Source organism: Shewanella sp. SR43-8, assembly GCF_014163775.1.
Classification (GTDB): Bacteria; Pseudomonadota; Gammaproteobacteria; order Enterobacterales; family Shewanellaceae; genus Shewanella; species Shewanella vesiculosa.
The window spans coordinates 57,672-173,014 of record NZ_JACJDX010000003.1 but is presented as its reverse complement, the minus strand read 5'-3'; the positions used below and the strand labels follow the sequence as shown (position 1 = coordinate 173,014).

Below are 115,343 nucleotides of genomic sequence, written 5' to 3'. Positions count from 1 at the left end.
GTGCAGAATGGTCGCTTTGGTGCGTGTTTAATGGCCGAGCCTGAGTTAGTTGCGCAATGTGTTGATGCCATGAAGCAAGTCACCGATATTCCGATCACGGTAAAAACCCGTATTGGAATTGACGAGCAAGACAGTTATCAGTTTTTAACTGATTTTATTGAAATTGTCAGCGCACGAGGCTGTAGTGCATTTACGATTCATGCGCGTAAAGCCTGGTTACAAGGGTTAAGCCCGAAAGAAAACCGTGAAATTCCGCCGTTAGATTATGAACGGGTTTATCAGTTAAAGCGTGATTATCCACACTTGAACATTAGCATTAACGGTGGCATTAAAACCCTTAAAGAATCTAAGCTGCATTTAGTCCAGCTAGATGGAGTGATGGTGGGGCGTGAAGCTTATCAAAATCCTTATATATTGGCGCAAGTGGATCAGCAGTTGTGTGGACTCGATACACCAGTGATTACTCGTCAGCAAGTGATTGAGCAAATGTTGCCGTATATTGAGGCTCATTTAGCCCAGGGCGGTCGTTTAAACCATATTACCCGTCACATGATTGGTTTATTCCAAGGGTTACCGGGTTCCCGTGGCTGGCGTCGTCATTTAAGTGAGAATGCCCATAAACCTAATGCTGATATTGGGGTTGTGTTAACCGCTGCTGAGTTTGTTGATGCAGAAGCCCTTAGCAGTGACCAAGCTATTTGATATCGCTTTGGTTATTTTACTAGAATATGTGGTGAAATAAACGCCCAAACGTACATGTTGAAAACTGCTATTGTCAGAGAAAAAGCGCCTATTGTTAGGCGCTTTTTCGTTTGTTCCTTTAAGTAACATCGTGGCAATAAACCCTTCACTTAAGGTGATGATTATTAGTGCTATTTTTAGCATAACTCTCAACAATCCTCCTACCCTTAAGCGGCCATCACTCATTAATTAATGGATTGTTACCACAGTAACCCTCGCAGATATCTGAACATTTATTGTCACACGTTATGGCGTGTATCACGGCGAATAAGTATCGGTGGTCATTTTTACTAACTATCTGGTGAATTTTACTACCTGTTGGTTTTTTGCTCACAGATTTAGTTCAGTTGATTAAATAATAATTAATTTATTTGTTTTTAAAATTATATGCTTATGACTATTTTTAAAAGTTGGCACGGCGTTTGTAATACCTATTGTGTAATCAACTAAGCGGGTGTTTAGTTGCAACAAACCAACACAAGAAAGGATGCCATTATGTTTACTTTAACCAACGTGATTCGCCGTAGTGTTCAATTATCAATTGCTGCAGCATTACTTGTCACTGCCAGTGCTTCGGCACAAGCTGATGAAATTTCAATTTCTAACACGGTTGCAGTGCTAGAGCAAAATATGACTCAAGTGAGCCAGGAGATGATTTCAAATGTGAAGCAAGAGTTAATGCTGTCGTTACAAACCCAAATTGCTGAACAAGTTTATGAAATTAATTCGGCATTAGAGTTTGCTAGTTTTGAACAGCCAAAAGTTAGTGCCACTGTTGCTGCTGAGAATAAGTAATGGATTGGCTGATAAATATAGGCTTGGTGCTGCCATTAATGTCGTTATTGTTATTGCCAGTTATCAGTTTTGCACTGTGTGCGACGTTAGTCAGCTGGCTGTTGTGGCCAAGCATTAATGACCAAGCTTAACCGATAAGTCATGACTTACAACAATAAACTTTGTTCAATACGTGAGGATAATATGAACCGTTTAATCAATAGATTACGAGATGAAACCCGAATTGTGTGTGGGGTCTCGGCTAAGTTAGCGAAACAATATGGCTGGTCATTACTTTGGACCCGAGTCGTAACGATAGGATTAGTATTAACAAACCCAAGTATCAGTTTGTTAGCGTACTTTGTGATTGCAGTGGTAATGAGTCAAAAAACATCTCGATTTTAAGGCTTACCCAGTGTTGGGTAAGCGGGGATAGTAGCTTCCCCGCAGAGAGATTATAGTGTCAATGGATTTATTTTTTTAAGAAAGCTTGGAAGCGCTGTTTTGCTTCATCGCTTTGTAGACGCTCTGCAAACTCAACTAATTCTAATTTCATCTGGGCTTTCACTTCAGCCAGGTTATGACGTAAAAGCCGTTTTGATGCTTGCATAGATAAGGGTGGCAGTGCAGCCAATTTTTTTGCCTGGGCTAAACTGAAGCTAATCAGCTCGTCTTGGGCCACCACGCGGTTAATAATATTTAAATCCGCCGCAGTTTGTGCATCGAAGGCTTCGCCAAGTAAAATGAGTTCGGCTGCTTTTTGTTGGCCAACAATTAATGGTAATAATATGCTCGAAGCGGCTTCTGGTACCAAGGCTAAATTAACAAAAGGCATTTGAAATTTAGCATTATTATCGGCGTACACTAAGTCACAATGCAGCAGCAAAGTTGTACCAATTCCCACCGCCGCCCCCGTTACCGCAGCGACCACAGGTTTTTTAAGATCTAATAAACAAAACAAGAATTTAACGGTTGGATGATTATCATCTAAGGCGCCACTTTGGAGGAAATCTACGATATCATTACCAGAGGTAAAACAGTTTTCTGTACCATGAAACATAAAGGCACGAATATCATTGTCTGCTTCACCTTGGATCAGGTATTCTGTAAATTGCTGATACATTTCTAGATTAAAGGCATTGCGCTTTTCTGGACGATTAAAACTGATGATACGTACGCCTTGATCATCTCTTACCTGAATATGATTCATTCGTAGTTTCCTTTAATGAACGCGAGTGGAATTGCATGGAGTTTAAGACATTGAAAGCAATATTCAAACATCTGTTTAACTTTTTAGTGTTATCATCAATATCATTCGCAGCCACAGCTAACGTAATGTTAGTTGATGGGTATGTTAGAGCCATGCCTGCGAGTGTGCCTAACACCGCTGCTTATTTTACCTTAGAAAATCACAACAATAGCGATGTTAAGCTTGTTGGCGTGAAGACAAGTGCGGCAAAAGTGGCACAGTTACACACAATTCTAAAAGAAGATGGCATGATTAAAATGCGCCAAGTTGAAGGGTTTACCATACCGTCTCACGGGGCGTTAACCTTGCAACCTACTGGTGACCATGTGATGTTGTTGTCGTTAATTGCGCCTTTGGCCGTAAATGATAATGTGGCTTTAGAATTAATTTTTGAAGATGGTCAGCAACTTATGATTGAGCTTCCCGTGCTTAAACAAGCCGCGACTCAACATGACGAAACTGCTGAACATCATCACCATCATTAAGGAGTTATATTGATGCAAGTAACAAGGAATAAGATTTTAGCCGTTGTTGGTGTGATTGGTTTAGTACTTTATTTTGTCAGTGTATGGTGGAGTATTGAACCGGATCCGATTAAACCGGCATCGCAGCAAACAGATAGTGGCAAGTTAATTGTGGGCTATGCTACAACAACGTCATTAATTGCCACCATGGAAACCTTGCTGGATAAACCAGGTGGTTGGCTGTCTAATGATATTATGCCTCCGTCGGTAATGATGGATAATATGCCTGCATTTGAATTTGGTGCATTAGAGCAAGTGCGCGATTTAGCGCTCATAATGCGTAAAGAGTTTAGTCGCTCACAGTCGCAGTCTTCTGCAGATAGTGATTTATTAGCGGCACACTCGAAATTAAACATCGATAACACCAGCTGGTTAGTGCCTAGTGCCGAAGGTGAATATCGTGATGCAATCAAATTGCTGAAACTTTATCGCGCTAAAATCAGCGATTCAGATAACAATAATGCCCAGTTTTATGCCCGTGCAGACAACTTGAATGAATGGCTTAAAGAAGTTCAGAAACGCTTAGGCAGCATGTCACAAAATTTATCTGCCAGTGTGGGTCAAGAGCGATTGAATACTGATTTAGCAGGTGATATCTCTGCTCGTCAATCGACTCCTGGTTTAACAAGTAATGAAGTTAAAACCAGTTGGTGGAAAATTGATGACGTATTTTATGAAAGTCGTGGTTCAGCTTGGGCATTATTGAACTTTATGCGTGCCATTGAAGTGGATTTTGCCGACGTATTAGAAAAGAAAAATGCTGAGGTCAGTTTACGTCAAATAATTCGTGAACTTGAAGCAACTCAGCAAACAGTTTGGAGCCCTTTGGTTCTTAATGGAAATGGTTTTGGTTTAGTGGCTAATCACTCGTTGGTGATGGCTAATTATATTTCGCGTGCAAATGCCGCGGTAATTGATTTAACTAACTTACTCTCACAAGGATAATGATGAAAAAGACTCTTCTTGCCACAGCAGTAGTGGGCCTATTAAGTGTGTCATCGGCGCATGCGGCAACTGTATTGGGTTTTAAAGTAGGCGCTGATTACTGGCAGGCTGACACCACAAACACATTTAATGATGATAGTGGTGTTGCTCACAGCTTTAATGATGATTCATCACAAGGTAGCGTGTGGATTGCCGTTGAGCATCCATTACCATTTGTGCCTAATGTTAAAATTCGTGAAAATCGTCTTGAGTCGAGCGCTGGTATTGCCAATGCCAATTTTAACTTTAACGGTCACAATTTTACTGGTGCAACATCGGTTACTAATGACTTAAGTAATACTGACTTTGTGTTGTATTATGAAATTCTTGATAACGATTTAGTGTCTGTTGATTTAGGCGCTGCCTATAAATTAATGAATGGTTCATTACGCATTAGTGATGCTGGCCACCCTGAAGAAGTCAATATCGACAGTGGTATTGTAATGGGATACGCCAGTGCACAAGTCGGTATGATTGGCTTAGGCTTATTTGGCTTTGCTGATGTGATGTTAGGTTTAGATGAATCTAATGTGTATGACTACGGCGCTGGTTTAGGATGGCAGTTTGACGGTTTAGCTGTTGATACTTCTGTTCGTGTTGGTTACCGCGAGTTTAATTTTGATGTGAATAACTTCTCTGGTGTGTCACAAAATACTCAGTTTAGTGGCGCATTTGCTGGTGTAGAATTAGTTTTTTAATTCGACATAGCGTTAAACCGTACTAGGGAATCAGCATAAAATTGATTAACAATATTATGCCAATAAAAAAACCGCCAATAGGCGGTTTTTTTATGTGCGGTTAATGGCTACTGAGCAATCAGTCCGCTGTTAATCGAGATAACATCATCTTCGTTTAACGTACCAGCCGCCTGTTTAAGGGCTAGTATTGAGTTAATGTAGCCATAACGTGCTTGAGATAGTTGGCGCTTTGAATCATATAAGTCACGTGTGCGGTTCAGTACATCAACAATTGTACGAGTACCGACTTCAAAACCCGCTTGAGTCGCTTTCAGTGCACTTTCAGACGAAATCACAGATTGCTCATACGCTTTAATTGAACTGATAGAAGCGGTAACGTTGTTAAAGTTATTACGCACGTTTTTAGTCACGCTGCGATGAGTTTGTTCTAGTTTCTCGCTAGCTTCAACATATCTGAATTGAGCTTGTTTCACTTGCGAAGTCACTTTAAAGCCTTCGAAAAGTGGAATGCTCAAGGTCACACCAATATTAGCATTGTCGTAATCTGGGCCTGGCGTTTGATCAACACCTTTGTTGTAACCAGCATTTAAGTTCAATGACGGCATATGACCTGCTTTGTACAATTTAATGGTTTCGTTGGCGATATCTTTAGCAATACGCTGAGTCATTAAATCGATGCTATTTGTTTCAGCCATTTTTAACCAACCAGCAGATGCTGCTGGGGCAGGAGAACCTGCTGAAAAACGGCTAGTATCAAGAATATTAATTGATTTGTGATCTATACCAGTAATTTCACGTAATGCTTCATAGCTGTTGTCTAAGGTGTTTTGCGCTTGAATCTCCAATGCTGAAGCTAAGTCATATTGTGCTTGTGCTTCATGAACATCAGTAATGGCGGTTAGACCGACGGCAAAGCGTTGTTTAGTTTGCTCAAGTTGACGTTCAATTGCCGCTTTCTCAGCACCTTGGAATTCATAGTTGTCTTTAGCGGTTAAAACATCAAAATACGCTTTCGTGACACGGGTAATGAGTGATTGTAATGTTGATGCATAAGCAGAATCTGCTTGAGATGCTGCCATTTCAGCAAGGTCTAAACCAACCCATGCACTGTGATCGTAGATAACTTGAGTTAAACTAACACCACCGGTTAAACCGTCGGTGTCTTCTAAAGGGTCATTCCACGCTTTAGCATAGCCAACGTTTGCACTTATTTTTGGTAATAACGGTGCACGATTCTCTTGAATGGTTTCGTATAACGCATCACGCTGTGCTTTGGCTTGTAAAACGATAGGGTCGCTAGTAAGTGCTTGCTGATATATTTGAAGTAAATCATCAGCTTGTGCTGCTGGTGCTGCGATAGCAAATGCTAATGCTGCGTATAATGAACCAATTTTGAATTTCATTTGCTGCCCTTTTTAGACAATGCCTCGGTATGCTGAGGTGTTAAGTAACTTATAAATTTGGTCATGCCCTTCATTAAGTGAATGAGTTAACATCATTCATCCTTAACGCGGCAATCTGCGTTAACTGACTTGTTTTATGGTTATGTACAATAATTTGCTAAAGATATCGTGGTTCAATATCGAGATTTATTGCTCATTATTAATGTTCACAATATGTTGTTCGCGATATGCTGATTATCGACATATTGTGCACTAGTTAATAATTGTGCACTACTATGCTCACGACTAATTGTGTACTACTTAATAGTAGTGATTTTTTCATTTTCAAGTCAAATTTGAAGTGTAACAGATTTTATTTTAATTCGGCCTATTTTTGCTTAGGCAAGCTTAAATGCTTAGTTATTAATTATGTTAATTTAAACTGTCAAAATGATAAGACTGTTTACGTTTTGATAGGCAAGGATAAATATGTTCGAGCAACCCGTGGTCCCAAGCTTTGACGCAGAGTCAGGTTTTAGTCTTATATCTAAAAAAGTATTGTATAAAGGTTTTTTTCAGTTAGACGAATACACCTTCAAACATAAGTTGTTTAAAGGTGGTTGGAGCGGTGAAGTTACCCGTGAAGTGTTTGAACGAGGTCATGCGGTGGTGGTACTGCCATATGATCCTGTTCGTGATGAAATTGTACTGATTGAACAAATTAGGGTTCCTGCATTAGCAACCACTAAATCAATCTGGCTTCTTGAGTTAGTGGCAGGTATGATTGAGCCTGGCGAATTACCAGAACAAGTCGCTGAACGTGAATTAGCCGAAGAAGCCGGATTAAGTTTATTAGGGTTAACACCTATAAACAGTTATTTAGTCAGTCCTGGTGGCACTTCTGAGCGTTTTCATTTGTTCTGGGGGCATGTTGATACAACCAAAGCTAGCGGTATACACGGTCTTGAGTGTGAAAATGAAGATATTCGAGTCCATGTTGTCAGTCGCGAACAAGCTTATGAGTGGGTTAATAATGGTCGTATTGACAATGCTTCGACGGTATTAGGTATCCAATGGTTGATGCTCAACTACCAAAGAATTCGTCAGGCACTTTAGTTATTGAACGTGATAATGATCAAGATAGGAACGATCGAGTGGCAGAGTTTAACCTCAAAAAAAAGCAAAAATATCAACCCAACATCAGTGCTTTTTTAGCAGTCTGTGGTCGAAATTATGCGCATATTTTAAAGTGGTTACCTGAACAAATTAACGTCAATGTGCCGTGGCAGGTTGACGGTGAGTTTGGCACTTTATCGATTAATCTTATTGAAAATACTAAGTATACTCAGTTAATCGAAATTTCGCGCCCGATACCAAATGGACATTTTTTTAAATCTCCAAAAGCCATTGTTCGTATCTATCATGATGCGCAATTAGCAGAAGTGTTAACTAGCCAACAGATTTATCGTTTAAAGCCAGTGTATGATTATCCTAATCTACATATGCATCATAGCGATGAAAAATTTCAAGTGAATGCATTCCTTGAGGAGCTGTTGAAGATTGGGTCTAGGAGAGTGAGTTTCCAATCATAGCTTTTTTATTCTTTTTACCATGTTAGGAATCTTTTGTGCTTAAAGACGCAGTGCATTATTCTGTTGCTGAAAATGAGCCTGTGCGATTAGTACAAGTTACTGATCCGCATCTTTTTGCTGATCCTGAAGGTCAATTATTGGGCGTTAACACGGCGCAAAGCCTTCAAGCCGTGTTAAATACCTTTATCGCCACTCAATATCCAGCCCATCTTTTATTGGCTACGGGTGATATTAGCCAAGATTATTCACCTGAATCTTATCAGCATTTTGTGCATAAGATTGAGATGTTAGATCTGCCTTGCCATTATTTACCTGGTAATCATGATGACCCTCGCTTAATGAGCTTGCGCATGCAAGGTGAAAAAGTGTTTGGTCAGCAAAGAATTATCATTGGCAACTGGTTGATACTTATGCTCGACTCCACTGTTTCTGGTAAGCCTGGTGGTTATATGGGCGAGCAGCAGTTTGCTTTAATCGACGCAGCTATCAAGGCTGAACCGAATAAGCATGTACTGTTAGTGATGCATCATAATCCTATTTTAATGCAGTGTGCCTGGTTAGATCAGCATTGCATGATGAATGGAGCAGACTTTTTACAACGAACAAGCCGTTATCCGCAGGTAAAAGGCATTCTGTGGGGACATGTTCATCAGCAAGTCGATAGAACTCATCTTGGGCCTCATGGCCATATTCCATTGATGGCGACACCATCAACGTGTATACAATTTAAGCCATTATCATCCTATTTCGCCTTAGATCATCTTCAACCTGGTTATCGTTTGCTGGAGTTGGCAGGCGATGGTAGCATTCGTACTAACGTATATCGCGTGCCTGGTAATCGTTTTGCGCCAGACAATGAGGCCAGCGGATACTAGTTTACTGCGTCATCTTATGTAAAATAGGAGGCGCTTAGTACTCATTAACCGTCTCGCGAGGGAATATGCTGCTCTATATACATGGTTTTAATAGTTCCCCGCGGTCAGACAAGGCCATGCAAACCGCACTGTATATTCAGCAACATTATCCACAAGTCGATTTTCAGCAACCACAATTACCGTCATCACCCACAGCCGCAATGATGTTACTGTGCAACATCACTGAGCAAGCTAAACAGCAAGGTCAGGTGTTGCGCTTTATTGGCTCGTCGTTAGGTGGCTATTTTGCCAGTTATTTGGCCGAAACCTATGGTGGCAGAGCGGTATTGATTAATCCGGCGGTAAAACCGTTCGAATTATTTGAAGAGTTTATCGGGCCTCAATATAATCCCTACACCAATGAGCATTATCAGGTGTTACCGCAGCATCAAGATGATGTTGCCTTGTATAATACTCACGTGATCCGTCACCCCGATCGTTTCCTGGTGCTGTTGCAAACTGGTGACGAAGTGTTAGATTATCGACAAGCACTGCATAAGTACCATAGCTGTGAATTACATTTAGAGCCTGATGGCGACCACAGTTTTGTCGGCTATGAACAACAATTAGATAAAATATGTAAATTTATTCAGTTGTAACGTAATACCGTTACATACAATGATCAATTTGAGCTAACTTTGGCTCTATTTAACTCCAAATGTGTGGACTATGAGCAACCAATATACTTCTGACGCTATTGAGGTCCTTAATGGACTTGACCCGGTAAAACGCCGTCCAGGTATGTATACCGACACCTCTAGACCTAATCACCTCGGGCAAGAAGTCATTGATAACAGTGTTGATGAAGCTCTGGCGGGGCACGCGACTAAAATTGAAGTTGTACTCCATAACGATAACTCCCTTGAAGTGACCGACGATGGACGTGGTATGCCGGTGGATATTCACCCTGAAGAAGGCATGCCTGGGGTTGAACTCATTCTGACCAAGTTGCACGCAGGTGGTAAGTTTTCCAATAAAAACTACCAGTTTTCGGGTGGTTTACATGGGGTGGGTATCTCTGTTGTTAACGCCTTATCCACTCGAGTTGAAATTAGCGTTCGCCGTGATGCACAGATATATGAAATGGCCTTTGAAAATGGCTTTAAGGTTGAAGAGCTTGTTGTAACCGGTACTTGTGGACGACGCAATACTGGTACTCGAGTCCATTTTTGGCCCGATGTGAGTTATTTTGATTCACCTAATTTTTCGGTCAGCAAGTTAATTTATATACTCAGAGCCAAAGCTGTATTGTGCCCCGGTTTACGTATTAAGTTCACTAATAAACACAATGGTGAAGCGCACGAATGGTTCTACGAAAGTGGCCTAACCGATTACCTCAAAGAAGCGATTAAAGACTCTATTTTACTACCTGAAGAGCCGTTTGTAGGCAGTTTTAAAGGTAAATTAGAGGCTGCTGAGTGGGCCATTACTTGGCTGCCAGAAGGTGGCGACAGTTTAAGTGAAAGTTATGTTAACTTAATTCCTACCCCACTTGGCGGAACCCATGTCAATGGCTTTAGGCAAGGTTTACTTGAGTCAATGCGCGAGTTTTGTGAGTTTCGCAATCTTGTGCCCCGAGGCATTAAGCTGTCGCCCGAAGATATTTGGGATCGTGCCGCATTTATCCTGTCGATAAAAATGCAAGACCCACAATTTGCTGGGCAAACTAAAGAGAAATTATCGAGTCGTCAAAGCTCTGCATTTGTTGCGGGTATCGCTAGAGATGCGTTTTCTTTATGGTTAAATTCCAATACTGAGTTAGCTGAACAACTAGCAGAATTGTGTATTGGTAATGCTCTGCGTCGTTTGAAAGCGGCTAAGAAAGTGGCACGTAAAAAGGTCACGTCTGGTCCAGCACTCCCAGGTAAGTTAACCGATTGCAGTGGTCAAGACCCAATGCGAGGTGAGTTATTTCTTGTCGAAGGTGATTCTGCTGGTGGTAGTGCTAAACAAGCTCGAGACCGTGAATTTCAAGCTATCATGCCGTTAAGAGGCAAGATATTAAATACTTGGGAAGTCGATTCTGGACAAGTGTTAGCGTCGCAAGAGGTTCATAATATTTCGATTGCGATAGGTTGCGATCCCGACAGCGATGATATTTCAGAATTACGTTATGGTAAAATTTGTATTTTAGCGGATGCCGACTCTGATGGACTGCATATTGCCACCTTATTGTGTGCTTTATTTTTAAAGCATTATCGTGTGTTAGTCGATAATGGTCATGTGTACATTGCAATGCCACCGCTATTTCGTATTGATATTGGTAAAGAAGTTTTTTACGCCCTTGATGAGGAAGAAAAAACAGCAATTTTAGACCGTATCGCTGCCGAGAATAAAAAAGGCAAAGTACAAGTCACTCGCTTTAAAGGTCTGGGTGAAATGAACCCGTTGCAACTGCGTGAAACTACGATGGATCCTAATACTAGACGCTTGGTGCAATTAACCATAGATGATGCGGATGAAACCGTGGCATTAATGGACATGTTACTTGCTAAAAAGCGTGCTCCTGATCGAAAGAGCTGGTTAGAAACTAAAGGTGACTTAGCGTTACTTTAGTCGTGTTTCTTAATGCCAATAATAAATAACATAAGGCGAAAGATAATTAACATGCATTATATTAGATTACGCTCTTACTCCAATTTTAGTGGGCGGTTAGCCTTCATTGGGGTGCTATTTTTCACCCTATTTTCTACTGCTGCCTCTGCGGCACAATCGGTAATGATCACAGTCACTAAGGGCTTTGGTTTAAGTCTATATGCTTCTGATTTAGGTGATATTAAACAATTAACTGTCGGCGATGAAGGTACTCTTTTTGTCGGTTCGCAAAAAAGTGGCACCGTGTATGCACTAGTTGATAGTGACCAAAATGGCCAAGTGGATAAACGTTATTTGATTGCCAGAGGTTTGGACTATCCGGAAGCATTAGCCTTTCATGATGGTGCGCTTTATGTCACAGAAGACGATCGCATTATTCGCTTTGAAGAAATTGAATCTCGTTTGCGCCGTCCGAGCCGTGCGCGTGAAGTGTATGCGAATTTGCCAAGCTTAGATAAAAAGTATTCTCGCTCAATGCATTTTGGACCCGATGGACGTTTATATATATCCATTGGTTCGCCATGCAATGTGTGTGAAGCCGCTTCACCCTTTGGCAGTATTTTGGCGATTAATGTCGATACCGGAGCCAGTGAACAAATTGCTTCTGGTCTTCGCAGTGTTATTGGTTTTGATTGGTCACCCGATACCAACAAATTATGGTTTGCCGATTTAGGTCGAGATTGGATGGGTGATAATCTTCCTGCTGATGAGATAAACCGTTTAGACGTTAAAGGCAGCCATTTTGGTTTTCCTTATTTACATGGCTCAGATGTAGTTGAACCCGCCTATGACAAGCCGGAAAATTTAAATATCACCTTGCCAGTATTTGAATTACCCGCTCACGTAGCGGCAACCGGATTAAGTTTTTACCGCGGCAAGCAATTCCCTCCGCGCTATCGTAATCAGCTGTTTGTTGCTGAAAATGGTTCGTGGAATCGGTCAAGTAAAGTCGGTTATCAAATTGTGATGCTTGATATTACAGATGGCAAAGTCAGTAAACGTGAAACCGTGGTGAGTTTTTTGGATGGAGAATTTCCGGTGGCACGTCCATTTGATGTAATTAATGCGCCCGATGGTGCCATGTACATTTCAGATGATCTAAAAGGTAATATTTACCGCTTGTTTTATAACGCACCCGAACAATCACAGGAAATGAAATAATGAGTGATGCGATTGAATTAAGCCTTGATGGTGTAGAGCAGATGCCGCTGAGGCGCTTTACTGAAGGGGCTTATTTAAATTATTCCATGTACGTGATTATGGATCGCGCCTTGCCGCATATTGGTGATGGTCTCAAGCCTGTACAGCGTCGTATTATTTATGCGATGAGCGAATTAGGATTATCAGCGCAATCTAAACACAAAAAATCAGCCCGTACTGTGGGTGACGTTTTAGGTAAGTATCATCCCCATGGTGATAGTGCGTGTTACGAAGCAATGGTGTTAATGGCTCAGCCATTTTCGTATCGATATCCATTGGTTGATGGTCAAGGTAACTGGGGTGCGCCAGATGACCCTAAGTCATTTGCTGCAATGCGTTATACCGAAGCCAGATTATCAAAGTTTTCTGAAGTATTATTGTCGGAGTTAGGTCAAGGTACTGTCGAATGGGGGGCTAACTTTGATGGCACCATGAAAGAGCCATTAACCTTACCAGCTCGATTACCGCATATATTATTAAATGGTATTACCGGTATTGCTGTGGGCATGGCAACCGATATTCCGCCGCACAACGTGCGCGAATTAGTCGCAGCTTGTATTGAGCTTATCGATAACCCTAAAACCGAATTAGCACGGTTAATGGAGTTAGTCCCTGGTCCTGATTATCCAACCGAAGCTGAAATTATCACTCCTAGAGCGGATATTGAGCGGATTTATGACACGGGCCGTGGTTCAATTAGAGCGCGTGCGGTTTACAGTGAAGAGCAGGGCGAGATTGTCATTACTTCATTGCCGCATCAAGCCAGTAGTGGCAAGATTTTAGAACAAATCGCTAATCAAATGCAGGCGAAAAAGTTGCCTATGGTGTCTGATTTGCGTGATGAGTCTGATCATGAAAACCCAGTGCGATTAATTATTGTACCGCGTTCAAATCGTGTCGACTGCGATCAGTTAATGACCCATTTATTTGCGACTACGGATCTGGAGAAAAGCTTCCGAGTTAACTTAAATGTGTTGGGGCTCGATGGCCGTCCTAAAGTGAAAGGGTTAAAAACGCTGTTAACGGAATGGTTAGAGTTCCGTATTACCACAGTTACCCGCCGCTTACAGTATCGTCTCGATAAAGTATTAGCGCGCTTGCACATTTTAGAAGCGTTAATGATTGCGTTTTTAAACATTGACGAAGTGATCGAGATTATTCGTTTTAACGATGAACCTAAAGCTGAGCTGATGTCTCGCTTTAGCTTGTCAGATAAACAAGCCGAATCAATTTTAGAATTAAAGTTACGCCATTTAGCCAAGCTTGAAGAATTTAAAATCACTGCAGAGCAAAACGAACTGGCAGCAGAACGCGATAAGTTAGAGTTATTGCTAAGCTCAGATCGTCGTTTAAAAACCTTAGTGAAAAAAGAGTTAGTTCAAGATGGTGAGACTTATGGTGACAATCGTCGTTCACCAATTATTGAGCGTATTGATGCCAAAGCACTAACTGAACAGGAGTTAACCCCAGCAGAGTCAGTCACTGTTGTCTTGTCTGATAAAGGCTGGGTACGTTGTGCTAAAGGCCATGACGTCGATGTAGAAGGTTTATCGTATAAGTCTGGCGACAGTTACCTGTGTAGTGTGATGGGTAAGAGTAATCAAGCGGCGGTATTTATTGATTCTACCGGTCGCGCATTTGCTACCGACAGTCATACGTTGCCGTCAGCCCGTAGCCAAGGAGAACCGATTACGACGCGCTTTAATATGGCACCGAGTGCGACAATGCGGCATGTATTGATGGGCGAGGATGAACAATTTTTCTTATTAGCAAGTGATGCCGGTTACGGCTTTATTTGCGCCTATCCAGATTTAGTCAGTCGTAATAAGGCCGGTAAGGCACTGCTAAGCCTGCCATCAAATGCGTGCGTTATGCAGCCAAAGTTAATTAATAAATCTGGCGATCAATCTTTGTTAGCGATTACCTCTGAAGGTCGGATGCTGATGTTTAGCTTGGATGCTTTACCGCAGTTATCAAAAGGTAAAGGCAATAAAATTATTGGTATTCCTAGCGATCGTGCTAAAAATCGCGAAGAGTTACTCTTGCATCTTGATGTAGTACCACATGATAAGGCTGTGACCTTATGGGCTGGTAAGCGCAAGCTAACCTTGAAGCCAAGTGATTTAGAGCATTATCGTGGTGAGCGTGGCCGTCGCGGGGCTAAATTACCACGAGGATTACAGCGCGTAGACAGTGTTGAAGTCGAGATGGGACCGCTTGACGAGAGTGCTCAAGACGATAATCTGGGCATATAAGCTTAATCGGGGATGAAAGCATTAAGCCGCTCCCCGGTTAATAAATTACCCCGTTTAAGCATAAAAAAAATGCTGCTCATATGAGCAGCATTTTTTTATACAAAAGTGGACGGGGGATTAGGCCACTTCATAAAAATTAGGTTCGTACTCTAGTTGAGTCTGAATAATTTGAGTTGCCATACGGGCACATTTGCCACATTGGTCTGCAACGCCAAGACGTTTCTTTACGTCAGCCAGTGAACTGTCACCTAAGCTAACGGCAGCTTTAATTTGAGTATCTGTAATGGCATGACAAAGACAAACGTACATAGAGAAAGCCTCTTCATTCAAAATGGACCAGGGCTAAGAAAGTAATCTAATTCTAAATGAAAACAGTTATCATTGGCAATAACTTTTTTCACAAAGAATGATTATTTTTAATACAGTTTGATCTGCTTCACTTTTTTATCAAAATGGCACGCTGTGATGAGATATTGAGATGGCATGAGAAAAATATGCTTGAATATTAATTAAATCAATTATCTAGGGTTTTGATGATTGTTGCTCAAGGTGTATTAATGTCATTATTAAGTGCGATCAAGTGGCGGGAATTTAAGTTACTTAGTCGAACTGGAATGATGATTTGATCTTTGACTCACAGAGCAAAGATCAAATCATGATAACTCGGCTATTTTTAATAGCCTTGATTAGCGTCGACGATATATTGTAATGGTTTAGATTGCTGCCAAAGACAATAATTTTCGGTGAATATTTGTACCACTTGTTGAGGAAAGCTTGGTGCAGCAATATGTGGTGTAATGGTGACGTTATCGCAATGCCACAGGGGATGATTAGCTGGTAAAGGCTCTTGCTCGAATACATCGACAATCGCGCGTCGCTGAGGGCATAGTGTTAACTCAGTTTGCAACGCTGCCAAATCAATTGCGTTGCCTCGGCCAATATTAAATAGCATGGCATCTGGTTTTAATAAACACAGATTAGCAGCATTTAATACATGTGTGGTGTGTGGGGTATTGGGCAATACACTCACAATCACATCAGCGGCAGGTATGTAATCTGCTAATTTATCTATGGTATCGATACGATCAAAGTCATTAACGAGCGCGCCTTGGCGATTGAGGCCGCTGACAATCATACCGAAATGATGAGCGGTTCGAGCAAGGTGTTGAGCGATAGAACCTGTACCAAGTATCAGCAGTTGTAATCCTTGTAAAGTGCGGTATTGAGCTGGCTGCCAAAGTTGCTGATGTTGCTGTTGAGTATACTGGGCGTGCTGTCGATAATGGCTTAATAGGTAACCAAAAACATATTCACTCATTAATGGGCCAAATACACCGCGAATATTAGTAAGTAAATAATCATGTGGTAACGAAGGCTTCATCAAGGCATCGACACCTGCAAAAGTAGATTGTATCCATTTAAGTTTAGTTGCATGCGGCAGCATAGCAGCCGCTAAATGGGGTTCAGCTAACCAAATATCTGCCTGATGAATGTTATCTGAAATACTGTTATCAGGGCGATCACCAATGTGATCTGTTATGTCTTCGACAATCTCTAGATCGAATAATGATTGTTGTGCCAGCAATTGCCGATATTTATCATTCTCTCTGGTGAGCAATAATAGTTTATGTGCCACATTCCCCCCGTTAGCATGCATTGAAGAACAGCTTACTTACTCAAACCATCCAGTGTAATCCATTGTTATCGGCATCATGGTTGCTGCAATGGCTTTGTCTGGGTAATTACTGAAAACACCATCTACTCCCATGGCTTTTAACGCTTGAATATCATTTGGGTTATCCACGGTATAAACAAACACTTTGCCACCACGCTGGTGGGCATCATCAACAATGGCTTGACTAACAAAACTCAGATCTAGGTTGATCGAGTAGGCATTGAGAGTGGTCATTATTTTCGCCAAGTCGAGCGGGATCCCGCCGAGTAATGGCGCGATAATCGCGTGTGGAAAGGCGTGTTTTATCGCCGCTAAATACGGGTGATTAAATGATGAGATTAATAGCTGCTCTGGAGCATACTTCAACTGTTTAAGGAGTTGAGGATATAAGGCAATAAAGGGTTGTACGCAGCCAACACCTTTTAATTCGATGTTAACACTGCACAAGCCATTGCTTTTAACACTGACTCGTTCGAGAACTTGCCATAGGGTGGGAATAGCTTGCCCGCTAACGGTAAACTGAGCCAGTGCTGCTTTTGTTGTTAAGTGGATAAGCCCAGTTCCGGTTGATTTGCCCTCTAAGCGGCGATCATGGAACACGACTAATTCTCCCTCAACGCAATGCACATCTAATTCAATGGCTTTGGCACCCAAGTCGAGTGCTTTATCCATCGCAACTAAGGTGTTTTCAGGTTCATAACCGCTAGCGCCGCGGTGAGCAAAAACGAGCATAGCACTCCTTAATCAATAGCTAGCTTAGCCTTTGTATAATCCAGTAGATTCTTTAGGGGTATGATTAATATGAACTTCCATTTGTGGGTAGGCAAGTTCAACATTGTTTTCTTTGAGCTTTTTATTAATTAGTTTATGCAGGCTATGGCGTAGCGGCCACCGAGCCGACATGTCTTTAGCATAAGAGCGAATTTCGTAATCTTGAGTGTGCTGACCAAAACCGGCAAACCATACTTCTGGTTCTGGCATGGTTAGCGATAATTCACATTCTCGAACCGCTTGATGCAGTAGCATTTCCACTTTGGTTGGGTCGGCATCACGAGATACCGATACCGTGACGATGACGCGAGTTATCGGGTTGGATAGCGACCAGTTAACCAGTTGTTCAGTAATAAAGGCTTTGTTGGGCACAATAATTTCTTTGTGATCCCAGTCGACAATCGTGGTGGCTCGGATTTGAATTTTACTGACCGTTCCAGATAGGTCGCGGATCGTGACGGTATCGCCAATTCGAATGGGTTTTTCAAATAGGATGATCAAACCAGAAATAAAGTTAGCAAAAATTTCTTGCAGGCCAAAACCTAAACCCACTGATAATGCGGCAACTAGCCACTGTAATTTAGACCACTCCATTCCAAGAGTTGAAAAGCCAAACAGTATGCCAAAAAATACCACCAAATAACTGCTCACAGTGGTAATGGCAAAGCCGGTACCTGGCGATAAATCTAATCTTTGCAATAACGTCAGTTCCATTAATCCTGGGAGGTTTTTAGCAATCACCACCGAGAAGCCCACTAACATAATGCCGAATGAAATTGATTTTAATGTGATTGGTACTTGCTGCTCAATACCATTCACATTGCTGTTGGTGGTCCATAAGGTGATGCCATCTAAAAATGAGAATACTGCGGTATGAGTCTGCGACAAAATACCCAATAAACTGGCAAAAAAGGCTAAAAATAAAATCGATCGCACTAAGCCGAGCGACTGACTGGAGATGGTTTCTAAATCAACAATTGGTTCTTCATAGGTTTCTATTGGCTCATTGTTTTGCAACTCGCCTCTTTCACGTTGCGCAAGTCGCTCTGCACGTTTGGCTTTAGCGCGATCGAATGCGATTAAACGGCGCTCAATCAGCATCCAGCGTTTAATGAGCTGGTAAGTTAGTAAAAAGCCTAAGCCTAATAATACTGATATTTGCAGTTGTAACAGAAGCTGGAAAGCCGTGAAGTAGTAGCCGACCGCAGCCAAGATGGCGCTAAAAATAGGCGTAACAATCAAGATGGCCCATAGGGCTTTTTGAATGATCGCCATATTCGTCGCGCTAGGCTTATTTTGGCGATATTGGCCAATCAATAACATGACATCTTTGTACAGGAGAAACAGAACAACACAGAAAACGATAAACGCCCCACGGCCAAGACTGTTACGTACTAATGAAGTATCTAATGCTTCAGTGAAGCCCATTAAGCCAATTAAGGGTGCGGAAATGATCACAAATGAAGCCAAGGTTTGCTGCGCTTGTTTGATTATTTTTTTCGGCCGTCTGAAGTGGCTGATTAAAATACCTTTTTCTACCGTTAATAAGAAAAAGAATTGATAAATCAAATAACTGACACCAATAGCTAAAATACCGACTCCCACGGCATGAACCATGTTTTGCTCAGAACGGGAGAAAATAAAACCGGCCACAATAACCGGTAAAGGCTTTATTAAGGCATACACTAAGCTGATGATGAGGGTTTTGATGGTGTATTTAAATTTATCTTGCGTCACGTTACCAACAAATACCGCATAGCGACTAATTGCGGTATTAAACTTAGGGGTAAGCATGTCATGTGCCATCAAGCAGCATAATAATAAAATGCCCCACCAAGCCCAATAATTGCTGTTTTCAGACCATGATTGTTGTAACGCTTGCCACTGGCTAGGTTGCAGTAACCATACACTACTGTGACTTAAATCGATGAGCCACAATGGACCAATGCTGGGGGCATTAGGTACCCAAAATAAATGTTCGTTAAGGGTGTTTTTTAATGTGTTATGCAGTTGGTTTAGCTGCTCATAACCAATACGTAACTTGGCAAACTCAGCTAAATATTGATCATAACTTTGTAATAGTTGATCTATGAGTACTTGCTGTGACTGTAAGAGTTTTATCTGGGTTTCATTAAACATTTCACTGTCATCAAGTTGTTGACTGTTTAATGCTTGATGTTGCTCTAATTGATAGCGCTCCAGCCGTGCATCAGCTAATTCTGTTTGCAGTTTGTCTAGGTTGGGCGGTTTAGGTAATGATTGCAGCATTTGCAAAAAACGGTCGCCAAATGCCGAGTTGGTTTTTACCCAAGTAATTTGTTCTAGTACGTTTGAAAGCTGTGCATTTTGAGACTGATAGCGTTTCTCAACCCGCTGTTGCTTCTCTATTGCTGATTTAATATTACTGGTGAGCGTTTGTAATTGTTCAGCATATTGTTGGTTTGATCTACTCAGCTCTTGAGATAAAGGATCGGCTAGCTCTTGGGCATCAACTAAGTTATTGGCTATAGTATCAGCGGTTTTTTGCTGACGAGATTCAATATTGTGTTTGTTGATAAGCTCAATAAAGCTTTCTTGTTGGCTTAATAACAAGCGGTTGAGCTGCTGTTGAAGCTGGGTAATCTCGAGTTGTTTCGGACTCGCTAATCGTTCCGCCTGTAAGGTCGCAATATGCTGAGTGAGCAGTTCGGTTTGAAGCTGGTTCCGTTGGCCTAAAGGTGTCTCAATCGGTACTTGTTGGGTTTTATTGTGCTGAGTTAAGGCATTTTCTGCTTGAACAATTAAATCAGGTAGTTGTCTTTGACGTTGTGAAATAGTTCGTAATTGCTCATTGAGGCTCGACTCAGTCTCTTTTAATTCTGATAAATTGAAATAAGCCATTGAAGCCTGCTGATCCAGATCGATATCATCATCAAGGCTTAATGGGATTTGTGCTTCACGAAGTTGTCCTGCCAATGAGAGCTTGGTTTCACTGTTAGAGCGTTCGATATTGGTATAAGTTTGCTGTTCTATTTGCAGTTTTTCAATACTGCTTTGCAGTTCGGCAATTTGCGATGGTATATCAAGTGGCTGATTTTCGGCTTGGCTATTTAGCCCCAATCGTTTATCAAGGGTTAGGGGAGTGCTAGCAAATACAGAATCTGACAGTGTATTAACTATAAGGAAACACAGGAATAAACACGCTAAACGTAACATAATACTTTGCCCAGATTGGAGTCAGGACATGGTAGCAAATTTGAATGATTATAATCTATATTTTTGATGACTTTAGATCTTTTCAAGCAAAGTTGATTCCACAATAATTATTCACCCGCAAGCGGTATGATGTTTATTGATTGATGAGCCGTGCAATGATGATTGCCATGATGAGCTAAGTATAAAAGGGAATACGTCAGTGGCCAATATAAGCAACTATGCTTTGCTATTTGATTAGGCTCAGGCATCTAAAGCAAGTGTGCTGTAATCGTCTTTTCATCATTATTTAACTAGTGGTTAATGGTGATTATGCGAGGTATTTCTGCAACCCCACAAGGTAAAAAGAAAATGGAGAGAGGCAATAAAATAAAGCCGTACTGCTTAAAAACAGTACGGCTTGATGTAGCGATAACACCAGGATACTGGAGTCAGTATCCTGATAATTATATTGATTATGCTTGAGTCAGTTTAGCAAACGGTTGGCCCATACGCGTGGTTTCACCTGGCTCTACCCCATCGGCAAATGTTTCGATGGCGTCTTGTGCAAATAACATCACCACAGTACTGCCTAATTTAAAGCGACCCATTTCAGCGCCCTTTTCTAACGTAACCGCTTCTGGACCTGTAGTGGGATAATCCCAGCTAAACACTTGTTTGCCACCTGGTGGTGTCACTGTACCCGACCATATCGTTTCAATACTAGCAACAATTGTTGCACCGACTAATACCATTGCAAGTGGACCGGCTTCGGTTTCAAAGATGGCAACTACGCGCTCATTGCGAGCAAACAATCCGGGTACATTTTGCGCAGTCAGTGGGTTAACCGAAAATAAGTCGCCTGGCACGTAAGTCATTTTTGATAATGTGCCAGTGATAGGCATGTGGATGCGATGGTAATCTTTGGGCGCCAGATAAATGGTTGCAAAATCGCCACCGTCAAAACGTGCCGCATCAGATTTATCACCACCTAACAATGCTTCAGAGGTATAAGTGTGCCCTTTGGCTTGAAAAATATTGCCAGCTTCAATTGGTCCACATTGACTCACAGCTCCATCAACCGGATGTGCCATAACGCTGTTGTCTTGGTTTATCGGTCTGAGTTCAGGTTTTAATGCTCGGGTAAAAAATGCATTAAAGGTTTTGTAGGCTTCGGGCTCAGGTTGCTGTGCTTCAGACATATCAATTTTATATTGTTTGATAAACCATTTGATCCCTGCCGTGGTAATCATTCCAGCTTCAGCAGCAGCAAATTTACCGACTAAGCGCGACAGAAAGTGTTTTGGCAACATGTATTGCAAGGCAATTTTAATTGAGTCCAATGTTTTTCCCTTTTTTCTAAGCAGGTTGAACTAGGAATAGTATTCCTAAAGGTTACTGACTCTAGGAGTCTAATTCATCAATTGCACGAAAGTGTCGTGCATGACGTTGTTCATCTAAACTGGCAATAATACGCTGATAATTGCTAAAGCGGTCTTGAGTTATTTTTCCATCAGCTAGTGCTTGTTGTAAAGCACATCCTGGGTCGTCACCATGTTTACAATCACGGAACTTGCAGGTGCCTAAAAATTCTCTAAATTCAATAAAGCACCAACCGACCCTGATAGCGTCTAAATGCCATAAGGCAAATTCACGTATACCGGGTGAATCGATTAAATCCCCACCGCTAACAAAATGGAGTAACTTTGCGGTCGTGGTGGTATGTTGGCCTAAACCTGAGTTATCGGATACATCTCCAATTAATAGTTCAGCTTCTGGCATTAATGCATTGATCAAAGATGATTTGCCAACACCAGACTGACCGGCAAAAACACTGACGCTGTCATTGAGTAATGCTTTGAGGTCTTCAACGCCCTCACCAGTGTGACTACTGACACGGAAAACTTGATAACCAATATTTTGGTAACGCGTTAATGCCGTTTCGATTTCATCACGATTAGTGTCATCCAATAAATCAATTTTATTGAGAATGATGATCGGCGTAATATCTGTGTCTTCTGAAGCCACTAGATATCGATCAATAATTTGGGTGGTAAAGCTAGGTAAAACTGAAGACACAATTAAGATTTGATCGATGTTAGCGGCAATAATTTTGACGCCATCGTATAAATCTGGTCGAGTTAAAGAGGATTTTCGCGGGTGAACGGCGACGACAATACCACCAATACTGGAGCCCGATTGAACTTCAGTCGCGAGTCTTACCACGACCTTATCACCGGTGACTAAACTGGTCACTGCTCGGCGAATATTACAGCGCGAGACCATGCCATCTGTAGTTTCAATATCGGCATGCTGACCGAAACGAGAAATCACCACACCGGCTTGTTCAGGACCTAACAAATTATCCTGTAATTCGGCATGTTGACTATTATCGTCATTACGCTTTAATCGTTTAGTCTGATTGGCGCGCATTCGGCGTAATTGGCCCTGACTTAGGGGTTTCTTTTTACTCACAGGCTTATCTTCATTAAATAGGTGTTTTTTTGTGTATCAAAAAAACAGTATGATACACACTCTTTTATAAAAATGCCTGAATTTAGGCTACAGATAATATAAGGCGGCATAAATGGCTGTTGATGCGAATAATCTAATTTGGGTTGATTTGGAAATGACAGGCTTAGAACCCGCTGTTGATCGAGTCATTGAAATTGCAACTTTAGTGACTGACCAAGACCTCAATATCATTGCTCAAGGCCCTGTTCTAGCCATTTATCAGACAGATGATGTGTTAGCTGGGATGGACGATTGGAACCAAAAACATCATGGAGAGTCAGGATTAATTGAGCGTGTTCGTGCCAGTAAATGTTCTGAACAAGATGCGATAACACAAACGATTGATTTTTTATCTCAGTACGTGCCTAAAGGCGCATCACCAATGTGTGGCAATAGCATTGGTCAAGATCGCCGCTTTTTGAATAAATACATGTTAGAGCTTGAAGAGTATTTTCATTATCGCAACATTGATGTGAGCACCATCAAAGAGTTGGTTCGTCGTTGGAGCCCTGAAACAATGAATGGCTTTAGCAAGAAAAATACTCACCAAGCATTAGAAGATATCAAAGAGTCTATTGCCGAAATGCAGTTTTATCGCAGTGAAGTATTTAAAATTTAAGCAATTGAACAATTTTTTTCAAAAAGGGGGTTGCAGCATAGTAAAATTTACCTATAATGCGGCCTCAACTTTCTACAGAGCGCCAAACTCTGAGGTATAGGAAGTTGTCATGAAATTTGAAAGTATGCGACATTAGTTCAGTTGGCATAGGTTGAAAGACGATACCTTGCTAACTTAATAATGAAGCAACAGTACGCGACATTAGCTCAGTTGGCATAGGTTGAAAGACGATACCTTGCTAACTTTATAATGAAGCAAATAGTACGCGACATTAGCTCAGTTGGTAGAGCGATACCTTGCCAAGGTATAGGTCATCGGTTCGAACCCGATATGTCGCTCCAAATTTCTAGATGAAATTTTTGAAATGCGACATTAGCTCAGTTGAGTTAATCGCAAGAGTCGATACCCATCTTGTTACAAGGTATAGGTCATCGGTTCGAACCTCTCTTTATTTATAAAGAAAGGCCGCTCCAAATTTCAGCATGATTTTGTTGTGCGACATTAGCTCAGTTGGTAGAGCGATACCTTGCCAAGGTATAGGTCATCGGTTCGAACCCGATATGTCGCTCCAAATTTCTAGATGAAATTTTTGAAATGCACATTAGCTCAGTTGAGTTAATCGCAAGAGTCGATACCCATCTTGTTCCAAGGTATAGGTCATCGGTTCAAACCTCTCTTTATTTTCAAAGAAAGGTCGCTGTAAATTCTACATGATTTGAAATGCGACATTAGGTAAGTTGGCATAGGTTGAAAGACGATACCTTGCTAACTTTATAATGAAGCAAACAGTACGCGACATTAGCTCAGTTGGTAGAGCGATACCTTGCCAAGGTATAGGTCATCGGTTCGAACCCGATATGTCGCTCCAAATCACTTCGTCTGTCAAAATTCCTATTTTTAGAAAATGCGATACCTTGCCAAGGTACAGGTCATCGGTTCGAACCCCTCTTTGTTTATAAAGAAAAGTCGCTCCAAATCACTTCCTCTGTTAAAAATCCAATTAATTACTAAAATCCAATTAATTACTATTACGACACTATACTCAGTTGCGTTTTCAGAAAATGCGATACCTTGTTAAGATATCGGTCATCTGTTCGAACCTCTCTTTGTTCATAAAGAAAAGTCACTCCAAATTTTGTTTATTCCAAAACTGGTGAAGTGTTTACTTTTGCATAAGGCTTACCAAAGCTAAATTGACATTTTCTTATGCTCACCACTGCAATCTAACTCATCCCGAATATTGTCATTTTAATAAATTTGCATCATCTACGTTTGAGTAAATTGTTTTTGCAATCAACAAACAAGTGATCTAGTACTCACTTCTTCATGGATCTCTAAAGTAAGAGCATATTGGTGAAGTAAAACATGATCTGGTTCAAATCATTTACTGGTGTTATCTCTGATAATCAACTCAAGATAGATTTTCCTAAGAAGTTAGGGCTTTGAACGAGGTGAGTGTTATGCGGATCCAACAACTGAGTGAGCTACTTGATTATGTTGCTAATTGCCATCTCGATATGGAGAAATTATATAAGCGTTTAGATCGTAACGCAGACTCCTCCAGAGTAAAAATGATGCTAACTTATTTTCAACAGCATGAGAGACATATATACGAAACACTTGAAAGTTACATAGAAGATGCGCCTTCAAGAATCTTAAATACTTGGTATAAAGACATTACTTTCGAAGATTTTAGCAAACGTTGTCTTGAAACCTCATTAGCCGCCAATATGCAAGAAGACCAAGTGCTTGAGTTGCATCTTGATTTAGAAAATCGCTTAATCGCGCTGCTAGAAAAAACAGCGATGAGTAGTCCTACTGATGAAATTAAGAGTGCATTAATGGATTTGGTCAGAGTGGCGCAAACTCAACAAAAACGTTTAGTTCACAGCACAATTCGTATGGATGATATCTAAACGACATATTAAATTTTGACATAACTTCCTGAAGTGTTAGTTTGCCAGCTATTCCCAGTAGCTGGCTTTTTTTATTAACAAAAAATAACCACCATAACTGTGGGAGTTCCCCTATAACTTCTGTTATATTTAGCATTCTTGTAACTCTTTTTTATGGAAGCTGACTTTACCCATGACATCGCTGCTTAAAACCCTTGAAAATGAACAAGCTACTGTCGCTCTTGGGCAACAAATTGCGCAGTGGATTGTGCCACCATTAACGATTTATCTTACTGGTGACTTAGGCGCGGGTAAAACAACGTTTAGTCGAGGTATTATCCAAAGTTTGGGTCATCAAGGCGCGGTGAAAAGTCCGACTTATACCTTGGTTGAGCCTTATGAATTTAACGATATGGATGTGTATCATTTTGATCTGTATCGATTAGCTGATCCAGAGGAACTCGAGTATATGGGGATCCGTGATTACTTCACTGATAGAAGTGTGTGTCTAGTTGAATGGCCCGATAATGGTCATGGATTACTTCCTAAGGCTGACATCCATTTGCATTTACGTTATAAAGAATCTCAAAGACAGGTTGAATTACAAGCCATATCCCCTGCAGGGCAGGCAATTTTAAATAAAATTAATATAAATAATAATGACTTTTAAAAAAACTTTTTTTATTCCTTTTATCATCACGCTGTTGTTTTTGCCTAATTTAGTTTGGGCAGCCAATCAACTTGATAGCGTGCGTATTTGGGCTGCTCCTGAATCGACTCGAGTGGTGTTTGATTTAACTCAAGCTCCTAAATACGACAGTTTTACCTTAACGGGGCCAGATCGTTTGGTGGTTGATATTCAGGATACTGGCGCTAAAGTTAATTTAGATAAAATAGCGAATAACAGCAAAATTATCAAAAAGATACGTTTTAGCTCGCCGCCTAAAAAAGGCATATTGCGCTTGGTTATGGATTTAACTAAACCGGTAAAGTCCAGTTTGTTTACTTTGCCTCCGACAGCTCCTTATGGCAACCGTCTGGTAGTCGACTTAGAAAATGTTGACGGTGGCTCCTCTACAGGTCAAACCGTTAGCCGCTCTGCTAATCAGTCATCGCGAGACATTGTGGTTGCCATTGATGCGGGCCACGGCGGCGAAGATCCAGGGTCTATTGGACCTTCTGGCATGCATGAAAAACGGGTAGTGCTTGAAATTGCCAAGCGTTTGGCGCGTAAAGTGGATGCAACTCCGGGCATGCGAGCGGTGATGACGCGTACTGGCGATTATTTTGTTAACTTGAATAAACGCTCTGAACTGGCACGAAACAGTAAAGCTGATTTATTGATATCGATTCATGCTGATGCCTTCACTTCACCGCAGCCAAGTGGCGCGTCTGTTTGGGTGTTATCAATGCGCAGAGCTAATAGTGAAATTGGTCGCTGGTTAGAGCAAAAAGAGAAACACTCAGAGTTGTTAGGTGGTGCAGGCGAGATCATTCAAAATACCGATAGTGAACAATATTTAGCCATGACATTACTCGATATGTCGATGAACAGTTCGATGGCGATAAGTCATTCTATTGCTGGTGATATTCTTCGTGACTTAGATACGATTACTCACCTTCACAAAAGAAATCCAGAATCGGCAAGTTTTGCTGTACTTAAATCTCCAGATATTCCCTCTATTTTAGTTGAAACTGGCTTTATCTCTAATCCAGGTGAAGAACGGTTGTTGTCTAACGGTAATCATCAAGAAAAGCTGGCTAATGCCATTTATAAAGGTGTGCTGCGTTATTTTGAAGGTAATCCGCCCGCTGACTCTTTGATGGCCAAGACGTCAAACGTTAAACACAGTGTAAAGCGTGGCGAGTCGTTATCAATTATTGCGCAGCGTTACAGTGTTTCTGTAAGCAGTATTAAGCAAGCCAATAATTTAAAGAGTGATGTAGTACGTATTGGTCAAAAACTCGTAATACCAAGGGCTTAATATGGCTATTCAACTGTTACCGCCACAACTTGCAAACCAAATCGCAGCAGGCGAGGTGGTTGAGCGACCTGCATCGGTGGTGAAAGAACTGGTTGAAAACAGTCTTGATGCCGGCGCGACTAGAGTTGATATTGATATCGATAAAGGCGGAAGTAAGCTGATTCGTATCCGCGATAACGGTGCGGGTATTCCTAGGGATGAGTTGGCATTAGCACTGTCGCGCCATGCAACATCAAAAGTTCATACGCTCGATGATCTCGAAGCTATTTTAAGCTTCGGTTTTCGTGGTGAGGCGCTAGCCAGTATTAGCTCAGTGTCACGGCTAACATTAACCTCAAAAACAGTTGAACAGTCTGAAGCTTGGCAGGCCTACGCTGAAGGCTCGCAAATGGATGTCAAAGTGACCCCTGCTGCACATCCACAAGGCTCGACCATTGAAGTGGTCGACTTGTTTTTTAATACCCCCGCTAGAAGACGCTTCTTAAAAAGTGATAAAACCGAATTCACTCATATTGATGAGTGGTTAAAGCGGATTGCCATGGTGCGCCGCGATATTCATTTTACCCTGACCCACAATGGTAAATTAGTGCGTCAGTATCGTCCTGCAAATACCGACATTCAAACGCAGCAACGTTTAGCACAAATTTGTGGCCGAGCATTTGCGGAGCAAGCTTTAAGCATTGCTTGTGAACATGAAGGCTTATCTCTAAATGGTTATTTACAGTCACCACAAGATACAGTCATCACCGAGACGAATTTCTTTTATGTCAATGGACGATTAATTAGAGATCGACTGGTTAATCATGCTGTTAAACAAGCTTTTGCTGAGTACGGTATTGAGCATCAACCTGGATATGTGTTGATGTTATCACTTGATCCACACCAGGTTGATGTGAACGTGCACCCAGCCAAGCATGAAGTGCGTTTTCATCAATCTCGCTATGTGCATGATTTTATATTACAAGCAGTGCAATCGGCATTAGTGCAAATGCCTGCGTTGGCCTTATCTGAGCATGAACCTGAATCTAATTCACTAGATAAACATGATAATTGTGCAATGGTGCCCCAAGATCCAACTGTGATGGATGATGCCAATAGCATCGCTAGCATTGAAGACGTATTTTCACTTAACCGTGACTCCACTAAAGCGATTAATAGTGTTAGCGCGTTCGGCTCAATGCATGTTCCGGGAAAGAATAATAGTTTATCTGGGGGGTATTCAGCTGCAATTAAGCCTAGTTATGATAAAAAGCCTACTAGCCTATTATCTGCTGCCCAGACCAAAACTGCCATTGCTAACTATGGACAGTTATTACATACCCCGATGAATAGCGCGATATCATATGTTAATGAAGTCGCGACTGAGTTGGCCATCCCCCCATTGTTAGCGGGTGAGTATTGGGTGATATGCAAAGATGATAAGTTGTCATTGTTGCCTATAAAAAAGGTGCAATTGGCAGTGAGAAAGCAGCAAATTGAAATCAAACTCGCTAATGGCTTAGTGTCACAACCGTTATTAATGCCAGTATCAGTAGCTGCAGATTTAGATTGGCCAGAAACCTTAGCCAAGCGTGATCAATTACTGCGTAAGATGGGTATTGAATTAACAATTCGCTTTCAGCAGTTGATTATTAAAAAAGTGCCCCCATATTTGAGGGAAAGCCAACTTGCTGTTGTGATACCTGAATTATTGCAATGGATACAAATAGAGCAACCTTCAGATAATGCTATTGTCGGTTGGCTTGCACAGCAAAGTTTATCGCAATTTGAGCCAGTACAAGTCTTATGGCAGCAATTTTGTGCACTTGACGATGAAACGAAACAAACTTGTTATGACCAAGAGCACGTATTGCCTTGGCAAAATTGGATGAAAAATAATTAACGTGAACAGTGTCGATAAGCCGAAAATCATTTTTTTAATGGGGCCTACAGCCTCAGGCAAGACGGCATTAGCCATTGAAATGGCGACAAAGCATAATTGCGAGATTATTTCAGTCGATTCAGCGCTTATCTATCGTGGCATGGATATTGGTTCAGCTAAACCGACGGCGAAAGAGCTGCAAATGGCTCCGCACAAGTTAATTGATATACTTGATCCTAGCGAAAGTTATTCAGCGGCAGATTTTCGCCGTGATGCACTATTAGCTATCGAAGACATTATTCGTCGCGGTAAGACCCCTTTACTCGTGGGTGGCACCATGATGTACTTTAAAGCACTGTTAGAAGGTTTATCTCCTCTACCCAGTGCAGATGAAGGTATTCGGCAGCAAATATTGGCGCAAGCGCAAACAGACGGTTGGGACGTATTACACCAACAATTATGTCAAATAGATCCGGTTGCTGGAGCAAGAATTCATCCTAACGATCCACAACGATTATCGCGTGCATTAGAGGTTTATCGGATCAGTGGCAAAACAATGACTGAATTGACTCAAACTAAATCAGTCGCTTTGCCGTATGATGTAGTGCAATTTGCTATTGCACCTAACGATCGAAGTGTATTACATGAATTAATTGCTAAGCGATTTAATATCATGCTTGAGCAAGGCTTTATCGATGAGGTGTCACGCTTAAAAGCGCGTGGTGACTTAGATTTAGACATGCCATCAATGCGTTGTGTAGGTTACAGGCAGTGCTGGCAATACCTTGATAAAGAATTTGATCATGCGACTATGGTCGAAAAAGCTACCGCAGCCACTAGGCAATTGGCCAAACGTCAATTAACATGGTTGAGGAGTTGGCCGGAATTACAGTGGCTTGAAAGTGGTGTCGAAGGGAATTTAGTTACGCTTATGCGACAAAGCCGCTAGCTTATTAGCCGTTGCTGTATAATACTAAAACTAAACAATAAAACTTAATTCAACATATTTTAAAATAAAAAAGGAAATTCAAATGGCTAAGGGGCAATCTTTACAAGACCCATTTTTGAACGCATTGCGTCGTGAGCGTGTACCAGTCTCTATCTATTTAGTGAATGGTATTAAATTACAAGGCCAAGTTGAGTCATTCGATCAATTTGTTATCTTGTTGAAAAATACTGTAAGCCAAATGGTTTACAAACACGCTATTTCAACAGTCGTACCAGCACGCCCATTTAACGTTACTGCTCACCAAGGGACTGCCCATGGTGAAGAAAGCGATGCTGAATAATTTGAAAAGGAATACAATTTTTGTTTGATCGTTATGAAGCGGGTGAAACAGCGGTATTAGTACACATAGATTTTTCCGACGACGAACGTCGAGAGGATCTCACTGAGTTACAGCTATTAGTTGAATCTGCTGGTGCTCGCTCTGTTGGAGTGATTACTGGCAGTAGACGCTCGCCAGATCGTAAATTTTTTATCGGTACCGGTAAAGCTGAAGAACTAGCCGCAATGGTAGCTGCTACAGAGGCCAATGTAGTGATTTTTAATCATGCATTGAGCCCTGCTCAAGAGCGTAATCTTGAATTAGTATGCCAGTGCCGAGTCTTAGACAGAACTACGCTGATTCTTGATATTTTTGCTCAGAGAGCAAGGACTCATGAAGGTAAATTGCAAGTGGAGCTAGCGCAATTGCGCCACATGTCGACGCGCCTTATCCGTGGTTGGACTCATTTAGAGCGACAAAAAGGCGGTATTGGTATGCGAGGGCCGGGTGAGACCCAGCTTGAAACAGACCGACGTTTATTAAGAGGGCGGATTAAGAACATTAATCGTCGACTTGATAAAGTGGATAAACAACGTGAGCAAAGCCGCCGAGCTCGTAAGCGAAGTGATTTAGCAACAGTGTCTTTGGTGGGTTATACCAACGCGGGTAAATCGACATTATTTAATGCGCTAACTTCGTCGGACGTTTATGCTGCAGATCAATTATTTGCAACATTAGATCCAACACTGCGTAAATTATCCTTACCCGACGGTGCGGTAATTTTAGCAGACACAGTTGGTTTCATTCGTCATTTACCTCACGACCTTGTTGCAGCATTTAAAGCCACACTACAAGAAACTCGACAAGCAGAGATCCTTTTACATATCGTTGATTGTGCCGATGACAATATGGCTGAAAATTTTGAACAAGTACAAAGTGTACTTAAAGAAATCGATGCCGATGAAATCCCGCAATTAGTCGTGTGTAATAAGATTGATTTGCTTGAAGATTTCGCGCCTCGTATCGATTACGGTGAAGACGGTAAACCTGAAAGGGTTTGGGTCTCTGCGCAAAAACGCATTGGATTTGATTTGCTGCTTAAAGCGATAACCGAATTAATCGGTCAAGTTATTTGCGAGCTTACATTGAAAATACCTGCATCAGCAGGACATTATCTTGGCCAGTTTTATCGACTGGATGCAATACAGCAGAAAGAGTATGACGATCTGGGGAACTGTATTTTATCTGTTCGTTTATCGGATGCCGATTGGCACCGATTAGCTAAACAGAGTCAAGGGGAATTAGAGACATTTATTTTTGACGATTCAGAAGTAGACATCTCTTGTTAATCTCATTTATTTCATCCAATTATGGAGTGCTAAATGGCTTGGAATGAGCCCGGTAACAAGGGGAACAAAGACCCTTGGGGAAATAAAGGTGGTAACGATAAAGGGCCACCAGATCTTGACGAAGTATTTCGTAACCTATCAAAACGTTTTGGTGGCAAGGGGGGCAATGGCGCCTCTGGTCAGCCATTTAATTCATCTTTATTGATTGTTTTTGCCGTTATTGCCGTCATTATCTGGGCATTGTCTGGTTTATATACAGTTAAGGAAGCTGAGCGTGGTGTGTTACTCCGTTTTGGTCAACACATTGGTGAAGTGAGTTCCGGTTTACATTGGAAAGCCACTTTTATTGATGAGGTGACAATGGTTGACGTGGAAACGTTCCGTTCGATCCCTGCGTCAGGCAGAATGCTGACATCTGACGAAAACATCGTGAATGTTGAGCTTGTGGTTCAATACAGCGTATCAGATGCTTATTCATATCTGTACAGTGCTGTTGATGCCAACTCGAGTTTACGTGAAGCGACTGACAGTGCATTGCGTTATGTCATTGGTCACAATCGTATGGATGACATTTTAACCACCGGGCGTGATGCTATTCGTCGTGATACTTGGACAGAGTTAGAACGTATTATTGAGCCATATAAACTAGGCTTAGAAATTCGTGACGTTAACTTTTTACCCGCTCGTCCTCCAGAAGAAGTAAAAGATGCATTTGATGATGCAATTTCAGCTCAGGAAGATGAACAGCGCTTTATTCGTGAAGCTGAAGCTTATGCCCGCGAAATCGAACCTAAAGCGCGTGGACAAGTTGAACGTATGGCACAACAAGCTAGTGCTTATAAAGAGCGTGAAGTTCTTGAAGCTAGAGGTAAAGTCGCTCGATTTGAGAAGTTATTACCTGAGTATAAAGCTGCGCCAGATGTAACTCGAAATCGTTTATACATAGATGCAATGCAATCTGTGTTGGCGGATACTAATAAAGTACTTGTCGACACCAAAAGTAGCGGTAATCTGATGTACTTACCTTTGGATAAGCTGATGGATTCTTCTAAGAGTCAGCGTAATCAAGTAGAACCTGAGGTAGAACGTCACATCAACTCTGTCTCTAGTAGTGGTGTTGATACGCCGATTACTAGTATGCCGACTGATGGTCGTCTCAGCCGCGAAGATCGTCTTCGCCAAGGGAGGAACTAACAATGGGTAGATTAGCAGTGATCATTCTTGTCATCATTTTAGGGGTGAGTTTTTCCTCTTTAATGGTGGTAAGCGAAGGTGAACGTGCCATCGTTGCACGTTTCGGTAAGGTGCTCAAAGAAGATGACGTAACAACCGTCTTTGCACCAGGCCTTCACTTTAAATTTCCTTTGGTAGATAAAGTTCGATATCTGGATTCTCGTATTCAGACATTGGATGGTGCCGCGGATCGTTTTGTGACTTCTGAAAAGAAAGACTTAATGGTCGACTCTTATGTTAAGTGGCGTATTCGTGATTTTGAAAAGTACTATCTTTCTACCAATGGCGGTATTAAAGCCAATGCAGAAAGCTTATTACAAGCCAAAATCAGCAATGACTTACGTACTGAATTTGGTCGTCGCACTATCAAAGAGATTGTTTCTGGTAAGCGTGATGAGTTGCAAACCGACGCATTACAAAACGCTTCTGAAAGTGCTGAGAATCTTGGTATTGAAGTGGTTGATGTGCGCGTAAAGCAAATTAACTTACCTGCTAATGTCAGTACTAGTATTTACCAACGCATGCGTGCTGAACGTCAAGCTGTGGCAAAAGAGCACCGTGCACAAGGTAAAGAACAAGCTGAAATTATCCGTGCGACTATTGATGCCAATGTGACAGTAAAGGTTGCTGAAGCTGAACGTAAAGCGCTTACCATTCGTGGTGAAGGTGATGCATTGTCGGCAAAAATTTATGCTGATGCCTACAGTAAAGACGCTGAGTTTTATAGCTTTTTACGTAGTCTAGAAGCTTACAAAGCAAGTTTTGCCGGTAAGAATGACATTATGGTGTTAGAGCCTGAAGGTGATTTCTTCAAATACATGAAATCGTCTAGCGGTAAGTAACATTTATATCATTTAGTTCAAAAAGCTCGGTCTTTACCGAGCTTTTTTGTGGCTGAAAGTTAATCTAATTAGTATGAATTCAGTTTTTCTAAAAACGGTCATAAATCATAACGAAGACTTTTTATTGTGTTTTTGATTATTTTTTATTAATAATTGCTTGTTTTAAATGTCTTTATTGCCTCCTTAAACACTAATTAAGGGACGACTAATTGTTATAATCTGGCTGATTTATAAGCGTTTTTGAAAAAAATGTTAATATCCTCACTCTAGATGTATGTTTTCTCTATGATCTAGTTCTAATTTTTCGCTATAATGAGCACCGCCTCAAAGTATGATTTTAGCGCTTCACCCTTTGTGATCGCTAAAGTATTGAAATATAAAAATTCCAACACCCTCTGGGAGATAAGTGGATGAGCAATGCGCCAGTCGATACCGGACGTCGCAGATTCCTGACAGCTGCAACCGCCGTAGTAGGTGGTGCTGGTGCCGTCGCTGTAGCGGTTCCTTTCATCAAGTCATGGAATCCGAGCGCCAAAGCGAAAGCTGCAGGTGCGCCGGTTGAAGTAAATATTAGTAAAGTTGAACCAGGTCAGTTAATTCGTGTCGAATGGCGCGGAAAACCGGTTTGGGTCGTTCGTCGTACAGAAACTGTGCTAAATAATCTTAAAACATTAGACAGTCAATTACGTGATCCTGCTTCCGAAGAAATGCAGCAACCAGAATATGCAACTAATCCTGCACGTTCTATTAAGCCTGAATTTTTCATAGCAGTCGGTATCTGTACCCACTTAGGTTGTTCACCAACTTATCTACCTGATTCATTCGGTGAGCAGGTTGAGGGTGTAACATCTGGGTTCTTCTGTCCTTGTCATGGTTCTAAATTTGACATGGCTGGTCGTGTATTCCAGGGTGTTCCTGCACCATTAAACCTAGTGGTTCCACCGCACAAATATATCGATGACGCTAACGTTATCATCGGTGTAGATACAGGAGCGGCGTAATGGTTAAGAATATTATTGATTGGATTGATGCTCGCATCCCAATGACGGCAACGTATAACCGTCATGTGGGTCAGTATGCCACACCAAAGAATTTCAACTTTTGGTATTTCTTTGGCTCATTAGCATTATTAGTTTTAGTTAACCAGTTACTGACTGGTATTTGGTTAACCATGAATTACGTACCAACAGCAGAAGGTGCATTCGCTTCTGTTGAATACATAATGCGTGATGTTGAATACGGCTGGTTATTACGTTATATGCACTCTACTGGTGCGTCAGCGTTCTTCTTTGTCATTTATATGCACATGTTCCGTGGATTAATTTACGGTTCTTATCAAAAACCAAGAGAGCTTTTATGGCTGTTTGGTATGTTGATATTTTTAGTGTTGATGGCTGAAGCATTTATGGGTTACTTACTGCCTTGGGGACAAATGTCCTATTGGGGCGCACAGGTAATTATCTCTTTGTTTGGTGCTATTCCTGTTATTGGTGATGACCTAACATTGTGGATCCGTGGTGACTACGTTATTTCCGGTGCAACACTAAACCGTTTCTTCGCATTACATGTTATTGCGCTGCCACTTGTATTGGTTGTGTTGGTGTTCTTACATCTAATCGCATTACATGAAGTGGGATCGAACAACCCTGATGGTGTTGAAATTAAAAAGAACAAAGATGAGAACGGATGGCCTATTGATGGTATTCCATTCCACCCTTATTACACTGTAAAAGATATTATGGGTGTAGCAGGCTTCTTAATCGTGTTCTGTTATGTGCTGTTCTTTATGCCTGAAGGTGGTGGATACTTCCTTGAGAAGCCAAACTTTGAAGCGGCTAACCCAATGAAGACTCCTGCGCATATTGCACCGGTTTGGTATTTCACACCATTCTATGCGATTTTACGTGCAATTCCCGACAAGTTAATCGGTGTTGTTGCTATGGGTCTGTCGATTGCAGTGCTATTTGTTCTGCCTTGGCTTGACCGTTGTAAAGTCAAATCTATCCGTTACCGTAGTTTGATTCACAAAATCAACATCGCACAATTTACTGTGTCGTTCATTATTCTTGGCTATTTAGGTGTGGTTCCTGCAACGCCTGAGCTAACTATTGCGGCACGTGTATTCACTTTCACTTACTTTGGTTTCTTCGTAGCCCTATGGGTTTACAGTAAGAATGAGAAAACAAAAGAAGTTCCTACGAGGGTGACACACTAATGAAAAAGTTATTAATTGCATTAGTTACACTACTGCCATCTCTCGCTATGGCTGCAGGTGGAAACGAGGTTCATTTAGAAAGCGCTAACGTTAACTTGCATGATAAAGCGTCATTAGAGCGTGGTCTGGATTTATTCCAGCAATATTGTTCAGGTTGTCACAGCACTAAATACCAACGTTATGAGCGTGTAGCAACTGACTTAGACATCAGTGGCGATGATATGCGTAATAAGTACATGTTCACTGATGCTAAAATCGGTGATTTAATGGAAAACGCTATTCCTCCCGTTGATGCGGCTAAATGGTTTGGTGCTCCGCCTCCAGACTTAACCTTGGTTGCTCGTGTACGTGGAGCTGATTGGGTATTTTCATACTTAAAAGGTTTCTATGCTGATGAAACGCGTCCATTTGGTGTGAACAATACCGTGTTTCCATTAGTGGCTATGCCGCACGTTTTACAAGACTTACAAGGTGTTGCAACTCCTCAATATGAAAAGACTGTCATTGATGGTGTTGAAACTATGACGTTGGTCGGCATGAATCCTCCTACTGGTGGCAAAATGAGTGCAGAAGAGTACGACCAAGCAGTTCGTGATATCACGGGTTTCTTAGTCTATTCGGCTGAACCCGTTCAGTTAGAGCGTGAAGCTTTAGGTTGGTGGGTACTTGGATTCTTGTTTATTTTCTTCATCATTGCTTATTTGTTGAAGAAAGAATACTGGAAAGATGTGCACTAGCCATCAATAACGGTTAATATACATTATCCGCATATTGTAAACGGGGGGCTTAGCCCCTCGTTTGTTTTGTTTTTTCTACATTCTGGAGGGTATCAATGGCTGTTGCTGCCAACAAACGCTCTATCATGACACTTTTTTCTGGTGCCGATGATTTATATAGTCACCAAGTACGTATCGTATTGGCTGAAAAAGGGGTTACCGTTGATGTTTTACAGGTAGACCCAAGTGAGATGCCTGAAGATTTACTTGAAGTAAATCCATACAACTCGGTACCAACTTTAGTTGATCGTGAACTCGTGTTGTACGAATCTCGCATTATTATGGAATATTTGGATGAACGTTTTCCTCATCCTCCACTAATGCCTGTATACCCAGTATCTCGCGGCCAAAGCCGTTTAATGATGCACAGAATCGACACCGATTGGTATGCGCTTGTTGAGCGTATCCGTAAAGGTGAAAAAGCTGATGCTGCGCGTAAAGAGTTAATGGAAAGTCTAATCGCTTTAGCGCCAGTATTTGCTGAAATGCCATACTTCATGAGCGAAGAGTTTGGTTTATCTGATTGCTACCTAGGCCCATTATTATGGCGCTTACCGGTATTAGGTATTCACTTAGACCCGCGTACATCGAAAGATATCAGTGCTTATATGACACGTATTTTTGAACGTGAATCATTTAAAGCATCGTTAACTGAGGCTGAGCGCGAAATGCGCATGGGCATGTGATGAAACCAATAACAGCTAATCGTCCATATTTGTTGCGTGCTTACTATGAGTGGTTGATGGATAACCATTTGACGCCACACGTAGTCGTGGATGCATTTGTTAACGGTACACAGGTTCCGCAGCAATTTGTTAAAGACGGTCAAATTGTCTTGAATATTGCAACTGGAGCTGTGGCAAATCTTCACATGTCGAATGATTCCGTCGAGTTTAATGCCCGTTTTGGTGGTGTTCCACAAAATGTGTATTTACCAATGGCCTCAATTGTGGCCATTTATGCTCGTGAAAACGGTGCCGGCACTGTATTTGATATGGAAGATGCGTATATGATTGAAGGTGAGCAGGATGAGTTGTCATCTGTGCCACCATCAATGAAATCTGTTGATGATACTTCGACATTACCGCCATCGCCTAAATCGACTACTGGTGACAAAGCTAAGCGTAAAAACCATTTAACTGTGGTGAAGTAACGATTCGTTACCATGACATAAAACCAGTCGCAAGGCTGGTTTTTTTTAAGCTAAAATTGCATTATTACCATTTTTTATCACTCAAATGGAACCCCAAATGTTGTTGATGATTGACAATTATGATTCTTTTACGTTCAACTTAGTGCAATATTTCCAAACGCTTGGACAAGAGATCCTCGTTAAGCGTAATGATGAAATCACCATTGAACAAATTGAAGCATTAGCGCCCACTCATTTAATCATTTCTCCTGGTCCATGCACTCCTAACGAAGCAGGGATCTCGCTTGCCGCCATTGAATATTTTGCTGGGAGATTGCCAATTTTAGGTGTCTGTCTCGGCCACCAAGCCATCGCCCAAGTGTTTGGTGTTGATGTTGTACGTGCAAAGCGTGTTATGCACGGTAAAACCAGCTTAATTGAGCACAATCAACAGGGATTATTTTCTCAGTTAGCATTACCTTTGCAAGTGACGCGCTACCATTCATTGTTGATTAATGATGTTCCCAAGAATTTTACGCTGGACGCATGGTTTGATGACCCTGTTCATGGGCGTGAAATTATGGCGATGAGCTATGCTGATTTACGTATATACAGTGTGCAGTTTCATCCTGAGTCTATTTTGACCCAGCAAGGACATGAATTGCTGAATAACTTTTTACAGTTATAAAGTGTAATCAAGGCTACCTATTTAAGTTCATTATCACTTATTCTGTTACAACTTCTGCAACCAATCTGGCTAAATTCTCGCGTATATTTATGCTATAAAGAGCGCTTAAAAATAATAAAAGGGATAACCATGACAAGCTTTATGCGAAACTTTGCGGTGAGCGCAATTTCTTTGGCGATGATCAGTGGCTGTGCTGCGACAGCAAAAAATGACGATACGATGGTTATCGCAAAGCCTACCGCTACATCATTGATGGTGCCATTAGCTCAACCTCCAAAAGCCGATCAGTTATTAACGCTTAATCAAATCATGGCTAATCCGGATTGGATGGGAATATTTGCCCAAGGAGCCTATTGGAGTGATGACAGCCAATCGGTGTATTTTAGTCGCCAAGCACACCAGTCGCCTATTCGTGATTTTTATCAACAAGCCATCGGCCAGTCTGAAGCGAATAAACTAGCATTGGATCAGTTACACCTTGCCGATCAGCGCAATGGTGTGTTGAATCAAGCTAAAACTAAAAAAGCTTACATTTATCAAGGTAACGTATTTGTAAAAGATTTATCAAATGGCGATATTACTCAAATGACTCGCCAAAATGATCCGATTAGCGGCGTTCGCTTTTTGAGCGGCGGCGATCTTGCATTTTGGCAAGGTAATAATATTTTTCGTTTATACCAATCTAGTGGACTTGTGGAGCAAATGGCTGCAATCCTAATGGAAAATGAGCCTAAAAATACGCCAGCCCCCAGTACTTTTATGGCCAAACAGCAGCAAAGATTAATCCAATATGTTGCCATGCAACACGATAACAGTTTGACGCGTGATGAATATAGCGAATCATTGGCTAAAGCTGATCCGACTTTTTCAGCAAAACCTTGGTATTTAGGTGATGCGGAAGTTGTGTCAGAAATGAGTTTATCGCCAGATGGACGTTACGTTCTATTGGCGTTAACGGATAAAAATTATAGTTGGCGTGCAGAACACGACATTATGCCCAATTATTTAGGGCAAGAAGGCTATGTTGATCCCGTGCCTGCTCGTGCTCGTGTGGCAGAAGATGTTTTCCCAGGTCAGCGTTTAGTATTACTCGACCTTACTGAACACAGTAAAAAAGATATTACCATTGAAGGCCTAGCCGGTTTTGATGAGGATGTACTTGCTAGCGTTAAAGCTGAAAATGCAAAAGCCCAAGGTAAAACCTACGAAAGCCACAAAGCGCCGCGTTTAGTGCAGTTAATGCAAGATTGGGAGTGGAGTCAAAGCGCTATTCAGTGGAATGATTCTGGCGATAAATTATTAGTGATGCTTGAAGCGGTTGATAATAAAGATCGCTGGATCGCGAGCGTCGATCTTCAAAAAGGCAAACTCTCTACTGAGCATCGCTTACATGATGATGCTTGGGTTAACTATAATTTTAATCAATTTGGTTGGATAACCGGTACAGATACCATGTACTACTTATCTGAAGAGTCTGGATTCTCTCAGTTATATACCAAAACAGCCGCAGGTAAGGTATCGGCATTAACTAAGGGTAAATTTGTGGTTGATAATGTGACCTTATCTCCAGATGCAAAATACTTTTATTACCGTGCTAATAAGGACCATCCGGGCAGTTATAATGTTTACCGTGTAGAAATTGCCAGCGGAAAATCAGAACAACTGACTCAGTGGTTAGGGACATTGGATTACAGCTTAAGCCCTGATAGCCAATCACTGTTATTAACAGCTTCATCTGCTATTCACCCCGATGAACTCTATATTCAGCCTATTGGTGGCGAGATTAGCCAATTAACCGACTATACCAGCACAGCATTTAAACAATATCCATGGCAAGTACCGCAAGTTGTTGCGTTACCTTCAACCCATGGTGCAGAGCCCATTTATGCGCGGGTTTATTTGCCGCAAGGTTATGATCCTAAACAGGCTGATAAATATCCGGCAGTGATGTTTAATCATGGCGCGGGTTATTTACAGAATGCTCATTATGGATTTTCGGGTTACTTCCGTGAATTTATGTTCAATAACTTGTTAACCCAACAAGGTTACGTGGTAATGGATATGGATTATCGCGGTTCAAAAGGTTATGGACGTGATTGGCGTACGTCGGTTTATCGTAATATGGGCCATCCAGAAGTGGAAGATCTAAAAGATGGTGTGGCTTGGATGGCAAGCAATGCTAATGTGGATCCTCAACGTGTAGGCACCTATGGTGGTTCATACGGCGGCTTCCTTACTTTTATGGCGTTATTTAATGAACCTGATTTATTCCAAGCAGGGGCCGCATTACGTCCTGTAGCCGATTGGGCTCATTATAATGCGCCATATACCTCTAATATTTTAAATACGCCTGACGTTGACCCTATCGCTTATGAGCGTAGTTCGCCGATAGAACATGCTCAAGGTTTACAAAAACCATTACTGATCATGAGTGGTGTCTTAGATGATAACGTATTTTTCCAAGACAGTGTGCGCATGGTGCAACGTCTAATTGAATTAGAAAAACCGATGTTTGAAACGGCAATCTATCCTGTTGAGCCACATGGATTTAAGCAACCTTCTAGTTGGTTAGATCAGTATCGTCGTATTTATAAGTTGTTTGAACAAGAGCTGAAATAGTCAGCGCTAAGTTCAAAAAGACAAATAAATATTTATTAAGGCTTCCTTTGAGAAGCCTTAATTTTTATTATTAAGCGATTAACACAATAAAAGGCAATGTGAGTGGCAATATCAATAGCAGGTGGGGTTAGGCCCGGAAAAGTCATCGAAATTGAGCGCCGACTCTATAAGCAGCTTATTGTGGGTAAGCATAAAGTTAATGCTATGCCAGATGAGATCAGCGAAGACTTAGAAGAAAACGCCAATAAGCTTGATATTGAGCGTCAAGCATTAAAGCTGCGCATTGATAAGCAAGCAAAAGAGAAACAAGTATATCTTGAGGTGTCTGCACTGCTAACCCATACGGTTAATAATGCAATAGAGCATCAGTTAGCTAATCCACAAATGATATTAGAAGCATCAGCAATTGGTGAAGGCCAAATTTTATTGCTTGATTTATTATTAGATCCAGATCTTAATATCAATCGACTACGACCAATTATTGAAAGTATTAGTTGGTTATCGCGTGATTTAATTAATTTAATTAACAGCCCTGCATCTGGCCACCGCCGCCCCAAAAACTCCGATGTCCAAGTGACCGATATCAAGCTGGTACTCAATTACATTGGTATTGAAAATTTACGTTTGTTGATCCCTTATTTTTGTTTACGCCATTGGCTACCTACAGGTAATGCCAATTTATTGTGGATAACCCGCAAGCTTTGGCGATATAGCATGGTGAGTGCCATTGCCGCGCAAACCTTAGCTGAGTTACATAATAAAGAGCCCAGCTTGGCTTATTGTTGTGCCTTAATGTATCAATTTGCTACTTCGATCATTCTCAGTCAAAGCGGGCATATATTTGATAAAACTTGGGGGACATGGCTACGAGAAGCCAGCCTTAGTCGAGAGAAACAAGTTTATGATGCTATTATGGCAACAGATTTTCCTGCTGAGGCCGTTTTAGAACAAGTGTTGCAGCATAGTCATAGCTTAAATTGGCAACTACTCAGTTTACTGCAATTTGATGACTCAGCGATGACTCAAGTGCTAAAAGAACTCGATCACGATTACCACTTTACCGAGTTATCCGTCGACGCTGCAATTGTGGCTAAAGCGAGTTGTTACGCCAAAGTGCTTTTGCTAGAAGAGCAGCAACAAATCGACCCACAAGAAAAAAGAATTATGTTCGATTACTATCAATTTTCAGCTCAAGAATTAATTCGTCTTAAAGGGAAAAATTTCCGTAAACTCAATTTACTTTAACGCTGTTTTTTGTGTTTCGAGCAAATGTTAAATCTGTGTAATTATTCACTTTTGATGAATAGCTACACAAAATGGAGCCAAATAACTTTTTTTATGACTAGTTATGCTTCATAACCTCCAATAAACGCTTTGTTTATTCATATTTTTAATTCTTTATGCATAATGCTGATCTGGCCTGCAGAAGTTAATTGTACTGAACTGGTATTTTGATCACATTTTCGCTAATAATGTCGCATAAATAATACAAACTTCCGCTAATGCACTTACAGAATATAAAGCAAACAGCGGAAACAGCGGCTTTAAAACCGTTTACAACCTGAAGGATAAAATGCAATGAGTGTAGAAATGAACCTAACCCGTGCCCAATTCGATGAAGTTATGGTGCCTAATTATGCGCCTGCGGCCGTTATACCTGTTCGTGGAGCCGGTAGCCGAGTGTGGGATCAAGAAGGTAAGGAATTCATCGATTTCGCTGGTGGTATTGCAGTAAATTGTTTAGGTCATTGTCACCCAGCATTAGTGTCTGCATTAAAAGAGCAGAGCGAAAAAATATGGCACTTATCTAACGTGATGACTAACGAGCCTGCACTTGAATTAGCCACAAAGTTAGTCAATGCCACATTTGCTGAGCGTATTTATTTTGCCAACTCTGGTGCAGAAGCGAACGAAGCCGCACTTAAATTAGCGCGCCGTTATGCTCTAGACAACCATGGTGCAGACAAAGATCAAATTATCGCCTTTGATAAAGCATTCCACGGCCGGACATTCTTTACTGTTACGGTTGGTGGTCAAGCAGCATATTCAGATGGTTTCGGCCCTAAGCCTCAAAGTATTACCCATGTACCTTTTAATGATATCGCTGCACTTGAAGCGGTTATTTCAGACAAAACCTGTGCCATCATGCTTGAACCTCTTCAAGGTGAAGGCGGTATTATCAATGGTGACCCTGAGTTCTTAAAAGCAGTACGTCGCTTAGCCGATAAGCATGACGCATTGGTTATTTTTGATGAAGTACAAACAGGCGTAGGCCGTACTGGTGAGTTATTTGCTTACATGGGTACTGACATAGTGCCTGATATTTTAACTAGCGCTAAAGCGTTAGGCGGTGGCTTCCCGATTGCTGCAATGCTAACCACTGCAAAAATTGCTGCTCACTTAAAAATTGGTACTCATGGTTCTACTTATGGCGGTAACCCACTTGCTTGTGCAGTAGGTAATGCGGTAATGGACGTGGTTAATACCAAAGAAGTACTTGATGGCGTTAAACATCGTGAACAGCTATTCCGTGATGGTTTAGCGGCAATTAATGCTAAATACAACGTATTCAGTGAAATCCGTGGCAAGGGATTATTACTTGGTGCGGTATTAAATGAGCAATATGAAGGCCGTAGTCGTGACTTTTTAGTGGCATCTGTTGCTGAAGGTCTAATGAGTTTGATGGCGGGTGCAAACGTAGTGCGTTTTGCTCCTTCATTGGTTATCCCTGAAGCTGATATCGCTGAAGGTCTATTGCGTTTTGATCGCGCGGTAGCAAAAGTGGTTGCAGGTTAATGAACAAAAAGTGTGAGCCTAGCTTGCACTTTTTTGTTTGGGTACGCCAACAAAGTAAAATTGCGCCGAAAAGTATTTCAGCGCAATTTATTTGTGGCGCAATGAGGAGATTAAGATGTTAATCATACGTCCTATCCGTGCAAGTGATTACGATGCACTTTATGGTATTGCAGTCGAGTCAGGCCACGGTTTTACATCTTTACCAGTTAACGAAGAGTTACTGCGTTCAAAGATTGCTAGGGCAGAAGCATCTTTTACCAAGCATGTTGATAAACCTTTTGACGAAGGTTATTTAATGGTGCTTGAAGACATGAAAACCGGTGAAGTAGTCGGCACTTGTGGTATTGAAGCTGCTGTCGGCATGGAAGATGCTTTTTATCATTACCGTTTAGGTACTGAGGTGTATCACTCTCAACAAATCTCAGTTCGTAATGAAGTTGAAACCCTGACTCTATGCCATGACTATACGGGAGCGGCTGAGCTGTGCACCTTGTTTTTAAAAGACGGTTATCGCAAAGGTAATAACGGGCGCATGTTGTCGCGTTCGCGTTTTTTATTTTTAGCGCAGCATCAACATCGTTTTGGTGAAACTGTTATCGCAGAAATGCGAGGGGTCAGTGACGATCATGGTGAATCACCATTTTACGAATGGCTGCAGCATCATTTTTTAGGTATCGACTTTGTTGAGGCTGATTATTTATCAGGCTTAGGTAAAAAAGCGTTTATGGCTGAAATGATGCCACGTAACCCTGTTTACGTTTGTATGCTGCCTAAAAAAGCCCAAAAAGTGATTGGTGAAGTGCATAAAAACACTAAGCCAGCACTGCGGTTACTGCAAGCGGAAGGATTTAAATTCCGAAATTATGTCGATATTTTTGATGGTGGTCCAACGGTTGAATGTTCAATCGGAGATATTCGCTCGGTAAAAAAGAGCCGTTTACTTACTGTGAGCATTGGTAAAATGCCACATGCCGATCACCATTTTATTATTTCCAACACCTTGCTAGCTGATTATCGCGCATCGGCGGCAAAACTGTTGGTCTCTGATGAACACGATAATGTGGTGCTTAGTACTGAAATTGCTGCCGGTCTTATGGTCAGCGAAGGCGAGCAAATTCGTGTTTTAGCAATGTAGGAGCAAGAAATGACACAATATATTCAAGGTCAGTGGTTAGCTGGCGAAGGTCATGAAATTAACTCAAAAAACCCAGCCAACGGTGACGTCATTTGGCAAGGTAACACTGCAACCGCTGCTCAAGTGAACGCAGCTGTAGATGCCGCTCGTGCGGCGCAATTTGATTGGTTTATGCTGGGTTATGACGCCCGTTTAGCCATTGTTGAAGCTTATCGCGCACAACTAGAAAATAATAAAGCCGAGATAGCTGAAACCATCGCTCAAGAAACCGGTAAGCCACAATGGGAAACCGCCACTGAAGTTGGTGCCATGATTGGCAAAATCGCTTTGTCAGCAAAAGCTCACGACAAACGTACTGGTACTGAAACCAATGATCTGCCAGCAGGTCGTGCGGTATTACGTCACAAGCCTCATGGTGTTGTGGCTGTATTTGGTCCATATAACTTCCCGGGACATTTACCTAACGGTCATATAGTGCCTGCATTATTAGCCGGTAACACAGTGGTGTTTAAGCCTTCAGAGCTAACGCCTAAAGTGGCTGAGTTAATGCTAAAGTGCTGGGACAAAGCCGGCTTGCCACAAGGTGTGATTAACCTAGTGCAAGGCGAAGTTGACACAGGTAAAGCGTTGGCATCACACCCGCAAATTGATGGACTATTCTTTACCGGTAGTTCTCGCACTGGGCATATTTTACATGAACAATATGCCGGCCTTCCGGGTAAAATTTTAGCCCTTGAAATGGGTGGTAATAACCCGCTTATCGTTAAAGGCGTTACTGATACTAAAGCGGCTGTCCATGACATTATTCAGTCTGCATATATTTCCTCTGGTCAGCGTTGTACTTGTGCCCGTCGTTTATACATTGAAGAGGGCGAGCAAGGCGATGCGTTAATTGCCGAGCTAGTCAAGGCTGTTAAGCAAATCAAAGTCGGTGCTTGGAACGCTCAACCGCAACCTTTTATGGGCTCAATGATTTCTGAAACTGCAGCGCTTGGTATGGTTGCTGCGCAAGCAACACTCAAGTCATTAGGTGGCGTTCCGTTAGTTGAGTTAGTGCAAGTTGAAGCTGGAACGGGTTTAGTGACTCCAGGTTTAATTGACGTTACTCAAGTGGCAGCGTTACCAGATGAAGAATATTTTGGTCCATTATTACAGTTAGTTCGTTACCGTGATTTTGACCAAGCTATCCATTTAGCGAATGCGACTCGTTATGGTTTATCTGCCGGTTTACTCGCTGACAGCCGTGAAGATTACGATTACTTCCTCGCGCGCATTCGTGCTGGTATTGTTAATTGGAATAAGCAAATCACAGGTGCATCAGGTGCGGCACCATTTGGTGGCGTTGGCGCATCGGGTAACCATCGTGCAAGTGCGTTTTATGCTGCTGATTATTGCGCTTACCCTGTCGCTTCAATGGAAGCTGATTCAGTAAGCTTACCTGCAACTTTAAGCCCTGGTTTATCAATTTAACTGATAAATTCATCGCATGATCCGTGCTGGTGACGTGTTCGCCAGCCTTATTTTAGAAGGATTTAACCATGCATACTGACGTTAATGCTTTATTTGCTGCCCTATGGCAAGACTACATTAAGATGACGCCTTCAGCGGCGAAAATTCATCAACTATTAGGTCATGGTGCTCCTATCATCAATGACCATATCGCGTTGCGTACGTTTAATATCGCCAAAGTGAATTTAAGCGTATTGGCTGAGCATTTCACCTCTATCGGTTATGTCGACTGTGGCGATTATCAGTTTGTACAGAAAAAACTGATAGCTAAGCATTTTGAACATCCTGATCCAACACAGCCAAAGGTGTTTATCTCTGAGCTGTTAGTCGAGGAGTTTAGCCCTGAACTGCAAAAAACTATCCACGGTTTAATCGACCAAGTGGATGTCACAGCAACGACTGCCGATAATTTCATTTATTCAGGTCGTCATTGGGATCTAGACAAAGCCACTTACCAAGCCTTACTTGCTGAAAGTGAATATGCCGCTTGGGTCGCTGCGTTAGGTTACCGCGCTAATCACTTCACAGTATCAATTAATGACCTGCCAGAGTTTGAGCGTATTGAAGATGTAAACCAAGCCTTAAAACAGGCCGGTTTTGTATTAAATAGTTCAGGTGGTGAGATTAAAGGTTCGCCAGAAGTACTGCTAGAACAGTCTTCTACCATGGCCGATAAAGTCGTGGTTAACTTCACTGATGGCGATGTAGAAATTCCAAGTTGTTTCTATGAATTCGCCCGTCGTTACCCAATGGATAATGGTCAGCTTTATACTGGTTTTGTTGCAGCATCTGCAGACAAGATTTTTGAAAGTACCAATTCAATGATGTAATGTTGTGTACAACTAAAAAAGACCTAATTGAGTTATCAATTAGGTCTTTTTGTTGGCCGTAGCAAAGGCTTGGTTCAGTAAAAGGACAGCATGGAAGCTTATGGATTGATCAAAATGCTGACATTAAGCCCTTGTAATGTCTCACTACGATTAAATTTTAATATAAACCCATATTGCTCACAGATCTCTTTCACAATCGACAAGCCCAGTCCGTGACCCGTAGTTGCTTCATCGAGGCGGGTTCCACGAGCGGTTAACAATGCAATTTGCTCTTGCATGACACCACAGCCATCGTCTTCTATTTGGATTAATATCTCTCCTGATGGCAAATCAACTATGCTGATGTTCACCTGTGAATTCGCCCATTTAAAGGCGTTATCGAGCAGGTTGCCAAACAACTCCATGCCATCTTCACGATGAATGGGGATGCGACTAATATGTTGTGCGTTAACCACTCGGCATTCAATGACACGCTGATGATGAACCTTATGTAAGGTTTGAATTAAGCTATCGAAATCTTTTGGAACAGCCAGCTGTGCAGCGGGTAGCATGTCACCCGTTATTCGCGCCGCAGCCAGTTTACGCTCAATCATTTTATGCACTAAATCTAATTGCTGCTGCATTGCTATTGCGGCGTCAGGGTGGGTGAGCCCGAGGGCTTCAACTTGTTGCTGCATCACTGCTAATGGTGTTTTTAAGCCATGGCTTAAATTGCCTAGGTTATTTCGACTGCGTTCAATTTGTTTGGCGGTGTAGTCTAATAGCTCATTATAGGTTTCTGCTAGCGGACGGATCTCCGCCGGTATTTGCGACATGGTTAACGAAGCTATCTCACCTTCGCGCAATTTAGCCAGTGCGCCCTGGATTTGATTCACTGGTTTAAACGATTGGCGTAAAATAATGAAGATACCGGCGATCATCGCCAATAACATGCCAATATTGATTGCCAGTTTAGCGCCAAAGACTTCACTGAAGACGCGGCGACCAATACTAAGATCTTGGGCTACTGTCAATGTTGCCGTGTTGGGACTGTTAGGCGCACCAATACCAATAGAGAGCAGCTGCATATCATTATTTTTTGGCCCTTTAGCTTGCCATACGCGTTTTTGCTGCGCTTGTAAGGGTTCGATCTGCAGCTCTGCATCCCATAAGGATCGAGAACGAATAGTACGGTCAGGTAAATTTAATTGGAAATAGCGGCCTGAATAAGCCGGGCGATAAAAACTGGATAATTGGCTTTGGTCGATAACCAGTTCGCCATCATCGAGCCGAGTGGCAATGATAATATGTTCTAAATCTTCTTCTAAGCGGTTAATGATGGAGTCATGAAACGCATCTCGCAGCATAGATTCAAACAAAAATAAGCCGATGAGAGTGGCAATGATGATCAATCCACTCAGCCATAAGCTTAGTTTAAAGCGAATTGACATCATTCAATGATGCCATGAAAGATATAGCCTTGACCGCGACGGGTTTCGATAGCCGTTTTACCCAGCTTTTTACGTAAATGAGTCACGTATACTTCAACGACGTTACTTTCTTTCTCATCATCAAACTGGTAAAGCTTGTCTGTAAGCTGCTGTTTGGATAGTAGTTTTCTTGGCGACATTAAGAAAATTTTCAGTAACCTAAATTCCATTGATGTCAGCTCATACTCTTGTCCGCCCACCGTCACTTTCTGCTCATTTTCGTCGAGATTAACCCCAGCGTAGCAGAGTTGTTTTGATGATGAATTAACCCGTCCATGAGCTCGATGGATAAGTGCCTGAATTCTTGCGAGTAGCTCTTGAGTGTGAAACGGTTTACCTAAGTAATCATCAGCACCAGCATTAAAACCTTCCACTTTTTCGTGCCACTGACTGCGGGCCGTTAGCATAATAACTGGGGTACTGATGCCACGTTCACGCCATTGAGTCACTAATGACAAGCCATTGCCATCGGGTAAGCCAATATCGAGAATGACGCAGTCATAATCTGTTTCTTTCATCAAATAATCGGCTTCAATGGCCTTATCTGTGACGTCCGTAATATAACCTGCTTGCTTGAGTTGTTTTTCAAGTTCAGCAACCAGTAATGGGTTATCTTCAACGAGTAACAGTTTCATGTTTAGTACATTCGCTCGGTAATTGAGTCAATGGATCTTGCATGCCATTGGCTGCATCTAATTGCAGATTAACAACATGCCCTTGTTTTAGCCTAAATTGCAGGTCATAGCGCCACTTATCCTGATATTGGTATAGTTGCGCATCGATTAAGTGGCCATCACAATACTGTGATATCCAAGCTAAGTAATCATCTAATGACCTTATATTACCAGAAGATACTAATTTTTGGACGTTATCATGATCCAGAGCGAGTTCTTTTGTGGGAATATCTTGCTGGTTAATCGTGATGGCCATTAAGCTGCTTATTGCTATGGAGAACAAGCTATTCATGGTCGCTCCAAAATAAAAAAAGTGGCGTTCAGAGTATGAACACCACTTTAAGTATATTGGCTTAAATCAAGCTGAAGCTTATATGATTAAGGCTTAAACATTGCGTTTTAGCCCTATAAAACCTTAGTTGTTTAGCGTGTGCCGTAAACGACGATAGTTTTACCGTGTGCTTGAATCAAACTTTGTTCTTCAAGCATTTTTAAAATACGGCCTACCGTTTCACGTGAACAACCTACAATTTGACCAATCTCTTGACGGGTAATTTTAATTTGCATGCCATCAGGATGTGTCATTGCATCAGGCTGCTTAGCAAGATGTAATAGTGTTTGTGCAATACGGCCGGCGACGTCAAGGAATGCTAAGTCGCCCACTTTTTGGCTAGTACTTTGTAAACGATAGGCCATTTGCGCCGAAAGTTTCATGAGGATTTCAGGATTAACCTGGATAAGTTGCTTAAATTTCTTATAAGAAATTTCCGCAATTTCACATGCTTGCTTAGCACGAACCCATGCTGTACGTTCAGATTGCTCTTCAAACAATCCAAGTTCACCGATAAAGTCGCCTTGATTAAGATAAGACAGGATCATTTCTTTACCTTCTTCATCTTTGATCAATACTGCGACAGAACCTTTGACTATGTAATATAAAGTATCAGATTCTTCACCAGCATGGATTAAGGTGCTCTTTGCTGGATACTTATGAATGTGACAATGTGAAAGAAACCATTCTAATGTTGGGTCAGGTTTTGGCTTACCAATCAGAGCCATACGATATTCCTCGATTGATTAAAAATGAAAGTAAGTAATGTCTAATTAAGCATTCTACGCTATTGGTGCGGCGAAAACTTTGATAGAGATCGTATTTAGAAGTGTGTGTAGTGTATATTAACTTGTTAAATTTTAGATTAAATTTATTTTGTTTGTGATGGCGGTCGACTTTTTTGGCCAATTTGTCTTAATCATCACGACTATTGAATTATTGCAAAATACATGTGTCTATTGTATTGGATCCATGAGTTAGCTAGTGTTATCTAATCAGCATCATAAATAGTTGTCGAGGTATGCGTGAAAAAACTGAGTCAAATCGGGGTTATTGTCAGTGTTATGTTATTGAGTGGGCTAAGTTTGCCCGTGAACGCATTTGTTATCCCGCCTTCTATTCAGTCTCAGGCCGCTACTAAATTAGTCAATATTCAAATTAAAGCTAAGCAGGGCAATGCAGATGCGCAATTTTTATTGGGTTTAATGTATCTCTCGGGGCGATTTGTTATTCAAGACACAGAGCAAGGTTTGTACTGGATTAACCTTGCGGCACAGCAGCAACACATCAAGGCGCAGCAAACCTTAGCTGATTTAGCTTTTGAGGGGCATAAATTATTTCCGCGTGATTTAGCGCTTGCAGAAAAATGGTACCTAAAAATGATTGAGCAAGGTGATAAGTGGGCTCATTTTCGTTTAGGGTTTATTTATTCTGCTGGTGGTGATGGCGTGGCACGAAATTGTGGCAAAGCCATGGAGCAGTTTTTGGCAGCAGGTGATGCGGTTTCAATGGGGAATGTTGCGTGGATATTAGCCACGTGTCCAGAAGCAGAATATCGAGATGGTTCACGTGCGGTATCAATGTCGCTAAAGTTACTTGAGAATAATAAAAACGATCCCACAGTATTAGATAACCTTGCGGCCGGCTATGCAGAACTGGGCGATTTTACTGCAGCGATAGATACGCAGAAAAAAGCGATTGATGCACTAAAAGATAACCCTGAGATTGTGCGCAGCGATGAGTTTATTTTACGTTTGGAGCAGTATAAAAATAAGCAGGCTTATCGAGAAGTTATCCCACTGATGTAACGCACCAGCCAACCCAGTGGTTATCTTGTTGTCGCGGGATAGGTAAGGGCTTATCTCGCGCTTGATTATCGGCTTTATTGGGTTTCGTTGATGTGCTTAATGCACTAACAGATCAAAAAGGGGGAATTAGCTCTTCAAGCACATCAACTGCCGTTCTTTCGCTTGAAATCACGATGCGCCTATCTTAGTGGTTCTGACTTAAATCAAACTTAATCGAGTTTGATATCATTAAGATTTTGCAGCTCTAAGCGTTTATCCATTAAGTCTTTCACTAATGGCGTCAAAATTAATTCCATTGCCAATGACATTTTTCCACCGGGAACAACCAGTGTGTTGACGCGTGACATAAATGAGCCTTGGATCATGTTGAGATAATAAGGAAAATCAACATTATTAATACCGCGAAAGCGGATGACTAAAAAGCTTTCATCTAGGCTGGGTATGTCTTTTGCGCTAAAGGGGTTTGAGGTGTCCACGGTCGGCACGCGTTGAAAATTAATATGAGTCCGTGAAAATTGTGGCGTCATGTGCTTAATATAATCATCCATACTGCGCACAATCGATCCCATGACTTTTTCACGGCTATGGCCTCTATCGTTTGTATCGCGAATGATCTTCTGGATCCACTCTAAATTAACAATCGGTACCATGCCAATCAGCAGATCGACATGTTTAGCCACATCAGCATCTTCAGTTACTACACCACCGTGAAGACCTTCGTAATAGAGCATATCGGTATTGGCAGGTAAATCACGCCATTGAGTAAATGTGCCCGGCATTTGATTAAATGGCACGGCTTCGTCAAACGTATGCAAGTAACTGCGAGTTTGACCATTACCTGTGTTGCCGTAGCTGGTAAAACACTCTTCGAGTTTTTTGAAATTATTCGCTTCGGGCCCAAAATAACTCAGATTACGATTTTCAGCCTGTGATTTTCTAATTAACACTTCCATTTCAGCGCGAGTGAAATTGTGAAAACTATCACCTTCAACAAATGCGGCATTAATACCCAGCTGTCTAAAAATATGAATGAAGGCAGTTGTAGTTGTGGTTGTGCCAGCACCGGAAGAGCCGGTTACAGCAATAATAGGATGTTTTGCTGACATGTTATTTGCCTAGGTAATGTGTGGACGCGAAAAAACCAGTCACTAGTTATACGGTAATCTTTACCCGTGGGTCAATTATTCAAGGGTAACAATGTGATCATTTTGTCGCAAAATCAGTGTTTTTGTATTGTATCTAGTCGAAAGACGGACGTGAAATGTGTTCCCGTTGCCGAATGGCAATAGACTCATCATCTTCACTGAATTCAACCACTAACTCGCCTTTTTTGAGCGCAAGCTTACATTGCTCTATTGCTCTGGTTAATTGTTGCTCGTTGGCGTCACTAAAGCTGCCATCTTCAAGTTGTGATAATAGATACTCTTTTATCATACGTTGAAGTACTTCTTGAGGTAATGAGAGTAACGCTTCATAAGGCACAAGCATGGTGTATTCCTATTAATGACTTAGTGAAGAAGATGATCCGTCTGGCTCGGTTAGCGTATGTTCTTCAGAGAAAATAAACGCGATGATACGTTGCTCAAGATAAAAATGTGGCTTCCAAGGCCAGCCGCCGGCAATAAATCCCACATGACCACCAAACTCATGTAACTCGTATTCAACCATTGGCGATAATTGATCTTGGGTCGGGATCACTTCAGCGGTCATAAAAGGGTCGTCTTGAGCGTGGATAACCAGTGTGGGCTTAGTTATATACTGTAAATAACCTAGGCCGCTAGCTTGCTGATAGTAGTCATTAACGTCAGTAAAACCGTGTAATGGTGCTGTCACTTTATCGTCAAATAAATAAAAGGTGTTGAGCATTTTGAGCTGCTCTTTTGTGATCGGCATTTGTTCGGTTAAATCTGTAGTATTAATTTTATCGAGCATTTTTTGCTGTAAACGTTTAATCAAAAAACGTTGATAGAGAGTTGAAAAGCCACTCTCCAAGCGTTTGGCACAAGCTCCTAACGTTAACGGTGCTGATACCACTACAGCACGTTCGAGTAAGCTATTTTGCTGAGTACTACCTTGATATTTTGCCAATACATTACCGCCCAAGCTGTAACCTACAGCATAAAGCGGTGAGTCCGGATAATAGTGTTTGAGTTGCCCTAGGGTATAGGCTAAGTCGTTAACATCGCCGCTATGATAACTGCGAGCTAAGCGATTAGGCTCACCTGAACAGCCGCGATGATGATGGACAACAGCTGCCAGCTTGGCTTTTTTGGCTTCAATCAGCATTCTGCGTACATAGTGAGATTCTGTGTTACCTTCAAGACCATGAATAATTACTAAGATAGGCTGGCCATTCTGGGCCTGTCCTAACCAATCTAAGTCGACAAAATCGCCGTCAGGTAGCTCTTGCCTTTGCCGAAATGTTATTGGTTTGGCCACTTTAAATAGGAATGGTAGAATCGTTTGCACATGCGGGCTAGCAGCCCACCAGGGCGGAGTGAACAAGGTTTTCATAGACGGAATATTTCTGTAATTGTTTGTGAAAATTTAAACGTATGTTTAAATGTTACTCATGCCACTCTACCACATAAAAAATATAGACAACAATAAACTCAAGGGGAAGTAAATGAAGCGGCGTACCTTTCTCACTGGTGCTTTTGCTGGAACGGCTGCATTAGCATTAGGCGTTAATTTATATTTGCCAAACATCACAACTTCTTCGGAGGATATTCATCACCGCGTATTATTTGGTGTGTTGATCCCGGTATTCCTAGATGGCGCATTACCTGAGGTTCCTAGTCAGAGAGAGCTTGCTATTAATCGCACTCTGGATGCTATCTCACAATCAATTACCCACCTGCCTGTTGAACAGCAGCAAGAGTTGATGGAGTTATTAAATTTACTCGAAGGTCGTTTAGGGTTGTTGCTACTCAGTGGCAGTATGACGCCGCTGTTAATGCGAGAACCTCAGCAATTGATCGACATGCTAGAGTTTTGGCGTCATAACTATTTAGACATGTTAACCACCGCTTATGGCGGATTACGTGAATTGATTATGGCAAGCTATTACGCCTGTCCAGAGCATTGGGGAAATTTACGTTATGTAAAACCCACTTTCTTGGTGCCTAACGCGCATTAATCCTACTGTATAGGGAGTATTACCTTGGCCATTATTGATCCTATTATTACTGGTTTAAGCGCGGGTTGGCATCATATCGATGCGAGCACCTTAGAGATTGATCGTCACTTTGACGCGGATGTGGTTATTGTGGGTACCGGTGCGGGTGGCGGTACTGCAGCAGAAATACTCACAGAAGCTGGCTTAAAAGTGATTATGATTGAAGGCGGTGCGCTCAAATCATCGACAGACTTTGATATGGAAGAGCGCCACGCTTATCCTAATCTATACCAGCAGGCTGCTGCGATGAAAACGGCAGATAAAGGCATAGGTATATTCCAAGGTCGTGCAGTAGGTGGTTCAACCACAGTCAATTGGACTACAGCGATTAGAACGCCGGAACAAACATTGGCTTTTTGGGAACAAGAAAAGTCGGTCAAAGGGTTATCTTCGCAAGTGTTACTGCCGTGGTTTGAGTTAATGGAAAAACGCCTCAATATTGAACAATGGCAATATGAACCTAACCGTAATAACGGTGCATTACGCGAAGGTTGCGAAAAATTAGGTTGGGATTACACCGTCATCAAACGTAATGTTAAAGGCTGTTGGAATACTGGTTATTGCGGTATGGGTTGTCCTGTTAATGCTAAGCAATCAATGTTGGTTACCACCATACCCGCAGCGCTTGATAAAGGCGCTACGCTAATTTCACGCGCCAGAGTGATTAAGCTTGAGCATAAAGGTGATAAAGTTGTCGGCTTAACCGCGCAGGCTTTAACGCAAGGCTTAAAGCCCACGTCGGTGAACATCACTTTCAGTGCCAGGCATTATATTTTAAGTGCCGGTGCGATTCATACCCCGACTATTTTAATGCGTTCTAATACCCCTGATCCGCACAAACAATTAGGCAAAACCTTCTTACACCCTTCATTGTTGTCAGGCGGGATATTTGATGAGCAAATTAATGGCCACAGTGGAGCGCCACAATCTATCTATTCCGATGAATTTGTCTGGCATGATGGCGCTGCTGGAGAGCTAGGTTATAAACTTGAAGTTGCCCCTGTTCATCCGGTATTAATCGCGTCAAAAACTATTGGTTATGGCGTTAGTCATGCCCAGTTAATGGCTAACTTTAACCAAATGCAGGTGACTATTGCGCTTATACGTGATGGTTTCAATCAGCAATGTCCTGGTGGTCAGGTTCGGTTAACTGATAACAGCTTTGCATTAGATTATCCTTTAGGCCAAGGTTTCTGGGATGGGGCTCGTCGAGCATTTTTGTCGATGGCTGAATTACAATTTGCTGCAGGTGCTAAAAAAGTATTACCAATGCACGATGGCTTGTCATTTTTAAACTCATGGAGTGAAGCAAAGCAGGCTATCAATGATGTCGATTTAGGCTTACTAAAAACCATCGTTGCGTCGGCTCATGTTATGGGCGGCTGTGCTATGGGTGAAGATAAAACGCTGTCAATGGTTGATACATTTGGTAATTCACATTACCTGGAAAACTTATCTGTGATGGATGGTTCGGTATTTCCAACCAGTTTGGGGGCTAATCCTCAATTGTCTATTTATGGCCTTGTCGCCCGAAATGCGACAGCATTAGCCCAAAAGCTGACTCAAACGAGTTAACTGAACTGGCTCCTATATCGCTGATAGGAGTCTTTTACATTGATGGTTTGCGGTTGCATAAGAGTCAGCTTGAACATTTGACTTGATAAAGTTTATCAATCGATGTCATATCGAGTGCTTAAAAGATGCCAATAAAAAATCCGAATTACTCGTCGATAGGATAGTAGGCTCAGAGCCTTTGCCTTGCTAAATTGATGGTTTTTTACTGTCATCGACACTATTAGTTAAAAATTTTGGCGATTTTGCCTTTCAGTTGGCTTAATGATGTCGGTAATACCGTGTTATTTCCAAGCTAATCACATTCACTTCAACAAGATTACGATGGAAATTAATCTAGGGTTTAACCTCGCTTAAAAATCAGCTTCAGCTTATTTTATTCCACAATGAAAGTGCTAACGTTTTCAAGGGGGGGCGTTTCCCTTGAATGCTTATTGGTCGTTGATGTTATTTTTCAACGGCCTTAAGCTCTGAGTTGAGTTTATACATTTTAACGTTAAGAACCCTAACTTGTGTTTGCTGCAAAGCTTGTTCGTTTCGATGAAGAGTCGAGCCTTCTCAAGGCTTATCTTAGTATCTATTTGACTCAATGAAAATGTGTTATCGTCTAGCCAATTTAATGCTCAAGGGATTGTTATTAAGTATGTTATTTGAAATGTTTTTTCTCTTCTTCGCAGGTGTTTTTGGCGGTGTTCTTAATTCAATTGCAGGCGGAGGAAGCTTTATTACCTTTCCCGCGCTTATGTTTGTTGGTATACCTCCCATTATAGCCAATGCAACAAATACTTTTGCATCATGTGCTGGTTATATGAGTGGTACTTATGCCTTTCGAAAGGAGATTTCTGCTCATAAAGATGAACTGCTCCTAATCGTAACAATCAGCTTAATGGGCGGGATTACTGGTGCATGGCTATTGCTAAAAATACCTGAAGCAGTGTTTCGAGAGGCCATTCCCTGGTTACTTCTATTTGCTACCGTACTGTTTATTTTTGGTGGGGCAATTAATTTTTGGTTAAAAAAAATGGTATCCCATCACCGGCATGCATCATCCATAGGCGGAGTTTTATTAGCCATAATACTCTTAGGTGTATCGATCTATGGCGGTTTCTTCAACGCTGGACTAGGCATCATTTCACTGAGCTATTTAGCATTATCTGGTCACACTAATATCAATGCTATGAATGGGTTAAAGCTATTAATCTCATCGACAATCTCACTCATCGCTATCGTACTGTTCATTTTTAATGATGTCATAGCCTGGTACGAAGGCTCTATTGTGTTATGTGGCACTATCGTCGGTGGCTATGTTGCGGCAAATGTGTCACGCAAACTCCCGCAAAAGCATGTCAGACAGTTTGTTATTGTGGCGAGTATTGCCACTACAGCCTATTTCTTTTTTGATATTTATGCCGGTTTAGACAGTGTTTAAGTATCCAGAACATAACCATTTTGCTAAACGGCTGCTGCGTGGCCTGGTTGAATAAATAGAGGAACCTTTCTGAGTTGGCGAAGAGCTTATCGTCCAATTGATGACAACAAGTTCGCGAGTGAAAGAGCAAAATCAAGCCAATATAAAGTAAGACGTTGGCTTACAAGCGTGCAAGCGTTGAAGCCATTGGAGGCGGTTATTTTTAGGCCCAAATATGCGCTATGATCTATTTGACGCTTGATAGTATAGCTTGGGGGTCTGGAGAAGGAATTAAGTTACATCTATTACCAGTGAATAAGAACCTACGAGGTTAACTCAGCCATAACGCTTTTATCTAAGCCAAATAAACTAAGATAGTGTTGTGTGTTTGTCGGTTCTGGGTTATCACAATCATCAGCATCGATGATTTTACCATCCAGTAAATTCAATTTATGTAATAACATGTACTGAGATTTACGTTCCATAATTAACTCTACTTCGAGCATTTTCTGATATTCGTCGCTGTTTAAATGGGCTTTGGCGATCCGGCGTAAGCCTCGGTAAGGCTGAAGTACACTTGCTTCCCATTGCTCTATGACTTTAGTCAATGTTTCCCAATGTTGCTGCGTTAACATATAACACTGTTCATCGAGGTATTGCGCCAATAATAAAATGTTAATATTAACGTGATAACTGTCTTGTAGATTTATGTAAAATATAGGGTTAATAGAATAACTTTGCTCGCAATTATGCCAAATAGTGTGACTAAAATTTTGGCGATTTAAAGGCTGCGACATACTGTATTCCTTGTGGCATTTGTGGTGTGGATCAACAGCACAAATGCCAATAAAATAATCAAGACTAACCGCTTATTGGAAGTCTTGCTCGATAAGCTCAATTTGTTCTTGAATATCTAACCAATGCATTTCGCTTTCATCCATGGCTTGAGTCAGTGTGGTTCGCTCGTTGAGAACGTTAGTCATTTTAGCTTTGTTCTCGGCTTCGTATAAGCTGCCATCGGCTAATTCAATTTCTAATTCAGCTAATCTGGTACTCATTTTCTGTTGCTGGGTTTCTAACTTTACTTGTTGTTTTTTCAGTGGTGATACTTTTTGGCGCAGCTCAGCTTCCATTCTCTTTTGCTGCTTTTTATCAACCGCATCGCCGCTGGTGGGCGTTTCTGATTTGTTGTTGGCTTGGGCTAATTTAGCGGCATCAAGTAACCATTGATGATAATCATCTAAGTCGCCATCAAAAGGTGTTACCACACCTTGATCAACTAGATAATAGTCACTACAACTCAATCGTAATAGGTGACGGTCATGTGACACAATTACCATGGCGCCTTCAAATGATTGTAATGCCATGGTGAGCGCGTGGCGCATCTCTAAATCTAAATGGTTGGTGGGCTCATCGAGTAATAATAGGTTTGGACGTTGCCAAACGACTAATGCTAAAACCAGGCGCGCTTTTTCGCCGCCCGAAAATGGTCGCACTGGCGATAAGGCCATATCACCATTAAAGCCAAATCCACCTAAGAAGTTACGTAATTCTTGTTCGCGCGCGCCTGCTGGCGCCAGTCTGATCAAGTGTTGCATTGGCGAATCATCAAGGGTTAAAAACTCAACTTGATGCTGAGCAAAATAACCAATATTCAATCCTGGGTTAGGTTGATACTTGCCCGTTTTAGCTTGTAACTGCCCAGACAACAGTTTGATCAGTGTCGATTTACCAGCACCATTTCTCCCCAATAGACCAATACGCGCGCCAGGAACAAGGTTTAACTCAACCTGTTTAAGAATCGTATTATCTTCATAACCAATAGAGACATTTTCCATTACCACTAATGGATTAGGCAGCGCTTCGGGCTCTCTAAAGGCCATTTGAAATGGATTATCTACTTGCGATGGTAATAACTCCGCCATCCGTTCGAGCGCCTTTAAGCGACTTTGTGCTTGTTTAGCTTTACTGGCTTTATAGCGGAAACGGTCAACAAACGACTGCATATGTGAGCGTTCTTTTTGTTGACGTTCAAAGGCAACTTGCTGCTGGGCCATACGTTCGGCGCGTACGCGTTCAAAAGAAGAGTAGTTACCCTTGTAGTAATTTAATTTGTGATTCTCGACATGAACAATTTCACCGACAATCCCATCGATAAAGTCTCGATCGTGACTGATCAAAATCAGTGTTCCCTGATAGGATTTAATCCAACCTTCTAACCAATACATGGTATCTAAGTCTAAGTGGTTGGTTGGCTCATCGAGTAACAATAAGTCTGAGCGGCATAGTAGTGCTTGGGCTAGGTTAAGACGCATACGCCAACCACCAGAGAAGCTTTTAACCGGATTACTTTGGTCTGCATCTTTGAAGCCTAGGCCGGCTAATAACGACCCTGCTCGAGCTTTAATGGCATAGCCGCCAATAGCATCAATTTTGCCGTGGATAAGCGCAATGGCGTTACCGTTATTGTCTGCTTGAGCTTTCTCTAGTTGGGCCTCTAAATCACGGTATTCAGTGTCGCCATCAAGCACGTATTCTAATGCCGACACATCTAATGCTGGTGTTTCCTGTGCAACAGAGGCGACTTGCCAACCTGATGGGAAACTAAATTCACCTTTATCAAGATGTAAATGACCCAGAATTAAGGCAAGCAATGATGATTTACCTGTACCATTGGCGCCGACAAGGCCTACCTTGTGTCCGGGATAAATTGTCAGTGAGGTTTCATCGAGTAAGGTTTTACTGCCGCGAATTAACTGAGCTTGGCTTATGTTGATCATTAATTACAACTTGATACTTAAGAATAGAATAATGGTGCAGATAATATCGCATATCCGATTTATTTCCCACAATCACGGGACTCATGTGGGCTAATCATGGCAAAATAGGCGTATAAATTGATAAATGCCTTATTGAGTCAACAGCTCATTGTATAAACACTAAGTCGAGTAAATCATGACCAAAATTAAGAAACGTTTTGTTGCAGGCGCTAAATGTCCTAAATGCAGTGCCAAAGACAGTATTTTATTGTTTAAAGAAAATGGGATTGAAACGGTTGAATGTACTGAATGTGATTATCGTGAGCAGCAAACGGACATTAAAGTGCCGCAAAAAACGAATGGCAGCATGATAGGGGTATTTAAACCAGATTAAGCCTGACTAAATATTTTACTCACAACAAACCTCAATACTTTTCAGCCGTTGAGGTTAATTACTCATGTATTCATCTGGTTGTGTTTCAGCGGTTATCTTCATTTTATGCTGATTTAGTACCTTAATTACATCGACGTTATTCTGAGTAAGATCATCAAAGCGATCGTTAATCTCTTGTAATTCTAAGCCATAACTTGGATCGTCTTTAGGCTTAGTTTGCCAAAAGCGTTTGCGATCAAGTTTTTGTATTTCGCTAGCACGTAATATTTCAAAGTAGCTGTTTTCTTGCTTTAGACGATACATTTCACCATCAAGGAGTTGCAGTAACTTCTCTTTAGAAATAGTTTGTTTATTCAGCAGGGCTTTTAATGGGTCTTCTTTCAATTCGTGCTTGTCGGAGTCGACTTCGGTGGTAATACCTAATTGGTATTCAATTTTGTGCTGACGATACTCTTGTGGGCAGACGGTTTGGCTGAAAACGACTTTGTCATCCATCATACATTTGTAAATAGTATTGGATTGAGCGGTAAATGCGCTCATGGCGAGTATGATAAATAGCAGTCTTTTTGCCATGCGGCCACACATCCTTTTGTCATCACAATTATGATTTGATATCAGTTGGTTACGTTTTCTATGCGAGAGTTTTCGACATTAATTCAATTTAACAACCGACTACCTTGTCTAGCTGCCAATGGTAGTGGCATTTATTGTAAATGTACTACCAGTGTCATTGTATTTTTGCCTCTTACCAAGCCACTTGCTTTTGTTACCCTCGTGTTGGTTTTATTTGTGTTATTTGTCTATAACGTTAAGAATATTAGCATGTTTTTAGATTAAGCTACACGCAAAATTAGTAACAAATAAACCACAATAAGCAGCAGAAATTTCATACATAGTTGTTATGCTGGCTGATAATATAGCCACATTCATACCGATAACATCATGTTATCGGTTAAATATGGCCCAAGTTTATCGATAAAACCAGTTTTTTGACAATCGAAATTTGAATAAAAAACCATCTTTACTGTTATTTGATGTACTTAAACCGAAAACGGAATGTTTTCTTTGGTGATGATTAGCTATTTAGTTAGCTTAAGTTACGTGAGAATGACACGTTATCAATTAAGCGAGCTTTACCTAAATAAGCGGCAGCAATAACCACTAAGTCAGTGTCTGTTGCTGTTGCTTGACGTAACGTCTTGGCATTTCTCACTTCGAGGTAATCTGGGGTAAAGCCGGCATTAGTTAGCTGCTTTTTGGCTGTTACAATCGCTACTTCTGTTGATTCGCCGTGTTTAATGGCTTCAACAATAGTATCTAATGCTTGTTTTAACGCTGCAGCTGAGTGTTTTTCTTCTGCAGTTAAATAGCCGTTTCGAGAACTCATTGCCAGTCCTGATGCTTCACGAATAGTGTCAACACCAATCACTTCAATCGGCATGGATAAGTCACTCACCATGGTTTTAATAATCATTAATTGTTGAAAATCTTTACGACCGAATAAGGCGATATCTGGTTGGACAATATTAAACAGTTTGGTCACTATGGTTGCCACGCCACGAAAATGTCCAGGACGGCTTGCGCCACACAGTTGATCGCCAATGTCGGGTACTTCAACAAATGTTTGTTGTGCTAAACCGTTGGGATAGATTATCTCGGGCGTTGGGGTAAATAATATTTCTGTTCCGGCAGCCATCAGCTTATCGCTGTCTTGTTCTAATGTACGTGGGTACCCGTCCAAGTCTTCGTTAGCGCTAAACTGCATTGGATTAACAAAAATAGATACCACAACATGATCTGCACGCTTTTTAGCTTCGTTCACTAAGGTGATGTGGCCTTGGTGTAAGTTACCCATTGTTGGCACGAAGGCAACGGTTTCGCCTTTACGACGCCAAGCGTTTACATGTTCGCGAATAGTTGAAATAGCAGCAGTGGTGATCATTTTCTGTTGAAACCTTAATAAAAACAATGTCGTTAATTGATGTACATTCAATGGCTCGTTAAAGGAGCAACTAAATCATTAGTTAAATGTATGCTCTTCGGCAGGGAAGCTACCGTTAGCGACTTCATCAATATAAGCTTTGATTGCTGAGCGGATCTCGCCAGTTTGTTTGAGGTAGTTTTTAGAAAAACGTGGGATATAACCACTGGAAATGCCCAATACATCATGCATTACCAAGATTTGGCCGTCAGTGTCTGCTCCAGCACCAATCCCAATAACCGGAATGGTCAGTGCTTCAGTAATGGCTTTAGCAAGCGATGCCGGAATACATTCAACCACTAATAATTGCGCACCAGCTGCTTGTATTGCTTTGGCTTCATCTAAAATACGCTGGGCATTATCAGCATCACGACCTTGCACTTTAAAGCCGCCAAATACGTTGACCGATTGTGGGGTTAATCCTAAGTGGGCACAGACTGGAATACCACGCTCTGTTAACATTTTTACGCTTTCAAGTAACCAATGACCGCCTTCTAATTTAACCATGCTGGCACCAGCTTGCATAAGAATTGCCGCGTTAGTCATGGTTTGTTCTGGGGTGGCGTAACTCATAAATGGCATATCTGCGATCAGTAATGCGCGCGAAACCCCCCGTTTAACACAAGCTGTATGATAAGCAATATCGGCAGTCGTAACGGGCAAGGTGTCGTCATGGCCTTGAAGTACCATACCGAGTGAGTCGCCCACTAAAAGTACATCCACACCTTCGCTGTCAAATGCGCTGGCAAAACTAGCGTCATAAGCTGTTAATGCGGTGAACTTTTTACCTTCTTGTTTGAACTTGATCAGGGTAGAGCTGGTGACTTTTGACATAGTAGACTCTTAAAACAATATTGAAATACTAAAAGCTGAGCTTAATGTGCTGTGCATTAATATCAACTTTAATCGATAAGCTTTTGCAATTCATCACGCATTGTCACACTAATAAGACTTTCAAGGCTTGTGTTACAAGGCAGTGTCAAAGTGGGTGCAATGTCTGCTAATGGTACTAACACAAAACTACGTTGTTTCATGCCGTAGTGAGGCACGCAAAGACGAGGTTGGTTTATGTGTTGTGCACCATACAATAACAAATCTAAATCTAAGGTACGAGGTCCCCAGCGTTCGAGACGCAAACGTCCTTGTTGTTGCTCGATATCTTGTAAAGCATCGAGCAATTCAATCGGCAATAGCTCGGTTTGAAACCCTGCTACAGCATTGACATAATCGGGTTGTATCACATCGCCCATAGGTTTAGAGCGGTAATAAGCTGACACCGACAAGGTGTTATTAAGTGCTAATGTGTTGAGCGCCGTTACAGCTACATCGAGTTGTTGTACCGGCTCTGCTAAATTTGCGCCCAAGGCGACATACACTTGCACCGCCATGGTGGTTACTCTTCTGCAGGCTTGGCAGCGGGTTTTCGACGACGCTTGCGCTGTGGTGCATTGCGATTGCGAGTATTACTGCCTTTGATGCTTTTGGCGATATCACTGCGGTCAGTTTCATCGGCTTCAACAAACGCTTGCCACCAATCCGCTATCTTGGCGGTATTACCCGCTTCAACTTCACCGCGCAGTAGCAGCAAATCATAAGCGGCTCTAAATTTCGGGTGCTCTAGCAGTTTAAAGGCACGGGTGCCTTGACCACGTTCTAAGCGCAGTTGTAGTTGCCAAATGTCGCGTGCTGGAGTACTAAAACGACGTGGTAAGCTAATGGTTAAACACTGTTTTTCAAGCACATCACCCATAGCTGCAACATAGGCATCGTAATGCGTTAGGCCACTTTCAATCGCGATATCATCAGCGCGTTGTTTAACTGGGTACCATAATATTGCGGCAAAGAAAAATGCTGGCGTGACGGTTTTATCTTCACTGACTCGTAGGTCAGTATTACGCATAACGGTTTGCAGCATTTTAGCTGTATGACCTTTAGGCGACTCTTCAATAAGGGCACTCACTTGTGGGAACAGCGGAGCAAATAAACCAAAATCTTGCATCATGTGGTAATTCGCTTCGGCTTTACCGGCAAAGAATAATTTCAATACTTCTTCATACATGCGCGCCGCGGGAATATCACCTAATAGTGGTGCGAGTGCTTTGATAGGATCGGCGGTAACGGCGTCGATTTGCATATCAAGTTTAGTCGCAAAACGAACGGCTCGAAGCATGCGCACCGGATCTTCACGGTAACGGGTATCTGGATCGCCGATAAGTTTTATCTTGCGTGCATTAAGATCGTTTATTCCACCGCCATAACTGCGAATAGAGTAGTCGCTAATGTCGTAGTAGAGTGCATTGATAGTGAAGTCACGACGTTCAGCATCTTCATCTATCTCACCATAAACGTTATCACGTAATAAACGACCTTCAGCGTTTGATTTCGATACTTTGTCATTGCTTTCACTGTGGTGACCGCGGAACGTGGCAACCTCAATGACATCACGACCAAAAACGATATGTGCCAGTCTAAAGCGACGGCCAACTAAACGACAGTTGCGAAATAACTTTTTAATATCATCTGGGGTAGCATTCGTCGCTACATCAAAGTCTTTTGGTTCTATGCCAAGCAGAATATCGCGAACACCACCGCCGACTAAATAGGCTTTGTAGCCCGATTTATTCAGACGATAAAGTACTTTAAGTGCATTTTCACTAATTTGGCGACGTGAAATTGAGTGACCATCTCTGGAGATAATATCCAGACGTAAGCCATCTTCTTGAATTGGCTCTTCAAGGACTGGAGCTACTTTGTTGTTTTCAAATAGCTGTTTACAGAATTGGCTAATACGGCGAAAAATAATACACCTCGGGATGCTAGAATAATTTGATTAAAAATCTGGCGGGTATAATACATTAAATGTGACTGAATGAGTATACGTACAGTGGCGCTAAAAAGGGCTTAATGCAATAACTCGTCATGGTAATGATGATACCTAGTCGTTTCTAGTCGATATGATAATTTCTTTTTGTGCAGGAATCGTACTGAGATCAAATTGTGCTACTGCCTGCTTAAGCATCACATCAACTGCATCAATATCCACTGTTTGTTGACCTAAAAATGTCAGCGCGGCGTTGATACTGGCTTGAGGGTGAACGATATCGATGGCAGAGGCATGATTCTGCTTTGATAATTTAAAGCCTTTTTGTGTGCAGACTAAAGGTAAATGTAACCAATCAGGTGACGCAAAATTCAATTGAGTAAACAAGCTTATTTGGCGGCAACTTGCTTCAAGTAAATCACAGCCCCTAACCACTTCAGTAATACCTTGATAAGCATCATCAAGCACCACGGCGAGCTGGTATGCGAACAAACCATCGCTACGTTTAATGATAAAGTCTTCATCAGCGAAGGCTTTATCAACCATCACATGACCTTGCAGTTGATCAACAAAGTGGTCCATTTTAACTTGGTTACGAATCCGAATTGCACCTTGGGTCAGCCGTGGTGTCAGTTGTCCGCATCGGCCATCGTACACTCCGCCACTGGTTTGAATAATTTTACGTGTGCATTGGCAATAATAACCCGCATCACTTTCGATAAGCGCATCAATCTGATCTTGATATACTTGATGTCGTTGATGCTGATATAGCACGCTACCATGCCAATGTAAGCCATAGGCATCAAGTGTGCGGAGGATATTGTCGCTGGCACCGGGTACTTCTCTAGGAGGATCGATATCTTCTATGCGGACCAGCCATTGGCCTTTAAGACTGTGCGCACGCAGATAACTGCCTAATGCCGCAATGAGTGAACCAAAATGCAGTGAGCCTGACGGGGATGGCGCAAAACGGCCAATATACGATGGGGTAATCATGTTATTTTGTAGCGTAGTCTTAATTAACATCGCTGTGCCATTATCTTCTGTCAAAGTGACAACACTCTAGCGCGGGTAACCAATTAAATGAGTGGCGTGTTTTATTGATGAATAAAATAAAACAAAAGGGCGAGATAATCTCGCCCTTCTTCGATAGCGGATTAACCCGCCATTTGTTTTTCTTTTATTTCAGCTAGCGTTTTACAGTCGATACACTGATCGGCTGTTGGACGGGCTTCAAGTCGACGGATACCAATTTCTACACCACATGAGAAGCAGAAACCAAAATCATCTTCTTTGATCAGCTGTAAGGTCTTTTCAATCTTTTTGATCAATTTACGTTCTCTGTCACGAGCGCGTAATTCTAAGCTGAATTCTTCTTCTTGTGCTGCACGGTCGACAGGATCAGGAAAGTTTGCAGCTTCATCTTGCATGTGAGTTAACGTACGGTCGACTTCTTCACGCAATTGGTTACGCCATGCTTCGAGGATCAATGTAAAGTGACCACGTTGCTTGGTATTCATATACTCTTCACCAGCCGATTCCTGGTAAGGATCTACTCCAGCGATAGCGAGTACGCCAAGTTTTTTCGTGCCTTGAGGCATAACGCATCTCCTGTAATCATTTGCGTTTAAGGACGTCTTAAATTTATGGCCGCTATCTATACCAGAAACTCTATAGCGTGGCAAATTTTTTACATGTATTTGAGCTTTATATTTTTATCTATACGACCACATTACAAGAATCGGTGATGGAACTTGCTTGCGGTGAAAGTGCTGTTTTATAGGCTAGCACTTCAACGCCATGTTCCATGGCTTGTTGAAGTAAGTCTGCGTATTGCGGATCAATATGGCGCGCGGGTTCAACAGTGGTTATGCCGCTGTGTTGTACCACAAATAATAATACCGCTCGATGACCTAGAGTGACCATATGCATCAATTCTCTAAGATGCTTTTGCCCCCGAGTGGTAACGGCATCAGGAAAATAACCTATGTGTTGTTCTAAAAGGGTGCAACTCTTCACTTCGATATAGCAATCTGCTCGATTAGGGCTGGTGAGCAATATATCGATTCGGCTATTTTCACTGCCATACTTCACTTCACGTTTTAGATGCTCATAACCTAACAGTTCCGAAATCACTTGCCTCTTTATGGCATCTTCGGCAAGAGCATTGGCACGTCCTGTGTTAATCCCGATAAGGTGCTGCTGATCGGTTTGCATCAATTCCCAGGTGTGGGCGTATTTACGTTTTGGATTGTCTGAGGTAGAAAACCACACCGTCTCACCAGGAAATAAGCAATTTTTCATTGAACCAGTATTAGGACAATGAATGGTGATCTGTTCGCCATTGGCAAGCATGATGTCGGCAAGAAAACGCTTATAACGTTTAATTAATATGCCAGATTCTAATTCGGGGATAAATTTCATCCATGACCCAAGTGTTGAGTTGATTTACAACAATGCTAACAAACTTTAGCTTGGTTTATCGATTATGTTTTGTCTACACTACTGCCATTAGCTCGTGATTACGTGCGAGTATTGGTGTTCTTAGGCTTACAACAAGGGATTATTATGAATATTATGACCGTTACTCTGACCACAGAAGCCCCAGCCGCTCATTGGGGTAAAGCTGATGTGACCTATCAAGGCTCTTTGGCGACAATTCATTTATCAGGTAGCGATGAACTTCGCCAAGTGCAAATGGCGGCACGCAAAATCCGCACCCAAGGGATTAATTATGTGCAATTAGATGGCGGCTTATGGAACCTGCATTCTCAGTGGGCATTTGCGCAAGGTTTTGCGACAGCGAAAGCTGGTTACCAAGTTGACTGGTGTGGCAGTGACGCCGATAAAGAGACCTTGAATCAACGCGCTGTCGCGACTCAGTTTGCCCGTAAATTAATTAATGACACTCCTGAAGATTTATCGCCATTAGCGTTAGCTAACCAGGCGGCATCTTGGTTAAAAAATATTGGTGGCGACCATGTTAGTTTCAACATTATTGAAGGCCAAGAATTATTAGAGAAAAAGTGGGTTGGTATTCATGCTGTTGGTCGTGGCAGCGAGCGTCCTCCTGCGCTATTAGAGCTTGATTTTAATCCATTAGGCGCTGATGCTCCTGTATCTGTTGCCTTAGTCGGTAAAGGCATTACGTTTGACTCAGGCGGTTACAGCCTAAAGTCGACCGAAGGTATGCTGACAATGAAATGTGATATGGGTGGCGCTGCGACTGTCACTGCCGCTTTGGGATTAGCGATTAACTCCGGTTTGAATAAACGCGTTAAGTTATTCTTATGTTGCGCAGAAAACCTCGTCAGCGGACGTGCTTTTAAACTAGGTGATATTTTAACCTATAAAAATGGTACTACGGTTGAAGTCGTCAATACCGACGCTGAAGGACGCTTAGTATTGGCTGATGGCCTACAAGCCGCATCAGAAACTGGCGCAGGCTTGATTATCGATGCCGCAACCTTAACCGGCGCAGCAGTGATGGCGGTTGGTTCAAATTATAATGCGATTTTCTCACCACAAACCGCGACATTACAATTAGCACAAAAAAGTGCTGCCGCTGTGTCTGAAAACGTATGGCCATTACCGTTAGATCCATGGCATAAAGACATGTGCCCATCAGCGTATGCCGATACCGCTAACAGTCGTCCAGTAAAAGGTGGCGGCGCAGGTGGCGCCTCTAACGCCGCAGGTTTTCTATGGCGTTTTGTATCACCACAAGCCAATTGGTTGCATGTCGATTTAGCTGCAGCGTTTGAATCATCAGCGTCGGCGCTATGGGCCGCAGGTGCGACAACTCATGGTGTATTGACCATTGCTGAATTATTGAAAGACTAGCCGATAAAAGTGCAAATATAAGGCAGATTTAAAGCCGTTGTTATTTAATGTTCTCAGTTTAAGAGCTGGGCATTAGATAATAGCGGCTTTTTTGTTGTCTTCAGTTAGCGGCCAACTTTTAAGTACAGAGTAGTCAGTTTGGCGTTTATTCTTGATAGATTGATACAGATGTAATTCAGTTGGCATCAACGATAACCTAGTGGTGCATCTCAACGTAGGTAAAGTAGTGATGTTAACTTGGCGAAATAAACTAATGTGAGGGACGTATTGGTGTTCGCTAATCAATACCTTGTGATTTTTCGCAATCAAGAGTAGCGATTGAGCCATAAGCAATAGCGGTTCGCTAGCGTGTCCTTTTAGGCAAATTAATCGTGCTGATTGCCATAACGATAGTGTATCTAACTCTTGCATAAAAGTCGGTTTTGGCATCAACTCGATCGCATCGACAACACTGGCATAACTGGTCTGATCTATCTGGCCTAAAAAACCGAGTGTCATGTGTAAATTACTATTATCCACTACCTTTGCTGTATCATTAATAAATGGGCTAAGACGCTGTTTTATTAGAGATGTTTTTTCTATTTCTGACTTTTTTAAGCCAAAGCCGACAAACAATCTTCGCGAAGATGTGGCTTGCATACGCTTATCCTTAATGAGTAATGAGTTGAAACCCTAAGCCGAATAGATTATTAATATTGAATGATGTAAACAAATATCGTTATTTGTGAGTGACTAAACTACACTTAGGTGAATGTTAACGATAATATAGCGCATGTTTTTTTTATTCCTAAGCAAATTGAATTGCTAACCTTGACTGAGTTGATGAATGGCAGATAGCACCCAGCAACTATTGAAAAGTGTTTTTACAAATGGACCTATTGAGAGTAGTAATACTTCGGTGTTATCGCTGCTTAATCAAGCACTAGAGTTAGTCTGTAAAAGACTAGAATGCAGCGCGGCATTTGTACTGACAAATCAGTACGATAAAGTATTTTCGGTCGATGTTGAAATTATCGACACGTCAGAGCAGCAATGTGCTAGTTATTTTGGTACTTCCCCCGCTTCTGAAGCACTGTTCAATCAACAGTTTAAAGATCATCTGTCGCTTTGCGAATCCTTATTTTCTAATCATCAGCTTATCACTTATTCTCATAATGCTACGCAAGGGTTAACCGACCAACAAGATCTAATATTAACACCACTCATTAGCCTTTTTAACGCTCTCAATATTAATTGCCAGCATATTGCACTCAGCCCCGTTTTACAGGTAGGCAATGTCAGAGTCGTGTTAGGCACTCTGTGTGCTTCAGATGCTAATCCTGTTGTGAGTAAGCATAAAGATCCCATTTCGTTTATACACAAGCTACTCGAAGATACCGCTTATCAATTGGCATCGTCACTTGAGTTACGTCGTTTAGCCGTTTTGCTCGATAGTAAAGATAAACAATATCAAGAGCTGTTTCAGTTATTGCCCATAGCCTGTGCGCTCATTGATTTACAGAATAATATTGTATTGCAAAATGATGCGAGTAAAGACAGTCTGCTTATTAGTGAAGGCCAAAGTTTATTTAACTTATTGCGTGAAGAAGATCACCCACTGCTACTCGATACGTTGCACATTGTCCGCGAAGGTATTTTACGTCAAGCCTGGTGTGAAGTACCGCTGCGAAATGGTGGGCAAATTCATTGGTACAAGTTTAGCTTTTGCCATGCTCTTAATAAGCAGCAGCAGTTATTGTTAATGATTGAAGATGTCACCGAGCGTTATCGACTTGCTGATGAATTATCATTTCACTCCAATCATGACGTATTAACCGGCTTACCGAATCGGCTGCAGTTTGAAAATATGCTCGAAGAGTTATTAGACGATGAAGATCATACACCTGCTTGTATTGCCTTTCTCGATCTTGATCAATTTCAGGTAGTTAATGATCTAAGTGGTCATCAAGCGGGTGATTTGTTATTGCAGCAAGTGGCCACACGGTTAAAACAATTATTACGCAAAGGCGATGTTGTTGCGCGGCTAGGGGGCGATGAATTTGGCTTATTGATGAACAATTCTGATGTGTCATCAGCACAACAAGTGGCGCAACGAATTTGTCAGCAATTATTTGAGCATGAATTTATTTGGAAGGGGGTTAAGCATAATATTAGTGCCAGTATTGGCATTGCTAAAGTTGATTATGTTGCTCCAGATATCTATGGTGTCATGAGTAAAGCGGATGCTGCTTGTCGATTAGCCAAAGAGGAAGGCCGTAACCGCTGGCATTTTTACAATCCAGATGACCCACAAATGAACCTCATGTATAACCAAATGCTTGCATCTGTAGATATTACTGGAGCACTTGCGTTAAATCAGTTTGAGTTATTTTATCAACTCATTGAGCCGCTAAATAAACCCGAAACTGGGATACACATCGAAATATTACTGCGCATGGTACAAAGCGATGGCCGATATGTATCACCTGGCGTGTTTCTACCTGCTGCTGAGCGTTATAACTTAGCGCCTCGTGTTGATAGATGGGTTATCGATAATTTATTGAAATGGGGTGGCAATAATTTAACCATATGGCGTCAATTGTCTATGGTTTCGGTTAATTTGTCGGCAATGTCACTGGCCGATCAAAAGTTCATGAATTGGCTTGAAATGCGCTTAATGGTTGAACCAGAGTTGGTGAGTAAGTTATGTTTTGAGATCACCGAAACCGCAGCCGTAAGCCAGTTAGACCAAGCCACAGGGTTAATTGATTTGTTACGTCCGTTTGGCTGTAAAATTGCTTTAGATGATTTTGGTTCTGGTTTTTCAAGTTTTGCTTATTTAAAATGCCTCGATGTGGACTACGTTAAAATTGATGGCCAATTTGTGGTCAATTTATGTGAAAACCGCAGCGATAAAGCGATTGTGACAGCAATTTGTCAACTTGGTAGAGACATGGGGTTTGAGGTTATCGCCGAGTTCGTTGAGAATATTGAGATTGGCTTATATCTGAAAAATATCGGCGTTGATTATGCTCAAGGTTATGCCATTAATAAACCGACGCGCTTGGCCGAATTACCACACGGTTTGCGAACACCTTGGTTAACATCCGCTACGTTAGGAGATAATCTTACGGCCTTAAATGATTAATTGATGTATGCCATCTGCAATTAATGACACCTTGATATGATTGTGGGTAAAATGAGCCCCATAAAATTGCCGTAAAAGTTAATAGCGTTGACCTCAAAACAAGCATTACCGCGCCCAGAATCATCGATTATCACTTCATTACCCATACAGGCGGTACTTAACTCGTTGCGGGTGCAGTTTGCCGATTATTCGCAGATTATTCTCGAAGCACCTACTGGTGCGGGTAAATCAACAGCCTTGCCATTAGCCATGCTAGCCTGGCCTGAAATTAGTGGCAAAATTCTCATGTTAGAGCCACGCCGAGTTGCCGCCCGCAATGTAGCACAATTTATCGCTAAACAATTGGGCCAGGCGGTTGGTCAACAAGTGGGTTATCGTGTTCGCGGCGAATCAAAAGTCAGCGCTGATACTCGACTCGAAATTGTGACTGAAGGTATTTTGACCCGCATGATCCAACAAGACCCTGAACTGAGTGGTATTGATGTGATTATTTTCGATGAAATACATGAACGTCACCTCACTACCGATTTAGGCTTAGCTTTAGCATTAGAAGTGCAGCAATCATTGCGTGACGATTTACGCATTATTGCCATGTCTGCAACCCTATCTGGTTTACCGCTCGACACCTTAATGCCCGATGCAGCTCACATCCACAGTGATGGCCGCAGTTTTGCGGTTGAGATTGCTTATCAACCTTGTCCAAGTCAGCAAATGTGGCTTACGCACATGTCTCGAGTCATTCTCGACACCATCACGTCGATTGAATTAGCCGCTTATCAACAAGGCAGTGTGCTAGCATTTTTACCCGGCAAAGGTGAAATCCGTAAGCTCGCTGGATTGTTACGTGAGCGTTTGGATGCATCATGGCTAATTTGCCCTATGTATGGCGATTTATCGTCTGCAGAACAAGATCAAGCTATTAGGGAAGCAGAGCCTGGTAAACGTAAGATAGTCCTTGCGACCAATGTGGCGGAATCGAGTTTAACTATCGAAGGCATTACGCTAGTGATAGACAGTGGTTATCGACGTGAAGCGAGTTTTAACCCTAAAACCGGCGTGACACGCTTAGGGCTTAAGCGCATTAGCCAAGCTTCTGCCATTCAGCGAAGTGGTCGTGCAGGGCGCTTAGCTGCGGGTTATTGCGTACGTTTATGGAGTCAAGAAGAACAAGGACGTATGCGCAAGGTCGACGAACCTGAAATTATGCAAGCTGAACTGACTTCGATGGCACTTGATTGTGCCAATTGGGGCGCTAAATCATTTGCCGAATTGTCATTGCTCACGCCGCCGCCGGCCATTCATGAACAGGTTGCTTGGGGATTACTTCAGCAACTTGAATTGATTGACTCACAACGTAAATTAACGCCATTAGGTCGAGATGCTTATGCATTAGGTTGCCATCCGCGTTTAGCGCATATGCTGCTTAAAGCTAAGCAACTTGCTCAGGATGACAATCAGCCGCAACTGTGTTTATTGGCATGTGTGTTAGCGGGCATTATTGAAGCTCGCGGCTTACCCAAAAAAGGCGCCGATATTCATCATTATTTGACTGAGGCTTTGCAGGGACAGATTAAGCAGCAAGTAAGGCAATGGCAGCAATCCTTGGCGATATCGGGTCAGATCAATGAAGCCATACGAAATGCATCCACTCGCGATATTAGTTATTTGTTAGCACTTGCTTACCCTGATCGTATTGCCAAAGCACGTGGTCATGAAGGCTTTTTATTAAGTAATGGTACTGGCGTAGTGATCAGTGCCGATGATAGTTTGGCACATGAACCATGGTTAGTGGTTGCTGACTTTCAAGAGACTCAAGGTCGTAATGCTGGTCAGGTTTACCTTGCTGCAAGGTTGGATGAACGTTTATTTACGGCTGAGCTTACCTCGTTAGTGACCACTCATGTACACGCTGGTTGGGATGAAGCAAAAGGGCGTTTCTTTGCAGAGAGACACACTAAAATCGGTGAGATTATTATTAAAGTCGACACCGGTATTACACCTGAACGAGCACACATTACCGCCGCGTTGTTAGCACAAATCCGCATTAAAGGGTTAACAATCCTTAATCGTGACGAGCTATTAATCCAGTTACAATATCGGGTTGAATTAGCACGACACTTTGATCCAGAGCATGATTGGCCTTGCTTAAGTGATGAGTTCTTGCTGGCTTCATTAGAAGATTGGCTTGGGCCACATTTAGACAATATTCGTTCATTGGCCGCATTAGCTAAAGTTGACGCTTATGGATTGGTGAAAAACTTACTCAATTGGCAGCAGCAGCAAAGGTTAGAGCAGTTGGTGCCTACACACTGGCCGATGGCAACAGGTACTCGTGCGCCAATTCGTTACCAGATGCCCCTTGACGCCGATGGACATTTTTATCATAACCATGATCAACAAGGGCGTGCGTTGCTCAGTGTACGATTACAAGAAGCATTAGGGATGGCGCAAAGCCCGACAATATTGCACGGTAAAATGACCGTGACTATGGAGTTATTATCGCCAGCACAAAGACCATTAGCCGCAACGGCTGATTTAGCCAGTTTTTGGCAAGGCCCTTATATTGATGTGAAAAAAGAAATGCGTGGCCGTTATCCTAGGCATTTATGGCCTGATGACCCAGTGAATACTGTGGCTACAAAATTTACTAAAAAGAAAACTCCTGGCGTGTAAATAAGTTATCTAGCTTATTAATAACATGTAATTATTCAGCGTTATATGGAAAATGAAATCATTATTTATGACTAAAAAAACCAAAAAGTCTTCGGTAACCACAAAAAAGACAGGACCCTCTTGGTGGCGAAAGCTGTGGTCACTCACATTGAAATTATCCATAGTTGGTATTGCCGTTGTAAGCTTTTATGCTATTTATTTAGACCAAATTATTGCGCAAAAATTTGAAGGCCAAAAGTGGCATTTACCTGCGCAAGTTTTTAGCCGTTCAATGGCGCTATACCCGGGAGCTGCGATAAACCATCCTCAGCTAATGGCCGAATTAAAGCTATTGGGTTATCGTAAAGTGGCTAACCCACGTCAAGTTGGCGAGTTTTCAGCATCCAGCACCCGCATTGAATTATGGCGTCGGCCGTTTTTGCACCCAGAAGGTAATCAAGTCGCACAAAAAGTGATGATTAGCTTTGACTCTCAGGGCGTGAGCTCGGTTAAGCGCATGTCTGATAAACGTGAATTAGCCGTATTTCATTTAGAACCAGTCTTACTTGACCGTATTATTGCCGGCGATGGCGAAGATCGCTTATTTGTGCGCGCGCCTGAAATGCCTTCGATGATCATCGATGCGCTTATTTTGGTTGAAGACCGCAGCTTTTATGATCACTTCGGGGTAAACCCATTGGCCATTGCAAGAGCTGCAGTTGTCAATATCACCGCGGGTCGTACCGTTCAAGGTGGTTCAACCTTAACTCAACAGTTAGCCAAAAATTTCTTTTTAAGCAGTGAACGTTCAATTGTGCGTAAAGTACGTGAAGCCCTTATGGCGTTGATCATTGATTTTCGATATAGCAAAGATGAAATTTTAGAGGCTTATCTCAATGAAGTGTACATGGGCCAAGATAAAGCCCGTGGTGTGCATGGTATGGGGCTAGCATCACAGTTTTACTTTGGTCGCCCCATTGCTGAGCTGACCGTGTCGCAACAAGCCTTTTTAGTTGCGGTTATTAAGGGGCCTTCTTATTACAATCCTTGGCGTTATGCTGAGCGAGCCCAAGAGCGACGTGATCTAGTATTACGTTTATTGATGGAAAACGATAAATTAACCGTTGCTCAATATAAAGCTGCTGTAGAGTCGCCTATTGGTCTTCGCAGTGCGACAAAATCGGTACATCAAAAATTACCGGCATTTTTTGCCGTGGTAAAACAAGAGTTGCGCGACCGTTATGGCGACTCATTACTCAAGCAATCGGGTGTTAAAGTCTATACCACGCTTGATCCTATGGCCCAAGAAGCAGCTGAAAAAGCCGTGTTATCTACCATGGCATCACTGGATAAACGGGCTAAAAATATTCAAGTCGGTATGGTGGTTACCGATAAATACACCGGTGGTATTGCTGCCATGGTGGGCGATAAGCAACCCAGTTATGAAGGCTTCAATCGTGCGGTAGAAATTAGACGCCCAATCGGATCGTTAATTAAGCCATTCGTGTATGCCAGCGCATTACGCCAAGCGGATAAGTTTACCTTAGCGACCCCAATTGAAGATAAACCTATTACGCTTCAAAATGAGCAAGGTAAAACTTGGTCACCTAAAAATGTCGATAAAAAGTTCAGCGGTCAAGTGCCTTTATTAAGTGCATTTAAAGATTCAATGAACGTTCCAACGGTAAATGTTGGTTTGGCTGTTGGAGTAGACAAGGTTGCTGCTACGTTAAAAAGTTCAGGTTGGGATGATGATATTTCTCCTTATCCATCCATGTTACTTGGTGCTGTAAATGGTTCACCATTAATGGTGGCTCAAGTTTATCAAACCCTTGCAGATGAAGGACGTTATCGTAAGTTATCATCGATTACTGCTGTGCTCGACAGTCAAAACCAAGCATTAGATGTTAGCCGTGTGCCATCGTCGATGGCGATTGATCCTGCTACCGATTATTTAGTCCAATATGCAATGAATCAAGTGGTGCGTTCTGGAACCGCTAAGCGCTTAGGTGCTGCATTCCCTGGCGTACGTCTAGCGGGTAAAACGGGGACCAGTAACGACAGTCGCGACTCATGGTTTGCAGGTTTTGACGAACGTAACGTGGCAGCTATTTGGGTTGGTCAAGACGATAACAGTAAAACTGGTTTATACGGCAGTAGTGGTGCAATGGCTGTGTATCAAGCTTTTCTAAATGAACGTCCGCCGCTTAGTTTGCGTATGATGCCTGTTAATGGCGTAATAAACGGTTATTTTGATCGAACAACTGGCGCGGCTAAACAAGGTAATTGTGACAATATTGTTGGCTTACCGGCTTTAGAATCAAGCTTTCACCCAGTGGCTAATTGTGGCGAGTCACTCTCGTGGTGGCAGAAGCTGGTGGGGCAATAATTGATCTGCTAACTCGTCTTAAAGTATAAGCCTATTTCAGGGCGAGACATCTGAATATAAAAAGCCCAAGGTTAAATAACCTTGGGCTTTTTATTGGATTCAACGTTGGTTTAATAATGGCTAATGTTTATCTAGCTGTTGCCTTAACTTTTTGATTTCATCGAGCATGTGTTGTTGGTTTTGTTCCATTTTCTGCTGGTTTAGCTGCATTTGCTCCAGCGCCATATTTAGCTGATTGTTAATGTGTTCTTTATGTGCGGTTTGGGCTTCTTGTGCCTCGGTACGTTCTTGCTCATCAGGAGCGACGAAAACAGAAGCCATGTAACCCGATATCACCCCAAAAAAGCTAACCCCGCTGATAATCACTAGCCCACCAATAACATGACCAATTGTAGTGACAGGGTAAAAATCCCCATAACCGACTGTTGATATGGTCACTAAAGCCCACCAAATGGCTTGTTCTGCAGTTTGGATGTTGGCGTTAGGCTCAGCGCTTTCTACTAATAAAATAAGTACTGATGCAGCCGCTAAAATTAACACCATAGCGACCAATAAGCTGGCCAGAGTCGTTTGTTTACGTTGACGCAATAATGGGATGAGTAATGAGCGACTCATGCGGATTAACCGAATGACTCTTAATATTTGGAATATACGTGCAAAGCGCAGCGCTTCAATAGCCGGAATACTGGCAATAAAGTCAATCCAATGATGACGGATGTAAAAGGCTCTGTTGCGTGCTTTGACTAAACCATAGAAAAATTTGGTCATGAAAATGACACATATGGTCGTGTCGATATAGAGTAAGACTTTGTTCGTTTCAGCGCCTAACTTGCCGAACGTCATGGTCAATACAATAACCACTGAAATTAATGATAACACCATCATCGCGAGTTCGAATGGACTTGGACCATCGACGTTTTTAATTGACCAACTTTTAGATTCGAGCATGTCGTTAAATCCGTTTACATTCGTTAGCCGTTAGGCCTAGTGAATTGATTAGCTTTATCATAACAAAAAACGCACAAGGCAGGGGCCTAGTGCGTTTTTTTAGTTGGCATAATTAGCATAAAACCGTGTTTATTTTGCTGATTTATTATCAACGAAGTGGACTAAGTCATCTAACACACGCTTTTTAATTTCCAGTTGTGACTCACTGTCTAAACCGTATTTCTGCGCTAAAATAACATAGTCAGCAGCATCTAATGACACGGTTAAACGCGGACGTTTAGGTCGTTTAGATACCGATAATCCTAGTATCGTCCTAATTTGGTCTGATGGACTCACGCCTTTGTCTAAGGCCGCTTTGCGGATCGAGTATTGAAACTTCTCATCCAGATCAAAAGCCACTTGAGTCGCTTTCGCCGCTTGTTGGTTTTTAAGCCATTTCTCTGGTAACGGTTTGCCTGAACTCATTAGAAAATCGTCTCCTACCTGTATCAGCTTGCTGGCCAGTATTCTCTAATATCTGTCAGTGGTCGATATAATGTCAACATCACTTCAGTGTCGCCACTTTCGTAAACTTCAATATCTACCGCATGAGAGTCAGCAGAGTTGACTAAGCTGTAGCCTTCAAAACCTTCACCGCGGGCATCATCGTCATTTTGAGGCGGTTTTAAATCTCGATAATCTTGACGATGGAAGTAGCCAAAACTAGCAAATTCGGCTTGATGATATTCATCACTGAGCCATTTATCTAACTCGGTCGCTAATTCGTCATTCAGAGTTTGCAGAGTGAGTGTTGCTTTACCTGGTTCTTCAAATATTTCTGCAAATGCATCAAGGTCAAACAATTGTTCAACCAGGTCACGATTTATTTTGATTGAAATACTTAAGTAAGATTCGTCTTCTTGAATATAGGATAGGTAAATTGCCGTGCCGCTATGGCCACGCAATAAGAATTCACAAAGCTGCGAGCGCTGGTATTCATAAGTATGAATAGCCTCAACCTTAAGCTGTTGCCCACGCAATTGCGTGGGCAAAGCAAAACTGTCATCAAAGGTGATCATATCACCCTTGAGCAGTTTATTAGGGTGGTCAAGCTGACGCTTCGGGGCTTCTTTTTTGCCGAATAGGCCGCTAAGAAATCCCATAATCGCTTAGCCTTTACGTGCTTTGATGCGATCTAACACTGCATTAGCATTCGACTTTTGCTCACCAATACCAGCTTCTGCTAGTTTTGCGTGTAATGACTTATCGCTATTTTCTTCAGCTAAGGTTTCAGACGCTTTTAAGCGGTCATCAAACTGCTGCTGACGTGCTTTGATGCGCTCAAGTGAATCTTTAGCATTAAGCAGTTTTGAGTTGCTTGAAGCAAATGAGTCAGTGATAGTCGCAGTCGCTTTTTGTACACTTTCAGTTGTTTTGACCATGGTTAATTGACGTTGATAATCATTTAACTGACGCTCGGTCTTTTTAACTAAGTCTTTTAAACGCACTGCATGCGAACTAAAGCTGTCATTGGCAGTTTGTTGCTCGGCTAACTCTTCGTCTAATTGAGCAATCTTTTCTGCAATTTCAATCGCTAATGCTTCATTGCCTTTTTCTAGCGCTTGGGTGACATAACCTTCGTGCTCAGCAACGCTGCGCTTTAAGCGATCAATTTCGCGGCTAGCTTGCATTTCTTTGGCCATCACGTCGGTTAATTCACGTTTAGCGCGAGTTAAATGTTTTTCTGCATCTCGAATTTCTTGTTCAAAAATACGAGTTGAGTTTGCGTCAACGATATTTTGGCCAACTTCTGTTGCACCACCACGAAACGCTGTAAGAATCTTGTTTAGAATGCCCATAATTGGCTCCTTAGTTTAAAAATTCGACGAGTTCGTCGATGACTTCCAGACAGTTGTCTGACAGTACTGCTAATTCTTGTTCAATCTCTTCCATGCTTGAAAGCACAGATAAAGCTCCGTAAACCACATATTTATCATCAATTTTAGCAAACGATGATAATGGCATTGGAATGTTCAGTTCTAACATGGTCTCAAACATTTCAGACCGACGAGCTTGATTTACTTCGTTTTCGCCCCACAAGTAGCTGATGCACAATATTTGGTTATCAGTTACTGATACAAACACCGGAATTTCTTCGCGGCCGACAATATTGACTTGTAACACTTCAACATCACCGTCAATCGGATAACAATCAAATTGAAAACCGGTTTTGCTGTGATCGCACAGTCCGTTTAGGTGACTTGCAATAGTATGGATGTTCATATTCGTCCTTAATTGACATATTATGTCTGTGAGTAAAGGTAGCATCTAGACATAATATGTCAAGCGCTATCTGGTCCAATTAAAAAAGATTAATTACTTCATTTTCTGACCAAGCTGCTAAATGGTAGTAATACAGCTGCAGTGAACCAATTTCGTTCACTTTGATCTTGTCTATATCGGCATAAAAATGCTTAGGGAATTCAAATGAACCATGGATAAGCCCAGGAGTAAGCCATTCTTCTGGCACCGGAATATTATCGATGGCGGCTAATCGCTGTTGTGGATTTTTGCCCATCTTACTGCCGATACTCCAACCCCATTCCCCAAAGCTCGGCACATTATGATGATACTGTTTTACATTAAATCCTGCTGCAGTAAGGGTTTTTCCCACCGATATAAACGCTTTTGGCGCATGATAAGGTGACGTTGACTGCACAGTGATCACGCCATCTGCACTGAGTAATTCATTGAGCTTGCGATAAAATAAATCTGAATACAATTTATTTAAGTCTGGGTGGCTTGGGTCAGGTAAATCGACAATGATGGCATCAAATATTTGACCTTTTTGGATCAGCTTATCAACCCCGTTAAATGCATCATCGACCATTAAGGTTAAGCGTGGATCGTTTAACGCATCGCCATTTAATGCTAATAATGCATCGCTTAAGCGCTTGGGCATATCTGCTGGTGGCGATTTAAATAAGGCTAATAGGTCTTTATCCAAATCCATTAAAGTAACGGCTTTAGGTTGCCATTTGAGCACTTGTTTTAATCCTAGGCCATCACCACCGCCAATAATTAACACATTATCGTGCCGTGCGCTGGCTGCTAATGTTGGGTGAACTAAAAAGCTGTGATAGATGTGTTCGTCGCTGCTCGAAAATTGCAAACGGCCATTGATGTATAAATTATAAACTGGCGGTAAACCACCTCCGCGCAGACGCTCAGTAAAATTGAGTTGCTGGAAGCGCGTTGCTTTGGCATACACCACATGATCTTTATATAACAGGTTATTAAAATGCTGTTCCCAGCTAGGGCCTTTAACGGCCAATAAGCCAATCACCACACTGGCAATAATATGGCCTATGAGTAGCAATTTAACATGATTGATTTTCGACCAGAAACGCCAAATAAAGATTAGCCCTGCGATGAGGTTAACACTGGCGGTGAGTGCAGCAGCCAGTTGAATATCTATGGCCAACATAAAGCCGACCCAAATAGCGGCACCTATGCCCGCACCAATGTAATCGGCACCATATATGGTGCCGGCATTATGCAGTAAGTGTGCTTCAGACAAAGATTGCCGAACGCGAGCAATCAGCGGTATTTCCATGCCAATCATTAACCCCAGCAGTACGCCCCAAACATAGGGTAGGTATGCGCTAAGGGTTTGCAAACTTGCAATAAAGCCACCATTAGGTAGGTGATCCGGCGGCAGCCCTAAAGTATTGGCGATGGTTAATGGCAGTTGTTGACCAAAGCCAATTACGGCCGCGGTAACGATAATCGCAAATGAGCCACACAGTGCTACGGTTAATTCGAGCATAGCAAAGCCAGTGAAAGCGCATTTAATTTTCCGTGCAGCAAAGGCTCCCACACCCATAGACACAATCATCAAGCCTATCATGGTGTAAATAGCTGCTTCTAGTGCGCCAAGAATTCGGCCCGCATAGTGAGATAATAGATATTCATAAATGAGACCACATCCCGCCAACGAGGCCATGATGCCGAGTAATAAGGCATCATCAAACCACGATACTTGACGGGATGGAGGGGAACTTTGCTGTGAGCCCCCTGGTGTAGTGTTAGCGGGAAGTTCATCGAGCAAAGGTGTTGTCATAAATTAAGCCATTAACGCCGTAAGAATAAGAGCCACGGCAATACTAATCGCCATTTCAACGGCTGCGATACCGATGTTTTGTTGTTTTTCGACTTCCTCGGCAAGATTAATACCGGCCAATACCAGTTTTTTTACCACGGTTATCAATAGCGATAATACCACCAACATAATCAGTGAAAATACGCACCAACCAATAATGTTACTGACGTGAGCCGTTGGATTGTATGCAATGAAATGGCTTGCGGCGTTAAAGCTTAACGCCATGGCAATCATGTAACCGCTATGACGCAATGCTAATGCCGTTTGGCCTTGGGTTAAGGCTTGTTGCATTGAGGCACCTTGATTACGTTGAGCGTAACGTTTTTCGCGCAGTCTGGTGAGAATAACTAACATTAATTGGGAGATTAAGAAGGCGCTGAAAATAGCGATAAAGGTATCGATGGTAATATCTTCTGCCCACATTAATACTGCGCGGATAATAATGGCAGTGGCAATAGCCGCCGCCGCATCAACCACAGCCACAGAGACATTACCTTTGAGAATTTCAGCGTTTTTCGCAAATTCATTTAAGGCGATTTTGTCGTGTAAAAAACGACCCAATTTAATCAGTATTAAACCAAATAAGCCGTAAGCCGACATGCCAATCGCTTCGGTTAAATAAGACGGTGCAGCCTCGCCGGTTATGGCGCCTGTAAGCACAATGCCTAATGCTGCGATTGCACCTGCTGTACTAATACCAAAGGCGAAATTGTCACGTTCTGCTAGCTCGGCACTGCTGTTAACTTTAACACTCCAGCCTTGCAAGTAACGCATTAGCGTCAGTAAAACGATAGCGATGGTTAAATCAATGGCTAAGATAATCGCCAAATGTTGAGTTAAGCCATATTCTTGAAAAAATGTCATGGTGAGTCCTTACCTATTTTCCACGGCTAACACCGCGACTAGTGCGGCTGCTTGAGTTACGGAAACTGCTGTCTTTTGAATAGCTCGAACGAAATTTTCTACTCGCGCTCTGAGTGGTACTACTGGCTTTAGGTGCGCTAGCACTTTGACGCGACAAGCTTGTAGAACCTGTTCGAGTTTTTGCATAAGGGCTGTCAAATCGCTTCCCCTGGCTGTCAAAACGTTTCTTGGTTTGTTCAAAGGTTTTTGCTTGCGAAGTGGCTTGTTTTGGTGAGGTATAACGGTAACGTCCTACATCATTATAATAACTGTAACCACGGTTACCCGACCAACGGTCATAACTTGTTGGACGAGTAAAGTTAGAAAACATCGCATACATGCCATACCAAGCCCAAATCGATGTGCCACTTGAATTGTTTTGCCAGCTACCATAAGCAGGATTACCCACTAGCTGGCTGCCTGCACCACCAACGTCGGTTCCATTCGCGAGCGCTTCGGCTTCACGGCTGATTGCATTGACTCTGGCCAGTTGGCCATTAGACATATCAGCGACAACATTGACTGGATCAGACAGCATATCATTATACAAACTGCTGTCTGCAGCTTGATAAACATTTTGGGCTTCTGCCAGTTGCTGGTCTAAATCAATAAAGTTAGCGCTATCGTTTAAGTCTTTATAACGACGCGTTAATGACTGAAACATTGGACCTTCAGTGCCGGCATCTTTTGCCAACTCTTCGAGTAAAGGTGTTAAGTCTGATTGGCGCTGAGCGAGAATACTGGTGTATTGTTTAAGTAACGTCGCATTACGCAGCTGATTGTTGTCGAGTGAACTGGCCAACAGATCAAGACGTTGTTGAGTCAGTTGCTGGTACTTAGCAATTTGTTCCGGTCGGTCGTCACCGCAGCCGCTAAGGGCTAACGTGGCAAACAATACCGTTATCAATATGAGTACACGGGGGAGGTGACCTACCATGTTTTCTCCAAAATGTAGATTTTTCATGTGCTAATTCAATATGACACAGGTTATAGTAATCTGGGTATCAATGATATTAATCTGATCATTTTACTGACCAATAGGTATACCATTCACGACATAATATGTCCAACGTTCATTTTCTTTAGGGATCATTATTGCCATGCAAAACCAAGGTAACAAGGTATTATCTGCCGCTATGTTAGACAGCGCAGATCGTTACTGGTTAAGACTCTGCGACAGTTGGCCTGAGGCTAAAACCGCACTGCCCCCCTCGCAGCAGCAAGAGCTAAAAGTCGTATTTGGCTTGAGTGATTATATCGCTGAGCAACTTTGTCGTCATCCAGAATGGATTGTGCAGTTATTTGATGGCCTATTAGATGATGTGGTGCGCAGTGATTTTGATGCTCAGTTACATTCGCTGTTAGTTGAGTTAACTCAAGAAGAGCAGGTTAAGTCAGCCTTACGTTGTTATCGTAATCTACAAATGGTGCGTTTAGCATGGCGTGATTTTTTAAATTACACCCCAGTAGAAGAATCTCTACTCGACTTATCTGCACTGGCCGAAGCATTGGTTATTGCTGGACGAGATTGGTTATATCAAGAAATGTGTCAGCAATATGGTACCCCCATGAGTGCCGAAGGTAAGCCCCAACCTTTATTAATTTTAGGTATGGGTAAACTGGGTGGCCGTGAACTTAATTTTTCATCTGACATTGATTTAATTTTTACCTTTCCAGAGCATGGTGACACGGTAGGTGGAAGACGTACTCAGGCCAATCAACAATTCTTTATTCGCATGGGCCAACGCTTGGTAAATTTACTCGACCAAGTGACGGTTGATGGATTTGTATTTCGTGTTGATATGCGTTTACGGCCTTACGGAGAAAGTGGTCCGTTAGTCGTCAGTTTCAGTGGTCTAGAAGATTATTACCAAGAACAAGGTCGCGATTGGGAACGCTACGCCATGGTTAAAGCTCGCGTATTGGGCCCTTGGTCTGGCTATTGTGACGAGCTACATGATTTATTACGCCCATTTGTATATCGCCGTTATATTGATTTTTCTGCGATTGAATCACTGCGTAAAATGAAGCAACTTATTGCTCAAGAAGTTAGGCGTCGCCAGTTAACCGATAACATTAAGTTGGGCGCGGGAGGGATCCGCGAGGTCGAATTCGTAGTGCAAAGTTTTCAGTTGATCCGTGGCGGCCGCGAACCCGCATTGCGGCAACAAAGTTTATTTGGTGCCATTGATACCTTGTACAGCCTTGGGCAGTTGGAATATTTAGCGGTTGATGAGCTTAAACATAGCTATATTCTTTTGCGTCGGGTGGAGAATTTATTACAAGCTATCGATGATAAACAAACACAAACTCTGCCCAACAATGAGCTTGATTGGCAGCGGCTATGTTATCCATTAGATGTTGAAAACGAAACAGAACTTCGTCAAAAAATTAATACTGCGATGGCTACCATTCACGGCCATTTTAATGCCACGGTCGGTGGCACTGACAGTCACGAACAGAATGATCATTGGACATCATTATTTTGGAATGTGCAGCAAGATGAAGACGCTAATGCCTTGCTGCAAGAACAACAAATCGATGATAGCGAATTATGGCCGTTATTAAGTGAATGGCATCAAACGGTGTCAAAACGTTCTATCGGACCTCGAGGGCGTGAAACCTTAGACAAATTAATGCCTAAATTACTCGAGGAATTGGTTAACCAGGCAAAACCGAGTCAAGCTTTTAAGCCCGTTGCCAACGTGCTAGATAAAATATTAACTCGAACCACTTACCTTGAGCTTTTATGTGAAAACCCGGGTGCTAGGCAACAATTAGTCAGTTTATGTTGTGCAAGCCCCTGGATTGCGCGTGAGCTAGCTAATTTTCCTATGTTGCTCGATGAGCTTATTGACCCGTCGCAACTGTATGACATCACTTCGATTGATGATTATCCGAGCGAATTACGTCAATATTTATTACGAGTACCAGAAGATGACATGGAGCAGCAAATGGAAGCGCTGCGCCAGTTTAAATTGTCTCAACAACTCAAGATTGCTGCGGCCGATGTCACAGGCGTTTTACCTGTCATGCAGGTCAGCGATCATTTAACCTTTTTAGCCGAAGCAATTATTGAGCAAGTCGTGCTGCAAGCTTGGCATCAGGTGGCGTCTCGCCATGGCTCGCCTGAGGGAACAAGCCCAAGTAATATGGGGTTTGCAGTGATTGGGTACGGTAAGCTTGGTGGTATTGAACTGGGTTATGGTTCTGATTTAGATTTGGTTTTCTTACACGGTCACAGCGGTTCTGGCAGTACAGATGGCGAACGATCTATTGATAATGGCCATTTTTACCTAAAGCTTGCTCAGCGTGTGGTGCATTTATTTGCTACCCGCACCACGTCTGGAGAATTATATGAAGTTGATATGCGTTTACGCCCATCGGGTGCATCAGGCTTATTAGTTAGTGAAATAGAGCATTTTGGTGCTTATTTGCAGCAAGAGGCTTGGACCTGGGAGCATCAAGCTTTAGTGCGCGCTCGTTTTGTGTTTGGTGATTATTCACTTGCGGGTCGTTTTAGTGAACTACGTGCGCAAGTGTTGCAAATTGAGCGCGATAAAGTGGAGTTGGCTAAAGCTGTTAGGGATATGCGCACAAAAATGCGCGAGCATTTACTTCAAGCAGAAGCAACAATATTTGATTTAAAACAGAGCGCAGGTGGTATTGCGGACATTGAATTTATAGCCCAGTATTTAGTCTTAGCCTATGCGCATCAATATCACGAGTTAACTATTTGGTCTGATAATGTGCGCATTTTTGAAGTGTTAGCAGAGTTGGAATTATTGCCGGTAATGCAAGCTCAGCATTTAACTCAAACTTACTGTTGGCTTCGTGATGAGAATCATGAACTGACCTTACAGCAATTGCCCGGTAAATTACCGCAGCAAAGCGTGCAACCCAAAACTGATAGCGTCATTGAAATTTATAATAATATTTTACACATTTGATACTAAATGAAGTGGTTAAGATCGATATTTAGTTCTATAACTGTCTTATAGAACTGGTGTTATTTGATTAAGTTGGACTTTTAATGCTTCTGGCTCCGATACCTGAAAATGAGCATACTCGACTCGAAACGCTTCGAGGATTAAACATGCTCGATACCGCAGCTGAAGATCGCTTTGATCGTGTCACTCGGCTAGCAAAACGCTTATTTTCAGTATCGATTAGCGTGATAAGTTTAATTGATGCCGATCGTCAATGGTTTAAATCCTCACAAGGATTAGATGTATGCGAAACCCAACGTGATATTTCTTTTTGTGGTCACGCCATTAATCAGCATGGCATTTTCATTGTACCTGATGCGCTAAAAGATCAGCGTTTTGCCGACAACCCACTGGTACTCGGGCCACCTAATGTTCGATTTTATGCCGGTTATCCATTAACTATGCCTAATGGCGTGATAGTCGGAACCTTGTGTATTATTGATGACAAGCCGAGGTCCTTTTCTAAAGATGATGAAGCAACTTTAGAAGATCTTGGCAATATTGTTATAGATGAGCTGTTATCGATTAAGCAAAATACTTTGGATGCGTTAACGGGTATTTTTAATCGTCGCGGCTTTGAGTTACTTTCTCATAGAACAATGGCCCGCAGTGATAAGCTCGGCTTTAACACCTGTCTGATTTTTTTAGATTTAAATGATTTTAAATCAATTAATGACACATTTGGTCATGAAGAAGGAGATAACGCATTAAAAATCTTTGCCCGTTTATTAGTCAGCAGTTTTCGTGGTTCAGATATTATTGCTCGATTTGCTGGTGATGAATTTGTGGTATTGCTGAGTCAAACTGATGAAACTATTGTCAACGATGTATTACACAGGTTCCAGCAGTCTGTTGAGCAGCATAACCAGCACAATGCTAAACCTTACCAATTAACTTACAGCAAAGGTGTAGTGCATCGACAAGCAAATCAGGCGTTATCCTTGTATGAATATTTGGTGACTGTCGATAAAGCCATGTTTGTTGACAAAGCAAAACATCACCAGAAAAACGAAACGGTAATTAAATAGCCTGTTACTCATGAATGATGCTGAATTACTCGCCGATAATGGATATATCCTTGTGCTTAATCCTAGTAAAAGCTGATGTCCTGTCACTACTATTATTTTTCATTTCAACTTACTCAATTATTAATTTATCTACACTCAGCAGATTACCTCTATTGATAGCTTAGCCTAATATCGAGTGAACGATAACGAATAAATTGCAATTAAAATCAACACTTTATTTTAAAGTGCTGTCTCAAGCGATGCCAGCATAGCCAAGCCAATATTGGCATAGGGTATTGTCGCCTTAACGGCTTCTTTTTGCGGCAATTTGATAAGTTGGCGTAGCATTGAATACACACGCAGAAGAATAATAAATCCAAGCGCAATAACAGACGGCATTTAGTGATCGCTAAATGACTTTTTTTGCCTTGTCATGCCCTCTGCTATTCCTAGTATGAGCATTAACAAAGTGGATAAGGTTTTACAGGTCGCCTTAGGGACTTTTAAATCTGACTTGATTAATCCTGCACTTAAACCGAGTACAAAAAAGCCATCATAGTACTAAGTATGTTATCGCTTCTATCTGTTATAAACTATGGTGATGCTGCCTTGTAGTCATAACAAAGTGAAATATTTTAAATCAAAATGGCGCAGTAATATTGAATAAATCTAGGCTGTTATAGTTATTAATAGCAGATCTGTGAAGTACTGATCTATTAAGTATTGCTGGCGTATAGTATCGTTGAATAAGAACATAGCAATATTAATAGTAGAGCCTGTAATGAAAAATGAAATTGATATTCATCGTGCGTTAAAAGTGTTTAACAAAGTCACTCAATATGGCGAAAAACGTGCGCTTGAAGATGGTCTTAGTGGCCATGATTATTGGTTGTGTGGTATCAGTGCCCAAACGGATCACGATGGCTACACCATTACCTTGTCTGATGCTCAAGTTAGTTTAACGGTGTTTTTTCACAATAAGTATCAGTTCGAATATCCTACCAATGATGCGCTCGATAATTTTTTACGTCGATTTAATGACGTTGAAAATTTCCAAGCATCTTGAGTAAAGCATTAGGGTTATTAAGCACTCATAACCTTGCATCACATACTTTACGCCCATTGTTGCATTTCGATTAGGCGACTGTAAGTGCGTCTAAATTCAAATTGTAATGCCCCATCAATGTATAAATCTTCCAAGCTAAACCTGCTATTGAGGATTAACATCACTTTTTGATCGTATAGTTCATCAACTAAACTAATAAAGCGTCTGGTTGGATCATCCTCACTGGCATAGGACAGTTGTCGCTCGCCTGTGATGGTTGCTAGTGAACCATCTTCGGTGCCACGCGCTCTAATCCAGCTTCGTAGTTCTCCGCCTAATATCGGTACATCGCTGAGTAAGATATGGCTAAATTGTCCCGCGAGTTCAATATAATCTAATGCTGATCGTGGGCCTTGGCACAAGGCTGAAAAGGTAAACCAAGCAAGCTGGCCGTGTATAGCCATAATGGCAATGTCTCTATGGCATACCTCAATTGAATGTGGCAGGTTTTTGAGACTCGCATGAGGTTGTGGGTATTGTTGACATAATTGTTGAAAAACAACCTTGGGCGCCATTGATGATGGCTGTTTTAGCCAAGGTGGTGTAGTCGTTAATATGTTGGCGTTAGCGTGTAAACGATGATCAATTTGACCATTTAAATGGATTGATTCGGTATATTGTAGAAGCAGATCAATAGTGGGTAAAAAACGATCGCGCTGTAATCCGTTTTTATACAAGTCAACAATCGGCACATTTGACGTTGCAACTAAGGTCACTTCTGACTGAAATAATGTCTCAAATAATCGCCCAAGTAAAATGGCATCACCGATATCAGATACAAAAAATTCATCGAAGCAAATGACAGAATATTTGGCTGCAATTTGCTTAGCAATATGAGCTAATGGATCGCGGATCCCCGATGTTTGATTTAATTGCTGATGGAGCATAGCCATAAAACGATGAAAATGAAGACGTAATACGGTTTTATTTACTTCAGACTGCGGGTTATATAGGTACTGCTCAGACAAACTTTGATAAAACAGATCCATCAGAAAGGTTTTCCCACGACCAACATCTCCCCACAAATATAAACCGCGGTTTTTTTTGTTAATCGATAGACATTGCTGATAGAGCGAATCTAAGGCGAGTACTGCTTGCTGTTGCGCAGGATCATCAAGCATGTTTTGTTTAATGCGCTGCTGATAGGCTTGTAATGGCGACATAACACTTAAGCTAAATTGTTGAGCTGAGTAGTATACCATTAACTGTTGCCTTTATTATGGTGCGTATTTCCTTTAAGCTCTTGTGACAAAAGTAACAATCTATTAACTCTGAGCGTGAACCCTGAGTATTAATCCTAACAAGGACCCAGACATGAATCATAAAAATAAGGGGATGACCTACATTGGTGCGGATATGACATTAGAAGGTAATGTACGTATTCAAGGTCCTGCAATGGTTGCTGGCCACACTAAAGGTACTATTAACTCTACTGATCAAATCAAAATTGAGCTGGGAGGCGTGATTGAGGGTGACGTTTTTTGCCAAGAGATGCGCGTGTCAGGATTATTTAAAGGCAAGTTACATTGCAATAAGTTAATTATTGTCAGCTCGGGTATTGTAGAAGGTGAAGTGTCGAGTCATCAGATGGAAATTTATGATGGCGGTCAATTCATCGGTATGCGCACTAAAGGTCCTGATGCATCGCAGTTACCACAAGCTGAAGCAGAGCAATCATCACATCAACAGGCGCAGCAGGCTAGTGTTACTCATTCGGTTTTTTCTGGGCGTAAATTCACTTATGCCGCAGTTGCGACTATTTTGATTATTGCCGGCACAATATTACAGCCAACCATTAGCTCGGCATTAAATCGTGGTCAAATATTGTCATCTGACAACAATCAAGCCAGCGTAGAGCAATACTCACAATCAACTGCAACAGCAGAAGATGCTGAGGTATTATTTCAAAATATAGATCAACAGACTTCATTTGTCGATCAAGCTGAAGCATTGATAGGGGCTGGTCAAAGTGATATTAATGTGGCGATGGAAGATTTACATGAACTCGCTAAAACCAGTGAGGCTATGGGGGATAGCCAAACAGCGAGTGACGATGTCGAACAAATCGAGCCAGCGTTTGGCACGCCAGATAAGTAAGCATCTTTTTATTAAACCCATAAAAAAATGGTTTTATTAACCACAGTGTTTAGTGGAGTAATAAAACCATTTTATGCTGTTTTGATACAGCCAAATATTTTTATATTACTTATGGATTAATGCGAGTTGGCATACCTGTACGTTGCTCTAGCAATCGCTTTAATATAAATGAGTCAGTTTGTGGGTGAGCAACAAAGCGAGTGGTTTCTTTATCAAATGATAATGCTACTGGCTCAGTCGAATCAAACTCAGCTTGAGTGCGTGATAGCGGCTGATGAACTTCTAAATAACGATTACCATCAGGTTCTTCAGTCGCTTTAATGGGTTGGTTAATAAATTCAACACGAGTACCTACTGGCACGGTATTAAATAAATGTTCAATATCTTCATCGCGTAAACGAACACAACCAGAACTGACGCGTAAACCAATACCAAAGGTGGCGTTAGTGCCATGGATTGCATATAAGTTACCCACATACAGTGCGAACAAACCCATTGGATTATCAGCGCCTGCAGGCCATACTGCTGGTAATGTCACTCCTTTTGCTTCGTAAGATTTACGGATATTAGCAGTTGGTGTCCACGTTGGGTTTGCGCGTTTACGTTGAATGGTTGTTACCCACTTTTCCGGAGTGTCTTTACCTATTTGGCCAATACCAATAGGCAATACTTCAACAATATCTTTTCCTTTTGGGAAATAATATAAACGCATTTCAGCGCTGTTTATCACTACGCCTTCACGTTTAGTGTTCGGCAAAATTAGCTGATGTGGGATTAATAAAGTGCTACCGGCTTTGGGTAAAAAAGGATCCACGCCAGGGTTTGCTTCTAATAAGTTAGTTAATCCGAGCTGAAATTTTGAGGCGATTTGTTCTAGGGTTAACTTGCCCTCAGGAACAACATAGTATTGATTTTCACCGACTAAATTGCTGCCTTTAGCAGGTAGACGATATTCAACAGCAGCACTCGAAAAACTGAGTACCATAGCCGTTGCTGCAATTAAAGTAGTGCGTAACGAATTCATCATAAGCGTTATATCATTCCAAAAACAGACGTTATACCAGTCAGACTACAATATCTTACCAAGTTTGACTATTTTGTACTGGTCATTAGTACATATTATTAGCGCGCATCCTCACTTATTACGCTTAATATTTCAACTGATTTTTTCCTGTTTCGTTATTTAAATCTTAAACGTTTAGTAAGCTGATGTAAGTTGTCTGGAGCGGTTGGCAACTGATGTTCTTTTAGCGCTAACTTATAACCTATTTGAGTGTCTATTTTGTGGAAGAATGACTCTTGAAATGGATTATTTAAAAGACTTAAGCTTATGGGTATTTTATGCAATCGGCCTTAACACCGTAAGCGATGATGCACACTTTCAGCCTCTTTAATTAACGACGCTGGGTTACGCTCCTATCGCATCTAAAAATATGTATTTGGATTTTTGCCTATATAGCTATCTCAGTATTTACCGAGGAAAATTGCAGTAAAAGATGTCCTCGATGAATCCCCAAAGTACGTACAAGACGACAGTAAAACCAGATTCTAGTGAACATTTATTTAAATTAATGTTTATTTTTAATTTATATATCAATTGGTTATTTTTTTACTCTGCTTATTCCTCATCAAAATAAATTGTTGCACTTTTAGTTAGCATGCTAACCAGTTATAATGCTTAGCATGCTAACTAAGTGGTGACTTCATATGATTTCTACAGAATTAGAGCGATTAAAAGAGCTACATCTTGCTGAGCAACTCGGCCGGTTACATCGATTATGGCGCACTGTCGCAGATGTTGAATTAATTCCTTTAGGCTTAACTCATCCTCGCTGGACCGCGCTGTGGAAGCTATTACGCTTGGGCGATAACGTCAGTCAAAAAGTACTCGCCGATGCGTTAGAAATAGAATTGCCATCATTAATGCGCACTTTGGGGCAATTAGAAGAACATGGATATGTTAAAAGGCGTTGTTGCGATACTGATAAGCGAGCACGAATTGTCAGTTTGACCCCTCAGGGAACCGACATTCTGAAGCAAATAGAAACACGGATTATGCAAATCCGTGCTGAATTACTCAATGGCATTAGTCATCAAGAATTAAATGAATTTGAACGTGTGATCAGTCTGATTAGTGCTAATGCTATGGCTAAGCTTAATCAGTCTGATGACCCTTTTAGTGAGAAGTAACATGACTCCAGATCAACAATTTGCCCGTCTCGTTAAAATATCGATTGCGATGTTTGTATTCGTATTCGGTTACTTTATGTTTGCCGATGCTGTCATGCCAATGACGCCACAAGCTATGGCAACACGGATGGTCACCAAGGTAACACCACAAGTCAGTGGAAAAATAGCCTCTATTAAGGTCGCAAATAACCAATTTGTGGCCGAAGGTGATGTGTTGTTTAGTATCGATTCAGCCTCTTATGAGTTAGCGGTTGAGCGAGCAACATTAGCCTTAGAGCAAGCAAAACAAGATAATGCAGAACTCGATGCATCGATATTAGCCGCCAAAGCCGACGTGCAGGCAAATCAAAGTAATGCACAGCAAAAAAGCAGTGAGGCAAAGCGTATTGATGCTCTTTATTCCACACGCGGTGTATCGCAGCAGTTAGCCGATCAAGCTCAAAATGATGCCGCAACCGCCGAAGCTAACTTACTTGCCGCTAAAGCTCGCTTAACTAAGTTAATCGTTAGTCGTGGGTTTAACGGCGCGGATAATTTAAAAGTTCGCCAAGCTCAAAATCATTTAGCTCAAGCCGAGTTAGACTTGTCATATACTCAAATTCGCGCAGATCAAAATGGGGTTGTCACTAACTTACAGTTGGAAGTCGGTAGCTTTGCTACAGTCGGTCAGCCTTTATTAGCACTCGTATCAGAAAACGTTGATATTATTGCTGATTTCAGAGAGAAAAGTTTACAAGGTATTGAGCCACAATCAATTGCGCTGGTTTCATTTGATGGCCAACCTGGCCATTTATACTCGGCTAAAGTGAGTTCCGTTGATGCAGGTGTGAGTGCCGGACAATTTGATGCCAATGGCCGCTTGGCAGATCCCCAAGAGTCGGTGCGATGGGTCCGTGATGCCCAGCGCTTACGTTTACATTTAGAGCTCGATCAACAAGCCGTTAGCCTATTGCCTGCAGGGGCTCGCGCCACGGTGCAATTGGTGCCCAATAGCAGTTTTCTCGGTTTTTTGGCTAAGGTACAAATTAAAGTCATTAGTGTGCTGCACTATATTTATTAAATGAAGCATTAACTTCAATCATCATTTCCCTAATCCATACTTATAGCTGGTTACCACTTTTTAGTGTTGACTGAACAAACCATTTATTAGAGTGGGTGATTTAGGGTGCCGTATTCTCTCCAATGCGAAGGTATTTTACATGTTGCTACGCCACAGTCCTTTGACTACAAACGATTTACGTCAATGCCTTCGCATTGCAACAGGCGCAACGCTTGGGTTTGCTATTTGTAAATTTTTCGACCTAAGTTATGGAGTATTTTTTACCGTAACCCCAATGTTACTGTTGGGTTTAGTACCAGTGATGAATGCCCATGCAATGCGACAACTATTAGCATCATCGGTGATGGCTGGAATTGAGGTGGGTATTCTAGGTGGTTTATTTGGTACTCATCCAGGCATGATCTTGCCAATTGTGTTTATACTTTTTCTGTATCGATTTGCGGCAATGTCACGAGGCAGTTTGTTTTTGTTCGGCGCTAACGGGGTGATCAGCTTAAGCATTATGCTGCACTTTGCCAGTTATCCGAGTGTCGATATTAATAATCTTATTTTTAATAATTTTTGGGCGACGGCAGCATCTGTCATCATTGCTTACGCTATGACCGCTCTTTGGCCAGATGTTGAACCACGTCCGCCAATGGCACCGGTTGCTAAAGCGTCTAATCGTATGCGTCATGAAGCATTACTCGGTGCATCAATTGCGACAGCATCATTTGTGGTTTTTCAGGTATTTAACTTGCGAGACTCTATGTCAGCTCAAGCCACCACCTTATTATTGTTATTCCCCATGCATTGGAATGGTGCACTCGGCTATGCCCGCAAGCGTGCTATCGGTACCCTGCTTGGAGTGACCTTTGGTTTACTAGGGCAAGGGTTACTTTATGATTGGTCTGGGCAACTGATTTTTGTCATACCGCTATTGTGGATAGGCTTAATGTTATTTAGCCAAGTGCATGTGAGAGAGGCGAGTGGCTCAGGAGTGGGGTTTGGCGCCATGACCACATTAGGCATACTATTTGGCCAATATTTAACCCCCAATAACGATCTAGTATTTAGTGCTTTGTATCGAGTCAGTAGTATTCTAGTGGCAATAGTGGCAACTTTATTATTGTGTTATTTAGTGCATCGCTTATTGAATCAATTTGCAGCGACTCGATTTGGTTGAACGATAGATGTGTGCGGTAAATCGATCTAATTTGAGTATATTCGTTTATCGATATTATTCAGTAGTTAATTGATGATTTTAGCTGCAGCGTGCGGTTAGTTTTATAGACATAATTACTATAGACATTTGTTATATAAATGCTAATAGTAATGGATGGTATATAAAAAGGACTTAACATAATGAAACAAAATACTATTATTTTTAGCTTAATATTGAGCTTTCTCGCTTTCGCCCCATTTAAAAGCCAAGCAAATCAATTGCCTGAGTGTAATACTTCTGAATGTATTGAATACTTTAAAGCCTATCGAATTTTAACTAAACGAGGCCATTCCTCAGCGATGGCCATGTTAGCTGAATTCTATTATACCGGTTATGGTACCGATAAAGATTTAGACATGGCGTTAAAATGGTACCGACGTGCAGGTAAATATGGCGTACTGGATGCAAAATATAAAGCGGGCGTTTTGTATTTACAAGATACTCCTTTGAAAGATATCGATGAAGGTGTTGAGTTTTTAAAGTACGCATCAAAGATGGGCCACTCTCAATCATCGTATTTATTGGGTAAAATGTATTTAGGTGGTGGCATGGTAGAACAAGATTTGGCACTTGCAGATCAATACCTTGCTAGAGCTTATGAAGAAAATAATCTTGCCGCCAGAAATTATGGGCAAGTACTTTATCTGCATGAATCTACTAAAGATTTACCTCTTAGCAATCTTTATGCTTTAATTTCAAAAGATGTTGTCACGTTAACCCCTGAGAAAACGGGTTCAAATGAGCAAACTGCAGCGATCATTTTTCCTCAAGGTGAAATGGAAACCATTGACGTACAAATGGATACATTTGAAGACATGTTTGGCTCGCATATCACACAGTTGAACCACATGATCCCTGACACTTCAAAAGGCACTGGATCTAATATAGCCGGACAAACATGTGCAAAAATGTGGGGATGTAGTAGTGAAGGTGACGGTCAACGAATCCAGGATGCCATGTTATCTGATTGGGGCTTAGAAACACTTCAATTCAGACTTGAAGGTTCAATATTTATTATAAAATAATAGCTGAGCTAAATAGAATAATTAGTTTCAATGACAAACGCGTTATGTTGCTAGTATGACTAATGACAGAGCAATTGCAGGTTGTCGTTAATGTCATAATTAACACATCAACAAGCAGTTTGATCAGCGTTTATCTAACGTTGATATAAAAAAGTGACTCGTTTTGCATAAGCAAGAGTCACTTTTTTATTTTACAAACGTCATAATGAATATGTTTTGCAATAGATTATTGCCAGCCAATTTTCCACTGTTGCGGATCTTTAAGGTTGCGCCAGTCAATAGCAAACTCTTGTGCATTCATTTCTGCCCTTATGATGCATTCAATGACGTTTTGCTGCTCGTCATATTCCACTTTACTGATGCTAAAATGCTTCAGTTTCTGAACCACGTTCACCTTGGTCCATTTGCTATTGAGTAATTTCTTAGGATTAATTGGGTTCATATTCGTTTTAGTTCTCCTATTCTCAGTATTTCGATGCCCATATTAATATTCATGTTATGACTCAAGACGTTCCTAATCAGTACTGGTGTTAATCATTGTGAGAGTGACTAACTAATAACTGCTGCAATTGGCTTAGATCATTGATAATAATATCGGCGAGATGTTGATATTCGCTATCAACTCCATGATTAATAAAACAAGCTATCATGCCGGCATTGTTAGCTGCCTGAATATCATATAAATAGTCGCCGACATAGATAATATGTTGCGGTGAAATTTGCCATTGAGTTGCTATCGCTAGCAGTGCATCCGGGGCCGGTTTTGCTGGATAATCTTCTCTGGTCAATACGTGATTGATGGCGATATTATTCTGTTTTACTTTCATTGCACTGGCGGCAAGGCTATTACGAGTCACTATAGCAGTGGGGAGTTTTGCCGCTTCAATAGCATTAATCAGCTCTGCCATGCCTTTAATCGGTTTGGCATTGATTGCATCTTGGTATTCATGATCAAGGATAATCTGATTGGCGCTGGCTTGAGTGTCTTTACAGCTTAACTCGTCGACATATTTAAGGAGATCGATACTATCAGGACAACCAATTTGCTGACGAATTAAGTTAAAGTCTAAACTGGATTCAACTAAGGTACCGTCTAAGTCAAAAATAATACCTTTAATTTGCATTGGTAAATTCAATTAATACCCTTATCTAATTTATATTTATCGGTTAAATTGCATTGAGTGTAACTCAATTAAAAACGGACCTTGTTGTTTTTGTGCCACTAAAAAGCCAACCCGATCAATGTCATTAAAATCTAATGCTGGTGCATTTGCAACCTTACGTCCCCTGAAGTTAACGGTAAAATCAGCAGGGATAAAAGTATGTTGCGTTAGCGTATTTGGGCGAGTGGTAAAATTCGCTACATACGCTTCACCATACGATAAGTTGGGTGATTTTAGGCGTATTTGATAGGTTTTACCATCGCCTTTAACTGTGAGACTAAGCTCTGATTGATCGATAATTGGATGCTTATAATTCGACTCTATCGATGCGAACCCGCCATTGTTTTCCAATGACACAGACCCTGTAAATAACAACACTTGCTGGTTAATTTCAACTTTGCTTTGTGAAATACCGCCCATTACAGTGTCATTATTGATTAACCATTTTGTAAAGTGACTCGGATCAGTAAAATGAAATAACATATTATCCTCACTGGCACTCCATGCGGGTTGGCCAAAGATTAGTAAAATTCCTGCGACAGTTCGAATACCTATTGGTACTTTTCGGCTATTATGCCCGTCCTGTGTATTGAGTAATACCATCATATACTCCTATTCATCATCGTTCGATATATCGCTCCAAAGGCCATAAAAAAATGGCTTATCAGGGTGAGGGATAAGCCATAAAGGGTCTTACGGAGGATAATGTTACTTACTGCATCGGGTCTTGCTACATGGGGTCTAACGTATCGGGCTTTGGTCTATCAGGTGTCATCTAACGGTATAACTATTATTTATTACGCGTGCTATTCAATTTAGGTTCACTTATTTTGCCGTTCTTTTTCAATGCCAGATCCTTCCCATCTGGGGGAGAGTTATATTCGACAAGTTGGGATCTTGTCAGTACCCTTGGTACAGGTTTTATTAAGTGGCTATTTATCTTCGATGATGAGCAATCATATCAACAGATGATAGACCTGAGGGACAAGATATTTTGGACGTAAACGGTGGGTTATCGACTCAGTCAGCCGCGCTTACCTTTAGTGTGGTAAGCATTAATTTATTTAATTTTATTGAACCGCCTTATGCTTTTTATGATTTTGAAAATATCTATAGTGATAAACAGTGGCAAAAAAAGTGTACTTGGTTAAGTGATTTTATTAACCAATCTCAAGCTGACATTATTGCTTTTCAAGAAGTATTTAGTCCCGATGCCTTAGCTGTGCTGACTAAGTCTCTGGGGTATGAATATTTTGTGGCACTAGATTTACCTGAAGTGGTGAGTGACTATGTGTATCGAAGTCCAGTCGTGGCGATTGCATCTAAGTATCCTATTATCGATTCGGTTAATGTCATGCCAGATCCGCAATGGGTCAATCAATTGGGTTTAGCTGAGTCATTTAGTTTTAGCCGTAAACCACTTCGAGCAACCATACAGTTACCTATTTTTGGGCCATGTGATTGTTATGTGATTCATCTTAAATCTAAACGTAGCGGTGTCAGTCGCGACGATATCAGTGAAAGTGGTTTACATGGTGGTGCAGATTTTGTTGCAAGGCAAGTGCTTGGGCGCTGGGCATCGAGTTTACAGCGAGGCAGTGAATCGGCATTGTTGTGCCATCAAATGTTAATGAGACGACAACAAAGTCAGCAACCTTTTATGTTGATGGGGGACTTTAATGACACTATGGGGAGTGAACTCTTAGCCGCGTTTAATAATCAATTACGAGTGTTTCGCAGTGATATTGAAGACCCTGGGCTGGCTAAGTTAGGCGAAACGTCATTGATGGCTGAATTACACCAAAGCAGTTTGTTTGACAGCTATGAGTTGTTTATTGCCGCCACCAAGTGTAATGCGACCTTGGCCCAAGATGAGTTTGAATCAAGCGCATTAGTTGATGAGCAACCCCATCCGATCAGACAGCCGACACATTACTATGGCAACAGTGGTTCTGTGCTTGATTACATATTAGTATCGAGTGAGTTTAATCCAACTCAGCAACAAAATCTTGCTCATATAATTGATTATAAAACGTTTGATCGCCATCTCGTTCGACCTGACTATGAACGCGATAGTGACAGTACAGACCATGCACCTGTGATGATGAGTTTTAGCGTACGCAGTTAATGATATTTATTATGTAATTTATCAAATGCTATAAAATCCACAGGCTCAGTATAGAGTTGTTTTATTGAGCTAATAAAAAAGCGCTGATATTTATCAGCGCTTGTTTGTATTCACCCCATGGCTTCATCATTAAATGACTAATCCATTGATTGTTATTACGACTAGAGTAGCGGTTACTGCAATAGCAGTTTTATTTTTACGCAGCGCTGCTCTTCTTGACGGGTTTCAAGTAGGGCGCGGCGCGCGAGTTGTGATAAACCTGTTTGCGTATCTAGGACATCACTAATTGCATTAATGTTGCTTGCACTGCACTGCGTCGGGATCAGTGCCGCGGCAAAACTACGCATAAATACTGGTCCTTTATCGTCCATTAACGGTAGGTTAGCAAAGCGTTGTTCTGCGGTCGCCGCACTTAATAGCTTTTGCTCCGCAGGATAGAGGTTAAACATCGCAATACGGATCTTAGAGAAAGGCATAGTGTCATTATTCTCAATGGTATTTAACCATTGGCGTTTAAGCGCTGATTGCGGACGGATGGCTTCAGCTGCAATGGCTGCTTTTTCGCCCGAGTCAGATTGATCAAGATGTTTTTCTTGAGCAAGTAACGCTTGAGCGTCACCATAATCATAGCGGTTTAACTGGCGGATCATGGCCCAGCGCAAGTCTTGATCTATGCTTAACCCTTTAATATGGCTTTTACTTTGCAGTAAAGATTGAATATGTTTTAACGCCTCGCCGTGACTAGACAGGCTAATATAGGCATCGAACCAACGGCGTTGGAAGTCTCGGTTACGGTAGCTTTCCATGCTCATACGCAAGCTCATTTGGCTTAATGCCTTTGAGATTTTGCTGTTGTAACTTGCATGCATGGGCGCCATAAGATCAAGATAGTTTTTGGCTTGCTGAAGATTACCAAGCACTTGACCTAATATGGTGTAATCTTTTTCCAGTGGTGCATTAATTAATGCGATATTTAAGAACTGCTCCATTGATGTATTACCATCAATGACGCTGTCCCACATACTTTGCCACAACATTGAGCGTAGTAACGGATCGCTCACTTGGCCTAGAGACTGCTTAGCGGTATTAAATGAACTCGTGTCTAACTCAACTTTTACAAATCCCCAGTCGTCATAGTTTGGATAGACTAAATCTGGGCAAACCTCACCGATTAACTGATCAACTTTGGTGTAAGCGCCTTTATAGGTAACCGCGATGACTTGTTGTTTTTCAAGTTCGTACCTGTTTTTGTTAAATAGCCCAATTTGAACACGTTGCTCGCGTAGTGTTGGAAATTGGCTATCTGCTGTTTGAACTAAAGCGAATGAGCTAATTTGTCCACCTTGGCAGGTGTACTGGGCTTTGATGGTATTGACCCCTGCGGCATACAACCATTCTTTGGTCCATTGGGATAAATCTCGACCACTGGCAGTAGCTAGGCTATTGATAAAGTCATTGAGCTCAGCATTTTGATAGCTATATTGTGTAAGATATTGGCTTACACCACGGCGAAAAATGTCTTCACCGAGCAAGTGACGTAATTGCTTAATGGTTGATGCGCCTTTTTGATAAGTAATGGCATCGATGTTATCAAAGGCATTTTTGCTGGTGGCCACAGGTACTTCAATAGGATGGGTCGTGACTAAGCTGTCTTGATGGTAAGCTGCTTGCTTACCTTTAGCATAAAAGCTACGCCATGCATTGCTAAACTCGGTTGCTTCGCTGGTAGCAAGGGTGCCCATAAACGAGGCAAAGCTTTCATTTAACCATAAGCCATTCCACCACTTCATTGTCACTAAGTCGCCAAACCATTGGTGAGCCATTTCGTGCATGATAACGCCGGCTAAGCGTTCTTTTTGTTCAGCTGTCATTGCGGCATTAAATAAGAAACGGTCTTCTGAAAAGGTAATTGCCCCAGCATTTTCCATTGCACCGTAAAGGAAGTCAGGCACCAATACTTGGTCGTATTTTTTAAACGGGTATGCAATACCAAAGTAGCGATCAAAAAAGTCTAACCCTTGTTTGGTGTAAGTAAACCAATCTTGTGGTGAAACTTGATCCGCTACTGATTGACGCGAAAACAAGCGCATTGGATAACGGCCTGAGTTGTCTTCCCAAACATGGTAAGGACCAGCGTGCATAGAAAAATTATAGGGGCTCAACTTAGGCGTGGCAGGGAAGGTCCATAAGTTGGTTTCACCTTGGTCGACGATATTGGTTTCACGCATTGCACTGATCACTTGCCAGTCTTTGGGGGCATGAACATTGATTTGATAGCTGGCTTTAAGGTCGGGTTGATCAAATACGGCAAACATTTGCTGAGCGGCAGCAGGTTCAAAATGCGAGTACAAGTAAACTTTACCGTCTACGGGATCGACAAAACGATGTAAGCCTTCACCATTGGTGCTGTGCTCGCGAGTAAACTCGACTTCTACGGTATTGTGGCCATCTACTAGTAGGCTTTGATTTAGTACAATATAAGCACCATTGTAATTAGGATATACCTTAGTACCGTTAATGATAAATTGTTTGATATTGGCTTTATTAAGGTCGAGCGTAAGCGCTTTTGGCACGCTGCTTAAGTCAAAGTTAACAACTGATTTTGCACTGAATTGACTATGTTCACTTAGAAAGAAGGTTAGCTCATATTGCGCATTTGATATCACACTGGATCTAGCTTGCGCTTGTTCTTGGCTAATGTAGGCTGAGCCATCCCGTTGAAAGGCGGTGGTGGATATTGAGCTACTGCAGCTAATAACGCTAGCACAACATAATGCGATGAGACTGGTTTTAATAACCCGAGGACTAAACAATTCAGTGGATAACAATTTCACGTTAGTGTTCCTAACTTATTATTAGATTAATGAAAAAGCCGACAACAATGTCGGCTTTAATGCTATAGGTTGTGACTTATAAACCTAAAAATGACTTTGATTTCATTTTACGGATTTCTTTTTCATCAGACCATTCAATTAAACCTGTTTCAAGATCCATTAAACGCATGGTCATCTTGTAATAAACGTCTTTGGTGCTGCCATCTTGTTTAACAATGCTCGACAAGTTGCCATAAAGCATATATTGCGCGCCAATTTGGCGACCAAATTTAATCGCAGTAGATGGATCGACCATGCCAGCGTTGTTTTGATAATCGAGTTGTTTGCGAACAGTATCAACCTTAGTCATATCAATAAAACGGAACTTACCAGAGCGTAATAGCTTGTTGCTAATGCTATCGGTTACCGATTCAGTATCAATATGCTCAGAAGTTTTATTCTTAATTTTATCCACAAATACAATCGGACGGTTGCTCTGTGTCATTACCACCACTGGTGGGAATGCCATCATGCTATCGACCATTTTAGCTGCAATAGCTTGAAGATCGGTGGAGCCGAAGTTCTCGTTAACGGTTTCAACTTCAGTAGCGTCGCCATACTCTACTTTAGATTGACAGGCGCTCAGCCCCATCACTGCTGCGAGTATCAATATCAGTTTCAAATTTTTCATAGTAAATTCCATTAGTGATGAGTGACAGTTGATATGTAATTATCGTTTATCAGATTATTATCGAATAAAAACGGGTACGATTTCCAGTCTCTATTGCCCAAATTAATGTTGTACGGTTTGCTGTTACGTCAATTTTTACATTTTTACTGTTATTTAGGTGAATATTATAGCTGCCAGCGTCGATAAATTGTCGGGCAATTTGAGCTTGTCGTGGTAGCGTGAGCCAGCTTCTGCGATCAGCTTGCTCAGTGATAACATTAAATATTTGCATCACCATCGCAGCAGCATCAACTTGATTATTGGCGCGTTGGTCACTGTTTTGTACGCTACGGTTCATTTGGTATTTAGCATAAACTCTTGCCGCTTGACGAAACAAGGCTGCGGGTAAATCTTCTTTTAATGCATTAATGGCTAACGCATCAATATTGGCAATGGCTTGCGCGGTCAGTGGCGCATCAAGCCCTTGAATTTGGTTATTATTCGCTAATGGATGTTGCGGCAAGTAAGTGGCTAATGAGGCCGATTGTATATTACCGTTGATGGGGAAAGGAACCGTAATACTTTGTTTTTCAGGTACAAAGCCTTTTTCAATAATAAAGATTACTTGCCCCTGACCCGCAGTGGGTAATGTCGCCTCTCCCCAGCGCCGTTTAAACTCATCATATTGAGGCATGCTCAATTGTTTGGCTAAACGGACCAAGTCTTGTTGGAGAAAAACATTATCTGGGGTAATTTGCGCCGCTTTTCGGTAATCAATAAAGGCATCGTTAGGTTCGTTAGCCAGTTCGTGCAATAACCCCGTGGTGTAATAACTGTAAGCATTGAGAAACGAACTCGTCACATTGCCAGCTTCTTTACCTAACCGCTCCACTTGATCATCGATGACGCCATTAGCCATATCTTGCACTGACTTTTGTGATTGTTGATAGCGAGCTTGCTCAAGGCTTTGCAGCTCATTGCTGCGGCGGACTTCTACTAATGCACCTTGAATATCGCCGCTGAATAAATAATTAAGCGCCTGATATTGATGTAGCATGATGCGCTCATAACCTGGACCTCGATATGGAATCGTATTATCGTTTAGTAACAGGCTGCTTGCACCTGCGCCTAACTTGCTGGCGCTAACGATGGCTTTGTCATCAAATCTTTGATAAGCATCAATGGCTTGTTGGTAGTAGGTTTTACTGCGAGTAAAATCGCCCGCAACTTGCATAATACGTCCCGATTCTTGGGCATAAAGTAAGCCATCATTACCGCTGATATTATTGGCTAAATCGGTGATGTTTGCTGCTGGAGTCTCGCTGTTGAGCTGTTGTTTAAATGGAGCAATTTGCGACGGGTAATTAACAAATACACTGTTAAAAGCGCAACCGGATAGGCTAAGGCTGAGAATTAACCCAATACAGAATGTTCTTAACATTGTGTCACCTGGATCTTGGTTGCCATCAGATTGACCCGTTCAAGTAAGGTTATGCCTTGTAAATGGTCATATTCATGTTGAAAAATACGGGCAACAAAACCCGTTAATGTTTGTTGATGTAACTGGCCATCTAGTGACTGGAATTGCACTTTAATTTCGCAATGTCGTGAAATCGATAGCCGCTGCCCTGGGATCGATAAACAGCCTTCAACCCCAACTTCAGTCGCAGCCGATGCGGTTAATATCTGTGGGTTTATGACCACAGTTGGAGCCATTAATGGGGCATCGGGATAACGTTCGTTGGGATTTGACGCCATAATAAACATGGCCGCTTTACTAAACACTTGCGTTGCCGCAATACCAACACCGTTTGCGTTTAGCATAGTGCTGAGCATATTATCAGCTAAAGTGCGTAACGCTTGGTCAAACACCGTCACGGGTTCAGCTTTTTGAGTCAGTATCTCTTCGCCTGTCGTGGCAATGCTGAGTAATGGCTTTAGCTGCATAAGTGACGGCTGTCCTTGTTGTTTGTGTTAATGACGATCGGCATTAATCTATTTTTCAAATCGTGATTGCTTCACATATAGCGACTTAAAAATGTTACAACTTACTCATAATATCTTCAATCTCACCCATAATTAACTGATTCTCGATGAGAGTCTAGCCACATAGTTGGGCGTCGAATCTATAGTGCGACTTATCATTTTTCCGAGAGATGTACTTTACTGTAAAGAGTTAGTAATGTGGCGGAGGTGTCTCTTCAGCTGGAGACGCCATGTTACTTGGCTCAATAGAATGCAGTTTATTTACCATTAATAGCATTTGCTGTTGTTGTCTGGCAACTAATGCATTGAGTTTTATCACTTCTTGGTTTAACTCTTCAATAGAGATATCTTGAAATGATAGTTTCATTTCAAGATCATCAATTTTTTGCAAAATGCTGTCCATGTAGACCTCTTATTAATTAATTACTGCTGCCAATATTCAACTAAACCTTGGCTGCTAATACTGACGATTGAGCCAGGTGCTGGCATAGTGGCAGAGTATACTACAGCCCCTCTATTTTGGGTGTTTTTACTCAATTGAACTTGCCAATGTGAAACTTGTTTACCCGAGTTAATTTGCCATAAAAAGATTTCTCTTGATGGCGTTCCTGTGAGTAATTGCTGATCATTATTGACAAAACGAGCCGTTGAAAAGTTCATTTGGCGTCGATTAATATCTAGATTACTAATGAGAATGCCTGTATCAGATTGCCACAGGGTGGCGTTACCAGTGATATCGCTGGCAAAACTGAGTGAAGCTGAGTCATTAATTAGCACTTTCGTCACGCGTGAGCTCAACTGCCATTGTTGCTGTGGCTGGCCAGTTTGAGTTTGCCAAAGAATCACCTTGCCATCATTATCGCCACTTAATGCGCTGTTACCATCTGCACTAATTGAAACACTATTAACCTTTTCTTTGTGGGCTAAAAACTGGATGAGTCGCGATTTTTCTGGCGACAATGACATTACTGATCCATCGACTAAACCAACGAGTGTTTGCCCTGTATTGGCGATGGCGACACTTTGGGCATAAGAGGGTAACGACCACCATCCCACTGAAGAACCATCGGTTAAGCGCCATATAGCCAGGGAATGACTACTAATTGTTGCGGCATAAAGGTTATTAGCAGATATTGCAGTGTCAATAACATTACTGGTATTTTGTTGCTGCCCTTGGAACCACTGATAAGACAGGCTTGAATGGCTGAGGTCCCATACTTGTACTCCGTTATGGGCTGTGCTTACTAAGGCGATGGTGGCATCGTTTGACAAGCTTGCACTGTAACTGGCATCGGTCGTGATAACGTGTACTTGAGTTGGGCTAGGTTGGCATGCAGATAGCAGACCTGTTAGGACGAGTGTTGAACAAAAAAGCAGCATTGAAACGCGTGTCATGAACTTGCTCCTTGAATTATTGTCCTAAACCTTGTCATATAAGGTTTACCCAATGGTATAACCGTTTTAACTAGTATAAAGTGGCAAACGAACATGACCACTTAAACATCTCATTGATTGAATGTATTAAGGTTATTGTAACCACTAAAGGATGCTGAGGAAGCTTTAATGAAATCTATTTACAAATTATCGTTAGTTGCATTAGCCGTTGTTGGCCTTACTGCGTGTAATGAAGCACAAGACGTTGCTCAAAAGAAAGTTGAATTAACAACTGACGTTCAAAAAGAAGCATATAGTGTTGGTGGTTCAATTGGTAAGTACATGTCTGGCCACATTAAAGAACAAGAAGAATTAGGTTTTACTGTTGACCGTAATATGGTGATTAAAGGCTTTAGCGATGGCTTAGGCGAAGAAATGCTGTTAACAGAAGAAGAAATGCAGACTGTATTGCAAAATCTAGATAAAAAGTTAAATGACAAACGTTTAGAGCAAGCTGAAGCTTTAGCGGCTAAATCGATTGCTGAAGGCAAAAAATTCTTAGAAGAAAACAAAGCTAAAGAAGGCGTAACGACTACTGAGTCTGGTTTACAGTATGAAGTATTAGAGCCAGGTACCGGTGAGAAACCAGCAGCTGAAGATACTGTAGAAGTACATTATCGTGGCACGTTAATTGACGGTACTGAGTTTGATAGCTCTTATGCTCGTGGTGAAACGGCTAAGTTCCCATTAAACCGCGTTATTCCTGGTTGGACTGAAGGCGTGCAGTTAATGCCTGTAGGCGCTAAGTACAAGTTTGTTATCCCATCAGAACTTGCTTACGGTGAACGCGACACGGGTACTATTCCTGCTAATTCAACACTTGTTTTTGAAGTTGAATTAGTTTCAGTAGAAAAAGCACCGGCACCTGCTGCAGATGCTAAGTAATATCATCTATAGTTCAGTCGCTCAGTGATTGACATTTTGATAGTAAAAAGGACGCTTCGGCGTCCTTTTTGTTTACATTGAGGTTGGCTTGAAGGTGTTTATCTTAGATCTAAATAATTGCATCATTCAGTCTGCCAATGTTGCGCTATGTTAGGCGTATCAAATGTCGTAATACTGATGCCATGACGCCAATAATAGCGCTGATATAACAGAGACGCTTAATTTAATGATTGCCTAAGCTCACGAATAAATGCAAATGCCAGATTACCGTTAAATTATCGTCAGGTTATAGCCATTTTAAGCGGTAAAATAGGTACATTTGTAAGGCAATGAGTGCAAATAATCCACCACAGAATGCTGCAAAAGCCCAGTTTGATTCCGCACCAGGAATGCCACCAATATTGACGCCTAATAAACCGGTTAAAAATCCTAATGGCAGAAATACGGCCGAAATTAAAGATAAAAAATACAGTCTTTGATTCACTTGCTCGGATTGTTGCGATTGTAGTTCTTCTTGGGTGACGCTGGCGCGGTCGCGTATAGCATCCAGATCCTCAATTACTCGAATCAGCGTTTCATGTATTTCACGAAGACGGACTTTGTCATTGTGATCAAATAATTCGCTAGTTTCTTGCAGCATACGAGAAAATGCTTCTCGTTGTGGCGCAAGGTAGCGACGCAACACTACGGTCTGTCTGCGCAATTCTGCAATGTCGGTGCGCAAGCTCTTGTTCACTTGAGTCACAACACGTTCTTCTAGTTCATCGAGCTGTTCTTCAAGCTTGCCAATAAACTCTACTTTGCGTTGCGTTAGGCGTTCGCAAATGGCCATGATAAACGCCGCGCTATCAATTGGGCCCTTACCTTGAACGATTGCATCGGCAACATCAATTACGGATTGTAGCTGGCGCTCGCACGTTGAAATGATTTTGGATTCTTCAGCGTAGATCCGCACAGCAACCATGTCTTCAGGATCTGAGTTAGGATTTAAATTAACCCCACGCAGCGCCAGTAAGATACCTTTGTCTGAGCTTAATACTCGCGGGCGAGTATCAGTAGCCAAGAGGGTATCCCTCTCAACTCTATCTAAGCCAGAGTTGAGGATCCATTTACGCGCTTTAGGTTCGCGGTAACGCAGATGTAGCCATAACAGACCATCAGCAGGTTGCCATTGTGCTATTTGTTCCTCAGTCAATGACTGGCCTGCATTGGGCCCCGTTAGCAACAAACTGTATATAAAACCATTATTCATTATAAGAGAGTCCATGTGATCACTATTGTCATAATTTACGCTACTTTTTAATCTTGCCCAAGTTTAAAGCAATCTTATAAAATGAAATCCTTTAGTTATCGTATATTTAACCATCAAACACATTATTCGGTCTGCTAACTAGCAGCGGAGTCGCCGATCATCGGTTAAAATAGAAAAAATACTAACAAAAAAGAGTTCTAGTATGGAATATCAATTTCGTCGTAACCGCCTAGAAGGCACGGTATTTGCTGAATTTAGTATGGATCATGAAGTGTTAGGCAGATGGTTTGCAGAAGAGCTTGGTGACGACAAGAGCAAAGCGATTCATATTCTAACGCAGATAGCATTAATCAAATCTGGGACCCTAAACCACATGCGAGATGTCGGTGGAGAATTAACCATCGATATTGACTCTGAGCAAGTGAGAGTGTTTGCCAGTGTGATTGATTTTGAGGAAGAGCACTTATTAGAAGACTCTATGAGCCTGTACAATGCCGAATCTGAATCTTATTGTGGTCTTGAAGATTTTGAGTCAGTACTGGAGAGTTGGTTAGCATTTATTAACGATAAATAATCATGTCTTAATTCTCGTTGATGTTAACTAACAACAAAACCAGGTTTAAATGGCTTTGTTGTTAATTGTTAATGGTGATTTAAACTTTGATAGTGGGCTAATTATTAAGGTAGCGAACTGCCATTTCTGTCCGTGATTTTGCATTGGCTTTACGCAGTAAATTTTTAACGTGTACTTTGACCGTGCCCTCGCTGATGTGTAAATCCTCAGCGATCATTCGGTTACTTTTACCTTCTGCCAGTTGTTGCAATATTTGTAATTCGCGAGGGGTCAAGGTTTCTACCCAGCTGTTGTCGTCAATAGCGCTCTCTAATTCATAAAGATAAGCTTCTACTTCATTACTGATTACCCGATGGCCTAGCATGGCGTTTTTGAGTTGCTCTAACAATAAATCAGGCTCAGTGTCTTTGAGTAAATAACCATCGGCACCAGCGCGTAGCAGTCGAGTGACATCTTGTTTAGCATCAGAAACCGTTAAAATAACAATTCTTGCTGTTACTCCCTCTTGACGCATCGCATTAAGAGTATCAAGGCCAGACATGCCTTTCATGTTCAAATCGAGCAAAATAATATCGGGTTCATTTTCGGCCACAGCGGTCAGTGCTTCTAGTCCCGTGCCGGTTTCACCAAAAAGGCTGAAGTCACTGTCTGAGGTGATTAATTGGCAAATACCACGACGTAATAACGGATGGTCGTCGACAACAAGTACAGAATACGGCTTACCCATTTAAAGGCTCCTGTTGAGGTGGAAAGCTCAGCGTAACAGTAGTGCCACCAAGCTGGTTACTATTGAACGATACGATCCCATTCAGTTTGTTGGCGCGTTCATGCATGATACCAATACCAAAGTGTTGATCTCGTTCTACTAAATGTGTCACACCGATGCCATCATCACAAATTGAGATAGTAATCATGCCCTTGTCGGTTAACTGACAATCTATCACTATATGCTCAGGGGTAGCGTGTTTTATTGCATTTAATGTCGCTTCACGAATTAATTGCAAAATATGAATGTGCTGTTTTGCTTCAAGTAAGTGCGCTGATAGTTTGTAATTCAATTGGATATCAATTTGGCTTTGATGGCGTAACTGATCCAACATTACGTCGATAGCTTGCGGTAAATTAGGTTCTTTAATGGTTAACCTAAAGGTCGATAACAGTTCACGTAATTGAACATAAGCCGTACTGACACCTTCGTTTATCTCCATCAATTGGGCTTCTACTTCTGGGCTTCTACATGAGTCATTGAGGCTTTTGCGTAATAAACTGACTTGGATTTTTAAAAAAGATAATAATTGCCCAATTGAATCGTGTAGCTCTCGGGCAATCACAGCACGCTCTTCGAGTAGCGCTAATTGTTGGCGTTGTTCAGATGCATTATGGATAGTAATAGATCGCGTTAACATCATGGCGAAGTTTTCAAACAGTAATCGGTTAACTGGTCGATTAGATATCACATCCAAATAGCCCAATTGAGTCTTTTCTATTAATAATGGAAAGTGTAACGATTCAATCGGTAATTCATCTGGCCAACCCCCTTCAGCCTTAATGATGTCTTTGGAGCCGTCATCATGTTCAATAACTAAGCGTAAATAGGATAAATTTTCATAATATTTCAATTGATTGATTGCTGATTGTAAGGCTTTATAGTCGAGTTTATTGGCATGTAACATGACAAGGTTGTCGTATAGAAACTTTAACTCGTTATTTGTGCGGGTCAATGCCAAGGTTTTTTCGTTGACTTGGTTTTCTAAATCTTCATACAAGCTGGCTAATTCAGCGGCAGTTTTTTGCAATGCATTACCTAAGGCGGTGAGTTCAATATAGTCCGTTTTAGGCATTTTAACTTTGAAGTTTCCTTTAGAGATTGTTGTGGAACTTTCTATCAATAATTGCAATGGCTTAACGACGCGCTTACGGGTAAATGCCACCGCAAAAAAAGCAATAATCAGTAAAATAGATAAACCAATAATTTGCCCAATAACCAGTAACTTTAATTTAAAGGCGGCGAACTGTTCCATATTCAGCACTAAGGTATCAATGGTGTTAACAAAGTCGGTTAACGAAGCGGAGTATAGGCGGATGTTTCCTTCCTCAATATAGACTTTCATTACTTGCCACTTATGAATAACCAATACGTATTGGTCACGCATTTCTTTTGGGCTATACCATGCAAGGGAGCGTTTAAGCGCTTCAGAATTGAGTGTTGTTTCGAAATCAGCAATTTTTTCATCGATATTATGGCTGCCAATATTGGCGTCAAGCAATAGTCGGTAGCTTTGCATTCGTAGCGAGCCTGAGGCGTTTATTCCTCTGGCGTCTCCCAAGCTAAAAGTTAAACTGACGATGGAAAACACCGCTAAGCTTGATGACAATAAAATCACCACGAGCATTAAACTTAAAATGGTGGAGGTAAGGCTGCCACGAGTAAACATAAAGTCCTGCTGTCGATAACGGTAAGGGATTAAAAATAAGCAAAAGCCCAGTTTTATACCAGGTTCAATAGTGTGTTCTACATTAGGTGTCGCTTGAAAACATTAACAAGTTTGCAAAAGTGTGAAACACATCCTGTCTACATATTGATCTGGCGCAAACTTTAGTCTCTATACCCCATAAGAGGTATATTTAAAGCCGTTTTAAATAGCTAACTTTGTCTCTAGAGATGTCGTGATTATTAAATTAAATATAATGTAACACGGAGATAAAGGGTGATGAAGATGAACGCAAAATCAATTGCACTGAGTGCAGTGATTGCAGCCAGTTTTTTAGCCGCTGGCGCAATGGCTAGTGAGAAAACCGAACCTCGTAATGAAGTTTATAAGGATAAATTCTCAAAACAGTACGACAGCTGGCATGCTACAGATGAAAGCAAAGAAGTTGTCGATATGTTAGAAAAAGTACCTAGCCTAGTTGTTTTATGGGCTGGTTACGGTTTTGCTAAAGATTACAATGCACCTCGTGGTCATATGTATGCAGTAACTGACGTAACGAATACATTGCGTACTGGCGCACCAAAAAATGCACAAGATGGTCCAATGCCAATGGCCTGCTGGAGCTGTAAAAGTCCTGACGTACCACGGGTGATTGAAGAGCAAGGTGAAGATGGCTATTTCAGTGGTAAATGGGCTAAAGGTGGCCCAGAAATTGTCAATGTGCTCGGTTGTGCTGACTGTCATGAAAAAGGATCTTCAAAGTTACGCATGTCTCGTCCGTTTGCTGAGCGCGCCATGGCAACATTAAATACGCCATTTGATAAAGCTTCTCGTAAAGACAAGCAATCAATGGTGTGTGCTCAATGTCACGTTGAGTACTATTTCGAGAAAACAGCAGAACGTCCTGGTTTTGTTAAATTCCCTTGGGATATGGGTACCACAGTTGAGCAAATGGAAGTGTATTACGACAACATGGAGTTCTCTGATTGGACTCATGCCGTGTCTAAAACGCCAATGTTAAAAGCGCAACATCCTGGTTATGAAACTTGGAAAATGGGCGTTCACGGTCAAAATAACGTGAGCTGTGTTGATTGTCATATGCCTAAAGTGACTAATGACAAAGGTCGCAAATTTACAGACCATAAAGTGGGTAACCCATTTGATCGCTTTGAAGAAACATGTGCCACTTGTCACAGTCAAAGCAAAGAGTTTATGGTCAATTTAGTTAATGAAAGCAAACAGAAAGCACAAGACTTAAAGGCACGTGTTGAAACTCAATTAGTTAAAGCTCACTTTGAAGCTAAAGCGGCGTGGGATGCTGGCGCAACTGAAGTTGAAATGAAGCCAATCCTAATGGATATTCGTCATTCACAGTGGCGTTGGGATTATGCCACTGCATCTCATGGTGCATCGTCTCATGCTCCTGCTGAAGTATTACGTATTTTAGGTACTTCATTGGATAAAGCTGCTGATGCTCGGGTTAAATTGGCTCAGTTATTAGGTGCTAAAGGAGTTAAACAACCAATTGCATATCCTGATACGTCAACTAAAGCTAAAGCGCAAGCAGCATTAGGCATGGACATGAAAACCATGAATGCTGAAAAAGCTGAATTCAAGAAAACACTTGTTCCTAAGTGGAAAGAAGAAGCTAAAAAGCGTGAGGCGACTTATAAATAACTGGTGTTGAACCTTAACGCTTTATGGTGTTATTAATCCTTAAATCATAAAAATAGCCCTCATTTGAGGGCTATTTTTTTATGTTCGCTCTAAAAACCTCTGGCTTAAGCCGTTGTTACTCGACGTGATAAAAGCCAGCTCAATAATTGCACTAAAATGATGCGTTGATGTTTGAGATGCACTTGAATGGTGCTTTTATGTTAACAAATAAAATGAAAAATAAAATAAAACTTATACATAACAGTGGTTTGAAAATGTGGCCTAATGATTGAATTAACTATTCAACAAATAAATAACAATTACATTTTTTCACACTTTTGGAGGTCGAGATGAAACTCGTCAGCGCTATCATCAAGCCATTTAAGTTGGATGATGTCCGTGAAGCCATTGCAGGCATGGGCATTGAAGGTATGACTGTTACTGAGGTAAAAGGCTTCGGACGTCAAAAAGGCCACACTGAGCT

108 protein-coding genes and 3 tRNA genes (2 of these 111 cut by a window edge) are annotated in these 115,343 nt (G+C 41.7%); 61 read left to right on the top strand and 50 right to left on the bottom strand.

The genetic code is table 11. From position 1 onward, the window contains the following. The 4 genes from dusA to H5114_RS04945 all read left to right on the top strand — a co-directional run. Positions 1 to 702, top strand: the 3' portion of a protein-coding gene (dusA, locus tag H5114_RS04955) for a tRNA dihydrouridine(20/20a) synthase DusA (protein WP_182722354.1). 342 nt of this gene lie to the left of the window's left edge; only the last 702 of its 1,044 coding nucleotides appear in the window; its start codon lies beyond the left edge, outside the window; the stop codon is at positions 700 to 702. 534 nt (positions 703 to 1,236) lie between these two features. Then, positions 1,237 to 1,536: a hypothetical protein gene (locus tag H5114_RS04950; protein ID WP_124018286.1), complete on the top strand. Its 300-nt coding sequence runs from the start codon at positions 1,237 to 1,239 to the stop codon at positions 1,534 to 1,536. Further along, positions 1,536 to 1,667 (top strand): hypothetical protein, encoded by a 132-nt coding sequence (locus H5114_RS20460; protein WP_259395234.1) that lies wholly within the window; start codon positions 1,536 to 1,538, stop codon positions 1,665 to 1,667. The genes H5114_RS04950 and H5114_RS20460 overlap by 1 nt, the downstream gene beginning before the upstream one ends. Before the next feature lie 52 nt (positions 1,668 to 1,719). Beyond that, positions 1,720 to 1,920: a PspC domain-containing protein gene (locus tag H5114_RS04945; protein ID WP_124018287.1), complete on the top strand. Its 201-nt coding sequence runs from the start codon at positions 1,720 to 1,722 to the stop codon at positions 1,918 to 1,920. Between the two features lie 67 nt (positions 1,921 to 1,987). On the opposite strand, the gene H5114_RS04940 is transcribed toward H5114_RS04945, so the two are convergent. Further along, the gene (locus H5114_RS04940) at positions 1,988 to 2,725 is read right to left on the bottom strand and encodes an enoyl-CoA hydratase-related protein (protein WP_182722353.1); all 738 of its coding nucleotides are present in this window, start codon (positions 2,723 to 2,725) and stop codon (positions 1,988 to 1,990) included. 35 nt (positions 2,726 to 2,760) lie between these two features. Between H5114_RS04940 and H5114_RS04935 the strand changes: the two genes are divergently transcribed. Genes H5114_RS04935 through H5114_RS04925 form a run of 3 tightly spaced genes read left to right on the top strand, consistent with a single transcriptional unit; the run spans position 2,761 to position 4,970 of the window. After that, a complete protein-coding gene (locus tag H5114_RS04935; protein ID WP_182722352.1) occupies positions 2,761 to 3,249 on the top strand; it encodes a copper chaperone PCu(A)C in 489 nt (162 codons plus the stop codon). A gap of 12 nt (positions 3,250 to 3,261) precedes the next feature. Further along, positions 3,262 to 4,233, top strand: a complete 972-nt coding sequence (locus H5114_RS04930; protein WP_182722351.1) for a DUF2333 family protein — start codon at positions 3,262 to 3,264, stop codon at positions 4,231 to 4,233. Positions 4,234 to 4,235: 2 nt separating this feature from the next. Then, entirely contained in the window at positions 4,236 to 4,970 is a 735-nt protein-coding gene (locus tag H5114_RS04925; RefSeq protein WP_182722350.1) for a TIGR04219 family outer membrane beta-barrel protein, read from the top strand. A 107-nt stretch (positions 4,971 to 5,077) separates the two neighbouring features. Here H5114_RS04925 and tolC read toward each other — a convergent pair whose 3' ends face one another. Next, positions 5,078 to 6,373 carry an outer membrane channel protein TolC gene (gene tolC, locus H5114_RS04920; protein ID WP_124018292.1) on the bottom strand — a complete coding sequence of 432 codons (1,296 nt, stop codon included), beginning with the start codon at positions 6,371 to 6,373 and terminating at the stop codon, positions 5,078 to 5,080. A 468-nt stretch (positions 6,374 to 6,841) separates the two neighbouring features. Here tolC and nudF point away from each other — a divergent pair, with 468 nt between their 5' ends. The 7 genes from nudF to parC all read left to right on the top strand — a co-directional run bounded on the left by nudF (position 6,842) and on the right by parC (position 14,908). Continuing rightward, a complete protein-coding gene (gene nudF / locus H5114_RS04915; RefSeq protein ID WP_124018293.1) occupies positions 6,842 to 7,468 on the top strand; it encodes an ADP-ribose diphosphatase in 627 nt (208 codons plus the stop codon). A gap of 38 nt (positions 7,469 to 7,506) precedes the next feature. After that, complete coding sequence (locus H5114_RS04910; RefSeq protein ID WP_124018294.1) at positions 7,507 to 7,944, top strand: DUF1249 domain-containing protein; 438 nt, start codon at positions 7,507 to 7,509, stop codon at positions 7,942 to 7,944. Between the two features lie 35 nt (positions 7,945 to 7,979). Continuing rightward, positions 7,980 to 8,819: a 3',5'-cyclic-AMP phosphodiesterase gene (gene cpdA / locus H5114_RS04905; RefSeq protein WP_124018295.1), complete on the top strand. Its 840-nt coding sequence runs from the start codon at positions 7,980 to 7,982 to the stop codon at positions 8,817 to 8,819. A gap of 65 nt (positions 8,820 to 8,884) precedes the next feature. Further along, on the top strand, positions 8,885 to 9,457 hold the full coding sequence (locus H5114_RS04900) for a YqiA/YcfP family alpha/beta fold hydrolase (protein WP_124018296.1): 573 nt from the start codon (positions 8,885 to 8,887) through the stop codon (positions 9,455 to 9,457). Between the two features lie 70 nt (positions 9,458 to 9,527). After that, the gene (gene parE, locus H5114_RS04895) at positions 9,528 to 11,414 is read left to right on the top strand and encodes a DNA topoisomerase IV subunit B (RefSeq protein WP_182722349.1); all 1,887 of its coding nucleotides are present in this window, start codon (positions 9,528 to 9,530) and stop codon (positions 11,412 to 11,414) included. Positions 11,415 to 11,576: 162 nt separating this feature from the next. Then, positions 11,577 to 12,614, top strand: a complete 1,038-nt coding sequence (locus H5114_RS04890) for a sorbosone dehydrogenase family protein (protein ID WP_235781984.1) — start codon at positions 11,577 to 11,579, stop codon at positions 12,612 to 12,614. Beyond that, positions 12,614 to 14,908, top strand: a complete 2,295-nt coding sequence (parC, locus tag H5114_RS04885) for a DNA topoisomerase IV subunit A (protein WP_182722348.1) — start codon at positions 12,614 to 12,616, stop codon at positions 14,906 to 14,908. Before H5114_RS04890 ends, parC begins: the two co-directional genes overlap by 1 nt. A gap of 117 nt (positions 14,909 to 15,025) precedes the next feature. On the opposite strand, the gene H5114_RS04880 is transcribed toward parC, so the two are convergent. The 6 genes from H5114_RS04880 to rsgA all read right to left on the bottom strand — a co-directional run bounded on the left by H5114_RS04880 (position 15,026) and on the right by rsgA (position 23,000). Next, a complete protein-coding gene (locus H5114_RS04880) occupies positions 15,026 to 15,217 on the bottom strand; it encodes a bacterioferritin-associated ferredoxin (RefSeq protein WP_124018299.1) in 192 nt (63 codons plus the stop codon). A gap of 364 nt (positions 15,218 to 15,581) precedes the next feature. After that, positions 15,582 to 16,544, bottom strand: coding sequence for a D-2-hydroxyacid dehydrogenase (locus tag H5114_RS04875; protein WP_182722347.1), 963 nt, complete (start codon positions 16,542 to 16,544; stop codon positions 15,582 to 15,584). A 36-nt stretch (positions 16,545 to 16,580) separates the two neighbouring features. After that, positions 16,581 to 17,315: a glycerophosphodiester phosphodiesterase gene (locus H5114_RS04870; protein ID WP_124018301.1), complete on the bottom strand. Its 735-nt coding sequence runs from the start codon at positions 17,313 to 17,315 to the stop codon at positions 16,581 to 16,583. Between the two features lie 24 nt (positions 17,316 to 17,339). Next, a complete protein-coding gene (locus tag H5114_RS04865; protein WP_182722346.1) occupies positions 17,340 to 20,549 on the bottom strand; it encodes a mechanosensitive ion channel domain-containing protein in 3,210 nt (1,069 codons plus the stop codon). A gap of 452 nt (positions 20,550 to 21,001) precedes the next feature. Continuing rightward, positions 21,002 to 21,868, bottom strand: coding sequence for an archaetidylserine decarboxylase (gene asd, locus H5114_RS04860; protein ID WP_124018303.1), 867 nt, complete (start codon positions 21,866 to 21,868; stop codon positions 21,002 to 21,004). A 61-nt stretch (positions 21,869 to 21,929) separates the two neighbouring features. Beyond that, entirely contained in the window at positions 21,930 to 23,000 is a 1,071-nt protein-coding gene (rsgA, locus tag H5114_RS04855) for a small ribosomal subunit biogenesis GTPase RsgA (protein ID WP_124018304.1), read from the bottom strand. Between the two features lie 112 nt (positions 23,001 to 23,112). On the opposite strand from rsgA, the gene orn reads away from it, so the two are divergent. From orn to H5114_RS04730, 25 genes are all read left to right on the top strand, one after another. Next, positions 23,113 to 23,658 (top strand): oligoribonuclease, encoded by a 546-nt coding sequence (orn, locus tag H5114_RS04850; protein WP_124018305.1) that lies wholly within the window; start codon positions 23,113 to 23,115, stop codon positions 23,656 to 23,658. 265 nt (positions 23,659 to 23,923) lie between these two features. Further along, positions 23,924 to 23,999: transfer RNA gene (locus H5114_RS04845), tRNA-Gly, on the top strand. A 154-nt stretch (positions 24,000 to 24,153) separates the two neighbouring features. Then, positions 24,154 to 24,229 (top strand) — tRNA-Gly (locus H5114_RS04840). A gap of 221 nt (positions 24,230 to 24,450) precedes the next feature. Then, positions 24,451 to 24,526, top strand: a tRNA-Gly gene (locus tag H5114_RS04835). A 592-nt stretch (positions 24,527 to 25,118) separates the two neighbouring features. Beyond that, on the top strand, positions 25,119 to 25,574 hold the full coding sequence (locus H5114_RS04830) for a hypothetical protein (RefSeq protein WP_124018306.1): 456 nt from the start codon (positions 25,119 to 25,121) through the stop codon (positions 25,572 to 25,574). 172 nt (positions 25,575 to 25,746) lie between these two features. Further along, entirely contained in the window at positions 25,747 to 26,223 is a 477-nt protein-coding gene (tsaE, locus tag H5114_RS04825) for a tRNA (adenosine(37)-N6)-threonylcarbamoyltransferase complex ATPase subunit type 1 TsaE (protein ID WP_124018307.1), read from the top strand. Further along, the gene (locus tag H5114_RS04820; protein WP_182722345.1) at positions 26,213 to 27,538 is read left to right on the top strand and encodes an N-acetylmuramoyl-L-alanine amidase; all 1,326 of its coding nucleotides are present in this window, start codon (positions 26,213 to 26,215) and stop codon (positions 27,536 to 27,538) included. The genes tsaE and H5114_RS04820 overlap by 11 nt, the downstream gene beginning before the upstream one ends. Position 27,539: 1 nt before the next feature. Then, positions 27,540 to 29,420 (top strand): DNA mismatch repair endonuclease MutL, encoded by a 1,881-nt coding sequence (gene mutL / locus H5114_RS04815; protein WP_182722344.1) that lies wholly within the window; start codon positions 27,540 to 27,542, stop codon positions 29,418 to 29,420. Position 29,421: 1 nt separating this feature from the next. Next, positions 29,422 to 30,348 (top strand): tRNA (adenosine(37)-N6)-dimethylallyltransferase MiaA, encoded by a 927-nt coding sequence (gene miaA / locus H5114_RS04810; RefSeq protein WP_182722343.1) that lies wholly within the window; start codon positions 29,422 to 29,424, stop codon positions 30,346 to 30,348. A gap of 82 nt (positions 30,349 to 30,430) precedes the next feature. Beyond that, positions 30,431 to 30,688 (top strand): RNA chaperone Hfq, encoded by a 258-nt coding sequence (gene hfq, locus H5114_RS04805; protein ID WP_124018311.1) that lies wholly within the window; start codon positions 30,431 to 30,433, stop codon positions 30,686 to 30,688. A 20-nt stretch (positions 30,689 to 30,708) separates the two neighbouring features. Continuing rightward, positions 30,709 to 32,016 carry a ribosome rescue GTPase HflX gene (gene hflX, locus H5114_RS04800; protein WP_182722342.1) on the top strand — a complete coding sequence of 436 codons (1,308 nt, stop codon included), beginning with the start codon at positions 30,709 to 30,711 and terminating at the stop codon, positions 32,014 to 32,016. A 33-nt stretch (positions 32,017 to 32,049) separates the two neighbouring features. Further along, positions 32,050 to 33,210, top strand: coding sequence for an FtsH protease activity modulator HflK (gene hflK / locus H5114_RS04795; RefSeq protein WP_124018313.1), 1,161 nt, complete (start codon positions 32,050 to 32,052; stop codon positions 33,208 to 33,210). Positions 33,211 to 33,212: 2 nt separating this feature from the next. Further along, entirely contained in the window at positions 33,213 to 34,091 is an 879-nt protein-coding gene (gene hflC, locus H5114_RS04790) for a protease modulator HflC (RefSeq protein WP_124018314.1), read from the top strand. A gap of 410 nt (positions 34,092 to 34,501) precedes the next feature. Further along, positions 34,502 to 35,092 carry a ubiquinol-cytochrome c reductase iron-sulfur subunit gene (gene petA / locus H5114_RS04785; RefSeq protein ID WP_124018315.1) on the top strand — a complete coding sequence of 197 codons (591 nt, stop codon included), beginning with the start codon at positions 34,502 to 34,504 and terminating at the stop codon, positions 35,090 to 35,092. Then, positions 35,092 to 36,306, top strand: a complete 1,215-nt coding sequence (locus H5114_RS04780) for a cytochrome bc complex cytochrome b subunit (RefSeq protein WP_124018316.1) — start codon at positions 35,092 to 35,094, stop codon at positions 36,304 to 36,306. The genes petA and H5114_RS04780 overlap by 1 nt, the downstream gene beginning before the upstream one ends. Then, positions 36,306 to 37,043: a cytochrome c1 gene (locus H5114_RS04775; protein ID WP_124018317.1), complete on the top strand. Its 738-nt coding sequence runs from the start codon at positions 36,306 to 36,308 to the stop codon at positions 37,041 to 37,043. The genes H5114_RS04780 and H5114_RS04775 overlap by 1 nt, the downstream gene beginning before the upstream one ends. Before the next feature lie 95 nt (positions 37,044 to 37,138). After that, on the top strand, positions 37,139 to 37,768 hold the full coding sequence (sspA, locus tag H5114_RS04770; protein ID WP_011638743.1) for a stringent starvation protein SspA: 630 nt from the start codon (positions 37,139 to 37,141) through the stop codon (positions 37,766 to 37,768). Continuing rightward, positions 37,768 to 38,235 carry a ClpXP protease specificity-enhancing factor gene (locus H5114_RS04765; RefSeq protein ID WP_124018318.1) on the top strand — a complete coding sequence of 156 codons (468 nt, stop codon included), beginning with the start codon at positions 37,768 to 37,770 and terminating at the stop codon, positions 38,233 to 38,235. Before sspA ends, H5114_RS04765 begins: the two co-directional genes overlap by 1 nt. A gap of 97 nt (positions 38,236 to 38,332) precedes the next feature. After that, complete coding sequence (locus H5114_RS04760) at positions 38,333 to 38,902, top strand: aminodeoxychorismate/anthranilate synthase component II (protein ID WP_182696702.1); 570 nt, start codon at positions 38,333 to 38,335, stop codon at positions 38,900 to 38,902. Positions 38,903 to 39,031: 129 nt separating this feature from the next. Then, the gene (locus tag H5114_RS04755; protein ID WP_182722341.1) at positions 39,032 to 41,521 is read left to right on the top strand and encodes a prolyl oligopeptidase family serine peptidase; all 2,490 of its coding nucleotides are present in this window, start codon (positions 39,032 to 39,034) and stop codon (positions 41,519 to 41,521) included. A 102-nt stretch (positions 41,522 to 41,623) separates the two neighbouring features. Next, entirely contained in the window at positions 41,624 to 42,766 is a 1,143-nt protein-coding gene (locus H5114_RS04750) for an HDOD domain-containing protein (RefSeq protein ID WP_182696700.1), read from the top strand. 333 nt (positions 42,767 to 43,099) lie between these two features. Continuing rightward, positions 43,100 to 44,317, top strand: a complete 1,218-nt coding sequence (locus H5114_RS04745; RefSeq protein WP_124018322.1) for an aspartate aminotransferase family protein — start codon at positions 43,100 to 43,102, stop codon at positions 44,315 to 44,317. Positions 44,318 to 44,432: 115 nt separating this feature from the next. After that, positions 44,433 to 45,452, top strand: a complete 1,020-nt coding sequence (astA, locus tag H5114_RS04740) for an arginine N-succinyltransferase (protein ID WP_182696699.1) — start codon at positions 44,433 to 44,435, stop codon at positions 45,450 to 45,452. Positions 45,453 to 45,461: 9 nt separating this feature from the next. Continuing rightward, complete coding sequence (gene astD / locus H5114_RS04735) at positions 45,462 to 46,922, top strand: succinylglutamate-semialdehyde dehydrogenase (protein WP_182722340.1); 1,461 nt, start codon at positions 45,462 to 45,464, stop codon at positions 46,920 to 46,922. A 68-nt stretch (positions 46,923 to 46,990) separates the two neighbouring features. After that, positions 46,991 to 47,791 (top strand): DUF1338 domain-containing protein, encoded by an 801-nt coding sequence (locus H5114_RS04730; RefSeq protein WP_182696698.1) that lies wholly within the window; start codon positions 46,991 to 46,993, stop codon positions 47,789 to 47,791. A 98-nt stretch (positions 47,792 to 47,889) separates the two neighbouring features. Here H5114_RS04730 and H5114_RS04725 read toward each other — a convergent pair whose 3' ends face one another. The 4 genes from H5114_RS04725 to crp all read right to left on the bottom strand — a co-directional run bounded on the left by H5114_RS04725 (position 47,890) and on the right by crp (position 50,993). Further along, positions 47,890 to 49,224 carry a sensor histidine kinase gene (locus tag H5114_RS04725; protein WP_124018326.1) on the bottom strand — a complete coding sequence of 445 codons (1,335 nt, stop codon included), beginning with the start codon at positions 49,222 to 49,224 and terminating at the stop codon, positions 47,890 to 47,892. Further along, the gene (locus tag H5114_RS04720) at positions 49,221 to 49,895 is read right to left on the bottom strand and encodes a response regulator transcription factor (protein WP_124018327.1); all 675 of its coding nucleotides are present in this window, start codon (positions 49,893 to 49,895) and stop codon (positions 49,221 to 49,223) included. Before H5114_RS04720 ends, H5114_RS04725 begins: the two co-directional genes overlap by 4 nt. After that, positions 49,876 to 50,226 carry a PepSY domain-containing protein gene (locus H5114_RS04715; RefSeq protein WP_124018328.1) on the bottom strand — a complete coding sequence of 117 codons (351 nt, stop codon included), beginning with the start codon at positions 50,224 to 50,226 and terminating at the stop codon, positions 49,876 to 49,878. The genes H5114_RS04720 and H5114_RS04715 overlap by 20 nt, the downstream gene beginning before the upstream one ends. Positions 50,227 to 50,357: 131 nt before the next feature. Further along, on the bottom strand, positions 50,358 to 50,993 hold the full coding sequence (crp, locus tag H5114_RS04710) for a cAMP-activated global transcriptional regulator CRP (protein ID WP_124018329.1): 636 nt from the start codon (positions 50,991 to 50,993) through the stop codon (positions 50,358 to 50,360). A 336-nt stretch (positions 50,994 to 51,329) separates the two neighbouring features. Here crp and H5114_RS04705 point away from each other — a divergent pair, with 336 nt between their 5' ends. Next, positions 51,330 to 52,073 carry a tetratricopeptide repeat protein gene (locus H5114_RS04705; protein ID WP_124018347.1) on the top strand — a complete coding sequence of 248 codons (744 nt, stop codon included), beginning with the start codon at positions 51,330 to 51,332 and terminating at the stop codon, positions 52,071 to 52,073. Positions 52,074 to 52,282: 209 nt separating this feature from the next. On the opposite strand, the gene H5114_RS04700 is transcribed toward H5114_RS04705, so the two are convergent. The 3 genes from H5114_RS04700 to H5114_RS04690 all read right to left on the bottom strand — a co-directional run bounded on the left by H5114_RS04700 (position 52,283) and on the right by H5114_RS04690 (position 54,587). Next, positions 52,283 to 53,179 (bottom strand): phosphoribulokinase, encoded by an 897-nt coding sequence (locus tag H5114_RS04700; RefSeq protein ID WP_124018330.1) that lies wholly within the window; start codon positions 53,177 to 53,179, stop codon positions 52,283 to 52,285. Between the two features lie 133 nt (positions 53,180 to 53,312). Beyond that, positions 53,313 to 53,561 carry a YheU family protein gene (locus H5114_RS04695; protein WP_124018331.1) on the bottom strand — a complete coding sequence of 83 codons (249 nt, stop codon included), beginning with the start codon at positions 53,559 to 53,561 and terminating at the stop codon, positions 53,313 to 53,315. A 12-nt stretch (positions 53,562 to 53,573) separates the two neighbouring features. After that, positions 53,574 to 54,587 carry a hydrolase gene (locus tag H5114_RS04690; RefSeq protein ID WP_182722339.1) on the bottom strand — a complete coding sequence of 338 codons (1,014 nt, stop codon included), beginning with the start codon at positions 54,585 to 54,587 and terminating at the stop codon, positions 53,574 to 53,576. Positions 54,588 to 54,699: 112 nt separating this feature from the next. On the opposite strand from H5114_RS04690, the gene H5114_RS04685 reads away from it, so the two are divergent. From H5114_RS04685 to H5114_RS04675, 3 genes are all read left to right on the top strand, one after another. Beyond that, positions 54,700 to 55,212 carry a TAT leader-containing periplasmic protein gene (locus tag H5114_RS04685; protein ID WP_124018333.1) on the top strand — a complete coding sequence of 171 codons (513 nt, stop codon included), beginning with the start codon at positions 54,700 to 54,702 and terminating at the stop codon, positions 55,210 to 55,212. Positions 55,213 to 55,236: 24 nt separating this feature from the next. Next, entirely contained in the window at positions 55,237 to 56,826 is a 1,590-nt protein-coding gene (locus H5114_RS04680; protein ID WP_124018334.1) for a GMC family oxidoreductase, read from the top strand. 640 nt (positions 56,827 to 57,466) lie between these two features. After that, the gene (locus tag H5114_RS04675; protein WP_182722338.1) at positions 57,467 to 58,252 is read left to right on the top strand and encodes a sulfite exporter TauE/SafE family protein; all 786 of its coding nucleotides are present in this window, start codon (positions 57,467 to 57,469) and stop codon (positions 58,250 to 58,252) included. Between the two features lie 302 nt (positions 58,253 to 58,554). Here the strand turns inward: H5114_RS04675 and H5114_RS04670 are convergent, their stop codons facing one another. Together H5114_RS04670 and H5114_RS04665 are read right to left on the bottom strand one after the other, a co-directional pair. Then, the gene (locus H5114_RS04670) at positions 58,555 to 59,028 is read right to left on the bottom strand and encodes a TIGR02444 family protein (protein WP_182722337.1); all 474 of its coding nucleotides are present in this window, start codon (positions 59,026 to 59,028) and stop codon (positions 58,555 to 58,557) included. A gap of 72 nt (positions 59,029 to 59,100) precedes the next feature. Next, the gene (locus H5114_RS04665; RefSeq protein WP_182696692.1) at positions 59,101 to 61,011 is read right to left on the bottom strand and encodes an ABC transporter ATP-binding protein; all 1,911 of its coding nucleotides are present in this window, start codon (positions 61,009 to 61,011) and stop codon (positions 59,101 to 59,103) included. A 175-nt stretch (positions 61,012 to 61,186) separates the two neighbouring features. On the opposite strand from H5114_RS04665, the gene H5114_RS04660 reads away from it, so the two are divergent. After that, positions 61,187 to 61,384, top strand: coding sequence for a YheV family putative zinc ribbon protein (locus H5114_RS04660; protein ID WP_165870192.1), 198 nt, complete (start codon positions 61,187 to 61,189; stop codon positions 61,382 to 61,384). A 54-nt stretch (positions 61,385 to 61,438) separates the two neighbouring features. Here the strand turns inward: H5114_RS04660 and H5114_RS04655 are convergent, their stop codons facing one another. From H5114_RS04655 to sfsA, 8 genes are all read right to left on the bottom strand, one after another. After that, complete coding sequence (locus H5114_RS04655) at positions 61,439 to 61,957, bottom strand: DUF4124 domain-containing protein (RefSeq protein ID WP_182696691.1); 519 nt, start codon at positions 61,955 to 61,957, stop codon at positions 61,439 to 61,441. Positions 61,958 to 62,471: 514 nt separating this feature from the next. Further along, positions 62,472 to 63,326, bottom strand: a complete 855-nt coding sequence (gene panC / locus H5114_RS04650) for a pantoate--beta-alanine ligase (protein WP_124018342.1) — start codon at positions 63,324 to 63,326, stop codon at positions 62,472 to 62,474. Positions 63,327 to 63,404: 78 nt separating this feature from the next. After that, positions 63,405 to 64,199 (bottom strand): 3-methyl-2-oxobutanoate hydroxymethyltransferase, encoded by a 795-nt coding sequence (gene panB, locus H5114_RS04645; RefSeq protein ID WP_124018343.1) that lies wholly within the window; start codon positions 64,197 to 64,199, stop codon positions 63,405 to 63,407. 68 nt (positions 64,200 to 64,267) lie between these two features. Beyond that, complete coding sequence (gene folK / locus H5114_RS04640) at positions 64,268 to 64,753, bottom strand: 2-amino-4-hydroxy-6-hydroxymethyldihydropteridine diphosphokinase (RefSeq protein ID WP_182722336.1); 486 nt, start codon at positions 64,751 to 64,753, stop codon at positions 64,268 to 64,270. Positions 64,754 to 64,758: 5 nt separating this feature from the next. Continuing rightward, positions 64,759 to 66,060 carry a polynucleotide adenylyltransferase PcnB gene (gene pcnB / locus H5114_RS04635; protein ID WP_182722431.1) on the bottom strand — a complete coding sequence of 434 codons (1,302 nt, stop codon included), beginning with the start codon at positions 66,058 to 66,060 and terminating at the stop codon, positions 64,759 to 64,761. Positions 66,061 to 66,300: 240 nt separating this feature from the next. Next, the gene (gene gluQRS / locus H5114_RS04630; protein ID WP_404948340.1) at positions 66,301 to 67,212 is read right to left on the bottom strand and encodes a tRNA glutamyl-Q(34) synthetase GluQRS; all 912 of its coding nucleotides are present in this window, start codon (positions 67,210 to 67,212) and stop codon (positions 66,301 to 66,303) included. Positions 67,213 to 67,343: 131 nt separating this feature from the next. Further along, the gene (gene dksA / locus H5114_RS04625; RefSeq protein ID WP_011638715.1) at positions 67,344 to 67,787 is read right to left on the bottom strand and encodes an RNA polymerase-binding protein DksA; all 444 of its coding nucleotides are present in this window, start codon (positions 67,785 to 67,787) and stop codon (positions 67,344 to 67,346) included. A gap of 118 nt (positions 67,788 to 67,905) precedes the next feature. After that, positions 67,906 to 68,610, bottom strand: coding sequence for a DNA/RNA nuclease SfsA (sfsA, locus tag H5114_RS04620; protein WP_182722335.1), 705 nt, complete (start codon positions 68,608 to 68,610; stop codon positions 67,906 to 67,908). Positions 68,611 to 68,754: 144 nt separating this feature from the next. Here sfsA and pepB point away from each other — a divergent pair, with 144 nt between their 5' ends. Next, positions 68,755 to 70,029, top strand: a complete 1,275-nt coding sequence (gene pepB / locus H5114_RS04615; RefSeq protein ID WP_124018103.1) for an aminopeptidase PepB — start codon at positions 68,755 to 68,757, stop codon at positions 70,027 to 70,029. Positions 70,030 to 70,101: 72 nt separating this feature from the next. Here pepB and thpR read toward each other — a convergent pair whose 3' ends face one another. Beyond that, the gene (thpR, locus tag H5114_RS04610) at positions 70,102 to 70,668 is read right to left on the bottom strand and encodes an RNA 2',3'-cyclic phosphodiesterase (RefSeq protein ID WP_182722334.1); all 567 of its coding nucleotides are present in this window, start codon (positions 70,666 to 70,668) and stop codon (positions 70,102 to 70,104) included. 187 nt (positions 70,669 to 70,855) lie between these two features. Here thpR and H5114_RS04605 point away from each other — a divergent pair, with 187 nt between their 5' ends. The 3 genes from H5114_RS04605 (at position 70,856) to mrcB (ending at position 78,197) form a co-directional block, all read left to right on the top strand. After that, positions 70,856 to 73,156 (top strand): bifunctional diguanylate cyclase/phosphodiesterase, encoded by a 2,301-nt coding sequence (locus H5114_RS04605; protein WP_182722333.1) that lies wholly within the window; start codon positions 70,856 to 70,858, stop codon positions 73,154 to 73,156. Between the two features lie 129 nt (positions 73,157 to 73,285). Continuing rightward, a complete protein-coding gene (gene hrpB / locus H5114_RS04600; RefSeq protein WP_182722429.1) occupies positions 73,286 to 75,829 on the top strand; it encodes an ATP-dependent helicase HrpB in 2,544 nt (847 codons plus the stop codon). A gap of 67 nt (positions 75,830 to 75,896) precedes the next feature. Continuing rightward, entirely contained in the window at positions 75,897 to 78,197 is a 2,301-nt protein-coding gene (gene mrcB / locus H5114_RS04595) for a penicillin-binding protein 1B (RefSeq protein ID WP_182722332.1), read from the top strand. A gap of 120 nt (positions 78,198 to 78,317) precedes the next feature. Here the strand turns inward: mrcB and H5114_RS04590 are convergent, their stop codons facing one another. The 8 genes from H5114_RS04590 to H5114_RS04555 form a co-directional block, all read right to left on the bottom strand. Then, positions 78,318 to 79,145, bottom strand: coding sequence for an ion transporter (locus tag H5114_RS04590; protein ID WP_182722331.1), 828 nt, complete (start codon positions 79,143 to 79,145; stop codon positions 78,318 to 78,320). Positions 79,146 to 79,274: 129 nt separating this feature from the next. Further along, positions 79,275 to 79,610, bottom strand: coding sequence for a hypothetical protein (locus H5114_RS04585; RefSeq protein WP_124018087.1), 336 nt, complete (start codon positions 79,608 to 79,610; stop codon positions 79,275 to 79,277). Positions 79,611 to 79,633: 23 nt separating this feature from the next. Beyond that, on the bottom strand, positions 79,634 to 80,287 hold the full coding sequence (locus H5114_RS04580; protein ID WP_182696683.1) for a hypothetical protein: 654 nt from the start codon (positions 80,285 to 80,287) through the stop codon (positions 79,634 to 79,636). 6 nt (positions 80,288 to 80,293) lie between these two features. After that, positions 80,294 to 80,983 (bottom strand): PspA/IM30 family protein, encoded by a 690-nt coding sequence (locus H5114_RS04575; RefSeq protein WP_124018085.1) that lies wholly within the window; start codon positions 80,981 to 80,983, stop codon positions 80,294 to 80,296. Between the two features lie 10 nt (positions 80,984 to 80,993). Further along, the gene (locus H5114_RS04570) at positions 80,994 to 81,407 is read right to left on the bottom strand and encodes a YjfI family protein (protein ID WP_124018084.1); all 414 of its coding nucleotides are present in this window, start codon (positions 81,405 to 81,407) and stop codon (positions 80,994 to 80,996) included. A 79-nt stretch (positions 81,408 to 81,486) separates the two neighbouring features. Continuing rightward, complete coding sequence (locus H5114_RS04565; protein WP_259395232.1) at positions 81,487 to 83,247, bottom strand: polyamine aminopropyltransferase; 1,761 nt, start codon at positions 83,245 to 83,247, stop codon at positions 81,487 to 81,489. A 3-nt stretch (positions 83,248 to 83,250) separates the two neighbouring features. Then, a complete protein-coding gene (locus H5114_RS04560) occupies positions 83,251 to 84,150 on the bottom strand; it encodes a DUF350 domain-containing protein (RefSeq protein ID WP_182722330.1) in 900 nt (299 codons plus the stop codon). A gap of 13 nt (positions 84,151 to 84,163) precedes the next feature. Then, a complete protein-coding gene (locus H5114_RS04555) occupies positions 84,164 to 85,126 on the bottom strand; it encodes a hypothetical protein (protein WP_124018100.1) in 963 nt (320 codons plus the stop codon). Between the two features lie 163 nt (positions 85,127 to 85,289). Between H5114_RS04555 and glnE the strand changes: the two genes are divergently transcribed. Both glnE and H5114_RS04545 read left to right on the top strand, forming a co-directional pair. Then, a complete protein-coding gene (gene glnE, locus H5114_RS04550; protein ID WP_182722329.1) occupies positions 85,290 to 88,139 on the top strand; it encodes a bifunctional [glutamate--ammonia ligase]-adenylyl-L-tyrosine phosphorylase/[glutamate--ammonia-ligase] adenylyltransferase in 2,850 nt (949 codons plus the stop codon). Positions 88,140 to 88,222: 83 nt separating this feature from the next. Next, positions 88,223 to 89,206: a sensor domain-containing diguanylate cyclase gene (locus tag H5114_RS04545; protein WP_182722328.1), complete on the top strand. Its 984-nt coding sequence runs from the start codon at positions 88,223 to 88,225 to the stop codon at positions 89,204 to 89,206. A 219-nt stretch (positions 89,207 to 89,425) separates the two neighbouring features. On the opposite strand, the gene H5114_RS04540 is transcribed toward H5114_RS04545, so the two are convergent. Together H5114_RS04540 and H5114_RS20710 are read right to left on the bottom strand one after the other, a co-directional pair. Beyond that, positions 89,426 to 89,584 (bottom strand): hypothetical protein, encoded by a 159-nt coding sequence (locus H5114_RS04540; protein ID WP_182722327.1) that lies wholly within the window; start codon positions 89,582 to 89,584, stop codon positions 89,426 to 89,428. Then, positions 89,585 to 89,704 carry a sodium-dependent bicarbonate transport family permease gene (locus tag H5114_RS20710; RefSeq protein WP_182722428.1) on the bottom strand — a complete coding sequence of 40 codons (120 nt, stop codon included), beginning with the start codon at positions 89,702 to 89,704 and terminating at the stop codon, positions 89,585 to 89,587. A 262-nt stretch (positions 89,705 to 89,966) separates the two neighbouring features. Here H5114_RS20710 and H5114_RS04530 point away from each other — a divergent pair, with 262 nt between their 5' ends. Next, entirely contained in the window at positions 89,967 to 90,251 is a 285-nt protein-coding gene (locus tag H5114_RS04530) for a DUF3081 domain-containing protein (protein WP_165870174.1), read from the top strand. Positions 90,252 to 90,298: 47 nt separating this feature from the next. Here H5114_RS04530 and zapE read toward each other — a convergent pair whose 3' ends face one another. After that, the gene (gene zapE, locus H5114_RS04525; protein ID WP_182722326.1) at positions 90,299 to 91,492 is read right to left on the bottom strand and encodes a cell division protein ZapE; all 1,194 of its coding nucleotides are present in this window, start codon (positions 91,490 to 91,492) and stop codon (positions 90,299 to 90,301) included. A 112-nt stretch (positions 91,493 to 91,604) separates the two neighbouring features. Between zapE and H5114_RS04520 the strand changes: the two genes are divergently transcribed. Next, complete coding sequence (locus H5114_RS04520; RefSeq protein WP_182722325.1) at positions 91,605 to 92,387, top strand: polymer-forming cytoskeletal protein; 783 nt, start codon at positions 91,605 to 91,607, stop codon at positions 92,385 to 92,387. A 109-nt stretch (positions 92,388 to 92,496) separates the two neighbouring features. Here the strand turns inward: H5114_RS04520 and H5114_RS04515 are convergent, their stop codons facing one another. Further along, positions 92,497 to 93,411, bottom strand: a complete 915-nt coding sequence (locus H5114_RS04515) for a L,D-transpeptidase family protein (protein ID WP_124018098.1) — start codon at positions 93,409 to 93,411, stop codon at positions 92,497 to 92,499. Between the two features lie 686 nt (positions 93,412 to 94,097). Here H5114_RS04515 and slyA point away from each other — a divergent pair. The 4 genes from slyA (at position 94,098) to H5114_RS04495 (ending at position 97,866) form a co-directional block, all read left to right on the top strand. After that, positions 94,098 to 94,577: a transcriptional regulator SlyA gene (slyA, locus tag H5114_RS04510; protein ID WP_182722427.1), complete on the top strand. Its 480-nt coding sequence runs from the start codon at positions 94,098 to 94,100 to the stop codon at positions 94,575 to 94,577. 1 nt (position 94,578) lies between these two features. Then, a complete protein-coding gene (locus H5114_RS04505; RefSeq protein ID WP_124018076.1) occupies positions 94,579 to 95,637 on the top strand; it encodes an HlyD family secretion protein in 1,059 nt (352 codons plus the stop codon). A 139-nt stretch (positions 95,638 to 95,776) separates the two neighbouring features. Then, the gene (locus tag H5114_RS04500; RefSeq protein WP_182722324.1) at positions 95,777 to 96,802 is read left to right on the top strand and encodes a DUF2955 domain-containing protein; all 1,026 of its coding nucleotides are present in this window, start codon (positions 95,777 to 95,779) and stop codon (positions 96,800 to 96,802) included. A gap of 179 nt (positions 96,803 to 96,981) precedes the next feature. Next, positions 96,982 to 97,866, top strand: coding sequence for a tetratricopeptide repeat protein (locus H5114_RS04495; RefSeq protein WP_220492450.1), 885 nt, complete (start codon positions 96,982 to 96,984; stop codon positions 97,864 to 97,866). 226 nt (positions 97,867 to 98,092) lie between these two features. Here H5114_RS04495 and H5114_RS04490 read toward each other — a convergent pair whose 3' ends face one another. The 3 genes from H5114_RS04490 to H5114_RS04480 all read right to left on the bottom strand — a co-directional run bounded on the left by H5114_RS04490 (position 98,093) and on the right by H5114_RS04480 (position 99,635). Then, a complete protein-coding gene (locus tag H5114_RS04490) occupies positions 98,093 to 98,308 on the bottom strand; it encodes a TIGR02450 family Trp-rich protein (protein ID WP_182722323.1) in 216 nt (71 codons plus the stop codon). Between the two features lie 88 nt (positions 98,309 to 98,396). Next, a complete protein-coding gene (locus H5114_RS04485) occupies positions 98,397 to 99,002 on the bottom strand; it encodes an HAD family hydrolase (protein WP_124018072.1) in 606 nt (201 codons plus the stop codon). A gap of 24 nt (positions 99,003 to 99,026) precedes the next feature. Next, a complete protein-coding gene (locus H5114_RS04480; RefSeq protein WP_182696674.1) occupies positions 99,027 to 99,635 on the bottom strand; it encodes a CIA30 family protein in 609 nt (202 codons plus the stop codon). 388 nt (positions 99,636 to 100,023) lie between these two features. On the opposite strand from H5114_RS04480, the gene H5114_RS04475 reads away from it, so the two are divergent. Beyond that, a complete protein-coding gene (locus tag H5114_RS04475) occupies positions 100,024 to 101,157 on the top strand; it encodes an endonuclease/exonuclease/phosphatase family protein (RefSeq protein WP_182722322.1) in 1,134 nt (377 codons plus the stop codon). A gap of 173 nt (positions 101,158 to 101,330) precedes the next feature. Here H5114_RS04475 and pepN read toward each other — a convergent pair whose 3' ends face one another. The 6 genes from pepN to H5114_RS04445 all read right to left on the bottom strand — a co-directional run bounded on the left by pepN (position 101,331) and on the right by H5114_RS04445 (position 108,021). Beyond that, on the bottom strand, positions 101,331 to 103,991 hold the full coding sequence (gene pepN, locus H5114_RS04470) for an aminopeptidase N (RefSeq protein ID WP_182722321.1): 2,661 nt from the start codon (positions 103,989 to 103,991) through the stop codon (positions 101,331 to 101,333). 76 nt (positions 103,992 to 104,067) lie between these two features. Next, complete coding sequence (lpoB, locus tag H5114_RS04465; protein ID WP_182696671.1) at positions 104,068 to 104,661, bottom strand: penicillin-binding protein activator LpoB; 594 nt, start codon at positions 104,659 to 104,661, stop codon at positions 104,068 to 104,070. Between the two features lie 49 nt (positions 104,662 to 104,710). Beyond that, complete coding sequence (locus H5114_RS04460) at positions 104,711 to 106,081, bottom strand: COG3014 family protein (protein ID WP_182722320.1); 1,371 nt, start codon at positions 106,079 to 106,081, stop codon at positions 104,711 to 104,713. Further along, a complete protein-coding gene (gene def, locus H5114_RS04455; RefSeq protein WP_182696669.1) occupies positions 106,075 to 106,587 on the bottom strand; it encodes a peptide deformylase in 513 nt (170 codons plus the stop codon). The genes H5114_RS04460 and def overlap by 7 nt, the downstream gene beginning before the upstream one ends. 229 nt (positions 106,588 to 106,816) lie before the next feature. After that, complete coding sequence (locus H5114_RS04450) at positions 106,817 to 107,029, bottom strand: SlyX family protein (protein ID WP_124018065.1); 213 nt, start codon at positions 107,027 to 107,029, stop codon at positions 106,817 to 106,819. Positions 107,030 to 107,049: 20 nt separating this feature from the next. Then, positions 107,050 to 108,021 (bottom strand): WD40 repeat domain-containing protein, encoded by a 972-nt coding sequence (locus H5114_RS04445; protein ID WP_182722319.1) that lies wholly within the window; start codon positions 108,019 to 108,021, stop codon positions 107,050 to 107,052. Between the two features lie 168 nt (positions 108,022 to 108,189). On the opposite strand from H5114_RS04445, the gene fkpA reads away from it, so the two are divergent. After that, entirely contained in the window at positions 108,190 to 108,945 is a 756-nt protein-coding gene (gene fkpA, locus H5114_RS04440) for an FKBP-type peptidyl-prolyl cis-trans isomerase (RefSeq protein WP_124018063.1), read from the top strand. A 286-nt stretch (positions 108,946 to 109,231) separates the two neighbouring features. Here the strand turns inward: fkpA and H5114_RS04435 are convergent, their stop codons facing one another. After that, positions 109,232 to 110,197 carry a zinc transporter ZntB gene (locus H5114_RS04435; protein WP_124018096.1) on the bottom strand — a complete coding sequence of 322 codons (966 nt, stop codon included), beginning with the start codon at positions 110,195 to 110,197 and terminating at the stop codon, positions 109,232 to 109,234. A gap of 202 nt (positions 110,198 to 110,399) precedes the next feature. Between H5114_RS04435 and H5114_RS04430 the strand changes: the two genes are divergently transcribed. Continuing rightward, entirely contained in the window at positions 110,400 to 110,771 is a 372-nt protein-coding gene (locus H5114_RS04430; RefSeq protein WP_182696667.1) for a YacL family protein, read from the top strand. Between the two features lie 97 nt (positions 110,772 to 110,868). Here the strand turns inward: H5114_RS04430 and H5114_RS04425 are convergent, their stop codons facing one another. Both H5114_RS04425 and narQ read right to left on the bottom strand, forming a co-directional pair. Further along, on the bottom strand, positions 110,869 to 111,498 hold the full coding sequence (locus H5114_RS04425; RefSeq protein WP_182696666.1) for a response regulator: 630 nt from the start codon (positions 111,496 to 111,498) through the stop codon (positions 110,869 to 110,871). After that, a complete protein-coding gene (gene narQ, locus H5114_RS04420; RefSeq protein WP_182722318.1) occupies positions 111,491 to 113,206 on the bottom strand; it encodes a nitrate/nitrite two-component system sensor histidine kinase NarQ in 1,716 nt (571 codons plus the stop codon). The genes H5114_RS04425 and narQ overlap by 8 nt, the downstream gene beginning before the upstream one ends. A gap of 282 nt (positions 113,207 to 113,488) precedes the next feature. On the opposite strand from narQ, the gene nrfA reads away from it, so the two are divergent. Both nrfA and glnK read left to right on the top strand, forming a co-directional pair. Beyond that, positions 113,489 to 114,880: an ammonia-forming nitrite reductase cytochrome c552 subunit gene (gene nrfA, locus H5114_RS04415; RefSeq protein WP_182696664.1), complete on the top strand. Its 1,392-nt coding sequence runs from the start codon at positions 113,489 to 113,491 to the stop codon at positions 114,878 to 114,880. A 329-nt stretch (positions 114,881 to 115,209) separates the two neighbouring features. After that, positions 115,210 to 115,343, top strand: the beginning of a protein-coding gene (glnK, locus tag H5114_RS04410; protein WP_011636110.1) for a P-II family nitrogen regulator. It continues 205 nt past the right edge of the window; the window shows 134 of its 339 coding nt (coding positions 1-134); its start codon is at positions 115,210 to 115,212; its stop codon lies beyond the right edge, outside the window.

Coding starts and splice junctions, on each gene's coding strand:
- H5114_RS04950 (WP_124018286.1), top strand. CDS start 1,237: ATGTTTACTTTAACCAACGTGATTCGCCGTAGTGTTCAATTATCAATT.
- H5114_RS20460 (WP_259395234.1), top strand. CDS start 1,536: ATGGATTGGCTGATAAATATAGGCTTGGTGCTGCCATTAATGTCGTTA.
- H5114_RS04945 (WP_124018287.1), top strand. CDS start 1,720: ATGAACCGTTTAATCAATAGATTACGAGATGAAACCCGAATTGTGTGT.
- H5114_RS04940 (WP_182722353.1), bottom strand. CDS start 2,725: ATGAATCATATTCAGGTAAGAGATGATCAAGGCGTACGTATCATCAGT.
- H5114_RS04935 (WP_182722352.1), top strand. CDS start 2,761: ATGGAGTTTAAGACATTGAAAGCAATATTCAAACATCTGTTTAACTTT.
- H5114_RS04930 (WP_182722351.1), top strand. CDS start 3,262: ATGCAAGTAACAAGGAATAAGATTTTAGCCGTTGTTGGTGTGATTGGT.
- H5114_RS04925 (WP_182722350.1), top strand. CDS start 4,236: ATGAAAAAGACTCTTCTTGCCACAGCAGTAGTGGGCCTATTAAGTGTG.
- tolC (WP_124018292.1), bottom strand. CDS start 6,373: ATGAAATTCAAAATTGGTTCATTATACGCAGCATTAGCATTTGCTATC.
- nudF (WP_124018293.1), top strand. CDS start 6,842: ATGTTCGAGCAACCCGTGGTCCCAAGCTTTGACGCAGAGTCAGGTTTT.
- H5114_RS04900 (WP_124018296.1), top strand. CDS start 8,885: ATGCTGCTCTATATACATGGTTTTAATAGTTCCCCGCGGTCAGACAAG.
- parE (WP_182722349.1), top strand. CDS start 9,528: ATGAGCAACCAATATACTTCTGACGCTATTGAGGTCCTTAATGGACTT.
- H5114_RS04890 (WP_235781984.1), top strand. CDS start 11,577: ATGATCACAGTCACTAAGGGCTTTGGTTTAAGTCTATATGCTTCTGAT.
- parC (WP_182722348.1), top strand. CDS start 12,614: ATGAGTGATGCGATTGAATTAAGCCTTGATGGTGTAGAGCAGATGCCG.
- H5114_RS04880 (WP_124018299.1), bottom strand. CDS start 15,217: ATGTACGTTTGTCTTTGTCATGCCATTACAGATACTCAAATTAAAGCT.
- H5114_RS04870 (WP_124018301.1), bottom strand. CDS start 17,315: ATGCTCGTTTTTGCTCACCGCGGCGCTAGCGGTTATGAACCTGAAAAC.
- H5114_RS04865 (WP_182722346.1), bottom strand. CDS start 20,549: ATGTTACGTTTAGCGTGTTTATTCCTGTGTTTCCTTATAGTTAATACA.
- orn (WP_124018305.1), top strand. CDS start 23,113: ATGGCTGTTGATGCGAATAATCTAATTTGGGTTGATTTGGAAATGACA.
- H5114_RS04830 (WP_124018306.1), top strand. CDS start 25,119: ATGCGGATCCAACAACTGAGTGAGCTACTTGATTATGTTGCTAATTGC.
- tsaE (WP_124018307.1), top strand. CDS start 25,747: ATGACATCGCTGCTTAAAACCCTTGAAAATGAACAAGCTACTGTCGCT.
- H5114_RS04820 (WP_182722345.1), top strand. CDS start 26,213: ATGACTTTTAAAAAAACTTTTTTTATTCCTTTTATCATCACGCTGTTG.
- mutL (WP_182722344.1), top strand. CDS start 27,540: ATGGCTATTCAACTGTTACCGCCACAACTTGCAAACCAAATCGCAGCA.
- hfq (WP_124018311.1), top strand. CDS start 30,431: ATGGCTAAGGGGCAATCTTTACAAGACCCATTTTTGAACGCATTGCGT.
- hflK (WP_124018313.1), top strand. CDS start 32,050: ATGGCTTGGAATGAGCCCGGTAACAAGGGGAACAAAGACCCTTGGGGA.
- hflC (WP_124018314.1), top strand. CDS start 33,213: ATGGGTAGATTAGCAGTGATCATTCTTGTCATCATTTTAGGGGTGAGT.
- petA (WP_124018315.1), top strand. CDS start 34,502: ATGAGCAATGCGCCAGTCGATACCGGACGTCGCAGATTCCTGACAGCT.
- H5114_RS04780 (WP_124018316.1), top strand. CDS start 35,092: ATGGTTAAGAATATTATTGATTGGATTGATGCTCGCATCCCAATGACG.
- H5114_RS04775 (WP_124018317.1), top strand. CDS start 36,306: ATGAAAAAGTTATTAATTGCATTAGTTACACTACTGCCATCTCTCGCT.
- sspA (WP_011638743.1), top strand. CDS start 37,139: ATGGCTGTTGCTGCCAACAAACGCTCTATCATGACACTTTTTTCTGGT.
- H5114_RS04765 (WP_124018318.1), top strand. CDS start 37,768: ATGAAACCAATAACAGCTAATCGTCCATATTTGTTGCGTGCTTACTAT.
- H5114_RS04760 (WP_182696702.1), top strand. CDS start 38,333: ATGTTGTTGATGATTGACAATTATGATTCTTTTACGTTCAACTTAGTG.
- H5114_RS04755 (WP_182722341.1), top strand. CDS start 39,032: ATGACAAGCTTTATGCGAAACTTTGCGGTGAGCGCAATTTCTTTGGCG.
- H5114_RS04745 (WP_124018322.1), top strand. CDS start 43,100: ATGAGTGTAGAAATGAACCTAACCCGTGCCCAATTCGATGAAGTTATG.
- astA (WP_182696699.1), top strand. CDS start 44,433: ATGTTAATCATACGTCCTATCCGTGCAAGTGATTACGATGCACTTTAT.
- astD (WP_182722340.1), top strand. CDS start 45,462: ATGACACAATATATTCAAGGTCAGTGGTTAGCTGGCGAAGGTCATGAA.
- H5114_RS04730 (WP_182696698.1), top strand. CDS start 46,991: ATGCATACTGACGTTAATGCTTTATTTGCTGCCCTATGGCAAGACTAC.
- H5114_RS04725 (WP_124018326.1), bottom strand. CDS start 49,224: ATGATGTCAATTCGCTTTAAACTAAGCTTATGGCTGAGTGGATTGATC.
- H5114_RS04720 (WP_124018327.1), bottom strand. CDS start 49,895: ATGAAACTGTTACTCGTTGAAGATAACCCATTACTGGTTGCTGAACTT.
- H5114_RS04715 (WP_124018328.1), bottom strand. CDS start 50,226: ATGAATAGCTTGTTCTCCATAGCAATAAGCAGCTTAATGGCCATCACG.
- crp (WP_124018329.1), bottom strand. CDS start 50,993: ATGGCTCTGATTGGTAAGCCAAAACCTGACCCAACATTAGAATGGTTT.
- H5114_RS04705 (WP_124018347.1), top strand. CDS start 51,330: ATGTTATTGAGTGGGCTAAGTTTGCCCGTGAACGCATTTGTTATCCCG.
- H5114_RS04700 (WP_124018330.1), bottom strand. CDS start 53,179: ATGTCAGCAAAACATCCTATTATTGCTGTAACCGGCTCTTCCGGTGCT.
- H5114_RS04695 (WP_124018331.1), bottom strand. CDS start 53,561: ATGCTTGTGCCTTATGAAGCGTTACTCTCATTACCTCAAGAAGTACTT.
- H5114_RS04690 (WP_182722339.1), bottom strand. CDS start 54,587: ATGAAAACCTTGTTCACTCCGCCCTGGTGGGCTGCTAGCCCGCATGTG.
- H5114_RS04685 (WP_124018333.1), top strand. CDS start 54,700: ATGAAGCGGCGTACCTTTCTCACTGGTGCTTTTGCTGGAACGGCTGCA.
- H5114_RS04675 (WP_182722338.1), top strand. CDS start 57,467: ATGTTATTTGAAATGTTTTTTCTCTTCTTCGCAGGTGTTTTTGGCGGT.
- H5114_RS04670 (WP_182722337.1), bottom strand. CDS start 59,028: ATGTCGCAGCCTTTAAATCGCCAAAATTTTAGTCACACTATTTGGCAT.
- H5114_RS04665 (WP_182696692.1), bottom strand. CDS start 61,011: ATGATCAACATAAGCCAAGCTCAGTTAATTCGCGGCAGTAAAACCTTA.
- H5114_RS04660 (WP_165870192.1), top strand. CDS start 61,187: ATGACCAAAATTAAGAAACGTTTTGTTGCAGGCGCTAAATGTCCTAAA.
- H5114_RS04655 (WP_182696691.1), bottom strand. CDS start 61,957: ATGGCAAAAAGACTGCTATTTATCATACTCGCCATGAGCGCATTTACC.
- panC (WP_124018342.1), bottom strand. CDS start 63,326: ATGATCACCACTGCTGCTATTTCAACTATTCGCGAACATGTAAACGCT.
- panB (WP_124018343.1), bottom strand. CDS start 64,199: ATGTCAAAAGTCACCAGCTCTACCCTGATCAAGTTCAAACAAGAAGGT.
- folK (WP_182722336.1), bottom strand. CDS start 64,753: ATGGCGGTGCAAGTGTATGTCGCCTTGGGCGCAAATTTAGCAGAGCCG.
- gluQRS (WP_404948340.1), bottom strand. CDS start 67,212: ATGTTAATTAAGACTACGCTACAAAATAACATGATTACCCCATCGTAT.
- dksA (WP_011638715.1), bottom strand. CDS start 67,787: ATGCCTCAAGGCACGAAAAAACTTGGCGTACTCGCTATCGCTGGAGTA.
- sfsA (WP_182722335.1), bottom strand. CDS start 68,610: ATGAAATTTATCCCCGAATTAGAATCTGGCATATTAATTAAACGTTAT.
- pepB (WP_124018103.1), top strand. CDS start 68,755: ATGAATATTATGACCGTTACTCTGACCACAGAAGCCCCAGCCGCTCAT.
- thpR (WP_182722334.1), bottom strand. CDS start 70,668: ATGCAAGCCACATCTTCGCGAAGATTGTTTGTCGGCTTTGGCTTAAAA.
- H5114_RS04605 (WP_182722333.1), top strand. CDS start 70,856: ATGGCAGATAGCACCCAGCAACTATTGAAAAGTGTTTTTACAAATGGA.
- mrcB (WP_182722332.1), top strand. CDS start 75,897: ATGACTAAAAAAACCAAAAAGTCTTCGGTAACCACAAAAAAGACAGGA.
- H5114_RS04590 (WP_182722331.1), bottom strand. CDS start 79,145: ATGCTCGAATCTAAAAGTTGGTCAATTAAAAACGTCGATGGTCCAAGT.
- H5114_RS04585 (WP_124018087.1), bottom strand. CDS start 79,610: ATGAGTTCAGGCAAACCGTTACCAGAGAAATGGCTTAAAAACCAACAA.
- H5114_RS04580 (WP_182696683.1), bottom strand. CDS start 80,287: ATGGGATTTCTTAGCGGCCTATTCGGCAAAAAAGAAGCCCCGAAGCGT.
- H5114_RS04575 (WP_124018085.1), bottom strand. CDS start 80,983: ATGGGCATTCTAAACAAGATTCTTACAGCGTTTCGTGGTGGTGCAACA.
- H5114_RS04570 (WP_124018084.1), bottom strand. CDS start 81,407: ATGAACATCCATACTATTGCAAGTCACCTAAACGGACTGTGCGATCAC.
- H5114_RS04565 (WP_259395232.1), bottom strand. CDS start 83,247: ATGACAACACCTTTGCTCGATGAACTTCCCGCTAACACTACACCAGGG.
- H5114_RS04560 (WP_182722330.1), bottom strand. CDS start 84,150: ATGACATTTTTTCAAGAATATGGCTTAACTCAACATTTGGCGATTATC.
- H5114_RS04555 (WP_124018100.1), bottom strand. CDS start 85,126: ATGGTAGGTCACCTCCCCCGTGTACTCATATTGATAACGGTATTGTTT.
- glnE (WP_182722329.1), top strand. CDS start 85,290: ATGCAAAACCAAGGTAACAAGGTATTATCTGCCGCTATGTTAGACAGC.
- H5114_RS04545 (WP_182722328.1), top strand. CDS start 88,223: ATGCTTCTGGCTCCGATACCTGAAAATGAGCATACTCGACTCGAAACG.
- H5114_RS04540 (WP_182722327.1), bottom strand. CDS start 89,584: ATGCCGTCTGTTATTGCGCTTGGATTTATTATTCTTCTGCGTGTGTAT.
- H5114_RS04530 (WP_165870174.1), top strand. CDS start 89,967: ATGAAAAATGAAATTGATATTCATCGTGCGTTAAAAGTGTTTAACAAA.
- zapE (WP_182722326.1), bottom strand. CDS start 91,492: ATGGTATACTACTCAGCTCAACAATTTAGCTTAAGTGTTATGTCGCCA.
- H5114_RS04520 (WP_182722325.1), top strand. CDS start 91,605: ATGAATCATAAAAATAAGGGGATGACCTACATTGGTGCGGATATGACA.
- H5114_RS04515 (WP_124018098.1), bottom strand. CDS start 93,411: ATGAATTCGTTACGCACTACTTTAATTGCAGCAACGGCTATGGTACTC.
- H5114_RS04505 (WP_124018076.1), top strand. CDS start 94,579: ATGACTCCAGATCAACAATTTGCCCGTCTCGTTAAAATATCGATTGCG.
- H5114_RS04500 (WP_182722324.1), top strand. CDS start 95,777: ATGTTGCTACGCCACAGTCCTTTGACTACAAACGATTTACGTCAATGC.
- H5114_RS04495 (WP_220492450.1), top strand. CDS start 96,982: ATGAAACAAAATACTATTATTTTTAGCTTAATATTGAGCTTTCTCGCT.
- H5114_RS04490 (WP_182722323.1), bottom strand. CDS start 98,308: ATGAACCCAATTAATCCTAAGAAATTACTCAATAGCAAATGGACCAAG.
- H5114_RS04480 (WP_182696674.1), bottom strand. CDS start 99,635: ATGATGGTATTACTCAATACACAGGACGGGCATAATAGCCGAAAAGTA.
- lpoB (WP_182696671.1), bottom strand. CDS start 104,661: ATGAAAAATTTGAAACTGATATTGATACTCGCAGCAGTGATGGGGCTG.
- H5114_RS04460 (WP_182722320.1), bottom strand. CDS start 106,081: ATGTTAAGAACATTCTGTATTGGGTTAATTCTCAGCCTTAGCCTATCC.
- def (WP_182696669.1), bottom strand. CDS start 106,587: ATGCAGCTAAAGCCATTACTCAGCATTGCCACGACAGGCGAAGAGATA.
- H5114_RS04450 (WP_124018065.1), bottom strand. CDS start 107,029: ATGGACAGCATTTTGCAAAAAATTGATGATCTTGAAATGAAACTATCA.
- H5114_RS04445 (WP_182722319.1), bottom strand. CDS start 108,021: ATGACACGCGTTTCAATGCTGCTTTTTTGTTCAACACTCGTCCTAACA.
- fkpA (WP_124018063.1), top strand. CDS start 108,190: ATGAAATCTATTTACAAATTATCGTTAGTTGCATTAGCCGTTGTTGGC.
- H5114_RS04435 (WP_124018096.1), bottom strand. CDS start 110,197: ATGAATAATGGTTTTATATACAGTTTGTTGCTAACGGGGCCCAATGCA.
- H5114_RS04430 (WP_182696667.1), top strand. CDS start 110,400: ATGGAATATCAATTTCGTCGTAACCGCCTAGAAGGCACGGTATTTGCT.
- H5114_RS04425 (WP_182696666.1), bottom strand. CDS start 111,498: ATGGGTAAGCCGTATTCTGTACTTGTTGTCGACGACCATCCGTTATTA.
- narQ (WP_182722318.1), bottom strand. CDS start 113,206: ATGTTTACTCGTGGCAGCCTTACCTCCACCATTTTAAGTTTAATGCTC.
- nrfA (WP_182696664.1), top strand. CDS start 113,489: ATGAACGCAAAATCAATTGCACTGAGTGCAGTGATTGCAGCCAGTTTT.